We start from the raw sequence: 113,980 nt of genomic DNA on the forward strand, positions 1-113,980 counted from the left end.
CAGCGATGGCGACCTTTTATCGCATAGCGCCGGAAGAGATTCTGGTGGCGCACGATGAACTGGATTTACCTCCGGGGGTGGCAAAGTTCAAACAAGGCGGTGGCCACGGCGGTCACAACGGCCTCAAAGACATCATCAGCAAACTAGGCAATAACAATAATTTTCACCGTTTGCGCGTCGGCATCGGCCATCCTGGCGATCGCAATAAAGTCACCGGTTTCGTGCTAGGCAAGCCGCCCGCCAGCGAACAAAAGTTGATTGACGATGCGGTAGACGAAGCGGTGCGCTGCACCGAACTGTGGCTAAAAGAAGACAAGATTAAGGCGATGAACCGCCTGCATGCCTTCAAGGCTGGCTAAGGCCAATTCCCGCGCCGCAGAGGGCAATTCTGTGTATAATGCGCGAAATTTTTTGAATCTGTCGGCGCTAATGAGCAGCGCTGCGCACTCAGTGATAAAGGTAATCAGACCATGGGATTTAAATGCGGTATTGTGGGCCTGCCGAACGTCGGTAAATCCACCCTGTTCAACGCGCTGACCAAAGCGGGTATCGAAGCAGCCAACTTTCCGTTCTGCACCATCGAGCCAAACACTGGTGTAGTACCAATGCCCGATCTGCGCCTCGATCAGCTGAGCGAAATCGTTAAACCACAGCGTGTGGTGCCAACCACCATGGAATTTGTTGATATCGCAGGTCTGGTTAAGGGCGCATCCAAAGGTGAAGGCTTGGGTAACCAGTTCCTGACTAATATCCGTGAAACTGAAGCCATTGGCCACGTGGTGCGCTGCTTCGAGAACGACAACATCATCCACGTTGCGGGCAAAGTTAACCCGGCGGAAGATATTGACGTGATCAACACCGAGCTGGCGCTGTCGGATCTCGACACCTGCGAACGTGCCATTCAGCGTTGCCAGAAGAAAGCCAAAGGCGGCGACAAAGATGCCAAAGCTGAACTGGCTGCGTTGGAAAAATGCCTGCCGCATCTGTCTGAAGCTGGCATGCTGCGTGCGTTGAAGCTGGATGCAGACGAGAAAGCGGCCATCCGCTACCTCAGTTTCCTGACGTTGAAACCGACCATGTATATCGCTAACGTCAACGAAGACGGTTTCGAAAACAATCCGTACCTCGATCAGGTACGTGCCATTGCCGAAGCCGAAGGTTCTGTCGTCGTTCCGGTGTGTGCTGCCGTTGAGTCTGACATCGCCGAGTTGGAAGATGATGAACGTGACGAGTTTATGGCGGAATTGGGGCTGGAAGAACCGGGTCTGAACCGCGTGATCCGCGCCGGTTATGCGCTGCTGAACCTGCAAACCTATTTCACCGCTGGCGTGAAAGAAGTGCGTGCATGGACCATTCCGGTAGGCGCTACAGCACCACAAGCGGCCAGTAAAATCCACACCGATTTTGAGAAAGGCTTTATCCGCGCACAGACTATCGCCTTTGAAGACTTTGTGGCTTATAAAGGTGAACAAGGCGCGAAAGAGGCCGGCAAGATGCGTTCTGAAGGTAAAGAGTACATCGTCAAAGATGGCGACGTGATGAACTTCTTGTTTAACGTCTAAATAAAATGTGTTGTCTCATGAGGTTTTATTAAATCTCATGGCAATGACAGGAAAACATTAAATCCACGCGCTTGCGTGGATTTTTATTTCATAGCGCGAAGCAAAAATTGCGCACAGCATGACCGTTGCATGCGCGCTACTGTTATTCAATCCAAGCTAAAATATTACTCGACGTAAATGTCGCATGTTCAGAAAGCATTACTGATGTTGCGGCAGGGTCAGTAAATGATAAGAGGCAATCAGCTGATTCAGGTGCATCTCCACCTGTTTCACATTACCCTGCGCGGCATCATCATTCTGGTCAATCAACTGTTTTAGCTGACGTAACTGCTCCTCTACTGGCACGGTGTGACTCAGTGCCTGCGAGATACCGAAGACAGCGGTTTTCAGCTCGCTGACGGTCAGATATCTGCCGCCTTTTTCGTCCACCTCATCTAACCGCTGCGCCAGGGCTTTAAGCTGATCCATACCCTGCTGCCAGCCAACCATGTTTTCCGCTGGCAACGAGGCGGCGAGCAGTTGCTGATTCCAGCGCGTTCTCATGGCCGCCGCATCAACGCCATTTGGCAGCAGTTGGTTCGCCTGCAGAACCAGCGCACTGCCGCGCTCTAGCTGCCATACAGGGGATGCTGCTAAAAGCTCATCCAACTGCTGCTGTGTAAGATTCAGCCAGTCATCGTCGTTGAGCCAGCCGGGCGCACGTTCCTTCAATTTCTGTACAGATGCAGCATCCAGCAACGGAGATAGTGGCGCCACTGATGCCAAAAGCTCACGCTTAAAAGCGGGATCGCGAACGAAATAACATGCGGCAGACAGCATTGCGACAACCAGCAGCGCTGAGCCGATACCGGCGAAAAAAGCCCGACGCCACAATCGACGCCTTTCCGATACCGTGCTCTCGGCCGTTGCCACATAAACCCAGCCCCCCATTGGCACAGCCAACGCCGAATGTTCATGTTGATTTGCTGCGGCGCCATTCTGTTGCACCACATCACCGCGCTCCAGAGCAGCTACCGCGTTGCGGATACGATCCAATAGCCTATCCAGCTGGCTGCTCTGCCGTAGATCCAGACGCTGCAGATGATCACCGGCTGTATTAAGCAAACTGGCAACCTGATTCAGCGCGGTTAAATCATTCAGCGTTAGCGTCTGGCTGCGCAAATATTGCTGCAAGCGCCGACTCAACGATGCCAGTAATTTAATCCGCGTTTGAACTGGCTGCGGCCAAAGTATTGGCCACTGCCGGGTCAGCAATGCCACCAGCACCGCCAGTCCTTCGCGCATGCCATCAATGCCCGCGAGGTGAGCGCGGGAGACGGTATACCAGGAGGCGGTCTGCAACTCCACGCCGTTTTGTTCGAACAGTGTCAAACATAAATCAGAGGCAAGCCGCCAGTTAACGTCAGGTCGTGCTGGATGGGACAACTTCTGCATTTCGTGGCGAAGCGCGGCATATTCTTTGAAACAGCGAGGATCGCCGCCCGTCTTAAGTTGGCGTGATTGAGATGTGTTCATTGCTGAGTTCCGTTACGCCTGAATGGCAGGCGAAAAAATGATTTCAGAGGGGAGTGCGAATATCCAGATACTGCTGTTGTTTCATATGGCGAATCATCACCCGGCCTTCGGGCATAAACTCTGTTCCGAAGCGCACCAGGCCAACGTCTTTCAGTTCAGCGTCAATAGCGTAGCGCAGTTCGCCGGGAATCTTTTGTTCAAGTAAAACTACATCAATACGTTTCAGACGAGGTTCGTATTTCAGCAGCACTGCTGAGAGTGTAAACAGCAACTGATGTGCGGTGCCGGGCATCCCCTGCAGGATGCGTGTCATGTCCGGCAGCCCGTAATCTGGAATATGCGATAGCGATCCAGCGCGGGTATTGAGGATGCGCTGCATGTTGTCGAGCACCGACATAATCACCTGATCCCGCTCATTCACCTGATGCAACTCTAGTCCTCCAGCAAAGCCCCCTTTTAGCAACTCATACAGCGAAGGCTGATGGTGACCAGCACTCATGATTTTTTCTCTACAAGGCTCAAGCTGTTGCTGCTTAATTCAATGACGCGCGCCCTGTCCGGATCTAAATCATTACGTTCCAGCACCAGCCGCCAGTTATTTTTGGCCATATCCGGCTGCTGAAACAGCGCAACCACCGCAATAAAGCGACTCTCTTTTTCCATCGGCATATTCAGCGCCACATCCCCACCGGGGGTTATCACCACATCACGATCGGCCAGAACCTCACCGTTAAGTACGTTCTTCACATCTCCGGTTAGCTGTTGATACACCGCACCGTCAAAAGCTTTACGTTCGCTCAACTGAAATACGCGCACCATTACCGGCTGGGACAGCGGATTATGCTCGCGCCTGTCGCTGTTGAGACTTTCGCGGGCGGCAAAATCAAGATGCAGCGTTTTAATCTGCTTGTAAAAAATTGCATCAAATGCTGCCGCGCTTCCGTCACTCACCTTCTGCTGCAAACCACAGCCAGAGATCAGTAGTACTGCACTACACACCATCGCGTAACGAGTTTTAATCAAAGTAGTAAATAACACGTTGTTTTTCCTTGTAAATTTCGGCCGAGCTCAAACCTGAATAACTGCCTAGCTCAGTGGTAAACGTTTGGGGGATATCGGGAGGGCAATTCGCTTCTTCAGCACCCAGCACGCCAATCATGCCGAGCCAGAAAGGTGTCTCTCCTAGCGCCGGCGCTGCTAATAAATGCGTATCCAGCCGTAGCCGGATGCGTGCCCGGTAACGCCAGCCAAGATAAACTCGCAGCAAAGCCAAAAAATCCTGATAAAGCTGGCCGTCTGGAAGCCAGCGTCGTGCTTCATCCGCGCAGGAAGTTTGCAGTTCAATCAGCAACTGGCTGTTGGCATCCATTGCTTCATCGCCCAGCGGCGCATTGCCGTCGAGTACGAACTCGCATTCCAGCGGATGGTTGACTCGCACCGGGCGCAGACAGTGCGGCTGCACGCGAACCGAAGTGCCGGGCGCCAGTAAACGCACCAGCGCGCGAATGCCCTCTTCCGTTCTGCCCGGCTGGCGCATGACGCCCAGCAGCGCCAGAAAGCGCGAAACCGGGGTGGCGATATGCCTGCCGGTTCCCGGAATACCCAGCCCCACCAGCCCAAGTAGCGACTGCGAGGTTTTATCGCTGCCGCCCGCTTCGAAGGTTGCCGGATACGAGTATTTGCGCCAGATACGATAAAACTGCGTCAGAATACGATGGTTAAAAATATCCAGAAATCCCTGCAGCGCTTCATGCCCTTCATCGCGCTGCGTGATGTCATCGACATATGCGCCCGGCAGCGGTGAATCGACGCCGTACAATCCGAGAAAAGTGGTGCGCACTACCGGCGGCGCAGCATCATCGCTGTCGCTGTACTCAACCGCTTTCAGCTCGCCAGCCGGAAACCCCATGCCGGGATGCGGCAGCAGCCGCACCGCGTCGTTTTCCGGTTTGTTAGTGCTGCCCAGTGGCGGCTTATCTTTGTGTTGATGCTCTATCAACTGGCAGAAGCGGTAAAAGTTCAGCCGCGTCAGCTCCTGCTCCAGCCGTGGCGTCAGCCGGAGATGCGGCGGTTGTGCTTCTCTTCCCATACGAGGCGCTCTCCGGTTGGCTGCAGGATTAAAATCAGACGGTTAAACAGGTGGATATCGGTATACAGCGCGAAGAAGCGGCTAAGCATCTCGCCAAACAAACAGATATCACCACGGCCGGCAAAGCCGCTGCTGTCGAGGGTGATTTCAATCTGCACGCCGCGCAGCAGATAGCCCTGCTCAAAGCGTTCAGTCTCTTTGTGGCAAACGTGCAGAATCGCCTCCAGACGACGGCGGTTCATTTCGCTGTGCGTCCAGTCATACAGCGCCAGCGTGCCGCGCAGCACCTCAGCGTTATCCATCATCCACAGGAAGCTGGAACCGAGATGGCTCAGCACACGCCAGTGAAAGCGGTCACGATTGGGCGGATAGCATGGCAGCGTCGGCGCGCATAGGTTGCGCACCTGCATCGCCACGTCGGTGCTGCTCACCGCGGTATCCAGCAGCGTGCTCTGCAGCGCGCGACGCGGCAGCTGGCCGTTGGTGCCGGTGACGCTTACCGACAGGCTTTCGTTCTCCGGCAGGCTGTGATTATCAAAGGCTTCGCCGCCGAGGATCATCCAGGTTTCGTGCAGCCCGGAAGGCCCGCGCCGCACGCGCGTGTGATAGTAATGTTCCGGCGCTTCATGACGCAGCATCCCGCCTTTGTGGCGGAAGCTGCTGAATGGCACATACGGCAGACCTTTCGATGAAATTACTGAATCCACCGAGTAAATTTCGGTATGTCCGTCCTGTACGCGCATTGGGCGCAGCATATATTCGGTCTGTAATCCGTTGATCATCAAAGGATCGGACTCCATCGCGAATAGGTTGATGACCGGCACGGCGTTGAGGCGCAGATGCTTTTCGCTGAACTGAAAATCATGCTCCCAGCGCTGGGCCAGCACCACGTCGAGTTCAAACCACGGCAGCGACGCGGGCAGCGCCACCTGCTCCAGCCCGCGCAGATTCACCGCCATGAATTTTTCGCGGAAGGTAAAGTATTCCAGCAATAGCTGATAACCACTGAAGCTGCCCTCATCGCCCGGCCACAGCCGATCTTTCTCGCTGAAACCCTGCGCGCTGAAGTGGCCGTCAAAGCGGCGGCTGTCGGTTTCGCCGGGCAAACGCAGTGTGATGCTGGCGGCGTTAAGCGTTAATGCTTCGTGCAGCGCGCAGGCCAGCGGCGCATCGGCATTGAGATAGAGCGGAATGTGGTGTCCTGCCAGACGTTCAGATCGCTCAGCTCGGAGACCGGATTAAGGTTGATTTTTTCAAATAGCGAAGCGTATACGCCGCCTGCCGCCGGGCGATCCAGCACGGTGGTTGCGCCATTAGCATGGGTTTCATTCTGAACTGACATCAGCATTCTCTCTCTATAGTCCGTTACGGGGATGATCAGGCTTGATCGGTGGCCAGCGCAGACAGCTCGCTACGCAGTTCGTCGCTCAGTGCGGGATCTTTCAGGATGGCTTCAAGCTCTTTGCGGAAGGTGACGTTATCCAGCAGGTTCGATTTGAGGTCGCGCAGCAGATTACGCATTGCCAGCATGGCGCGCAGCTGCGGGATTTGACGGGCGACCTGCTCCGGCTCAAAGTCCTTCATGTCGCGGAAGTTAAGCGCCACGTTCTCTTCGCTGCCATCGCCGGCCAGGGTGTTAGGCACGATGAGGTTAACGGAAGGTGCGATGTCGGCCAGCACGCTGTTGAAGTTGTTCTTATTGACGTTGCTTTTTTCGCGCTCAGACAGCGGACGATCTTCCTGGCCGTTGCTGAAATCACCGGTGACCAGCAATTTGAGCGGCAGCTCGGTTTTTTTCGCACTGCCGCCGGTGTGCAGGTCAAGTTTGAGGTTGATACGTGCTTTAGGGATTTCATTCTGATAAGAGTTGCTCATATTTACTCCTTGTAAAAATGGCGCGGAAAGCACGCATAGGCACACTTTCCCTGTGTGTTTCGCCGGGAATATATATGAGGTCGCATCAGTAAAGCAACGCACAGCGCTGTCGCTTTATTCCTGTTTTTTATAGGAAATTTCTTGGAATTTCACTTAAGTCATTGAGGGTTTTTAGAAAATCGATTAGGAATTCTCCTAAATAAAAATCTATTTTTTTGATCAATACGACACAAGAAGGGATTTTTCTGAGGGAAATAATACAATTTTTCTAATTATTTGCTGGGTAGGCATTTTCACTCACCCGCCCAGCCCTCGGTTAAGCACTGTCGCCGGCACACAATCATTATAATAGGCCGTTCAGTTATTCAGCAGAGCCTGTTTGAAAGAGTAGATATGAATGCGTGCCGCGTCTTCCGCCTGCTCGGCATCGCCCTTCTCCAGCGCCGCAATAATTGCCTCATGTTCAGCAATAACTTCATTCATATGTGCGGCGCTCGACAGTGTCGTCGCCCAGAAGCGTTGTGCCTGAGCATGAATGATGCTCAGGATATCGGCCAGACGGCTATTGGCTGCAATATCCGCCAGCACCTGATGGAACTCGCGGTCAAGCAGCATCATCTGTTCCCGATCGTGTAATTCACTGGCGCGGGCAATGCGCTGGTTAATTTCCCGTAAATAGGTAATCTGCGCAGCGTTGACGCGCTGCGTCGCCAGACGTAGGCACAGCGCTTCATTAACCAGCCGCACTTCTATTAACTCCAGCGCATCATCCATTGACAGCGGCGACACCATCACACCCTTACGCGGAATGATCTGCAATAAACCTTCGGTTTCCAGCCTGTGCACGGCCTGATTGATAGGTGTTCTGCCCATCTCAAGATCATCCATTACCTGCGCGATGTTGAGATAGTCCCCGGGCTTGTACCGCAGGGTGATCAAGCGGTGTTTAAAAGCCAGATAGGCTCGTTCATTAAGAGAAATACTCTTTGGGCTGGCTGGCGAGCTCACATTTTCAGCAATCACATTACTCATCGCGCAAATCCTTATTAGGTAACTGAGACATATTACACAAAAACCTGGCATGAAAATGGCTAGATTGAAATCACTGTGAAATTTCACACGAATTTCTCAAATGGAGATCAAACCATGCAATTACGTTTTACAACTGATAACGCAGACGCAGCAGTACTGGACGTTGAGGTCAAAGAGCTGGTTATCGCCGGCTGGGTGGGCCGCGATCGGGCAGCCGTGTTGCACCATATCAGGGAGCTGGAAGCACTTGGCGTGCCCGCTCCTGGTGCGGTCCCGCTGTTTTATCGCGTTGCGACGAATCAGCTCAGCCAGCAAATACGCCTGGAAGTGGTGGGCGAGGAAACCTCCGGCGAAGCCGAGCCCTTCGTGTTTTTCCATCGCGGCGAGTATTGGGTTTCACTGATCTCAGACCACACCGATCGCCATCTGGAAACCTTTAGCGTGGCGCTATCAAAGCAGGCCTGCATTAAACCTGTCGCCGGACACGCCTGGCGCCTGTCAGAAGTGAAAGCGCATTGGGATCGGCTGGAGCTCCGCGCCTGGATCAAAACAAACGATGATTGGATTACCTATCAGCAAGGTGCCCTCTCCGCTCTTCTCACGCCGATGGATTTATTAAACCGCTATTTTACTGATCGTCAGGTTGAAGAAGGTTTTGCTATGTCATGCGGCACGCTTAGCGCGATCGGTGGGATTCGCCCTTCGAGCGAGTTTCGCATGGCGCTGCACGACCCGCTGCTCAACCGCACGCTGGAACATACCTATATTACTGGCTCGCTGCCGGTCATCGCCTAAAAGGAACCTCTATGACAACGTTATGGCAAGCGAGCCAGCAACTGCTCGCCGGGCACATCACGCCCGAAACGTTAGTGTCTGATGCTCTGCACGCCATCGCGGCGGAGTCCGGCGAAGGTAAACGCGTCTTTACCCAAACCTATCTGGCCGAGGCGCAGCAGCAAGCTCGGCAGGCGAACGCGCGCTGGCAACAGCACCAGCCAAATAGCGCGATCGATGGGCTGCCGATCAGCATCAAAGATCTGTTTGATGTCGCCGGCGAAGTGACGCTCGCCGGCTCGCGTTTACTCAGCAATGCTGCAAAGGCAACGTCTAACGCCAGCATGGTAGAACGGCTGCGCCAGGCGGGAGCAGCCATCGTCGGCAAAACCAATATGACCGAATTCGCTTTTACCGGTCTTGGTATTAACCCGCATTACGGCACGCCCGCCAATCCGTGGCAGCGCACTGAACAGCGAATCCCCGGCGGCTCTTCTTCCGGGGCCGCCGTGGCCGTGGCCGATGGCATGTGTCTGGCGGCGGTCGGTACCGATACCGGCGGCTCCGTGCGTATTCCCGCTACGCTGTGCGGCTTAACCGGTTTCAAACCCAGCGCCAGTCGTATTGATCAAACCGGAACCTTGCCGCTGGCCGTGTCGCTCGACAGCATTGGTGTGATTGCCCATGACGTGCGCAGCTGCTGGCTGCTCGATAGCGTGATTGCCGACGAACCGCTGTCCATTGATGAACGCCGCCTTTCTGACGCACATTTCGTTATCCCGCAAACGCGCGTGCTGGAAGGCCTTGATCAACATGTCAGTGCGGCATGGCTGCACGCACTCGGGCAGCTTCGTGCGCAGGGCGTAACGCTGACTGAGCTGCCCCTGCACGAACTGGCAGAGCTTGAAACGATCAACTCGCGCGGCGGTATCACGGCCTGGGAAGCCTGGCAATGGCATCAGCATTACGTTCATTCTCAGCCCGATGCCTACGATCCGCAGGTCCTGACGCGCATTAAACGCGGTAGCTTGCTAACCCACGAAGAGGCCAGCGCGCTGTACCAGCAGCGAGCTGACTGGAAACAGCGCGTTGAAAACGCGATTGCGCCCTTCGATGGCATGTTAATGCCCACGGTGCCGCTTATCGCCCCCACTCTTCACGAACTTAACGATCCTGCGCGCTACATGCAGGTCAACATGCTGATGCTGCGCAATACCAGCGTGATCAACATGCTGGATGGCTGTTCGATCTCTCTCCCCTGTCATCAACCTGGCGCTGCGCCGGTTGGCCTGATGCTGTCCTCAACCCATGGCAACGATGCTGCATTACTCAGCTGGGCTGCCGCGATTGAAACCACCCTGAAACGGAGTATCTGATCATGACTCAACCCCATGGCATGCTGTATGTCGCCACCCATATCGAGGCTGCAGATGAAGCGGATTTCAACCAATGGTATGACCACGAGCACGTGGAAGAGCGCGTTGCCATCAAAGGCTTCCTTTCTGGCACACGCTATCAGTCCTTAGAGGCGGAGCGGAAGTATCTCGGTCTGTATGAAACAGAATCGCTTGAGGCCTTCACCAGCGCGGATTATCACGCAGCCTTCACGCGTCAGACGGAATGGTCGGTGAAAAATCTCAACAACATGATCAATCCCATGCGCCGGGTGTGCGCCATCACCCACCAGCATGGTCAGGGCACTGGCAGCCATCTGGCGGTGCTGACGCTTACGTCAGGAACAGATGTTGCATTACTGGACGGCTGGCAAAAAAGCGTGCAGCAAACGCCGGGCTATATCGCTTCGCGTTTGTTAACGCCAGATACCACGTTGAGCTCCCCTCTTCCCCGGGAAAATAGGGGAAATCGCCCCATGCATCCCATGCTGCTAGTGACCTGCCGCGACGTGCAGATATGTAAAACCCTCGCCGCCAGCGCCGCACAGGCGCTGAATGCAGATGCTCAGCTTTACTCCCTCAGCTGGCAGTTAACCAAACAGGAGATGGCACATGGCTAATACCGATTCGACACTGCAGCACACTGCACGCGAGCGCACTGGCCACGCCAAAACCGGTCGTCTTGCGGCGGCCAGCTCGATTGGCACGGCACTCGAGTGGTATGACTTTACGGTTTATAACATCATGGCCGCGTTGGTGTTTAACCACGTATTTTTCCCTGACTTCGATCCACTCGTCGGCACCATCCTGGCATTTTCCACCTATGCGGTGGGTTACGTCTCACGTCCGGTAGGCGGGATGATTTTTGGCCATCTGGGTGACGTAGCTGGCCGCAAAGCGGTGCTGATCACCACGCTGGTCATTATGGGCGTCACTACCGCGCTCATGGGCCTGCTGCCCGGCTATGCGGTGTGGGGGATCTGGAGTCCGTTGCTGCTGGTGGCATTGCGTTTTATTCAGGGTATCGCGCTGGGCGGTGAATGGGCTGGTGCGGTGCTACTTTCCATGGAACATGGCGATGCCAGTAAACGCGGGCGTAATGCTTCGTTCGCACAGGTTGGGCCTTCCTGCGGCACGTTAATTGGTACCGGATTTATCACGCTGATCACGGTGGCGTTAAGCGGTGAACAGTTCCAGCAGTGGGGGTGGCGTATTCCCTTCCTGTTGAGCCTGCTGCTGGTAACCTTTGGCTTGTGGCTGCGTCGCGGCGTTGAAGAGACGCCAACCTTTGTCGCGATGCAACAAGCCGAGAAAACCACCCATACGCCGCTGAAAGAGGTGTTCCTTCGCTATCCGCGCGAGTTGCTGATCGCGGGGGGATCGCGTATTGGCTCGGATGTGTTGTACGCGCTGGTAGTGGTGTTTACGCTGACCTACGTCACCACGGTGCTGCAGTTGCCGCGTCCGCTGGCCCTGATGGCCACCATGCTGGGCGCGATAGGCAATGCGATTACCGTACCGATGTTTGGCGCGCTTTCAGATAAGTTAGGCCGCCGACCAGTCTACATTGTCGGTGCTTTGCTAGCGATTGTCTGGTCATTTGTCTTCTTCGTCCTGCTCGACAGCTCGCAACCGGTGCTGATCGTGCTGGCGGTGATCGTTGGCCTATTGATTCATGCGGTGATGTATGGCCCGCAGGCAGCATTTGTGACCGAGCAGTTCCCCAGCCATGTGCGTTACGCGGGTTCTTCGCTGGCCTATACGCTAGCGGGTATTATCGGAGGTGGCTTTGCGCCGCTGATCATTACCTCTCTGTATAAGGAGATGGGCAGCACGCTGTGGGTGTCGCTGTATGTCAGCCTGGCGTTACTGATTACGCTTCTTGCGCTGTGGAAAGCGAAAGAGACAGCGCACCGACCGCTGTAATTCGCTTATTGAGTTTGGCGAGGGAGTGCCAACTTTCAGCACAGGAGAGCAGGATGTTCCGCACCATCGAGCGGATTAATGCAGTTTTTTGGCCAGAATACGAATCGCTTTCTCACAGGCGCTTTTCGTCTTGCTGTCTGACGAGCGTAAGCTCAAACGGTACAGGGCACCAATCAGTTCCTGTACGCTAAGCGCCTCATCGGGCCGGAGAATATGTGAAACCACGCGCCCTACCAGTGCACGAATATCATCCGTAATGTCTGTATCTTCGTCTTTCACTTGCCCTCCTGCCTCACGCTTCGCTTATTTAGGAAGTGCCCACCTCCTAATTAGACAAATGTTAATCCAGCAACTTCATGACTAACTTGATGGTCTCTGGTTCATCTTTTACATCGGCGATCTTGCCTACTACCCGCATACCGAAGGCGATGCACAGAATCAATCCTGCCGCGGTGTCGGTATCCAGTTTTTGCGAGACCGATCCATCTTCCTGCCCGAGTCGCAGTAAAGAAGCGAGAAAGTTTTTATTACGCATCACCGCCTCACTCACCAACTGCGACAAGTCGTCATCTAACACCTGCAGTTCAATCGCGCTGCCAACCACCAGGCACCCGGTTCGTCCCTCCACGGCCCGAGCAGAATCGAGGTAAAACTGCAGCAGCTCAGCGAGTTTTTCGCGACCCGTTGTAAACTGCGCCAGCCGTTGACGCAGGTCCGCGTTGCGCACCGAAAGGTAGCGTTCAAACACGTTAAGAAACAGACTGCGTTTATCTTTAAAGGCTTTATAAATGCTACCGGCCGTTAATCCCATGGCGTCGCCTAGGTCATGCATGGAGGCAGCATGAAAACCTTTTTGCCGAAAAACGATCATCGCTTTATCCAGGGCCTGGTCGATATCAAACTCTCTCGGGCGGCCCCGTTCTCGGCTTTTCGCTTCAGTGGTTAACGTTTTAGGCATAGTTGACGCATGACGTATGGCTGGTTTCCAAAAGTGGTCGGCTGGTTCTTTGCAGCGCTAACTTTATCGCAATAGAGAAGAGAATGTACACCTGTTTGCTGTTAATTCATTATATAACCGAGAGTTACGTAATCATTAAGTGGGGAACTGCACTGTCGAAGTCAGTGTTTGGTGGAATCATCTGCCGCGATGTTTTTAGCAAAGAAGCTCATTACACCCTCGCCAGATTTCTCATTGTTGTTCATTTCACTGCCGGTCTTAATCGTCTCAAGCGCTAGCCTGGCAACGCGTTTTTTTTCTGGCGTGTCAGCGGCATGCAGCATTTTCTCTAATTGTCCGATGAGCGTGGCGCGCGAAACCGGCGCATCCTCATTAAATAATTCAATAACAGCTTCGCCGATTAAGATGTCGCACAACTTTTTATCATCACTATTTTTCATGGAGTTCTCTGTAACCGTCTTGACCAATCCTGGCCGGAGGATCCTGACTTTGCAGAGCATACCGATTGAGCAAAAAACGTCAAATGCTAAAAAGAGGAGGTTTAATCAACATTCAATCAATAGAAACGCTTGTGGCATTTTCAATAAGTGCCACAAGCTTTATCGCGATTAGCCGCCAACACGCGCCTGCAACGCTGCGGTATAGCGTTCACCAATGACTTTGATGGTGTCTAACGCCTGAGGATTGTTTTAATTGGACACGGTAATCAGCCAGGGTTTATTAACTGCATCCATGAGTTGCCCCTTCTGGTGATGCCCACTCAACCTCCTCTTAATCAAAACATTAAGCGGATTTGACCGTGGCGGCGCTGAGCGCCATCACCGCGCTTGCCACGGTAAACAGCGCGATAATCCACGCCATGGTCCAGGGCGTACCATCGCTGAGTAGCGCCAGCAGCAACGACGAGATAATGCCGCTGCCGTATTGCAGCGAGCCGATGAGCGCCGAGGCGGAACCCGCCATAGTTGGCACGGTATCCATGGCGGCCGCCGTGGAGGTTGCCGCGATAATGCCGTTCATCGAGAAGAACACAAACACCGGCAGAATAATCATCAGGATGCCGCCGAAGGCCAGTTTGGCGCTCAGCGCCAAAATTAACGCAGCGAGGGTAGCGGTGGTCACCGCTATTTTTAGCAACGACTCCAGCGGATAGCGGTGCACCAAACGTCGGTTCACCATGCTTACCGCCATTAACCCCACCACATTCAGCGCGAACAGCCAGCCATAATGCTGCGCATCAATGCCGAAATAGGTGATGTAAACAAACGGCGAGCCGGTAATAAAGGCGTAAGCCGCCACGTAGTAGAACGCCACGCACAGCGTAAAGCGCATGAAATGGCGGTTTTTCAATAGGGCAAAATAGTTGCTAAACGCTCCGGTGAGCGACGCTTTTACCCGCTTGTCCGCCGGTAAGGTTTCGGGCAACCAGCACATGAGTATCAGCATGACGCAGCCGATGGCCGCCAGCAGCCAAAAAATCGTGTGCCATGAGGTGACTTTGATCATCTGCCCACCCAGCAGCGGCCCGGCAATCGGTGCAATCGCCATGACAACCATTAGCGTGGAGAGCATCTGCGCAGCGCGGGTGCGCGCAAAGAGATCGCGGATCATTGCGCGCGCCAGCATTGGTCCGGTACAGGCCCCTAACGCCTGAAACACGCGCCAGAACACAATCTGCGTAATATCGCTGGAGAGCGCACAGCCCACAGAACCGATCACAAACAGCACCAATCCGATAAACAGCGGCACTTTGCGGCCAAAATGGTCGCTGAGCGGCCCCCAGATGAGCTGGGCAATACAGAAGCCGATAAGAAATCCGGTAATGGTCAGTTCGGCGTCGCCGTGCAGCTCTTGCGCCATCAGCGGCATGGCAGGCAGATAGATATCCGTGGATAACGAGGTGATCGCCATCAACGCACTCAAAATGAGGATAAAGGGCAAACCGCTCGATTTGACGATAAAGGATTGAGAACGCGTGGAGGCGAGATCCATATTGAATTCCAGAGAGATCGAATTCGCCTATAGTAGCGGATGGGATGGTGAAGATAATGGCCTGAAAGAGGATTGCGCCTATGAGGGAAATTCATCAATAGGCGCACTAATTTTCCATGACTCACTGCGCAATGTGTACGCGTTTTTTAATATCCTTGAGAAACAGCGTAATGGTAAACGTCATCATCACCAGTAGCGACCAGGCGCCCCATTTGCCGACATGTACCGTTGCCCACGCCCCTATTTGATTAGGATATTGCCATACGCCCAATAATGTCCCCAGATTCTCCGCTAGCCAGATGAAAAAGCCTATCAGGATAAACGCCACCAGCAGCGGCATACGGAAAGGACGATCGTAAGGCGTAAAAACCACCACTGAGCGCGCATACAAACCCAACGCCACTGCTGCGATATACCAGCGATAGTCGCCGATAAAATGATGGGTAAAGAAATTGGCATACAGCGCCAATGAGAGCAGTACCGCATACAGAATGGGAGGATGATGGCGAATTTTCAGATCCATCAATCGCCAGCATTGGATTATGTAACTGCCTACCGCCGCATACATAAAGCCACTGAATAAAGGTACGCCACCAATTTTGCTCCAGCCTGCCTCAGGATAATGCCATGAACCAATCGCCGATGAGGTTTTAAACAGCTCTAAACCGAAACCGAGCAAATGAAACAGCGTGATGGATTTCAGTTCATCCCAGCTTTCGAGTTTCGTCGTGACCATCAATAACTGAATAGCGACGGCGATAATCAGCAACAGATCATAGCGTGCAAGACCGAACATACCGGCGCGCGGTAACGTGAATATCGCCAGAAAGAATAAGCCGGCAAATAAGCAAGCGCGTGCTTCTTTAATGCCAAACCAGATAAACTCCACGGCAAAACGCCGGATGCCGGTTAAGCGCAGTGCGGGGGGATGGATTAGAAACTGATCGAGGCGATTATGCATAACGAATTCCCTATAAAGTAAAACATCCATTTTTATCAGCATAATAAAAAAGCCATGCTGCGTCGCGCAAATGCTTATCAGGCGGGAAGAGCGATCGCCATGATTGGCGACCGCACGATTTTGTAGAGTGCGCATTAATGCGCACCGGGTAACATTTAACCCAACGTTAATTTCCTTTGCGGATGCGACGCTGGCAGCCTGCTCTCTTTGCCAAAAATCTTCTCGCGCAGCGTGCCGGGCTTATACGCCTTCTGCGCCAGACCGCGCTTCTGCAGTACCGGCACCACATGCTCAACCCACTCATCCCACCAGCCGAGCGTGGTGACAGGCACCACGTTAAAGCCATCCACACCCGCATCCGCAAACTGCTGCACGCGATCGGCGATCTGCTCTGGCGTACCGGCAAAACGACCCGGCAGCAACGCGTGCTGGATCAGGTACTCACGCCACGTCAGCACGCGCCCCTGCCCGTAATCCGCATCTACCGCAATGCGAAATTTCGAGCGCATATGCTGGCTAAACTCCTCGCGGCGGCTGAGCTCGGTTAACGGCGTATCAGGATCGATATTCGCCAGATCGATGCCAGAGCCGCCGCTGTAGAACCCCTGCAGCGCGTTGATATCAATGTTGTCGAACAGATATTGCTGCTTGCGCTTTGCCTCCTCCTCGGTGGATCCGATCACGGTAGAAAGCATCACCAGTTTTTTCAAATCCTCCGGCTGACGACCGTAATCCACCACATCCTGATTCAGGATGGCGATATCTTTGCGCGCGGTATCCGGCGTTTGTGATGGCAGGAATGTGACCTCGGCATTACGGGCGGCAAAGCGACGTCCGGCGTCGGAGTTGCCGGCCTGGAAGAACACCGGGCTACGCTGCGGCGACGGCTCAACAATGTGCGGCCCCTCCACGCGATAGCGCTTGCCCACATGGTTAATTTTGTGAATTTTATCGGCATCGAAAAAGCGATTGGTGGCGGGATCGTGCAGCACCGCGCCCTCTTCCCACGACAGCTCCCACAGTTTGTACGCCACATCCAGATACTCTTGCGCCCATTCGTAGCGCTCGTCGTGCGGCACGATGTCCTGATAACCGTAGTTACGGAAGCCGTTGGAGAGATACGAAGTGACGATATTCCAGCCAATGCGACCGTGGGTAAACTCATCCAGCGAGGAGATCTGGCGTGCAAACGAGAACGGGTGCGCCTGAATCACGTTGCTGGTCACCACCAGTCCCAGATTCTCCGTGGCCAGCCCCAGCGCCGAGAGGATGGTGATCGGATCGGGTTCGGGGAACTGCGTGCCGGCGCTGATGGTGGTTTTACCATCGCCATATTCGATGTCGTAAACCCCCACCACATCGGCAATGAACAAGGTATCAAACAGCCCTTTCTCCAGGGTTTTCACCGTCTTTACGTAGGCATCCAGCTGGTTGTAGCCATACTGCACCTGACCTTCCGGCGTGCGCCAGTAGCCGTGGCTGTGGTGGTTGGGCGTGAGGTGCAAAAATCCGTTATAAATCAGTTCGCGTGACATGTTCGCTCCGGTAGCAAAGTTAGGCGATTTCCAGCGCGGCCAGACGTGGCAGCGAGGCAAGTAACTTCTGGGTATAGGGATGGCGCGGACGATAGAACACCTCATCGGCGGCGCCCTGCTCGACTGCCTCACCGTTTTGCATCACCAACACGCGATCGCTCATGTGATGGATAACGCCGAGGTCGTGCGAGATAAACAGATAGCTGACGCCAAGCTGCGCCTGCAGATCGCTAAGCAGATCGAGAATCTGCGCCTGGATAGTGACGTCCAGCGCGGAGACCGCCTCATCCAGCACGATCACCTGCGGATGGGTGGCGATGGCACGGGCAATGGCCACGCGCTGACGCTGGCCGCCCGACATGCGCGCCGGCCATTGGTTAAGATGTTCCGCGCCGAGTCCAACCGATTGCAGTAGACTGATGGCGCGGTCACGCGGGGTTTGCGTTGCCGGATGCTGATCTAAGGCAATCGCATCCAGCAGGATGTCGGCCACCCGCCAGCGCGGGTCGAAAGATGAAAGCGGGTCCTGATACACCACGGCAATCTGGCGGCGAATGGCACGCTGAGCGGCAGCGGACGCGTGGCTCCACGGCTGGCCGGCAAACAGCACCTCGCCGCTGTCCGGCGCTTCCAGCGCCAGCGCAATACGTGACAAGGTGGTTTTGCCAGAACCCGATTCACCCACAATACCCAGCGTTTCACCGCGTCGCAGCGTAAAGGAAACATCGGCAACCGCGCTGTGCCCCCGAAAACGCTTCACGATATGGCGCGCTTCCAGCAGCACGTCCGCTGATTTACCCCCCGCTGGCGCGGGCGCGCCGGGCGCGCTGCCGGAAAGGCGCTGTCCTTTGGTGTGTTCGCTGGGAATGGCGTTGATCAACCCTTGGGTATAGGGATGTTGCGGCTGCTGCAACACCTGCTGCGCCGTTCCCGCTTCGACAATCGCGCCGCCCTGCATCACCAGAATCTGATCGGCGATTTTGGCCACCACGGCCAAATCGTGACTGATTAGAATCACGCTGGTGCCGCGATCCAGCATCTGCCGCAGCACCTCCAGCACTTGCGCCTGCACCGTGACATCCAGCGCGGTAGTCGGCTCATCGGCGATCAGTACATCCGGATGCAGCGCAATCGCCGAAGCAATCAGCGCGCGCTGGCGCAGACCACCAGAGAGTTCGCCCGGTCGCTGGCTGGCGCGATAGGCTGCCTGCGGCACGCCCACCTCTTCCAGCAGCGCCTGTACTTTCTGCTGGCGGCTGGCGGCATTGCCCCAGCCGTGCAGCGCCAGCGCTTCGGCAATCTCTTTGCCTACCGGCCGCAGCGGATCGAGTGACACCAGCGCATCCTGCAAAATAAAACCGACTTTGCTGCCGCGCACCCGACGCCACCAATTTTCGCTGCGCCCGAGCAGCGCTTCACCGTGCAGACTGAGCGTGTTGGCCTGCACCTGCAGTTGCTCGCCCGCCAATCCCACCAGCGCGCGTGCGGTAACACTTTTTCCCGAGCCTGATTCACCGACCAGCGCCAGACATTGACCGCGTTGCAGCGCAAAACTAACGTTCTTCACAATATGGCGCGGCGCGGCATTCTCAGCGCGGGCCCAAATGTTCAGGTCACGGACTTCTATCACGTTATTGCTCATCAGCGCTTCTCTCCTTCGGCCCGCTGCTGGATGTAGCGGCCGATTTGCGTAAACGACAGCGCCACCAGCACAATCGCAATGCCCGGCAACACTTCCAGCCACCACGCCACGGTGACGTTAATTTTTCCCGCTTCGAGCAGCGCGCCCCACTCCGGCGACGGCGGTACCACCCCTAAACCCAGAAACGACAAGCCGGATGCCCACACCACCGATTGTCCGATGCCCAACGCCACCAGTGAGAACAGCGGTCGGAACACGTTGGGCGCGATGTGCTGGATAAACAGCCGATGCCACGGATGGCCAAGCGCACGTGCCGCCTCGACATAGCCGGACTGCTTCACCTGCAGCGCCTGCGCGCTCACCAGTCGCGCGTAGCCCGGCGCGGTGCCGATGCCCACCGAGATCAGTAAACTGCTGGCGGACGGCCCCAGCAAGGCGACAAACAGCAGCGCCAGCAGCAAGGTGGGAAACGCCAGCAGAATCTCCAGCAGGCGATTCACCGGTTCGGCCAACCAGCGCGGACCGAGCGCGGCGCTGAAGCCCAGCACAATGGCGCCGAACAGCGCGATGGCCATGGCGCCGATACCAATCAGCAACGACTGGCGCGTGCCCCAGATAATGCGGCTATACAGATCGCGGCCAATGTCATCGGTGCCGAGCCAGTTAGCCCACGAAGGAGCTTGCAGCGCGCGATAGAGATCGGTGGCGAAGGGATCGTGGGTGGCCAACGCGCCAGGCGTTAGCGCTGCGACAATAAAGAACAGCGCTACGATGCCGGAAAGCAGTACCGAAACCGGCAGCTGCCAGCTGGTGCGTTGCTTCCGCGGGCCAGCATAATCAGTGAGATGAGTTGTCATGCGCGACCTCGCAGGCGGGGATCGACGATCAGGTAAATCAGGTCAACCACCAGGTTAATGACGATGTAGAGGAAACTGATCAGAATCACGATGCCGGAGACCAGGGCGAAATCCTTGTTGCTGACCGCATTCACCAGCACGTTGCCGAGTCCCGGGCGGGCAAATACCGCTTCCACCAGCACCGCGCCCGACAGCAGGTTGCCAATCGCCCAGCCGCTTAAGGTGATGGCGGGGATCAGCGCGTGGCGCAACACGTGGCGCCATCGCACGCCCGCCAGGCTCATGCCGCGCGCCCGCGCCGACAGCACAAACGGCTGCTGCATGCTGCGCTCAAACTCGCCGCGTATTGCGTGGCCAATAAAGCCCGCCAACGGAATTGCCAGCGTGATCGCCGGAAGCACCGTGCCCAGCAGGCTGGTGCCGCCGACGACGGGGAACCAGCGCAGAGCGATGGCAAAGACAATCAGCAGCAGGATGCCAATCCAGTACTGCGGCAAGCCGGCCATGATGGTTTCCACTGCGGAGCCAAACGCCGCCAGCCGACGATTGCGCCCGGCGGTTAACAGCGTCCAGGGAATGGCGATAATCCACGCCAGCAGCAATGCGGCTATCGCCAGCGTAAAGGTGGGCAGCAGCTGCTCAGCGATGATATGCACCACCGGACGCTGCAACTCGAAGGAGAAACCAAAATCGGCGTGCAGCAGCTGCCAGAAATAGTGCAGATACTGTTCAACGATCGGCTTATCGAACCCGTATTGCGCATTGATTGGCGCCAGCTCGACCGGCGTGCGCTCAATCACCTGCCCGGAGGTGATATTCAGCAAAATGGTGGCGCGATCGCCCGGCAGCACCGATAGCACTAAAAAGGTCACGGTGATGGTGCCCCACAGCACAAATAGCGCCGAGGCAATGCGCACACTCAGGGTGCGCAACAGCGCCACGCTGCGGCGGCGTGGTACGGCCCGCTCCTCAACCCGGGTGGCGCTGGTCTGCGGCGCGGAAGTTAATTCACTCATGGCTTCTCCTGCACGAAGTACGCATCGTTAAAGTTCAGCAATCCATTGCCCTCATCCTGCCAAAGCCCGCGGATGTGGTGGGCGATGGCGACGTTGTAGGTGAAGTTGTAGCCGCCGATGGCAATCGCCTGATCGTCAAACCACTTTTGCAGCACCGCAAACTTCTGCTGGCGCAGCTGGGGATCGGGCTCGCGCTGCGCATCGAGGATTTGCGCTTCCACTTCGGGATTATTGAAAAAGCTGGTGTTGTTGCCGTTGAATGCGCCGTTCAGCGCGTGGTTGTAAACGATGTCGAGAATATTGGGCGAGGGCCATACCCAGTAACCAAAGCTGATTTCCTTATCCGCCGGACGCGAACGTGCTCCGGCAAAGCCTTCGGTTTGCGTCAGCGGAATCAGATCCAGCTTGATACCAACGCGTTTGACCTGATCCTGCACCGCCTGCAGCATCAGCGCGCCTTCCTGGTCGATAATCGCCTGGATAAACGGCAAGCGGGCATCGAGCGTTTGGCTGTCTTTGGTGCGATAACCGGCGGCATCACGTCCGGTCCAGCCCGCTTGATCCAGCAGCTGATTGGCTTTGGCGATATTCAGCGAGTAGCGGTCGTCAACGTTCAGGTAGAGCGGCGTACTTTTGCTCAGCGAGCCGTTGCCCTCATACGGCACTGCGCCTTTGAACACCGTTTTGACGATCTGCTTGCGGTCCAGCGCATAAGCAAACGCCTGGCGCACGCGCCGATCGGTGAATGGACCGCGCTGCACATTAAAGGAGAACGCCTGTGGATGACCGGTCGCGACGTACGACAAGGTTTGATAATGCTGTTGCAGCGCCTGCCACTGCGCCGACGGCGGCTGGTAGATCACATCCGCGCCGCCGCTGACCAGCGCGCCCCAGCGCGTGGTGGCATCGGGCACGAATTTCCACTCCAGGTGTTTGATATAAGCCGGCCCGTTATGGTGCGCATTCGGCGGTGCCCAACGATAATCGTCGTTGCGCACAAAACTGATGCCATCGCCGCGTACCCAACGCGCGACTTTCCACGGTCCGGTGCCCACCGGGCGCAAACACTTCTGCTCGCTACTGTTATGCGCCAGCGAATCTGGCGATTGAAAACCGTAATGCCCATTCGCTAATACGTTATAGATTTCCGGATTGGGCTCAGATAAATGCAGCGCCACGGTATAATCATCGACTTTGGTAAATCCGGTCATATAGGTAAATCCGTGCCAACCTATTCCCTTTTGCCATGCGGGATAATTAGCAATCACCGCGTCGGCATTAAAAATATCGCCATCGGTAAATTTCACGTCATGGCGCAAATGAAAGGTAATGGTTTTACGATCGGCAGATTCACTCCAGCTGGATGCCAGCCAGGGACGGATCTGTCCTTTATCGTAACTGACTAAATAATCAAACACCTGACGTGATAAATACGCTTGCTGCACCCAACCGCCCCATAAGCAAGGCGGCTCCTGCTCATGCAAATAGACCAGCGTGCCATCGCTGGAGGTGGGTGAAGACGCTGCGGCGCTGACGTTAATTGGCAGCGCCGCACAGCTCAATGCCGCCATTATCGGAATGATTAATCGCTGAATGGGCTTTACTCTCATTTTGCTACCGTTTCCCTAATGCAAGCCAATAACTTATTTCCGCGCGGACCTACTCCACGTGAAAAGGTGTTATCTGGAAATTTAATGAATATTTTTGGAATAGCGTTTGAATAGAGCACAGATATAAATCCCGGCAAATAACAATATCGGCAGTGAATATGCGAAATGGGATTTTTTGTTCCACATAGTGAAATATCATTTTTATATCAATGCAGCGAAATAGCTTAGTGAGAAAAAGCATTATTTGGTGTTCGGTGGCGATGACATAGTAATGGGATAATGTCTTTGCCGGAGAGAACGCTATGTCGCAAATCGAATTAGGTTGGGGTGCCGATCCGTCGCCTCGGTATGAACAGCTGGCGGAACGCTTTCGCCCGGTATTTCAGAAAATACGCGCAGGTGCGATTGAGCGAGAGTTAACACGCCAGCTGCCAATCGAGCAAATTGCCTGGCTGAAGCAGAGCGGATTCACCGCCCTGCGCGTTCCGGAAAGCGCCGGTGGACTCGGTGCCACGCTGCCCGAGCTGTTCAATTTGCTGATCGAACTGGGCGAAGCGGATTCCAACCTTGTGCAATCGATTCGCGGACATCTCGGTTTCGTCGAGAACGTGCTGAACAGCGGTAGCAGCAGCTATCGCGCGAAGTGGCTGGCGCGGCTGGGGCAAGGTGAAATTGTCGGCCCGGCGTGGAGCGAAACCGGCGATGCGCGTCAGTCAGAATTCTCCACGCGCATTGAGCGCCACGGCGACGGTTGGCGGCTCAACGGCAGGAAGTTTTACACCACCGGTTCGCTCTATGCCGACTGGATTGATGTTGGCATCACTGATGAAAATGGCAAAGGCGTTTCGGTGACACTGGCACGTTCCGCACCGGGCGTGACGGTGCTGGATGACTGGAATGGCTTTGGCCAAACGCTCACCGCCAGCGGTACGGCGCTTTTTGACAATGTGCTCATCGGCGCGGATGACATCAAAGAAGAGGTGCATTTCCGCTATTCACCAGCTTTCTATCAGCTGATCCATCTGGCGACGCTGGCGGGTATTGGCCGCGCCCAAAGCGGCGAAGTGGCACAGCAGGTGGCGTCTCGTACGCGTACCTACAGCAACGGCAATGCGCCGCGTGCCGCCCAGGATGCGCAGATTTTGCAGGTGGTTGGACGCCTGCGCGGCGCGGCCTACAGCAGCGGTGCGATAGTGCTGCACGCCGCCAGCGCGATACAACGCGCGTTTGATGCGCATCTGAGTGGCGATCAGGAACGGGAAAACCAGGCGGTGGCGATTGCCGAGCTGGAAGTATCGCAGTCGCTCAATGTGGTGAGCGATCTGCTGCTTAATGCCAGCTCGACGCTCTTCGATGCGCTGGGTGCATCGGCCACGCTGAAACCGCTGGCGCTGGATCGCTTCTGGCGCAATGCGCGCACCCTCTCCTCACACAATCCCCGTATCTATAAAGATCGTATCGTCGGTGATTTTGCGGTGAATGGCACCTTACCGCCGGAGCAGTGGCGGATCGGTGTGGCGGATAAATCGGCTACCTAAGCGTAGGGCCGCCATTTATGGCGACCTGACATCCAGGTGCGCATAAATGCGCACCCTACGGGATTGGCACCGATCTGTTGTAGGGGCGCCATTTATGGCGACCTGGCATCCAGGTGCGCATAAATGCGCACCCTACGGGATTGGCACCGATCTGTTGTAGGGGCGCCATTTATGGCGACCTGACATCCAGGTGCGCATAAATGCGCACCCTACGGGATTGGCACCGATCTGTTGTAGGGGCGCCATTTATGGCGACCTGACATCCAGGTGCGCATAAATGCGCACCCTACAGGTTGTGCTAGCTGCTTAACCCATGAGACACTTTGGCCTATTTCGTTTAAGTGTCTTTTTTATGCCATGAAAACCTTTCTGATTATTGTGCCTGACGGCGGCATGCTGTTCGAAGCCGCAGGCATCGCCGATATCCTGATGCGCGCCAATCAACATTTACCGGTGGGCGGTGATCAACAACGCTATCGCGTTAGCCTTGCTACCACCCAATCGCATCAGGTGATTCACGGCCAATCTGGCCTCAATTTACTGGCCGATCTGAAACTGGCAGACGTTGATCCGCGTCACGCCTGGGACACCATTATGATCACCGGACGCGGCGACACCGCCGAAGAGGGCAACATGGTGGTCGATTTTATCAAGCTGGCGGCACCGCAGGCGCGTCGTGTGGTATCGGTATGTGGCGGCGCGATGTTATTGGCTGAGGCGGGTTTGCTTGATGGCCGCCGGGCGACAACACACTGGCGCCTGCTCGATACCCTGCAGTCTCGCTATCCGCTCGTCCACGTTGAAGGCGGTCCGCTGTATATTCAGGACGGTTGCATGTGGACCTCCGGCGGCGTCAGTTCAGGCTTTGACCTGACGCTGGCGCTGGTGGAAGAGGATTTCGGCTTCAGCGTGGCGCGCGATATTGCCCAGGATATGGTGATGTATTTACGCCGTCCTGGCGGGCAGATGCAGTTCAGCCGCTACCACCTGCAAGCGCCGGGCGGACTGGGCGCAATCGGTGAACTGCAGCGCTGGATCCGTGAAAACCTGGCCGACGAGCTGGCGGTGGAAAAGCTGGCAGAACGTGTCGCCATGAGTCCGCGCAATTTCACCCGCGTCTTCACCCGTGAAACCGGCGTACCTCCCGCGCGTTACGTCGCCGAAGCGCGACTCGCCGCTGCGCGCGAGCGTTTAGAGCAGAGCCACGACACGCTGGAGCGCATTGCCCTTGCCACCGGCTTTGGCAGCAGCATTAATCTGCGCCGTAGCTTTGAGCGCCAGCTGCATCTCACACCCGGAGAATATCGCCAGCGCTTTCACTGCAGAAAATTGGCGTAAAGTGATCCTTTTTTGGCGTTTACGCCAGATGCGCATCAGCCTACAGTGACTCCAGCATCTTCGGAAAAGGAGTCAATTATGACTAAGATCGGCATTAACGGCTTTGGCCGTATCGGACGCAACGTTTTTCGTGCAGCACTTGGCAGCGATGATATTGAGATCGTCGCCATTAACGACCTCACCGACAGTAAGACCCTCGCGCATCTGCTAAAACACGATTCTCTGCTCGGCAGACTGCCCGCTGAAGTGGAAGCCGGTGAAGGCGAATTACGCATCGATGGCAAAGCGGTGCGCGTATTCAGCGAGCGCGATCCGGCCAATATTCGCTGGCGCGATGTCGGCGTCGATATCGTAATTGAAGCTACCGGCTTCTTTACCGAGCGCGACAAAGCCGCCGTGCATATCACCAGCGGCGGTGCCAAACGTGTGATTATTTCCGCACCCGGCAAAAATGATGACCTGACAATTGTGCTTGGCGTTAACGATCAACGTTACGATCCGCAACAGCATTTCGTGGTGAGTAACGGCAGCTGTACCACCAACGGCTTAGCGCCGGCGGCGGCGGTACTGCATCAGGCATTTGGTATCGAGCATGGGTTAATGAATACCACGCATGCTTATACCAACAGCCAGGTGCTGCACGATCAGCCCGAGAAAGATCTGCGCGGTGCGCGTGCGGCAGCGCTGTCGATTGTGCCTTATTCCAGCGGCGCGGCAAAGGCGCTGGGTCGCGTGATCCCTGAGCTGGAGGGTCGTTTGACCGGCTATTCACTGCGCGTGCCGGTACCGGTGGTATCGATCGTCGATTTAACCGTAACGCTGCAACGCGATGTCACCGCTGAAGAGGTGAATGCCGCCTTTAAAGCCGCGGCCGCAGAAGGCCCGCTGAAAGGTATTTTGGGCTACAGCGACGAACCATTAGTTTCAAGCGATTATCAGGGCGATGCCCGTTCATCGATTATCGACGGACTCTCAACGCTGGTGATTGGCGGCAATCTGGTGAAGATTCTTGCCTGGTACGACAACGAATGGGGCTTCTCAAATCGTCTGGTGGATTTGGCACGCTTAATGGCAAAACGCGGATTGTGATTTTGGCGCGCATCAATGCGCACCATACGAAAATCGTAGGGTCGCCATTTATGGCGACCGTTTTAACACCTTATTTGAGTCCCATCGCGTCCTTCAGGGTAAAGAACAGATCGGTCTGGTCGGTTAATCCCACCACATTCGCCGCATGCGGACCGTACGCCGCGATGCGCACCTGCGTGCCGGTATGCTCCTGCGAATCCTCTTCTGAATTACCGTAGCTGATGGTCATCACCGCGCCATCTTTGGTATTCACCGCTTGCGTCAGGCCCGGTGCTTTGGTGCCGTTTTCAACGATCTGGCTGCTGTGGGCGTGATCGGCGGTCACCACCACCAGCGTATCGCCATGCTCGCGCGCAAACGCTAGCGCTTCCTGTACCGCTTCATCCAGATCCACGGTTTCACCAATCTGACCGCACGGGTTCGCCGCGTGATCCTGCTTATCAATCGATGCCCCTTCCACCTGCAGGAAGAAACCTTTGTCGTTGGTGCTCAGCAGAGTAATGGCCTTTTTAGTCATCTGCGCCAGCGTCGGTACTGAAGCCGGACGATCTTTATTGACTTCACAGGTCACTACCGGCTTATCAATGTTGCCGTGATAGCTGGCTTTCGGTCCCTGCCAACGCACCGGCATATTGCCATCCGCAAACAGGCCCAGAAGCGGTTTGCTCTGATCGGCCTGCTGAATGGCATTCATGCCCTGCAGATTATCAATCCACTGATAGCCCAGCGCCTGCGCCTGTTCACGCAGGGTTTTGCCCTGATACTCGCCGGCTTTGGCGGTTTCATTAAAGGACTTCGCACCGCCGCCCAGCGTGACATCTGGGCGGGTTTTCAGCAGCTGTTCAGTAATCGATCCTTTGCCGCCCTGCTCCAGCGCGTTGCCCGGGCACAGCTCGCTGGTTTTCTCCGGGCCGTAGCATTTGCGCGAGGTGACGTGCGCCATTAAGGCTGCTGGCGTGGCATCCTGCAGTTCAGCGGTCGACACGTTGCCGGTGGCTTTACCCGCGGCTTTCGCCAGCTCAAGAATCGTCACCTGATCTTTGCCATTAACATCGACGCCAATCGCGCCGTTGTAGGATTTGGTGCCGGTGGCCCACGCAGTAGCCGACGCGGCAGAATCCGTTACGTAATTGGGTTTATGGGTTTTCTTGTCCAGCGAGTAATGGGTGTATTGACCGGTGAGCGGCAACGCATCCAGGCCGGGGAAGAAACCGCCGGCGCCGCGCGCCTGGTTGCGGGCGGCGGTGATTTCCGAATCGCCCATGCCATCACCAATCAGCAGAATCACGTTTTTCGCGGTGCTATTGATTAATGAGGCTTTTAACGCCTCGGTCTGGTCGCCGGTCAGACGACGCGCTCCGCCGTGCTCGGTAATATCGCCGTTGGCGGCGCGTGAATAATTTGCATCATCTGCCACTGCTAACGTCGCGATCAGAGAAGTCAGCAGCGTAACCGTAAAGAGAGGTATGGATTTCATTTATAAGCATCCTTAGCTGTAAATATAACCAAATGTTTCCGCGGACAAGTCTGCGACAGTGCGGTGACGCTTTTGTGACACAGAGAGGATAATTTGATGACAGAACAGGCAGGGTGAGCAAGTCGAAGGCAATACGCTCAGAGCTTAAGCGGATAGAACAAAAGGAGAAAATAGCGCTTGACCCTTTTCAGCGATCTCCCTATAGTAGCGCCCCGTTGACCCAGCGCGGTTGGCAAAAAAATGTGGTGAGGTGTCCGAGTGGCTGAAGGAGCACGCCTGGAAAGTGTGTATACGGCAACGTATCGGGGGTTCGAATCCCCCTCTCACCGCCACATTCCGAAGAAGAGTCTGAACTCATGTTCAGACTTTTTTTTTGCCTATTCTGCAGAGAGAGGGGGTGAGAAGCCCCGACGGGGTTTGACAACTGGCGCAGCCAGTTGGACAGCGGAGCCCTGCGACGCTGCCCGCAGGGTGAGCGCAGCGAATCAATCCCCCTCTCACCGCCACATTCCGAAGAAGAGTCTGAACTCACGTTCAGACTTTTTTTTGCACCCAGCACAGCGACGAAATTTCAGCCGAGTAGACTAACGTGTCGCCTTAAGCACATCGGAAAGACCGCGCGCCAATAACTCGCGAGGGGCATCTGTGCCGTCTACTGGAAGAAGGGTTCTGCTATGAATTTTCCAGCGCCCTTCATGACGTTCTAACTCCCAGCGATTAACCACTACCCGATGAATGCGATACCCGGTTGAGTAACCATGATTGGCCATTTCACGCGGCTCACCCTGTTTATCCAGCTGCAACAGCTGTAAATAGGAGGTCACTATGGCTTTGTTGCCGCGCAAATCAATCAGCGGTAATCCAGTAAAATGCGCAAGCCCACTTTTAATCGCTTCCTCGTGTGCCGGTCGGAGAATAAATGCAGCGATCGCATCGACCCCTTTTGCCCCATCCAGTTCCTCACCACGATTAAAAGTGCCCTCCTCCATATAAACAGCAGCGGTATATTCGGCAAGACCGGTATCTGCGCTGGGCGGATGGGAAGCAATCAGCTCATATATTGCTAATTTATCCTCAATGATTTGCAGTCGCTGTTCTAATTTTTGGGTAGTTATTTCAGTCATAAATCTTATCTCCAGCAGCGCGATTTATCGCTATTTATGAATAAGTCTGTTGATGACTGGATGCACAATCTCCTGGAATAACGCTGTGTTTTCGAGCGCTCTGGCGGCCAACATCGCCCCATGAACGGTTGCCATCACAGATTTGGCCTGGGTCTCTGGCGCCTCATCAAGCTGAAAAATGCCGCTGATTTCTCCTTTACGCAGTAGCGCTGTGAGCCAATCGGCCAGATCGGAGAAATGCCCGCTCACTTCAGAAGATATTTCTCGCGGCAACTTAGGCAGTTCCACCGAAAGCATGACGCAAATACAGAAAGGAGACGTTCCCTCACTAATACAGGCTGACCAGTAATCGATATAAGCCTGCAGTTCCAGCAGAGGATCGTTGAGGTTCTGCTCCAACGCCGCCATTCCCATTCTGGCCTCCTCGCGATATTCCGCAACGACAGCTTGCACCAGTTCAACTTTACTGGGGAAATGATGATGAATACTGGCTTTTTGAATCTGAACCAATTCAGCAATATCAGCATAGCTAAAGCTGTTATAGCCACCCGAGGTCAGCAACTGCCTGGTGTGGAGGATGATTTCTCTGGCTTTGGGTGAGCGTTCTATCAGCATAAATTTCCTAAACAATGTACTTATTCAACACGCATAACTCTTATCGTAAAACTAAAGAGATAGAGCCTTAAAGTCAAGAAAAACCTACTAGTTGGTAGGTTGAAGATTGAATGCAATTTAGTTAAGAAAAACACTAAATCATTTACCGCTAAAAATAATATTATAATAAATAAATCCTCAAGGCAGCGCGCCCTCTGCTTCCATCTCACGCGCTAATTCAATAAGCGCACCTTTATTTTTGATAATATAACCAGACCTGGCTTTAGTTAATAATCCCTCCTGCGTCAGTTGCGCAATGACATATAAGAGATGGCGATATGACACCCCCATATATTCTGCAACCTGCGTATGCTTTTCGTGATAAACATCACCATTCTGCGTCAATAGGATAAAAGCCGCCAGCCGGTTAACCAACGAGAAGGATTGATTTCTGATGAGTGACACAATATTCCGATAATTTTTATGCGTTAAGCTAATACAAATATGACGTAAAAAAATAGCATCACTTAACAGTCTTTTCCGGAAAGGTTTAACGGGTAACGCCAGACACCAGCACTCCTCTATCGCCTGAACGGCACGCGGTTCATGCTGCTGATCGATGAGTTCAAGCTCCCCGATAAAACAATGCGCTGCAAAGAAATCAATTAATGATATTCGTCCATTGGCTAATGTCGCATACAGTTTCGCCCTGCCTCTTGCAAGATAAAACAGGTATGCCGGTTGCTCACCTTCTTTCACGATATAATCACCGGCCATGATATGAAGCAGTCGGGTTTCCGCCATCACCTCAACAGAAAATTTCGCTGTATAGTCTGAATTTTCAATTAATTTCCTCTTCAGATCTTCATTATGGATTTCTTTCATAATCGTTTCCCGATGTGAGATTTCTCATATTTAACATACAATTTTAGCTGTTAGGGTTAAAGCGTTGACACAGCATTTTTATCACACAGTTAAAAAATGCATGTTATTCCAACCCTAATAGAGGAAATGAGAAATGGCGCAGAGAAAAATTATTCTGGATTGTGATCCGGGTCATGATGATGCTATTGCAATTATGATGGCAGCAAAACATCCGGCGATTAATTTACTCGGTATTACTATCGTTGCGGGTAATCAGACCCTCGAGAAAACGCTGATCAATGGATTGAATGTTTGCCAACATTTAAACATTGATGTTCCGGTTTATGCTGGAATGCCGCAGCCGATTATGCGCCAGCAGATCGTGGCAGATAATATTCACGGCGAAACGGGGCTGGATGGTCCGGTATTTGGCCCCTTAACGCGTCAGGCAGAAAGCAAGCATGCGGTTCAGTATCTGATTGACACGCTGATGGCCAGCGACGGAGATATCACGCTCGTTCCGGTAGCGCCCTTGACCAATATTGCGGTCGCCATGCGCATGCAGCCAGCCATCATCCCAAAAATCAAAGAGATCGTACTAATGGGGGGCGCCTACGGTACGGGAAACTTTACTCCCTCTGCCGAATTCAATATTTACGCCGATCCGGAGGCGGCACGTGTCGTATTCACTTCAGGTGCACCGCTGGTAATGATGGGGCTCGATTTAACCAACCAAACCGTCTGCACAAAAGAGGTCATCGCCCGTATGGAGAAAGTTGGCGGTCCAGCTGGGCAACTATTCAGTGACATCATGAATTTCACCCTCAAAACGCAGTTTGAGAATTATGGCTTAGCGGGCGGACCGGTTCATGACGCAACCTGTATTGGCTATTTGATTAACCCGGAAGGCATTAAAACTCAGGACATGTATGTCGAAGTCGATGTGAATAGCGGCCCATGCTATGGCCGTACGGTATGCGATGAGCTGGGTGTAATGGGAATACCCGCCAATGCCAAAGTTGGGATCACTATTGATACCCAATGGTTTTGGGATTTGGTGGAAGAGTGTGTACAGATGTACTCCCGATCGTAACGACCCACTCCATTTCCGTTATGGCATGCAAAAGAGGGGAAATTTATTGCATGCCAATTAATCCCGATGGGCAGTTTGCCGTCGCCCATAGAGATATCAGACATACCGAAATCGACTATGACGAGATAATCATTATGAATATAATGAGAAGTTTTTTGGGTATGGTGGTATTACTGGCCATCGCATACTTGCTGTCAGTAAATAAAAGAAAAATCAGTATAAGAACGGTAGGTGCTGCAATCCTTTTACAAATAGCCATTGGCGGAGCGATTCTTTATTTACCTCCGGGCAAATGGCTGGCTGAGAAAGTCGCCACCGGCGTACATAAAATAATGAATTACAGTGATGCTGGCAGCACATTCATATTTGGGGCATTAGCGGGACCAGATATGGACAGAGTATTTAATGGTGCCGGTTTTGTGTTCGCCTTTCATGTATTACCCGCCATTATCTTTATGACTGCATTAGTGAGCTTGCTGTATTACATAGGCGTGATGAAGTTATTGATCCGGGTACTGGGAGCTATTTTCCAAAAAGCACTCAATATCAGTAAAATTGAGTCTTTTGTCGCCGTTACCACCATTTTCCTTGGTCAAAATGAGATTCCGGCGATCGTTAAACCCTTCATTAATCGTCTGAACCGCAATGAACTGTTTACCGCTATTTGTAGCGGCATGGCCTCAATTGCGGGATCAACCATGATTGGCTATGCCGGGCTCGGTGTACCAATTGATTATTTACTTGCGGCATCGTTGATGGCCATCCCCGGCGGCATTCTTTTTGCCCGCATTCTGAGTCCAGCAACGGAAGAGACTCAGGTTGTTTTTGATAATCTCTCCTTCAGCGAAACACCGCCTAAAAGCGTGATTGAAGCAGCGGCGACCGGGGCAATAACCGGACTAAAGATTGCAGCAGGCGTTGCTACGGTTGTAATGGCTTTTGTTGCGATTATCGCCCTTATCAATGGCATTATTGGTGGCATTGCTGGGCTGTTTGGCCAGGGGCACGCAAGCCTGGAAGGGATATTTGGCTATTTACTGGCCCCGCTTGCCTGGGTTATGGGGGTTGACTGGCATGACGCATCGCTTGCGGGCAGTCTGATTGGCCAAAAGCTTGCGATTAATGAGTTTGTGGCTTATCTCAGCTTTTCGCCCTATCTGCACGCGCCTGGCGCATTAGACAGTAAAACGATTGCAATTGTCTCTTTCGCACTGTGTGGCTTTGCCAACTTTGGTTCTATTGGCGTTGTGGTTGGCGCATTCTCGGCCATCGCGCCACAGCGGACGGCAGAAATTGCTCAGCTTGGCATGCGAGCATTGGCCGCAGCCACACTCTCTAACTTAATGAGCGCCACCATTGCTGGCTTCTTCATTGGTATTGCATAAGTAAAGGAATGCGCCAGGCTGATGTTCAATGAGATCTTATAGAGCAGAACAACGCCTGGCGTTTTTACCGATTTTATAACGAATACACTGCATTACATTTTAAAAGCCGCGGGACTCGTTTATCAGCATCACCACAATTTTATCGATAACAAAGGGAGCAATGGCGTTGAGCTCGTTATCTTCAAGCAGTTTCTTCGAAAATGCCAACGCAAATTCACGTGTTATTCTCATTCTCTCTTCAGGCTGAATTTCAATATTTGGTCGCGTTTCACCACGGCAGTCTGAGGGAATAACTTTTCTATCCCTCGCGAATGGATAAATATTCATATAGCCTCCTTATCTCAACTTCATGGGCAAAATGCCTCAACGCTTCCGGCTACCTGTCATGCTGCTGAAGACACCGTCTCGTAATATCAGCGCATGGAATAACGCCGCGGCCAGGTGCAGCATCACGGTAATGAATAAGAGCAAGGCGACGATCGAATGAAGAGGACGCAGCAGCGCATACCCATCATTATTCATCGGCAGGATGGGCGGTAAAACGATTCCAGCACCGAGAGTCACAGGATATCCCGCAGCGGACAACATGGCCCAGCCAATCAGCGGTTGAGCCAGCATCAATACATAGAGCACCCCATGTGAAATATGGGCCATAAGACGCTGCCAGCCTGGCAAGGTATCCGGTAAGTTTGGTTTGGCGGTAGCGTATCGCAACCACAGGCGCACCACGACTAATAACAATATCATCACGCCAAGGGGTTTATGGATTGATACCAGAAAGCCGTGCAGCGAGGAAACGGTGGAGACCATTGCAACACCAATAAAAAGCATGGCCAGAATCGCCGCAGCCATTAACCAGTGCAGCGCACGTAAAGCGGGATGGAAATAATCGACTTGTTTCATCATTGAGCTCCTGCCTGGTGTGACTGTTCACGCGTACGCAAATTATAAGATTTGGCATACGCGGATGAGCGTGCATTCAGTATTGGGTCATCCGATGCGGCTATTCCGTCCGGTAAAATAAGCGGATCATAATTAATATCGTTGCAGGGTCCCTGCGCCTGTGGAATGGCTTGCGTCAATATCAGGGTCCCTGCATTAATCACTTTTCGATCGGATGGCCATACTTTACTTGAGTCATTACCCTTATCTTCAGGGTTTGCCAGGGTAATCATTAAATTCCACTTTATCGTGCCTTGTTTCAGTCGCTGAACAATATCGTTTTGCAGAAAATCCTTATCTTTTTTATTCTCATCGCTCATCGGTTGAAAAGCGGTTTCAGGCACCATGCTCCAGCGAACCAGATGCTTATTGCCCGCTTTATCAATCAGGAAGAAGGCATTCAGACTATTAAAACTATCGCTTGCCCAACTGGACGAAGGCACATATTTCTTCAACCAACCGAAAAATGCCGTTATTTCCGGGTGCTTGCCAACGAATGCCTTTAATTTTTCCGGATCGGGTTTACCGGTGGCCGGAACAGGCAGCGTTGCCGTTTGCAATTCATAGAAAGCTTCAGTGGTCCCCACCGGAAAGAAAGGCATGGCGTTCATTCCCGTGCGCCACTCCTCGCCATTCTTCTGTCGAAACTGTAAAGCCATACTCCGCACCGGAACAGCATAATCCGGCACAGTAGGAACGCCCCCTGCGATAGCAAATCGCCCGATAACTGGCGTGCTACCAGCGGTAAATACCAGGGCACGCGAAAATGCACTGGCGTTACCATTAGATGTAAATTGACCAATAACACAAATCCCTTTGGCATGATTACGGCGATATCCAGGATGTTCTCCGCCAGATTTCTGTAACACGTCAATAATTTTATCTGCGCTCAGTCGATTGGGTGCCAGCCATCCGCCCGCCCATAAAAATAGCAGTACCAGTACAAGTGGAATAAGACCAACGATAGCCAGACGAAACATTTTCTGGTTAGTAGAAAGTGGAGCTGTTTTCATGTTTTTCTCACGCTGCTCAATAAATAATAAATTATCGCTTAGGCTTTTTTTCGCCGAATATCACTCACCGCTAACCACACTGCGGAAATCAGAAAATAAGCGGCCCCCACTGCGGAATAACCGGCAATATTCACTATCGATGGCGGTACGATCATTTGTGCCTGCACAATAAAAAAACCGCCTGCCAGGGCTGATTGAGCGCCGCTAAGGATCATCGTCCACTGCGCGCCATAATTTTTCCAGCGGCCTACTGCGACACCCAGCTGCAGCAATCCTGACAAAATAGCCCAGATGCCAAATACGCCAATAACCCAGTTCATGCTGTGTGACAACGCAAGGTAAACCGCAATGGTTGTCAGCCCGCTGACAATAATATTTGTCATGTGGATCGGGTTATGACGTATTCCGCCGCTGCGCTGCGCATCAACAACGTTAGCAATGGCGTCCCAAAGGGGATAGATAACCAATAATACTGCCCCCACCTTTGCTGAGTGCTGACCCAGCGAAAATGCAGCCGCAACCCAAATAATTGAAAACAGTGCGCGGATAAAGTAATAGCGTTTTAGCCATTGCTCATTGCCAACAGCGGAATTAACAGCCTGTTCTTTAAGCATTGTGACTCCAGACGATTATGGATTGTTAAAAAAGGAGCGAAAGGCTGCCTTAATGACAATCAACCTACTAGTTGGTAGAATTATTGTCAATGGCTGAAGAAACGGATAAAGCGCAGAAGGTTAAACAAAAAAACCCGGCTTTCACCGGGTTTTACTTTGCTACTACATTCTCAATCAAACGGTTAACTGTAAGCGTGCAGCGTGCGTTGACACAGCGCTGAACGGACGCAATCCTCTTTGCCGAAACGTACCACGCCAATCATCTCATCCTCTTCGAAGCGCGCTAGCGCATCGGCGAGGCCAGATTTGGCATGGGACGGCAGGTCGCACTGGGTAATATCGCCGTTGACGATAACCGTCACATTCTCACCCAGGCGCGTCAGGAACATCTTCATCTGTGCGGCGGTGACGTTTTGTGCCTCATCAAGGATCACCACAGCATTTTCAAAGGTACGTCCGCGCATATATGCGAAGGGCGCGATCTCTACCTTGGCGATTTCGGGTCGCAGGCAGTATTGCATAAAGGAAGCGCCGAGACGTTTAACCAGAACGTCATATACCGGTCGGAAATAAGGCGCGAATTTCTCGGAAATATCTCCTGGGAGGAAACCGAGATCTTCATCCGCCTGCAGAACCGGGCGCGTCACAATAATCCTTTCGATATCCTTATTGATCAGGGCCTCAGCCGCTTTGGCTGCGCTAATCCAGGTTTTTCCGCAGCCGGCTTCACCGGTGGCGAAAATAAGCTGTTTCGTTTCTATGGCATGGAGATAGTGTGCCTGAGCTTCATTTCTGGCTTCAATCGGCCCGCGGTCACGTGCATCACGTGCCATACCAATCGAATCCAACCCACCCATCTGCACCAGCGAAGTGACCGATTCTTCTTCACGCTGACGGTGACTGCGAGAGTCGCTACGAATAACGCGTCTGGCTTCACGACGTGCTTTGATCACTGCTTTCTGTCTTCCCATAGTGGCACCTTACAGTTGGTTTCATTTATCACGGCGGATCACCCGCGGCGATGACTTGAACGCTTTAGAGGTTTATTTGGCTTCCTTGTAAGCCGTTTTGAGCCAGTGAGAATGGTGTGCAACAGCGCCGAAACGCAGGCGCGCACCGGTAAAAAAACTGAGATTGAACGAGAACGAAGTGTTAATTGAAGAGAGGTTGCTTTGGAGGGAAGAAATCCCCCGCAGTGTACTGCGTGTATTGAAACTATTTAACTGTCCCAGAGAGAGACGAATCATGCGCGAACTCCAGTGGCTTAGCCACACAACTGACAACGCTTATGAATAAAGTGCATCATATTTGCAGTGGTTTGCAACAGTAATTTTACTTCCCAGCAAAGAAAAAATGATAAGCGAAGCCTGAGCGCGTTTATCTTAAATTAAATTTTTCAAAATTATCAAAGAGATGGTTAATTGGGGATAAGTCTAACTTTTTAGGAACATTCGGAAGCGGCTACGACCAGAGGAAAGTTTAAGGAATGCGTAACAAAAAGCCTGCAGCGCATTCTGACGTGCAGGCATTGTGCATTTATTAATCAGGCTTGCAGTAAAGATTGTGCCAGATAATGATTTTCATCCGCTACGCCTGGCAGCGCGAAAAAGTAGCCGCCGCCAATTGGGCGAATATATTCTTCCAGCGCTTCGCCATTAAGCCGCTGCTGTACGGTAATGAACCCTTTTGCTAAATCATGCTGATAGCAAACAAACAATAGGCCCATATCCAGCTGACCCGAACCGGTTATGCCGCTGGAATAACTGTAACCGCGCCGCAGCATTAAACTGCTGTCGGTTTGCGGCGTACGCGGATTGGCGAGACGAATATGCGCATCCAGCGCAATCAAATCACCATCGGGATCTTTACTGTAATCCGGTACGTCATGCTCGTTTTTCATGCCGAGCGGCGCGCCGGATAACTTCTCCCGACCAAAAATGGTTTGCTGCTCGCCAAGCGGCGTGCGATCCCACATCTCGACGTGGAAACGAATGATGCGCACCGCCTGATAGCTGCCGCCACGCGTCCATGCCGGTTCCTGCTGCTCGTCAGTCACCCACAACAGCTGATTCATCAACGCCGGATTATGGGTATCGGGATTAGCGGTGCCGTCTTTGAATCCCAGCAGGTTGATCGGCGTCTCCTTGCCGTTGCTGCGTGCCGCATGATCGGCGATGAACCCATCACGCCGCCAGCGCACCGCCAGCAAATCGGGCGTGCGCTTAATGATGTCACGCAGCGCATGGATCACCGTGTCCTGCGTGTTAGCGCAGATTTGCAGCAACAGATCGCCGTGGCACTGCTCTGCATCCAGCGAATCATTAGGGAAGCGCGTCATCGTTTGCAGCTGTGCGGGCTTATGTGCGCTCAAGCCGAAGCGCTCGTCAAACAGCGACGCGCCAACCGACAAGGTCATGGTGAGATTGTCAGGCGCGATATCGGCACCGAGAATTCCTGAATCCATCGGCGGCAGCTGCGGGTTGGTCACCACCGGTGCCGGTCCGCCCTGCGTCAGGAACGCAAAGCGCTCGGTGAGTAAGCGAAACAGCCGCTCAAGATCGGCCTTATCACTGGCCAGCACATCAAACGCCACCAGCATCATTGACGCCTGCTGCGGCGTCACAATTCCCGCCTGATGCGCGCCGTAAAAAGGTTGCGCCTGCTGACGTGCGTTGGGTGCAACCGTGCCGGGAGAAAAGCTGTCGGCGGCGGCCGTATGAAACGGACAGCCGCCGCCGAGGGCGGCCGCGCCGCCCAACATGCCTAATCCCTGCAATAAGCGACGACGCGACGGCTGCGCCGCGTCATTTTTATGCGTCATGATTAGTCGAGACCTAAGGTTCCGCGCAGCAGGGAGAGATCTTCTGCCAGAGTGGTAATCGGGCCTTTCAGCGCATTACGATCGGCGGTGGTCAGTTTCTCGTACGATTCAAAACCGTCTTTACTGCGGTATTTGCTGAGAATGCCGTCCACTTTCTTGAAGTTGGCATCCACTTTCGCCAGCAGCTGCGGGTTGTTTTTCTGCAGCAGCGGACGCAGCAGATCAACAATTTTCTGCGCGCCATCAATGTTGGCCTGGAAGTCAGAGAGATCGGTGCGGCTATAACGGTCTTCTTCGCCTGAGATCTTGCTGGAGGCCACTTCTTCAATCAGGCCTGCCGCCCCGCCTACCACTTTCGCTGGTGGGAACGCCAGTTCGCTGATGCGCGTTTGCAGATCCAGCACGTCCTGGTTCAGCTTGGTGGCAAAGGGTTCAGCCCCTTTGGTGGTGTTATCCGCGAAGAGGATTTTTTCCAGGCGATGGAAGCCGGTGAATTTTGGATCTTCGTTTTTCTTCTCGAAGTCGTCTTCACGTGCATCGATGCTGCTATCCAGGTCGGAGAACAGCTCAGCGATGGGTTCAATACGCTCATAATGCACGCGCGTTGGCGCAAACAGCGCTTTGGCTTTTTCGATATCGCCGGCTTTCACCGCGTCGGTAAACGCTTTGGTGCCCGCCACCAGCTCTTTCACTTCATTCATTACATAAACTTTGTAGTCGGCGATAGGCCCCACCAGCTCCAGTACGTCTGGCTTGCCGGTCGCTGCTTTCTTCGCATCACCGCTGACCACCAGCTTGCCTTTCGGGTTGCTGAGTAGGCCGCAGGTCATATCATATTCGCCCGCTTCCAGATTGGCGGTGAGTTTCTGGCTGAAGCCTGGCGCGATATTTTCACGCTCTTCCACCACCATCACCCCTTTCAGGATCTCCCACTCCAGCGCTTTCTGGCTGTTGTTTTTGATGATGAACTGGGTTTTTCCCGCCTGCACATTGAGCGACATCGGCTCACATTGCTTGTCGGTCACGGTAACCGTGACTTGCGGGACGGCAGCAGCAGAAGCGGCGCCGGAAAGCGCCAGCATAGCAACCAACAGCGCCTTGCGGCGGAAGCGAATCGTCATAGTGATATCCCTGTTACATGGAAGAACAGGCGCGCAATCGCGCCTGATTTTAAATTCAGCGCGTAGTACGAGCCGTGGTGATTGATGGGCGAGCCGGGAAGGCAAACAGCAGCAGCGCCGGAATCAGATAGATAAGCCACACCGCCACTTCGCTGACGCTTGGCGTTTCCTGATAGCCCAAAATACCTTCCAATAACGTGCCGAATACCGAGTGCGTCGAAAGCGTATTGCTCAGATCAAACGCCACATCCTGGAAGTGATTCCATAAACCGGCTTCGTGGAAAGCGCGGATAGCGCCCGCGGCAAGCCCTGCGGCAACAAACAGAATGAACAGGCTGGTCCAGCGGAAAAAGTGCGCCAGATTGAGGCGAATGCCGCCGTAGTAAAGCAGTATGCCCAGCACCACCGCGGTAGCGAGGCCGAGTACCGCGCCAATCGGTGGCGCATAGCCTACGTCCTGCGTGAACGCGGCCAGCAGGAAGAACACGGATTCCAGCCCTTCACGCGCCACCGCCAGAAACACCATCAGCACCAGCGGAAAGCCACTGCCGCCCTGTTTTTGCAGCGCGTTATCAACCGATTTTTCCAGCGTGGCTTTGATATTGCGCGACACTTTGCGCATCCAGAACACCATCGATGTCAGGATCACCACCGCAACCACCGCAACAATGCCTTCGAACAGCTCCTGCTGCTTCTGCGGAAACTCGCCGGTGGTTTGATTGATAAAGATGCCGAGTGCCAGACACAGCGCGGCAGCAATAAATACGCCAGCCCACATCGCCGGGAACCATTGTGTGCGCTGGGTGCGTTTGAGATAGCTGGCAATCAGGCTGACGATGAGCGCTGCTTCCAGACCTTCGCGCAGCATGATGAGAAACGGGACGAACATCATCAACCTCTTGAATGTTAAGGAGGGTAAACCTTAGGTAAAAATACGTAAAGTGCGAACGATATCGATTATCATTATCGAAGGGGAAAATACAAGTCACCGCGAGAAATTAATTTTGCTTTTGCGGTTTGCAGAGGGGGAATATTTGGACTGGTCGCCATGAATGGCGACCCTACAACGAAACGATGCGGTGTTCGTAGGGTGCGCATTGATGCGCACCGGGTCGACATCAATGGCGCCCCTACAGATTATTTGCTTTGATACTGCGCTTCTGCGGCGGCGAAGCGCTGCTGAGCGGCCTCAGATGGAGCTCGCCCCAACAGGCTGAACACCACAATCGCAATACTGGCGAAGGCAAAGCCCGGGATGATTTCATACAGCTCGGTGTAGCCATAATCTTTCCATAGCAGCACGGTCAGCGCACCCACCACCATTCCAGCCAGCGCACCGTTGCGCGTCATGCGCTTCCAGCACACGCCAAACAGCACCACTGGCCCAAACGCCGCCCCAAAGCCAGCCCAGGCGTAGCTCACCAGGCCAAGCACGCGGTTCTCTGGATTCGCCGCCAGCGCGATAGCGATCAACGCAATCACCAGCACCATCAAACGCCCTACCCACACCAGCTCTTTCTGGCTGGCGTTTTTGCGCAGGAAGCCTTTATACAAATCTTCGGTCAAGGCGCTGGAGCACACCAGCAGCTGGCAGCTCAGCGTGGACATAACGGCTGCCAGAATCGCCGACAGCAGAATGCCCGCGATCCACGGGTTAAACAGAATGCGCGCCAGCTCGATAAACACGCGCTCGCCGTTTTGGCTTACGCCCGCCGCATGCTCGGGATGGTTCTGGAAGTAGGCAATGCCGAAGAAGCCAACGGCAACGGCTCCGGCAAGGCACAGAATCATCCAAATCATGCCAATGCGACGTGCCGTCCGAATCGTATGGTGCGAATCCGCCGCCATAAAGCGCGCCAGAATATGCGGCTGGCCAAAGTAGCCGAGGCCCCAACCGAGCAGGGAAATCACCGCCACAACGTTCAGGCCTTTCAGCATATCGAGGTTTTCAAGGCTTTTTGCTCTGATCACCGCCAGCGAATCATCCAGGCCGCCCACCGCCAAAATCACAATCACCGGCGTCAAAATCAGGGCGAAAATCATCAGACTCGCCTGCACGGTATCGGTCCAGCTCACCGCGAGGAAACCGCCCACCAGCGTATACAGAATGGTAGCCGCCGCACCGGCCCACAGTGCGGTTTGGTAATCCATCCCAAAGGTACTTTCGAACAGACGCGCACCGGCCACCACGCCGGAAGCACAATAAATCGTGAAGAAGATCAGAATAACCACCGCCGAGATAACGCGCAGTAGCTTGCTGTTATCCTCGAAACGGCTGGAGAAGAAATCTGGCAAGGTTAAGGCGTTATCGTGATGCTCGGTCTGCACGCGCAGGCGGCCGGCAACGATGCGCCAGTTCAGCCAGGCGCCAATGATCAAGCCGATGGCGATCCAGCTTTCCGAGATGCCGGAAAGGAAAATGGCGCCAGGCAGCCCCATCAATAACCAGCCGCTCATATCGGAAGCGCCCGCCGAAAGTGCGGTTACCACGCTGCCTAAACTGCGGCCACCGAGAATATAATCATCGAAGCTTTTGGTTGATCGCCAGGCGATGAAACCGATTAACACCATCCCAAGGATATATACTACAAAGGTCACCAACATCGGTGTACTTACACTCATCTGTCTCTCCACTTATTATTTGATCCATCAAGAGAAATCTTGTTAATCAGCGCTGTCGGAACGGGACAGCAGCATGATTTCACCGCATCCAGAGAAAGCGATTCCTCTTAAGGCGCGGTATCCTGCCGCAAAGGGCCAGTAGGCACAATGCATTTAACACAGCCGTCACAATGATGACACTAATGCTGCGTTTTTTCTGATGGGAGGTTGCACCGGATCACACTCTGGTTGCACCCTGGTCGCCATGAATGGCGACCCTACGAAGCCAGACGTTGTATGTAGGGTCGTCATTCATGACGGCCTGCTGGCAACATAGGTTGCACAAAGTTGCAACATGAGTGATATTGCTGCCACGCAAGCGTTGAATCACTATTCGAGGACGAGGAAAGCATGGCAACCACCACCATGGGCGTGAAGCTGGATGAAGCCACCCGCGACCGCATCAAACTGGCAGCACAGAAGCTTGACCGCACATCACACTGGCTGATCAAGCAGGCGATTTTTAACTATCTGGAGCAGTTGGAAGCCGGTGAATCGGTGCCAGAAATTCCCCAGCTGCTGATCGATGCCGCCGCTGATGAAGGCGTGCCAGAAGAGGCGCTGCAGCCTTTCCTCGATTTCGCTGAACATATTTTACCGCAGTCGGTGAGCCGCTCCGCGATCACCGCCGCATGGCGCCGTCCGGAAACCGATGCGGTGCCGATGCTGTTGGAACAGGCGCGCCTCCCTGCGCCGCTGGCGGAGAAAACGCATCAGCTGGCTTACAGCCTCGCCGATAAGCTGCGCCATCAGAAAGGGGCAACCGGTCGCGCGGGCATGGTACAAAGCCTGCTGCAGGAGTTTTCCCTCTCCTCACAGGAAGGCGTGGCGCTGATGTGCCTGGCAGAAGCGCTGTTGCGCATCCCTGACAAGCCGACGCGCGATGCGTTAATCCGCGACAAAATCAGCAACGGAAACTGGCAATCACACCTTGGCCGCAGCCCGTCGATGTTTGTCAACGCGGCAACCTGGGGTCTGCTGTTTACCGGGCGTCTGGTGTCCACCCATAACGAAGCCAACTTGTCGCGCTCACTTAATCGCATCATCGGCAAGAGCGGCGAGCCGCTGATTCGCAAAGGCGTGGATATGGCGATGCGCCTGATGGGCGAGCAGTTTGTGACCGGCGAAACCATCGCTGAAGCGCTGGCCAATGCGCGCAAGCTGGAAGAGAAAGGCTTCCGCTACTCCTACGACATGCTGGGTGAAGCGGCGCTGACCGCCAGCGATGCCAAAGCCTATCTGGTGTCGTACCAGCAGGCGATTCACGCCATCGGCAAAGCCTCCAACGGGCGCGGTATTTATGAAGGTCCAGGCATCTCAATTAAGCTGTCGGCACTGCATCCGCGCTACAGCCGCGCACAGTATGAGCGCGTGATGGACGAACTCTATCCGATCCTCAAATCGTTAACCTTGCTGGCGCGCTCCTATGACATCGGTATCAACATCGATGCCGAAGAGGCGGATCGTCTGGAACTGTCGCTCGATCTGCTGGAGAAACTCTGTTTTGAGCCGGAACTGGAAGGCTGGAACGGTATCGGCTTCGTGATTCAGGCGTATCAAAAACGCTGCCCGTTTGTGATTGATGCGCTGATCGACCTGGCACAGCGCAGTCGTCGCCGCTTGATGATCCGCCTGGTGAAGGGCGCGTACTGGGATAGCGAAATTAAACGCGCGCAGGTTGATGGGCTGGAAGGCTATCCGGTTTACACCCGCAAGGTTTACACCGATATTTCCTATCTGGCGTGCGCACGTAAACTGCTGGCGGTGCCAAACCTGATCTATCCGCAGTTTGCTACTCACAACGCGCATACGCTGGCGGCGATTTATCAGCTGGCAGGTAATAACTACTATCCAGGCCAATACGAATTCCAGTGCCTGCACGGCATGGGTGAACCGCTGTATGAGCAGGTGGTGGGGAAAGTGGCGGACGGCAAACTGAATCGTCCGTGCCGCATTTACGCGCCGGTGGGTACGCATGAAACGCTGCTGGCCTATCTGGTGCGTCGTCTGCTGGAAAACGGGGCCAATACCTCATTCGTTAACCGCATCGCCGATAACACCTTGCCGCTGGATGAGCTGGTGGCCGATCCGGTTGCCGCCGTAGAGAAGATGGGCGTTGCCGAAGGCGCGATCGGTCTGCCGCATCCGAAAATTCCGCTGCCGCGCGATCTGTATGGCGCGAAGCGTGTTAACTCAGCGGGTCTCGATCTGGCTAACGAACATCGCCTGGCATCGCTGTCCAGCGCCCTGCTCAACAGCGCCAGCCAGCCGTGGATCGCGCAGCCGCTGGTGGCAGGTGAATTAGGTGCAGGCGTTAGCCGTCCGGTGCTTAATCCTGCCGCACCGGCGGACGTGGTCGGCAGCGTGCGAGAAGCCAGCGAAGCCGAAGTGTCGGACGCGCTGGATGCGGCGGTGAATGCCGGCCCCATCTGGTTCGCCACGCCACCGCAGGAACGCGCCGCCATTCTTGAGCGTGCCGCCGAAGCGATGGAAGGCCAGATGCAGCAGCTGATTGGTTTGCTGGTGCGCGAAGCCGGTAAAACCTACAACAACGCCATCGCCGAAGTGCGAGAAGCGGTCGATTTCCTCTACTACTATGCCGGCATGGTGCGTGACGATTTCGATAACGAAACCCATCGACCGCTCGGACCGGTAGTCTGCATCAGCCCGTGGAACTTCCCGCTGGCCATCTTCACCGGACAAATTGCCGCCGCGCTCGCCGCCGGTAACAGCGTGCTGGCAAAACCGGCCGAACAAACACCGTTGATTGCCGCACAGGCGGTGCAAATCCTGCTGGATGCCGGCGTGCCTGCTGGCGTGCTGCAACTGCTGCCGGGCCAGGGCGAAACCGTTGGCGCGCAACTCACCGGCGACGAGCGCGTGCGCGGCGTGATGTTTACCGGCTCAACCGCCGTCGCCACGCTGCTGCAGCGCAATCTGGCAGGCCGTCTCGATCCGCAAGGTCGGCCAACCCCGCTGATTGCTGAAACCGGCGGCATGAACGCCATGATCGTCGATTCGTCGGCGCTGACCGAACAGGTCGTGGTAGATATCGTTGCCTCGGCATTTGATAGCGCCGGTCAACGCTGCTCGGCGCTGCGCCTGTTGTGCATCCAGGATGATGTGGCCGACCACACGCTGAAAATGCTGCGTGGCGCGATGGCCGAGTGCCGCATGGGCAACCCGGAGCGCTTATCAACCGATATTGGTCCGGTCATTGATGCCGAAGCGAAAGCCAATATCGAACGCCATATTCAGGCGCTGCGCAGTAAAGGCTTCAAGGTTTATCAGGCGGCGCAGGAAAATCCGCAGGACACTAAAGAGTGGAACAGCGGCACCTTTATTAAGCCCACGCTGATTGAGCTGGATCAGGTAGGCGACCTGGATAAAGAAGTGTTTGGTCCGGTGCTGCACGTGGTGCGTTTCACGCGAAACGCCTTGCCGCAGCTGGTCGAACAGATTAACGCCTCGGGTTACGGCCTGACGCTCGGCGTGCACACCCGTATCGATGAAACCATCGCCCAGGTCACGGCCAACGCGAAGGTCGGCAACCTCTACGTGAACCGCAATATGGTGGGCGCGGTCGTGGGCGTGCAGCCGTTTGGCGGCGAAGGGTTATCCGGCACCGGTCCGAAAGCCGGCGGCCCGCTCTATCTCTATCGTCTACTGGCCAACCGTCCAGACGGCGCGCTACGCATCACCTTTGATCGTCAGGATGCTGAACGTCCGGTCGACAGTTCGGTGCGCGCGCAACTGATGCGTGCGCATCAGGCGCTGCAACAGTGGGCAAAAGACAAACCTGAGCTGCTGGCGCTGTGCCAGCGTTACGACGAACTGGCGCAAGCGGGTACCGTGCGTCTGCTGCCGGGTCCAACCGGTGAACGCAATACCTTCACCCTGCTGCCGCGCGAACATGTGCTGTGCATCGCCGATAACGAGCAAGATGCGCTGACGCAGTTAGCGGCAGTCACCAGCGTTGGCAGTCACGCGCTGTGGCAGGATGATGAACTGCATCGTGCGTGGCGTAAATCATTGCCCACCGAGGTACAAGCGCACATCAAGCTGGTGAAGGAGGTGCTGGCGGCCGAGTTTGATGCCGTGATTTATCACGGTGATGCCGATCAACTGCGCAGCCTGTGTGAGCAGGTGGCGGCACGCGAGGGCGCGATTGTTTCGGTGCAGGGCTTTGCTCGTGGTGAAACCAATCTGCTGCTGGAGCGTTTGTTGATTGAGCGTTCATTGAGCGTCAATACCGCCGCCGCGGGCGGTAATGCGAGTTTGATGACCATCGGTTGACGATAACAGCCAGGTGCGCATCAATGCGCACCCTACACGTAGGGTCGCCATTCATGGCGACCTATTTTTACGCCGCCGACTTATTCCGCTTTAAGCCAATCAGCGTTGGGAATACAAACAGCGACTGCCCCAACCCACGATTGGTGACCTGCCATACCGCGACTGAACACAGCGAACAAATCCCAACGATCGCCAGCGGATAGAAACAGGCCCACAGGATGGAGAACCATGCCTGCTCGAACAGGTGATGACGCTGGGAAAACAGAATCGCTGACATGCCGAAAAACTCAATGAAGATGCGGTGTATCACGTAGATTTGCAGCGTGTTGCGTCCAACCCAGTTTAAGTAGCTCATCTTGAAGTGCGCATTCAACCAGCGGCACGCCGCTACGCTACCCAGTACCGCGAGAATACACATGAACAGGCTCTTATCCAGGCCAAAGATCATGTGAATACCGGACAATGCCGCCAGCAGAGCCCACGGCACGATGTTTTCACGACGCCATTCGCTCATACGCAGCATCATTGGACTCCAGAAAGCGCCCAACAGGAAGAACAGGAAGTACTGCGCCACGCTTTGGGGTCCCCAGAAGGGGATAATCTTCTCCACCGCCAGGTAGTTAAGTGCAATCGCCACCACTAGCAGCGCCACTTTCTGCTGCTTAAATATTTTTGCGCACAGGAAATAGAGCGCCAGGCCGTACAGATACCACGAGGTGCTCATCGCCATGAACGTCAGCTTGAGGAACTCCAGCAGCGAACCGGCATACGCCGCGTTAAGGTTCTGCGAAATGCGTTGCCCAGTGATTTCCGTCGAAATTCCCACAATCGACCACCACTGAATAAACCCCCATAAAATATAGAGATAAAACAGATTGGTGATGCGGCTGGTAAACACTTGTTTCCACTGCCGATTTAAAATACCGTTGGTTGCCAGTAAGCCTGAAACAAAAAAGAAGGCGGGCATACGCAGCGGTGATAACACCGTATTAAACTGCACCCATATTTCTGCCGGGATCCAGCCGGCCGACAATAATTTAACGGTACCTTCGAAGCCAGGTAATACGGTGTGATACAACACCACCAGCAATATGCATGCTCCTTTAAGCGTATTTATCCATGCAATATCTTCTTTTTGGGTGTTATTCATATCATTGACTCCCGCTGCTGTTGCTGTGTAGGTCTTAAGGGGAAATAGGTTCTAATAAGTCATGAAGCATTTATGATTATTAGATGATTATTCAACAGGCCGAGCGGGCATGATGTAGCGAAAGTCTTAAATATTTTTTTGTGGTCCTGATATAACAATACTTTACAGATCCAGACAAAAATAGAACCCTGAGCACACTAAGGAATTTTGCCTTAATTAGAGTCACTAAAAGAATATTAACCAGAAGAGGTATAGAAAACATTATGAGAAGAAATTAAGAACAATCCGCCCTATCGCATACCAAATTATTATCAAATTCCGGAAAAAAGAATATTTAATGTGGCAAATGGATAAGCAGGAATATTAGCCGTGTGCTTGTAGGGTCGCCATTCATGGCGACCTGGGATAAAACATATTGAGGACCAGCGAACTGGCCCGGCAGGATTATTTTTACTGCGGTTCACTTTTCGTTGCTAATACCGGTTTGCGCAGCAGGCGGGGATAAAGGAACAGCATGCGGCCCGGACCACGGTTGAGCAGCGTCCACACCAGCAGCGAAATGCTGGTACAAAGTGCAACGCCGGTAATCGGCATCAGCAGTGCCCAAGCCCAGCTAAAGACGGCATTGCCAAACCAGCCGTAGTGCAGCGCCAGCGCAATCGCACTCAGCCCTAATAGCTCAATAAAGATGCGATGCAGCACGTAGATTTGCAGCGTGTTGCGGCCAATCCAGTTGAGCCACGCCATATTGAAACGTTCGTTCAGGAAGCGGCACAGCACGATGCCAAACACGATGGTCAGCACGCTGTAGAACGGGTTTTTGTAGATGCCGCCGACATGATGCAGCATGCCAATCAGCGCAATGCCACCCAGCAGCAGCCAGTGCTGGCGCTTCAGTTCGCTTATCTCAATTAATGCCTGGCTAAAGAACACCCCGATCAGGAAATAGAGGTAGTTCTGCGCCACGCTGGCTGGGCCCCAGCCGGGAATCAGGCTGAACTGCGCCGCATAAGTGGCAACCACCCCTAACGCCAGCAGCGCGATCTTCTGCTTGTGGAACAGCTTGGTGAACAGGAAGAAACCGGCCAGTGCGTAGAGATACCACAGGCTGGTCATCGAGGTCATCAGCAGCTTAATGAACTCAAACGGCGTATCGGCATAGGCGGCGTTTTTGGTGCTGGAAAGCCGCTCCCCCAAATGGGTGGAGATATAATGAATGCTGAGCCACTGAATCACGCCCCACAGCAGATAGAGATAAACGATGTTGCTGAACTTCTTGGTGAAGACCTCTTTCCAGCTTTTTTTAGTAATGGAGCTGGCCGCAAGCAGACCGGAAACGAAGAAGAAAGCGGGCATGCGCAGCGGTGAGAGATAGGTATTGAACGCCACCCACCAATGCGCAGGCAGCAGTCCGGCTGTCAGGTGGTGAAGTGAGGGAGCGAAGGTAGTGATGATGGAGTGATGCAGCACCACCATCAAAATACAGCCTCCTTTGAGCGTGTTGATCCAGAGGACCTCTTTCCTGGCAGTACTCATTAATTTGTCCTAATTGCGCCATGAATTTGTAAAGAATTATTTATATTTACAAAGATGTCTCAATCGGGACTTTCCTAATCAGGAAACAGAGGCACACTTAAAACCCTTAAATAACAATATCGTCATAAAAATCATGACATTATAAAATTAGCATGCAGAGATTTTAGGAAAAACCTGAGAGGGATTATGGCGAGCGAATTGCAGATAAGCGCCGCCATTGCTGACGACGCTTTAGATTATTGGTTAAGAAATTTGTCGAGAAATTGCCGGGTACGCGCCTGCTGTGGATTGCTGAACAGCGCTTTAGCTGCGCCCTGCTCTACAATCCGTCCCTGATCCATAAAGATGGCGCGATCCGCCACGTCACGCGCGAAGCTCATCTCATGGGTAACGATCACCATGGTGCGTTTCTCCTGCGCCAGCGCGCGGATGGTGCTAAGCACTTCCCCCACCAGTTCCGGATCGAGCGCCGAAGTAGGTTCATCAAACAGAATCACCTCCGGACGCATCGCCAGCGCGCGGGCAATTGCCACACGCTGCTGCTGTCCGCCGGAAAGACGACGCGGGAAGCTCTGTTCCTTACCGTGCAATCCCACTTTCTCCAGCAAACCACGTGCTCGTGCAACGGCTTCGGCTTTCGGCTCGCCTTTGACGATCACCGGCCCCTCAATGATGTTCTCCAGCACCGAGCGATGCGGGAACAGATTGAAGTTCTGGAACACAAATCCCACCTGCTGCCGCAACTGGCGCACCAGCTGCTTCTGCTTGTTGAGGCCGAGCGCCGCATCAATGGCGATATCACCCACTTTAATATGCCCGCTTTCCGGCACTTCCAGCAGATTGATACAGCGCAGCAGCGTAGTTTTACCCGAACCGCTCGGGCCAATAATCGCCACCACTTCACCAGGTGCCACATCGAGATCGATACCGTGCAGCACCGTCTGGCCGTGAAACTGTTTCACCAGCTGACGAACTTCAATTGCACTCATTTACCCTCCCGATCCTGACGATTCACATGCGCTTCCAGGCGATTTTGCAATGCCGACAGCACGGTTGCCATCACCCAGTAAATCAGCGAGGCCGCCAGATACATGGTGAACACTTCCAGCGTACGAGAGGTGATCAGCTGCGCCTGACGGAACAGCTCCGGCACCTGAATGGTGGCGGCCAGCGAGGTATCTTTCACCAGGCTGATGAAGCTGTTGCCCAGCGGCGGCAGCGCGGTGCGCGCGGCCTGCGGCAGAATCACGCGGCGCAGCGTTTGCCACGGCGTCATACCAATACTGGCGGCGGCTTCCCACTGCCCGCGTTCAATCGCAGCAATTGCGCCACGCAATGATTCAGAAGCATAGGCGGCGGTATTCAGCGACAAACCAATCATCGCCGAGGGGATTGGGTCCAGCTCGATACCAAATTGCGGCAGACCGTAATAGATCATAAACAGCTGGGCGATGAGCGGCGTGCCACGGAATATCGACACGTAAATACGCGCCAGCCAGTTAATCGGCCAGAAGTGCGACAGACGCATCAGCGCCAGCACAAAGCCGAGTATCAGGCCGAAGAACATCCCGCCGATACTCAGCTGCAGCGTAAACAGCGCGCCTTTTAAGAGAAATGGTGCTGAATCCAGCACCAGTTGTAAGCTTTCCTGCATTATTTAGTGACGTCCGCGCCGAACCATTTTTCAGACAGTTTGCTCAGTGAGCCATCTTTCTGCATATCGGCGATGGCCGCGTCGATTGCCTTCAGCAGATCGTCGTTGCCTTTGCGCAGCGCCACGCCGGATTCCAGACGGGAGAAGGCTGGCCCCGCTACCGCCATGGTATCGCCGGTTTTCTTCACCAGATCCAGCGCCGCTAAGCGATCCACCAGAATGGCATCAATACGTTTTGAACGCAGGTCCTGATATTTGGTTGGGTCATCATCATAGGTGCGGATATCCACGCCTTTCACGTTGTCACGCAGCCACTGTTCGTAGTTAGAGCCCAGACCGACACCGACTTTCTTGCCTGACAGATCGTCCGGCTTGGTGATGCCCGCCGCGTTTTGCTTCAGCGTCAGCGCCTGCACGCCAGAAATGGTGTACGGCGTAGAGAAGTCATACTTCTTCTTGCGCTCTGGAGAAATGGTTACCTGATTGATCACCACGTCGATGCGCTTAGAATCCAGCGACGCCAGCATGCCGTCCCATTTGGTCGGACGCAGATCGGCTTTCACGCCGAGGTGCTGTGCCAGCGCCTGCGCGAACTCAACTTCAAAGCCGGTCAGCTGGCCTTTTCCATCCTGGAAGCTGAACGGCGGATAGGTGCCTTCCAGACCGACGCGCAGCTCGCCTTTACTCTTTACTTTTGCCAGCAGATCTTCTGCGGCGAAGGATTTGACGTTAACGCCCGCCACCAGCGCGACCGCCATCATGCCCATCACCATCTGGCGACGAATTGGAGAGAAAGTCATGTTTACCCCATTTATTGTGATGTGTTGTGTGCTTTGTTGGTGAATCGGTCGCCATGAATGGCGACCCTACGAAAACCGAGCCAATCCGTTGTAGGGTCGCCATTCATGGCGACCGTTTCTTAATAACCGCCGGATTATAAACCGTTTTTAAAATCTTTCTCAGACCGAAGGGTGATAAGCAAATAACGCTGGCGATCCGCCGGTATGCACAAACAGCAACGGGCCTTCGCGGCGGAAGCGGTTTTGTGCAATGCCATCAATTAATCCTGCCATCGCTTTGCCGGTGTAAACCGGATCGAGCATGATGCCTTCGAGGCGCGCCAGCAGCTTAACCGCCGCCATACCCTCTTCGTTCGGCTCGCCGTAACGCGGCGCGAAGTAGTCATCCCACAGGGTAATCGGCGCTTTTGCCTGCACGGCTAACTGCTCGGCCAGTGCGCTACGTATGCGCTCAACCACCGGCAGCTGCGCCTCAACGCTGCGCGATACGGTCACGCCCACCAGTTCGGTATCGGGTAACAGCTGCTCCAAACCAATGGCCAGCCCGGCATGCGTTCCGGCGCTGCCGGATGCGACTATTACCGCGGCGAAATCCACCACGCCTTCGCTCTGATGGGCGATCTCTTGCGCGCATTCCACATAGCCAAGCGCGCCGAGCGCATTGGAGCCGCCAACCGGCACAATATAAGGGCGGAATCCCTGTGCCTCGAGGCGTTCAGCCTGTTCTGCCAGCTGTTGATGAGGATTGTGCAGCGCGTCGACCATGACGATTTCCACATCCATCAAATCGAGCAGCAGGCGGTTGCCGTTACTGAGATAGTTTTCGGCAGTGGTACCAATTGGATTCTCCAGCAGCGCCACGCACTTGAGGCCGAGCTTAGCGGCGACGGCCGCCGTTTGCCGCACATGATTGGATTGAATGGCCCCCGCCGTCAGCAGCACATCGGCGCCTTCGCGCAGCGCATCGGCCGCCAGGAATTCGAGCTTACGCAGCTTGTTGCCGCCCAGCGCCACCGGCGTAAAGTCATCGCGCTTGATGAAGATATCGCGACCCAGATAATCAGAAAGCCGGGGCAAATGCTCAAGCGGCGTAGGCGCACCGAGTAGTTCAAGACGGGGGAACTGGTGCAGAAGATGTAAGGACAATGCAGCCTCCAGGCAATGTGCAATTATCCATACAGTGTTGCAGAAGATGAGAAAAGTCGCACCCGGAAATCATCGTGCGTGCCCTTGTTGCTGTCATGCTCGACAACAACAAGGGGCGGATCGCCATCAGCCCTGCTGCCAGCCTAAAAACTGGTCATATTTACGCAGTGCAATGCGGTAATTGTTGTTACCCGCATCGGGCAGATCGTTCTCCAGACATTCATGCCAGCTATTACCGCGCAAACGATCTGCCGGGAAGTTTTTCGCCTTCAGCATGTCATCAAGCCGACGCAAACGGACCACATACTCACGTATGGTACTGTGGCTCATCTCGGTCTGCTCGAACAGGTATTGCTTAAACGCCATAATGTCGAAGTAATTCGGATGGGTGTTACAAAAAATATCGCTACAGAAACGACACAAGGCGGTCAATTCTGGCTGGAGTTTCATCCACACCTGATCGTCAATCATTTGGTCCATGCGTGCGATGGCCTCTTTATTGATGATCTGGCCGCGAAAGACTAACGCCATACGGTCTAAAACTTTGCCACAGTGTGAACAATTGCTTTGGCTGTGCTTATAGTCTTTAAGATAGCGACTTAAAGGTCTGGCTTTAACTTTGGCTCCCATTGCTGAGTCCCCGGTTTTATTGTTTTTTTCGAACGCCAGGAACTGAGTCTGTTAGCGCGCCCCCGATAATCGGGCACGCAGGCGTTTGATCGCCTGACTGTGCAGTTGACTGACGCGGGATTCTCCCACTTCCAGCACCGCGCCAATCTCCTTCAGGTTCAGTTCTTCCTGGTAGTACAGTGTGAGCACGAGTTTTTCACGTTCAGGCAACGCCTCAATCGCTTCAATTACGCGGTCACGTAGGTTTCCTTCCATTAACTGATGAAGCGGGTTGGCTTCCTCGTGCCCCTCCGTCACCAGCTCCGCACTGTCGCCGTGTTCTTCCCGATACTCGTCGTAGGAGAAGAGTTGGCTGTTGTTGGTATCGAGCAGAATCTGCCGATACTCCTCCAGCGAAACATTCAGTCGCTCAGCCACTTCCTGCTCGGTAGCCGAGCGCCCCAACGCTTGTTCTACCTGATGCATGGCACCGGCTACTTCGCGCGCATTTCTGCGCACGCTGCGTGGCGCCCAGTCGCGACTGCGCAGCTCATCCAGCATTGCACCCCGGATACGCTGCACGGCGTAGGTGGTAAAGGCGGTGCCCTGTAGCGCGTCGTAGCGCTCCACGGCATTCAATAAGCCAATGCCACCGGCCTGCAGCAGATCGTCAAGCTCAACGCTGGCTGGCAAACGTACCTGCAAGCGCAACGCTTCATGCCGCACCAGAGGAACGTAGCGCTGCCAGAGCGAATGCTTATCCATCACGCCATCGGCGGTATAGAGATCGTTCACGTTGACTACCCTGCGTTAATAAAGTTATCGGCATGATTATCCAATTCTGTAGGGGTTTTGATTGGCAGAATAGGCGGGCAAAAGCGAGGTTATTTCAAATTTGTTATGGATGGCGGTGAATCGCTCCGCCATCCGCGCAAGCCTTAGCGCATGTTACGCAGCCGCTGCCGCGTGCCCGGCGGCACCGCGTCCCATAATGCGCAAACCTTGCCCTCAAGTGCCTGATAAAAAGGGGTAATGAACGCTTCAGTTTCCAGCGCTGGATTAAACAACACCTGCCCGGTTTCCGCGTTGATGCTTATCATTTTGTTGATAAATAGCCGCTGCAGGTCACTGCGCAGGAACAATCCGTTGTCGGCGCTGTTGTCCGCGAGAAAACCCTCTTCATTCTCTTGCGTATCAATATGGCAGGCTTCCACCCACGGCCAGCTGTGCCGCTCAGTCAGGCGCGTACCGGTAATGATGCAGGCGCCGTAACGCGCTTTGACCGCCGAGGTGAACTCCGCCTGGCTGGCGCGCTGGAACACTTTAGCCTTCACGCGTCGCCCCACTTCGGTGCCCGGCATCACGCCGCTCGGCACTTTCTGCTGTGGCGTACTCAGCACCACCACGAACTGAATTTTGCGCGACAGCGGAAAACACGGGTGTGCTTGCGCATCAAACAGCTGCCAATACTCCTCTTCTTCGGTTTGGCGCATCAGCACCAGCTTATAGCCGCGGCTATTGAGCAGGTTTTGCGCCGCTGCGGAGTTTGGATCGAGCATGGCAAACACCTGGGTTTCGCCCACCACCTTCCAGCGCCCCTCCTTACGGCTTTCTTCGTTACGCCGGAAGTAGAGAAACGCCTGCTGACTTTTCAAATAGTGTTCGAAGCGACGCAGATAATTTTTGCGCTCGTTATCGTCTGAGACGAACAGCAGATCCTCCATCGGACTGTTAATCTCTTCCTGCGCGAACACCGCGCGGATCACCAAATTGCGAAAACTGGTCGACGGGCTCAGCAAGCCGCGCGCGGTAAGTTCTTTCTCGTCTGGATGCTGCTGCGTATAGCGCAGGGCAATCTCTTCGAAGGTCAGTAGCTCACCCGGTAACAAGTCATAATTGAAGCGCATAGACACCCCAGAAACGGAAAAAATGTGGCGAAAAAATGGAAATGATTCTGAGGGGGATTATCGGCAGAAGTGAGGCGGACTGTAACACAATGGTTACTTTTCTAAGGTTGCAAGCGTTAAAGCACCAGCGGCTCCATCGTGCCGCTTGCCATAAATGGCGTAATGCTCGTCAGTTAAGCGTGAATCGGTCACCATGAATGGTGACCCTACGTGGATATCGCCGGGTTTTCGTAGGGTGCGCATTCATGCGCACCTGGAATAAAAGCGTGATGTTTAACGCCCCTGGTACAAGCATTACTTCAATAAATAAACCAGCGAAAGATCATCATTCACTTTGGTATGTTCGATCTCTTGCAGGAATGCTGCGGTTGAGATTTGATCGTGCTTGGTTACCGCATGGAAGCTGTAGAGGATATTGATCATGTCGTTTTCATCAATCTTACCGGTCAAATCTGCACTGGCTGCCATCAGCGACTTAATCAGGAACCATTCCGCCACCAGCAGGTAAAGATTCGCCAGCGGCGTGATGGTGCGATCGGCGGGAAAACCATCGGTGTAGATGCGGTACTTTAAATAATTACTCATGATATGCGGATGCGCGGAGAGCCATGGCATTACCTTCTCATGCCACGCGCAACGTAATCTCTGCATCGGCTGCAGCATATCGTTTTGTTTCAACCCTTCACTCTGAATATAAGCCAGCCGATGAGCATAATGATTCAGCGCGCCCCAACCGCGAGAAGTGGGTCGCGCGCCCAGATAGCCCTGTAAGCGCACCAGTAATGACCACTGTAGCTGATGGTCAGGCTCAATTTCATTGATGCTATTTTTAATATCACCACGCTGAAGAGAGGCAATGATATCGTAATAATACGCTTCTAATTTTTCATATTTTTCTGCGTCATCATCAAGTTTTTCCAGATAAAGGAACAGTAGCGCAATGCCATATAATCCCTCTTCAACTTCTGTTCCACTGCTATTGATGATGGTGGAGCACATCAAATTAATCAGCTGCGCGCCCTGATCCAGGCTATCCGTATTATAGCCATGAGGCTTCACGATTTTACTTTCATTAAAGAGCATGGCTTCTGGTCCCGAAAGCAGCTGACGTACGGCTTCCGGACAGGATAAGGTCAGGCTCTTCTGAATATGGTATTTGAAGATGTTCTCGGCGCGCGGATAGATGGCGCAGGTAGGGCTTAATGCTGCAGCCCCCATGCTACTGTGGATGCTACACAGGCGATTTTCATCCATAAACGCGCAGCTCTTATTATCACTGACGTTAATCAAGCCCCACTTTTTATAACTTTTTTTGGTGGTGATAATATTTTCTGCCGCAATAGCACGAATCGTGGCATCCCGGGTTTTCAAATAGCGATTAACGGTAGGTTTATCCAGATCGATATTCCATCCTTTGCAGCAGTGGTCGCGGCACGCTCCACCCGAGCATTTAAACTGCGTAAAAAAAACGGGTTCGACGATGGAAATCTCTTTCATAACCAATCCTGCTGAAATTCAGACAATCTGAAAATTAAAATGGCGGCTAGCATAGCAATATTCAGGCGTATTCAATTTTGTCAAAAGCTGACAAGGCTATTGGCTATCCTGACAATAAAAAACCCCGCCAAAGCGGGGTTTCACACGGAACAGCGGTTTGCACTGTTTTTCACGTCGTCCGTTATGCCGCCTTTAACTGTTGCAGGCGCTTTTCACGGCGAATTTTACGCTCTTCAAATACGGCTACCAGCGCCATCAGGGCGATACAGCCGATTGCGGTCGCATCAAGCGCGGCAAAGGTACCGGCCCAACCGGTCAAACCAAAAATTGGCGTGCCATCGGCGATCATCCCTAAGCCTAGCTTTGCGAAGCTATCACCAATCAGATAAGCAAAGGTGCCTTTGATGCCATCGGCAGCGCCAATGGCTTTTTTCGGTACGAAGCCGACGGCGGCAACGCCAATAAGCAGCTGCGGACCAAACACCAGGAAACCAAGGGCAAACAGCGAAGCCAGATAGACGTACTGATTGCTGGCATGTTGATAAATACCGAGCGTGGCAATAATCAACGCCAGTGCCACGCACGCCACCAGCGCACGACGGCCATTCGCCAGATCCGATAACCAGCCCCACAGCAGCGTGCCGACCAACGCCCCCACCTCAAACAGCGTAAAACCCTGAATCGCCACCTCTTTCGACAGCTTTAATTCCTGGTAGGCATACACCGTTGACCACTGATCGATACCAATACGTACCACATACAGGAAGATGTTGGCGAAACACAGCAGCCAAATCACTTTGTTCTTCAGCACGTACTCGACAAAAATCTGCCATTTGGTCATGGCCTGATCTTCGGTTTCCTTATCCTCTTCGCTGATCTCCTCACCAAACAGCTCTTCGGCTTTGCCCAAACCGTAAGATTCAGGTGAATCGCTGCCGTAGCGCAGACCGATAAAACCCACCACCAAAGCGATGATAGAGGGGAAAACGAACATGCCGACAACGTGGCCATTAAACAGGTAGTTAGCACCAAACAGCGCCACGCCCGCAGCCCCCGCACCGCCCAGATTATGCGAAATATTCCACATTCCCAGATAACTGCCGCGCTTACGGCGTGGCGTCCATTTGGTAATGGTGGAGTAGCTACACGAGCCGCCGGTACTTTGGAAAAAGCCGCTAAGGGCATAAAACGCAATCATCAGGAAAAGGCTGACCGAACCCGCGCCCATGCTGGCGCTGAAACCCAGCATGCAGATTGCCGAAAGGATCAGCATAAATGGCAGAAACTGCTTGGTATTTTTCCCATCGGCGTAATAGGAAACCAGCGTTTTACCCACGCCGTAGGTGATGGAGAAACCAAGCCCAATCATCCCCAACTGCGTCATACTCAGACCGTATGTGGTGATCATATCGTTTTGCGCAATGTTGAAGTTTTTGCGGATCAGATACATGGTCAGGTAGCCGATAAAGACCACCAGATAGGACTGCATAAAGGGTTTGAACCACATCTTGCGCCGCTCTTCGAGCGACAGATTCAGGGTCGGCTTGCGCACCTGATTTAAGAAAGCCAGCATGGAGTGCTCCTGATTAATGACCTGCGTAATGGCAGGCATTGTAAAAATCAGCAGCGGTTTCGGCCTGCGACAACCGCCCGGCAGAACCGGGAAAATTTCTTAGTTTTGGCGATGTGAGCGAAAAAAGCGGGGATACATCACACTTCTTCGCGATGGCGCGGGGTTTGAGCATGTAAAAAAGGCAGCAGCAGCAAGGCCGAAATGCCCGCCGCACAGGCGATAACCGCGAAGAAACCGCTCCAGTGCCACACATCAATCACGCGCGCCAGCGGCCACCCGGAGAGCGACGCGCCCAGATAGGCAAACAGGCCCACAAAGCCGGTCGCCGCACCCGCAGCGTCTTTGTGCGAGCACTCCGCCGCCGCCATGCCAATTAACATCTGTGGACCAAACACAAAAAAGCCGATGGTAAAGAAGCACGCCGCCTGCATCACATAGCTGGCAAACGGCATCAGCCAGAGCGATCCCACTGACAATAAAATCCCGGCGGCAAAGATCAGGTTCATTGGCCCACGATTGCCGTTAAATAATTTGTCCGATCCCCATCCCGCCACTAACGCACCGCCGAAGCCACCCAGCTCAAACATGGTAACCGCCGAGTTGGCCGTCACCAAATTAACGCCCAGCGTCTCAGACATGTAGAGATTGCCCCAGTCGTTGATAGCGGCACGCACCACGTAAACCAGCACGTAGCACAGCGATAGCAGCCAGATATAGGGATTCAGCAATACATATTTGGTGAGGATCGCTTTGTGGCTCAGCCCTGCGCCCTCCTGTTGCTGCGCGATCTCCAGCGCATCATGGCGCCAGTCGCCTACCGCAGGCAAACCCACCGTTTGCGGACGGTCACGCAGACGCCAGCAGAGAAAAATCCCGGCCACGATCGCCAATCCGCCGGCAATCATCATGCCCGCACGCCAGCCATAGTGCAGTGCGGCGGCACCGACAATCATCGGGATTAGCGCCCCACCGACGTTTTGCGCCGTATTCCACAGCGCCCACCAGCCGCCGCGCTCGGTGCGAGAAAACCAGCTGGTGAGCAGGCGCGCACAAACCGGCGATCCCCACCCCTGAAAAAAGGCATTCAGTACCCATAGCAGCGCGAACGCCCACAGCGAAGTGGAGAAGCCGAACAGGATGTTCACCACGCCAGTGGCGATCAGCCCTATTCCCATGAAGTAGCGCGCATTGGAGCGATCGCTGACAATGCCGGAGAAAAACTTCGAGAGACCATAGGTGATGTAAAACAGCGTCGCTAACAGGCCGATATCGGTGCGCGTCATCACACCCGCTGCCAGAATTTCCGGCGATGCCGCGTTAAAACTCTTACGGGTGAAATAGAACAGCGCGTAGCCGAGCCAGATAGTGATCATGATATGGCGACGCCAGTAGCGATAACGCGCATCAATCGCCGCCTTATCCTGCAGCGGTGCAGCGCTGGCCGGCGCGTTGAGAAATCTGAATATCATCTTTTGTTGTCATCCATTGCGCAGCGGTAACGTGACGCTGACGCGCGTACCGTGGGTGCAGGAGATCCTCAGCGTGCCGCCCAAGGCCGAAACCCGTTCGCGCATCCCGGCGAGGCCAAAGCCTTGCTGCGGCGATCCCTGAGGCAATCCGCAGCCATCGTCTTCGATCACCAGCATGAGCCCTTCGTCCAGCAACGCGCCCTGCAGCGTCACCGCACGGGCGTTGGCATGTTTAACCACGTTATTGAGCCCTTCCTGGCAGACCCGAAACAGCGTGACGCGTTGCGCTTCGCTCAGTCGCCGTTCGTCAATGTGCCAGTCCAGATGACTAATAATGCCGTGCCCGTCCAGCTCCATTTCCCGCATCAGCGAGCGGATAGCCTGCTCCAGCGTGAGATCGTCCAACTGGCGTGGACGCAAGCGTCCTAGCAGGCGACGCACCGAATCATAAATGCCCAGCGACAGCTGTTCGATCAGCATGCCGCTCTGCTTTACGCCACTTTCCGGGCTGATACGCTGCATGATCCCGGCCTGAGTGCGAATGGCGGTGATGGTTTGACCGATATCATCGTGCAGCTCGCGCGCCACTTCGCGACGTACGCTCTCTTCGGTCTCGAGTAAGCGTTCCGTCAGGCGGCGATTGCGTGCCAACTCGGTTTGCAGCGACTGATTGAGTTCACGCAGCCGCTGGATCCCCGCGCCCAGCAGCAGCCCGGTGAGGCTTTGCGCCAGCAGAGAGAGCAGCAGATCAACCGCGTGATCGTGCCAGGTTTGGCTGGCGATCAGCGCAATCGCATTCATCAACGTAGCGATCAGTGCGCCCTGCCAGCCGTAATGCCACGCCAGCGCAATAATCGGCAGCGCCAGGCAGAACGGCGTGAAGCGTGATAATTCATCGGGAAGCCCCAACTGCAACCACAAGCTGACGATAAACAGCAGCACATAACCAAACAGATGACGCACGCGCCAGTTAACCGGCTGTCCGACCAGCGAAGGGCCGAGCGGCTGCCAGCGCGTGCTGGTGAGATAGTGCCAGATAACCAAACAGGTCGGCGCAATAGTCAGCGCGCCAGTCAGCGTGAGCAGCACGACGTTCAGCGCCGCTGGCTGCGCGATCCACGGCAATGCCTGCAGCAGCGCTGCGCACACCATCGCACCGCCCTGCCACAGCAGCGTGTGCCAGTCGCGCTGATGGCGATAGCGGGAGATCAACGCCACCGGCAGTAGCATCAATAGGCTACCGAGCATCAGTAGTGGAAGATGCGCCAGCGCCACTTCGCGGGAGAGCCAATACAGCTGCAACCACTCCGCAGCCAGCAGCACCGGCCAGTAGGCGCGTGGGCACTGCAACATCAACCCCAGACGCAAACCAAACGGAAACAACAATACCGCCAGTTCGGGACGATCGGCCAGGTGCAGGCTGATACTCCACAGGCAAAACCAAGCGGCGGAGAAGATACAAAAACTGGCGATGACGGCAATCAGCCGCGAAAAAAGTGGCTGCATTACCAGCCATCAAACATGCGGCGCGCCAGCTCAACATCATTACTGACGTCAAGTTTTTCCAGCAAATTGGCGCGGTGAACGTGAACAGTTTTTGGCGACAGGCCCAGTTCGGCGGCGATCTCTTTCACCGCCAACCCTTGCGCCAGTTTCTCGGCCACCTGACGCTCACGCTTAGTGAGCGGATCCTGACGGGCGGAGGCAAGTTTCAGGGCGATATCGGGCGTTAAATAGCAGCCCCCTTTAGCCACGGTATGCACCGCGGCGATCAGCTCATCGGGGCTGCAGCGCTTAGAGAGAAAGCCGCGCGCGCCGGCATTGAGCGCCTGCTCCACCAGCGCCGGACTGTCATGCACCGACAGCATGATGGTCGCCATGCCTTTTGGCAGCTGGCTTAACAGCTCCAGCCCGGATATATCCGGCATCGAGATATCGCAGATGCACACCTGCACGCCGCGCCCCGGCAGCTGATTGAGGGCTTCGCGCCCGGAACCGCATTCGGCGACAACCTGAAAATCCGGCTCCAGCCCGAGCAACTGAGCAAAACCAGAACGGACAATCATGTGATCGTCGATGAGCGCAATGGTGATCATGGGGTTTCCTGGCGGCGAAAAAACGCGCTTACCTTAGCGATAAGCAGGGGAAGCTTCAAGCGGATTGCGTGGCGGGGTTAAGTTTGTGCAATGACGTATCGGTCACCATAAATGGCGCCCCTACGCGGTTCTGTAGGGGCGCCATTTATGGTGACCGACTTGTATCACTTGCATTATTTACCGGCGAATTATGAGCAATTACCTGCATGTTCATAATATGCAGGTATAAAAAAACCCCGCCGAAGCGGGGTTTGATAAGCAAGGCGCTTAGCGCGATTAGCCCTGCAGCAGAGACAGAACCTGCTGTGGAACCTGGTTAGCTTTCGCCAACACTGAGTTACCCGCCTGCTGGATGATCTGTGCTTTAGACATGTTTGAAACTTCAGTTGCGTAGTCAGCATCTTGAATACGAGACTGTGCTTCAGACAGGTTAGTGGTGGTGTTGTTCAGGTTAGTTACCGCTGAATCCAGACGGTTCTGAATCGCACCCAGGCTTGAACGGAACTTATCGATGCTGCTGATAGCTGAGTCCAGAGCGGCCAGTGGATCGGTAGTTGCTGTACCTGCGCTGGTGGTGTCAGTGGTCAGTTTGCCGGTAGAGCTTACATATGCAGTTGCACCTACATCAGCAGCATATTTGCCAGTACCTGAACCGCCAGCAGCCACAGTTACAGCACCGGTATCGGCGTTAACAGAGTAGTTAGTGGTATAGGAAGCAGTTGTGGTCAGTGCACCATCATTGTCAACAAATGTATCAGCTGAAGTACCTGAACTAAAGGTAGCATCATATTTCAGCGCTTCTGAATTGAAAGTAATGGTAGTAGTACCAGTATCAGCTTTCACCGTTGCAAGAAGTGCATCGGAAGCAACAGTATCTTTATAAGTTGCACCAGCAGCACTACCAGCGAATTTATAGGTCTTTCCACCGAAGTCTACAGATGAAGCACCGCCAGTATTAGCATCTGCTGCAGTGAAGAGGTCTTCCATTTTCGCGCCAGTAGTAGCACCATCTGCGTTGTTTGTAGTCAGCGCTCCGCCAGACAGATACGCAGTCTGACCACCAATGGTGATGTTACCGCTAGCATCAACATCAAAGTTTACTTTGCCAGTTGTAGAGGTATAGGTACCTGACTGAGTTTGTCCAGCAGTAGCTTTAAGCTTAGCGCCTTCAGTGCCAACATCGGCAGTAGCAATAGTTTTGTTGGTAGTGAAGCTTTTGCTAGTTGCATCGTAGGTATAGTCAGCGCCACCAACATTTACATTATCGCCAGTAGACAATTTAGCGAATGCCTTATCAGCAGTCAGAGCATCAAAACTGGTAGTAACAGTATAAACTCCAGCTGTCGGGCCTGTAGCGTTAGCTGCAGACAGATCACTGACTGTTGCCGCCTTGTTAGCGATTGAACCCGTACCATTCACGTTGAAACCGTTCAGACCCAGAGTAGAAGAGTCAATCTTCTTCAGGTCGATAGAGATGGTCTGGCCATCGTTCGCGCCAACCTGAATTTTCAGGGAGCCGTCTTTAGACAGTACGTTCACGCCGTTGAACTGAGTCTGACCTGATACGCGGTCAATTTCGTCCAGACGTGATTTGATTTCGTCCTGAATTGAGTCCAGGTCAGACTGGCTGTTGGTGCCGTTCTGAGACTGTACGGTCAGTTCACGAACACGCTGTAAGTTGTTGTTGATTTCTGACAGTGCGCCTTCAGTGGTCTGCGCTGCAGAGATACCGTCGTTGGCGTTACGCGCCGCCTGAGTCAGGCCGGTGATGTTAGACTGGAAGCGGTTGGCAATCGCCTGACCTGCTGCATCGTCTTTTGCGCTGTTAATACGCAGACCAGATGACAGACGCTCGATAGAGGTAGAGAGCGCAGACTGGTTTTTGTTGATGTTGTTCTGTGTGATCAGCGAGAGGCTGTTGGTATTAATGACTTGGGCCATGATAAATATTCCTGTTAATCAAGTCTTTCGGTTAAGGTGTGGGCTTCAGCGCCGTCAAAGTTGTTATCGTCTGCCCTTAAACAACCTTTAGATTTTTTTTAGTACCAGGTGAAAAATTTTCCCTTCAACCTGTCACGCTTATCTTTATCGCCCTACCCGACTACTTCTTTAGGCTAACCCGATCATTTTTCTAGCGCCCGAAATACCCTTCTCTATATACGCTATTCGCTTTATTACCCGCTGGTAAATAATTCTAAACTTTGCCCATAACGAGCCGATAACCGCGGTATTGATTCTCCGTGTCGACATAGAAAGGAAACAACATGACCACAATTTCTACCCTCGGTATCGGTTCAGGCCTCGATTTAAGTACCATCCTGGATAACTTAAGTACGGCAGAAAAAGCCTCTCTTACTCCTATATCTAATCAGCAGAGCGCTTATACCGCGAAGCTGAGCGCCTATGGCACGTTATCCAGCGCCCTGACCACCTTTCAGAGCGCCAATACCGCATTAAACAGCGCAGACTTATTTACCGCCACCAGCGCCACCAGCAGCAGTTCGGCGTTCAGTGCGACTACATCGGGCAGCACCATCGCCGGCAAATACAGCATCAGCGTGACGCAGCTGGCGCAGGCGCAAACCCTGACTTCCGGCGTGCAAAGCAGCAACACCACCGCGCTCGGCAGCTCCGATGCCAGCCGTACGCTATCCATCAAACTTTCAGATGGCACCAGCAAAGACATCACGCTGACCAGCGATCAAACCTCGCTGACCGGAATGCGCGATGCCATTAACAGCGCGAACGCCGGCGTCAGCGCCAGTATCATCAAAACCGGTGATGGCGCTTATCGTCTGTCACTGACCGCGTCGAAAACCGGTGAAGCCAATGCGGTTTCTTCCGTTACCGTGACCGGCGATGACACGCTGCAAGGCATTGTCGGCTTTGATGCCACGAAAACCGATGCGGAGAATCCGCTCACCGTCAGCGTAAAAGCGCAAGACGCCGAATTAACGGTCAACAATGTCGCGATCACCAGCAGCACTAACACCATTAGCGACGCGTTAGAAGGCATTACCCTGAACCTGAATGATGTCACCAGCGGCAACCAAACGCTCACCATCACCCAAGATACGTCTAAAGCCTCCACCGCGATCTCCAACTTTGTGGATGCTTACAACAATCTGCTGGACCAGTTCACCAGTCTGACCAAATACACCGCCGTTGATGTCGGTTCAGATACGCAGGACTCAAGTAATGGCGCACTGGTAGGCGACAGCACCCTGCGCACCATTCAAACGCAGATCAAAAGCCTGCTGACCAATACCGCCAGCTCTTCCACCTACAAAACCCTGGCGCAAATCGGCATCACCAGCGATCCCACTAGCGGTGAGCTGACGCTGGATTCAGACAAACTGAAAACCGAGTTGGCTAAAGATCCTGCCGGGGTAAAAGAGATGATTGTGGGTGACGGTAAAACCACCGGCATCACCACCAAACTGGCGACTAACCTGACCGGCTGGCTGTCGTCCACCGGTAGCATTCAGTCGGCGAAAGACGGTGTCAGTAAGACGCTGAACAACCTGACTGAGCAGTACAACAACATGAACACGCGTATCAACGCCCTGATTGCGCGTTACAAAACGCAGTTTACGCAACTCGACGTCACCATGAGCTCGCTGAACAGCACCAGCGATTACCTGACACAGCAGTTCGACAACATGACGTCGAGCAGCAGTTCTAAATAGTAAGGAGTGACCATGTACAGCGCTACAGGCACACAAGCCTACGCAAAAATTGGTGTCGAAAGCTCAGTGATGAGCGCCAACCAGCAGCAACTGATTACGCTGCTGTTCGACGGTGCGATCAGCGCCTTAGTGCGCGCGCGCCTGTTTATGCAGGACAACAATATCCAGGGAAAAGGTAACTCGATTTCCAAGGCCATTAACATCATCGAAGGCGGACTGAAACAGGGCCTCGATGAGCAATCAGGCGATGACCTGACCGATAACCTGTTAGGCCTTTACGCCTATATGGTTCGCCGTCTGGTCCAGGCCAATCTGCGTAACGATGTGGAAGCCCTCGAAGAAGTTGAAGGCCTTTTGCGGAATATCGCTGATGCCTGGAAAGAAGTCGTACAACCTCAAAACCTTCAGGACGCCGTTTAATGAATATTGCACCGCCACTGATCACCGTTTACCAACAGTTACTCGATCTCAGCCATGGAATGCTGCGTTTGGCAGCAGAAGGCGAATGGGATGATTTGATTAGCAAGGAAGTGGATTATGTCAGTGCGGTGCAAAGACTGGCGCAAACAACCGAAGCCGCCGCACCGTCGCGTCAGCTGCAAGAGCAGCTGCGTCCGGTGTTACGCCACATCCTTGATAATGAGAGCGAAGTTAAACGTCTGCTGCAACTGCGCATGGACGAGTTGACACAGCTAGTGGGGCAATCGTCGATGCAGAAATCGGTGATGAGCGCGTATGGTAAGCAAGGCAGCGTGTATTTGCCGCAGGGTTGATTGGTTGCGATGTACTGCATGAAAAAAGGGTGAGAAGGTTATCTTCTCACCCTTTTTTTTCTGATTTCCAGGTCAACCTAAATGGTGACCTGAGGATTATTGTGCCGGCTTAGAAGACACCGAAACCGGGCGCATAATCTCTGGCTCGATATCCTGAATCACCGCTTCTTGCGGCCGCTTTGCCACTTCTTCCAGCGCCTGCTGGCACTCAACGGTTGGGCGATCCACCTTACGCAGACGCAAACCATCGTAACGCAGCTCACCGTTCTCCAGCACCAGCGGCATCACGCGCACCTGACGCGTCACGTTGACCCACTCATCGTCCAGACGCGTCAATTTACCCGGCTTGGCAATCACGCGCTGCCACTGTCGGCAATCCAGCGTATCGCCCTGCGCACCAATAATCAGGCTACCCATCGCCTGCTTGCTAATCAGCTTGCTCTGCGGGCCTGCGGTTTGCCAGTTGCCCTGCAGTTCCTGCGGTGCCGGGGTTTTCACGGCCTCTTCATAGTTGCTGATTTGCGCACAGCCACTCAGCGCCAGCGCAGCCAGTATCGTCCACTTTTTCATTCTCAGTCCCCAGACTCGCTTCAATGGCGGCTACGTTATAATTTTTCCAGTGAGTTACGCAAGATATCTACCGCCCCGCACGCGTTTTTCTCCACTCAGGCCGACACAAAAAACTCAAGCCGCTTATTAATGCGCCGATAACTCCTCCTGGAGTTAATGGATCTGCAAAAAATAATAATTACCTACTACATACTTATCTTCATTACGGAGAATACCGTTATGCGACTGACCCTTCGTGCGCGCTTAACCGCCATTGTCGGCCTGCTGTGCATTTTACTGATTGTGGCCGCCATCTGGGGAATCATTGGCCTGCGCGCCGCCGACCAACGGGCGCAAAACGCCTACCAGAACGAATTATTACCGCTGCAATACTCCTCGCGCCTGTACCGCATGGTGCAGGAGCAATCCTCTACGCTATTTGATGCGCTGCGCTACTGGACCGACAGCAGCGAAGTGGAAAAACGCCTGGCGCGCATCGCGCAATACGGCGAGCAGATCGGCAAAGATCGCCACACCTGGCAACAGCTGGCGTTTGATGCGCAAACCAGGCCGCTGAGTCAGCAGTTCATCACCCACCTCGACGGCTGGCAATCGGCGCTGAAAGACGCCGGCGAACTGCTGAAAAGCGGTAACCCTTCGGCGGCCTTAGTGGTGATTGAAACCCGCCTGCGCAGTGGTAGCCAGCTGCTCCAGCAGGATATTGATCGGCTGGATGCGCTGATGCGCCAGCATGCGGAACTCACCTACCAGCAAAGCAACAGCGATTACCAGCTGGCGCGTAACAGCCTGATAGTTATCCTGCTCGGCGGACTTAGCGTGGCGTTGGTCGCGGGCTGGCTGCTGATTCGCTCCATCAACCGTTCGATTGGCCAGGCGCGTGAGCTGGCCGAATCGATAGCCGCTGGGGAACTGAACCATGATATCGGCACCGTTTCGCGCGATGAGATGGGCGAACTGATGCAATCGTTACTGCGCATGGATGTGCGGCTGGCAGAGATTGTGCGTGAAGTGGGTGAAAGCGCCACGGCGCTCAGCGATGCGGCGCGCCAGATGGCCGACGGCAATGACGATCTCTCCGAACGTACCCATTCACAGGCCAGTTCGCTGGAGCAGACCGCCGCCAGCATGGAGCAGATGACCGCCACGGTGAAGCATAACGCCGATAACGCGGCGCAGGCCAACGAGCTGGCGACCGACGTGCGCCATCAGGCGGAACGCGGCAGCAGCGTGCTGCAAGATGCGGTGAGCGCAATGGCGGAGATTGAATCCTCCAGCAAGCGTATCGCAGATATTAACCGCGTGATCGATGAGATCGCCTTCCAGACCAACCTGCTGGCGCTGAATGCCGCCGTGGAAGCCGCGCGCGCGGGCGAACAGGGCCGTGGATTTGCCGTGGTGGCCGCCGAAGTGCGTCAGCTGGCGCAACGATCGGCGGGAGCAGCGCATGAGATCAAAGCCCTGATCGATGCCAGCGTGGGGAAAGTTGAGGCGGGGAGCGCGCTGGTACAGCGCTCTGGCGCGATGTTGAATGATATCAATCTCGGCGTGGCGCGGGTGGTGGATATCGTCGGTGAAATCGCCGTCGCCAGCCGCCAGCAATCCAGCGGTATCGAACAGGTGAATACCGCCGTGATCCAGATGGATGGCGCCACCCAGCAAAACGCCTCGCTGGTGCAGGAAGCCAGTGCCGCCAGCCAAACCGTCAGCGAACATGCTGGATTGCTGGTGGAGAAGATGTCGTTCTTCCGCCTGCAACAGCGCTAAGGAGCCGCACTATGCGTAAACTTCTCGCCACGCTGCTGGCGTTGCCGCTGCTGAGCCACGCGGCCACCACGCTGAACATCGCCACCATCGCTAACGGCGATATGACGATAATGCAGCAGCTATCATCACGTTACGAACAGGAACATCCTGATATCAAACTGCAGTGGCACGTCATGGACGATGGCGCGCTGCGTCAGGCGGTGCTGTCGGCGATGAACAGCGGCCAGGCGCAGTTTGATGTCATCACCGTTGGCACCTATGAAGCGCCGCTCTGGGGTGAAAAAGGCTGGCTGGCGCCGCTGAATACGTTGCCGGCAGACTATGACAGCGATGACCTGATTGCCCCGGTGCGCAAAGCCCTGTCATGGCAGCAGACGCTGTATGCCCTGCCTTTTTACGGTGAAAGCAGCATGACCTACTACCGCAAAGACCTGTTTGCGGAGAAAGGCTTAACCATGCCTGACAATCCCGACTGGACCGATATTAAACGCTTCGCCGCCAAACTCACCGATGCGCAGAAAGGCATTTATGGCCTGTGTCTGCGTGGTCAGCCGGGATGGGGAGATAACGTGGCGCTGCTCACCACCATGGCCAACGCCTACGGCGCGCAATGGTTCGATGAGAACTGGCAACCCACGCTGAATTCCCCGGAGTGGCGTGAAGTGCTGGGTGATTATCTGCAAATGGTGAAGCAGGATGGGCCGCCAGACACGGTTAAGAACAGTTTCGGTCAGATACTGCGTCTGACGGCGCAGGGTAAGTGCGCGATGTGGATCGACAGTACGGTGGCGGCAGGTTTGCTGGTCAATCCGCAGATCTCACTGGTGGCGGATAAGCTGGCCTTTGCGCCTGCGCCTGGCGGTATTACGCGTAACGGCTCGAACTGGTTGTGGTCGTGGGCGCTGGCAGTACCGGCCAATACCCCGAATCGTGACGCGGCCATCGCCTTTATTAGTTGGGCAACCTCAAAACAGTACATCCAGCAGGTGGCCGATACCGTTGGCTGGGGCGCGGTGCCACCGGGCAGCCGCAATTCAACCTATCAGCAAGCCCGCTATCAGCGTTTGGCGCCCTACGCCGCGCAGGTGCGTGCAGCCATTGATTCGGCTACCGTGGAGCAACCCACGCTCAATCCGGTGCCGTATCAGGGCGTGCAGTACGTGAGCATTCCAGGATTCGACCAGATGGGCAATGCGGTTGGGCAGAACATGGCGGATATGCTGAGCGGCAAGTTGACGCTGGATGAGACGCTCGAGAAGAATCAGCAGGACGTTACGCGCCTTTATCAGCAGCAGCATTGAGAGGGTTGTGGTCGCCATAAATGGCGTAATGTCGTTCGGTTAAGCGCCGTATCAAATCACCGCACCTTCCGTAGCGGCGCGATTTATCGCGCAATGAATTGCGCCGCTACAAGGTGTGCTCTTGGTAATGAGGTTTTTTCATGTCTTAACTGACGAGCATTACGCCATAAATGGCGACCCTACGGCCGACCGGTGGGGATGTTGTAGGGTGCGCCTTCATGCGCACCGACCAGCCTGACAACATCGCCCATGCACGTTACACTAGCGCGCAAGTTGATATGCAGGAACCGCGAATGAAAACCCCAGAAGAGTATTACGCTCAGGCACGCACCATGTTTTTCGCCGCCCATCCCGATTTCCAGGCCGCCCTGGATGAACTTACCGAGAGTGATGCGCAGCAGGCGAGCCTGTCATTAGCCGATTTACGCGCGTGGCATGCTGAACGCATTTACGCGGCGTTTTTACGTCAGAAGAAGCTGGACGGCATGCTTTTTTCTATTCAGCTGGCTGAGCCAGACAAAGCAGTGGCGGCGGATGCCATTGAAAAGTATCTAAAATCTCACGCGGAAGCGTTAGGCATGACGTGGGAAGCGTTCTGCATTAAAAACGAGCTTTAACCCCAACGTGATGAAAATGCATTAGGTAGATATCTCCAACCACACAAATCGATCAGGAAATAATTGTACAAGTCACTAAAACTTGTATAAGTTACTGCCTACGACATCAGTCGTAGATTGTCCTTGAACGAATGGTGCGGTTGCACCGCCTCTGGAAGTGTTGCTGGATTTCCACTTCCAGAGGTTATATTTTTTTACCCTTCTCGCTCTATCCCTTTGACTTCAATATAACTCGCCACTGCCAAAAGACGATTGACGTGCGTGAGCAGCAGATCAACATCCGACTGTAAAAACTCCTGCGACGCGCGTGATGCAGTAACAATTGCATCCTGCACCGTCTCGGAAATGGTGAGTGAATTATCCTCTTTTGCCTGAATCAGCAGTGCGGCAATCAGCAGTGACTGCGCCTCAACCTGCGCCACCAGCTCTTTTGCTTCCACATCCATTTTTGCCATTTTCAGCAAGATATCGATAACCAGTTGGCGCATCTTAACCCCCGTTAAAAATCTCAATCGACGAACAACCAGATGTGCTGGTACAAATTCGCCACCGTCTGCATGACGCAACAAAAAATGTCATGGTCGTGGCGTCACCGCTTGCCCCTGTTTTTATTTACAGTATTATGACGCACCCGATCCGCTGAATGGAACGCCCTGATGTTTATGGAGCTGATTTACGATAAGCGCAATGTGGCCGGTTTACCGGGTGCACGCGAGATGATTTTGCAGGAGTTGGAAAAGCGTGTACAGCGCGTCTTTCCGGATATTGAGGTACGCGTCAAACCAATGGAGCGTAATGCGATTGATACCGATATGAGTAAGAACGACAAAGCAACGATTGCGCGGATTGTTGAAGAGATGTTCGATGAAGCGGAGATGTGGCTGGTGGCCGATTAGGCCACCAGAGCGATGCGAACTTAGCTTTCCTGCTCGGCATGGTTAACGGCGATTTCCAGGTCCTGAATCGCCTCATCAATATCATCCAGCAGCTTGCCTTGCTTGTTCAGCAACGTATCGAAACGTCCCGCATATTCGCTATCTTTATACTCACCCGCATCAAAGGCCAGCCAGTGGGCAGAAAGCGTCTCCGTGTTGGTCTGCGCGTAGTGGCGCATCTCTTTAAGCTGGGAGGTGACATCACGTAAGTAGTCAGTTTTGGTTTTTACAGTTTCTGTATCACTCATGCTATCTTCCTTCTCGCTTAATAAGCCGGTTTAAATAACGCTTGAATGATTAAAGGTAGTGCAAAATATCGAAGTCGCCTTAGGAATAATCGGAACTCTCTAAAACCTGTTAATAAACAGGGGACATCCCTGTCCCCTCGGGCGAGTTGTTGTGCATTACAGATACTTCCTCGCCAGATCAATCAACTCATCTTTCGCGGCATCCCCCAATTTGATCACCCCCTGCTCTACAAAGCTGAAGGCCTGGGCAAAATCCTTCACGCCCTCCGAGACGTCCTGCCGCGCCTGACTGACCTCCTGCGCGGCGGCGGCCGGTACGGCTTCGGCTGCAGCGGGAGGAGAGACCTCCGTGGGGGTGGCGGGAACGGCCTCCGGTGCAGCGGCAGGAGCCGCCTCAGTGGCCGCTGGCGCCGCAGCAACTGACGCCGGTGCCGCCGTGGCAATTTCATTGGCGAAGTCCTCGGCGGGCGACGACGTTTGCGCGCTTGCCGCCGAGGGGCTGGCTACAGTGGTGCTGGTTGGATCGATTACAGTTTGATCGCTCATCGTTTTCTCCTTCTGACTTAATAAAGACCACAGTCGGCCAAGACTGGCTGCGATCCGCTGGATAATGCGCATAATGCCCTCCTTAACGCTTGGGTTGAGGCGGCGACGAGTCTCCTTCAGCCGGTTTACCCTTATTAGCGCGCGTGCTAACGGGATGGTTAGATAAATCGTCGAGCTTGTTTTGCAGCGTCACCAGCTGGTTGGTGAGTTCTGCCACGCGGGCTTCACGGCGTTCTGATATCGTCCGATATTGTTGGCGAATCTCCTCCACCCGCTGATTGGCACTGTTGCTAACGAACAAAAACAGCACCGTCATCGCGACGCACATCAGCGATAACATCAGCAGAAAGCCGCCGAGGAACAGTTGGCGCCGATGGTTTTTCACTACGTATTCACTGTTTATCTGCATCATCGCGACTCTCCTCCAGAGTGGTGATAAGTTGGTTGACCTGATGGCGGAACTTCTCACTGTGTTCGGCTTCTGTGGTGGCCAGCAAAATACTCAGCGCGTTTTTTATCAGCCGCAGATCGGTTTCCAGCGAAGAGATACGCCGCAGATTTTTGTCATGTCGAATGCGCAGCTCGTCATTTTCCTGACGCATCAGTGCATGGCCCTCTTTGAGCAGCATCACCTGCTCTTTGTAGCTGGTGATGATCTCGCCGCCAGCGCGATTGCTGGTCACAATGGCGGCGATACCCGCCATTAATGGTTTCCAGAACACAGCTGCAGCGCCGCCGCCGAGAAGCAACGCACCTACGCTGGTGACCAAACTACTTTCCATGCTTCACCTCTCAACCCTGGCAAGGGTTGCGCCCCAAAAGCACGCTGACCACCCTTGCCAGCTTTGCGGTCAACGCCTGAATTTAAGTTTACTTTAACTTATGAATTTAAGTATACTTAAGTTAATTCTTCAGGAGATGTCAAGATGATGAAAAAAGAATCTTCCGGTGAACGCATCCGGGCACGACGTAAAGCACTGCAACTGACACAGCAAACCCTGGCGAAAGGGATCGGGGTGTCGCATGTCGCGGTATCGCAGTGGGAAAAGGAGGAAACCGTGCCGCGCGGTGAAAATTTGCTGCGCCTGGCGGAATGGCTGCAATGCACGGCAGCGTGGATCATTGATGGCGATGGCGAGGTGTTTACCGCTGCGCCCAGGCGCGCGCCGGTGACTGCGGTGCCATTGATAAGTCTTGCGCAAGCGTCGGAATGGTTGAGTGAAGCGCGCCTGCTGTTACAGCAGCAGGCCACACATTTTCTCTATCGGGAAGCAACGCTGAGCGATGCGGCGCTGGCGGTAACGGTGGAAGATCAGTCGATGCTGCCCGACTACCGGCCCGGGGACGCCTTAATCTTTGATCCACAGGTTGCGCCACAGCCCGGAGATACGGTGCTGGCGTTAGTGGATGGCGCGGCAATGGTGCGTTTTTATCGCCTGCAAACCCAGCAGCATGACGAGAAAACGTTCGCGCTGCGCCCGGCTAATGACGATTTCCCGCACCTGCATACTGCAACATCCAGGCTGGAAATTATTGGCACGCTAATGGAATTGCGGCGATATCGCAGCCGTTAACCGCTTCGGTTAACCTATTATTTTAAAAAAAGTTTACGCCAGGCGCGACAAGCTCTGGACAGACCCGGGCGATTGCCTGTTAATGTAGCCACAAAATTAGAAATTAGCCGGACAATCGCCATGCTTACCACGATAATTTATCGCAGCCATTTGCACGATCACGTGCCGATCAAAACGCTCGAAGATATGGTTGCTAAAGCCAACAGTAAAAACAAAAACTTCGATGTCACCGGCATCTTGTTATTTGATGGCCTGCATTTTTTCCAGCTGCTGGAGGGGCCACGTGACGCCGTGCAGGGCATTTATCAGCGTATTTGCCAGGATGCGCGCCATCATAATCTTGTCGAGTTGATGCATGACTTCGCCCCAGAGCGCCGTTTTGGCAAGGTAGGGATGGAGTTGTTTGATCTGCGCGAACATGACAAAGATACCGTGTTGCAAGCGGTGCTGGATAAAGGTACCTCCCGTTATCAGCTGACCTACAAAGATCGCGCGCTGCAGTTCTTGCGAACCTTCGTAGTGGCGCGCGATAAAGAGAACTATTTTGAAATTCCCCCGGCCAATACCTGGGAATTTATTGCCGATGAAGCCGATGCAACGGAGCTCATCGATTTTGCTGATACCTTGCAGGATTGTCGTTTTGCGTTTCAACCAATTATCGATCCCTTTGCCCGGCGCGTAACCTCTTACGAAGCACTGATCCGCACCCCGACCGGCGGCTCTCCGCAGGAGTATTTTTCCGCCTTCGGGGGCGACGCCATTTACCATGCGGATATTCAGTCCAAAAGCCTGGCGTTTAAGCTGGCCTATCAATTGGGTATCGGCGATCACCGTTTGTCGGTAAATCTCTTACCGATGTCGCTGGTGGCGGTGCCCAATGCGGTGGATTTCCTGCTGCAAGAGATTGAAGCGAGTGGATTAATTCCCCAGCAGATTATTGTGGAAGTGACCGAAAACGAGATCATTTCACGCTCCGATGAATTCGCTGCTGAAGTCAGAAAGCTTAAGGCGGCGGGTATCAGTCTGGCGCTGGATGATTTTGGTGCGGGCTTTGCCGGCTTGTCGCTGTTATCAAAATTCCAGCCGGACAAGATTAAAATCGATCGGGAAATTATTCGTGATGTCCATAAAAGCGGCCCCAAACAGGCCATTATGCACGCGATCATTAAGTGCTGCGCGTCACTGGAGATTGCGGTGATTGCCGAAGGCGTTGAGCAAGCAGAAGAGTGGATGTGGCTGGAAGCCGCGGGCATTAGCCAGTTCCAGGGTTTCCTGTTTGCCTATCCGCTGTTGAATGGATTCCCGTCCGTGGCGTGGCCGGAAATTAAATAACCTTGCGGTCGCCGTGAAGGTACGACCGGGCACATGGGTAACAGATCAGACCGGGCACATAGGTAACACATTTGTGCTCAGTCTATCCGGATAATACGTTTTTCTGACTGGTCATAATACGCCAGTATCAGCCTGTCGAAGAGGATGACGTCGATTCCGTCATCTACCTCCAGGAACCGTACGTATTCTCCGCACAGCGATGCGCTCAGGAACGTTCTTCCGTTCAGTCTCAGGTCACCTTTTTCTCCCACTTTGAAGAGCTTCGCACCCTCCGGATAATTAACCTCCGGCACCCGCCCATCCCACTGCCGGGCTGATGGCGTCCAGCAGCTTGCCGGCGGCTTATTTTCATGGGCCTCGTGTGGCCTTTCATGATTAAACTCCTCCTGCCAGCTGCTGAACCAGGCCTGCTGTTCCGCCAGCGTGGTGAAGATATTGCCATGGCTCATTGAGGCCTTTAGCGAGCGGTGCATTCTTTCATGGCGTGCGTTCTGTCCGGGGCAACCCGGCGCTATGCGCTCCGGCAGGATACCCAGCTTTATCAGCCACACGTTTAGCTTTGTCAGCGCGGCAATACCGGGCCCGGCAAAAGGGGAGCCGTTATCGGTGAGTATGACGTCAGGCAGCCCGCACTCCCGGAACACCCTCTCCATGCATGTGCGCACGAACGCGGTGGTCTCCACGTAACTGGCCTCGCAGGCCAGCAGGTAGCGGCTGTGGTTATCCGTCAGCGTGAACGGACGGCAGTAGCGCGCGTCTTTCAGGCGGAACCGCCCCCTGAAGTCGGCGCTCCAGACCTGATTATTTTTTTCTGCGACGGTGAGCTTCTGCACGTTGCCGGGAGTGCGTTTGCGCTTCAGGCGGTCCGGTACGAGGCCCTCATTTTTCAGCAGGTCACCAATGGTGCTTGCAGCGGGCACGATGAAGTCGGCGTTGTGGTTGAGGAACCAGTGACGGATTTTTTTAGGTCCCCAGTCGGGGTGCTGCATGCGGAACAGCACCAGCCGATCGGCGATGTCCGGCGGGATTTTTTCCGGCTGAGTGAGGCGCGCGCGGGAGTGATTTTCGAGAGAGGACAGCGCCGCAGGCTCAAAGCGGGAGAGCCACTTATAGCCGGTTTTGCGGCTGATACCGTGGAGACGACAGAGTTCAGAAATGGAATGCGTGCCTGCTTCGCAGGCACGGATGAAATCAAGGCGTTGCATGGTAACGGTCTCAGTCCAGGGCATAGTGAGTCTCCTCTGCTATGCCATTTATAACTGTTACCCATGTGCCCGGTCTAAAGTGTTACCTATGTGCCCGGTTTGTACCTGAATGGCGACCTAAGCAAAACCGCCGCATTCCTGTATAAGGTGCGCATTGATGCGCACCAAAATAACCGCACTAATAATAAGCCACTTCGATATTGCCGTACTGCTTGTCCATCACCTTACCTGCCGCGTCCGCAGTAATAATGTCGCAATAATAAGGGACATTATTTTTATATTTGCACAGGTTGCTGACGGTTTTTATTTGATCGTTACGCTTTACCGTGGTGACCACATCCGAGATTTTTTTCTTATCCGCGTCCCGGACTGCGGTGGCACGCGACATTTCTTTTCCAGCTTGGGTAATACTTAACACCGCCATGTCACCGGCATTATTATAAGCCAGATGAAAAGCCACGTCGGAGGCTGGCGATGAGAGTTGCTCAACCAAACCCTGTTTGTTATAGGCAATATCCACGCTAAGCGCCGGCGTAACCTTCTTCACCATGGCGCAGTTTTTATCCAGCGTCACCACAACGTCCTGACCATTCTCGCTGCCGATTAACCGATCGCCTTCGCGCGAAACTTCAATCACCTCGCCCTCTTTGCCGACGGATTTAACATGCGCAAGGCAGCCGTCGCGATCAAAATCGACATTCACGTCAAAGATTTGCTGGCCATCGGCAGTGAACAACGTTTGATGGGTATTTTTTACCTTGCCCGGCAGGGCTTCGAATTGATAGAGATAGGCGTAGTTTTTCATTTGCGGGTAATACGTCGCTTCATCCTTGTCGCATCCCGACAGCAGGACAACAGCGATTAACAACAGCAGGCCATTCTTCACGTGAGAATCCTCTTCTCTAAATAATGCCGCACGTAAGGCCGGGACCCCGGTTGCACACTGTAACAGCCCGCCCTGCCCGCCTGACACGACAACAATCACCGCGCGGAACTATACCTGAAACTACACCTGCATGTTCATGAAACCGGTTGGTTTAGTTGAAACAGTGAGTTGCTATAGGTTGATCTAAGGTTTAGCAATGCATTACCGCAAACTGATTCCTTGCCGCTCGTGGCTTTGGGTTGCTTTGCGGTAATTTTTTGGCCTGTATTTGCCCTAACCTCAAATCGTCGGCCTGTCATCCTCATGCACTGTATCGCGTTCTGTGGGTATTTTTCCTTATCGATAATGCACCTACGTCCATTGAGCTCAACAAGCATTGTGCCTGGCTCGTTGGAAGTATGTGCTGCATCGGCTTAAGCATAAACGTCACTTCGCCACAAGCATGTCCGACAGTCTGGTTGTGTATGCCGGCGACAACATTTTGCGCTTCATCTTCCAGGATTTCTGTATACCCTGTCCTGCAAACCATAACTTCCCTCCCCGCTCTGGTTGAGAGCGTCAACGACACGCATCAGTGATTCTCTGTTGGCCTTTGGTTTGAATTCGTCGAAGAGATTTAGCTTGCCGGACGCATGTCCTTGTATTCGGTGATGCGTGAACCAAACGATAGGGAGCAAACAATCTGCTGCTTGGTGGGTGCGAATTATTCCAGCCAAGAAATGGTTCGCCGCACAACTCACGTACGGTGCACTTAAGCACAATGTTGAAGTGATTCGGGATTATCTAGGTGCTCTGCTCTGACAGGTCTTTGGCGGTGATGATGCCCATTGCGTTCAGCTTCTTGCTGATACAATGGCCAATGCCTCACAATTCTCCTGCCGGTACGAGCGCCATCAGTTTTCGCTGCTGTTCTACACAACGACTCCTCCTGTCTACGTCCATTTTTGGCGGCGTAATTGGCGAACTTGGCCAGAGCTATTTGTATGTACTCTTCCCTCGCCTGCGGTAGGATGCGTGTCGCGCTTAATACTTTCACGAGCTTCACGCCTAAATTCTTCCAGCACCAGGGAATGGCTAACACCTCTCAGATTAAGGAATGCTTAAGCACTCGCGAAGACTTCAACATATGACACCATTTGCTCAAACGTGGTCATCACGCGATTGCTAATATCCACATACAATGCGAAATTGCTGCTGAAGACGTGAATTTTGTGCCTCCTGATATCCTCCTGCAGCTTTAAAGCATCGCCATCGGAATTTTTATCCCTTTCAACGGCGAGGGCGCTAACACAACTGTCATTGCTTCTCAGAACAAACACCGGCTTGCCGTACAGGTTAGGCCTGCACACCGTTTCACCGCTTGAGTAAAAGCGTCATTAATTTCGTAGTCGTGAGTCAGGGTCTGCTGATAGTTGCTATATATAAATACAGCAATATCGGGCAGTTGAATTGTTCAAGGCCGAGCGGAAAAGATTTTTTAAGCAATTGGTGGAAACGAATTTTATTTTTCTAACTGCGCGTTATTTGACAACGTTGGCAAAAATTCTGCGATTAGATAGTAACGCGTGATTGCCATTATAGAGGATGGGGCTGTATGAAAAAAGTTTTGGTGGGAAGATTATCATTGCCAGCCTGATGCCCTTATTGTGTTGCTATCACTCTGAACGGCCGCTCGATCTTGGGACGACCCAACTGCCCTAACTTAGAAAATCAAGCAACCATTACTTACGGACCTATGAGCAAAAAGACCGTTGGGCCAGCCACAGGCATAATCAACGCCAGTAGGCTCTTATCAAAACTTGCTGACCCCAAAGAAATGCATTGACAGATCTCAGGCATAACTTTGGTCACTCTCGTCGTACATGGCTGTCAAATATTCGGCCAAACAATTGGCTGTGATATACAGGCCTTCTTCAAGCATATCCATAACGGCCTGCCCAAGAATATTACGCTCAGTATCTATTGCGAGGTTAAAAGTTTCATTGCCCGCATTTCCTCCTTTGGTGAAAATTTTAATGTACGTTTGAATGAGGATGATGAGATAAGAACCGGTTCTAATATGAGCGCACTTATTGCTCACTGACCAGTATAAGATGAATTTATACCTTCCTAACATCAAATCAGATTCATTGGATTATTATTTCCTTTACACTCAGCAAGTGTGTTGCGAACGACAAGACTTAGCCTAATAAATTTTGCACGCGGTCACGCGATCTTTTTTTAATTGGCGAACTAAAAAACCAATGTACTGACTGCACTGAATTTTTCCCACATTTTTCCTGAGACAGCTATCAACCTATTTGAAGTATTAGCTATTAATTGTCTTCTGCTAAATCCACTACTCCGGGCCTTTTCTGCTCAAAATTAACATGACACCCACAATTAAGAATAAACATCTCATTGATCCAGCTTCAATGAACTTATCACCAAAGGGCTTTATTATACTCAATGTACATGCAATCATACAGTCATAATGCTAATACTAGGCCTAACTTGGTATTAGCACTGAACTACTCAGATCGAGATCGGCGCGGTCAATCTCTGTCCCGTCGTCGGTTTTTTTTAACTTGAGTGATTATGTTTCATGTGAATCACCAAGTAGATTTTTTCTGGTTTCAATCCACTGTTAAAATTGAATAAATTTTAGAAAAAATAAAGTCTACTGATTTTTTTACAACGTGAAGTGATAACATATATGCGACTATGAAGGAAAGGACTAAGCACATTACCATCCTGACAAATGTATTATTATTCAGAGAGTACACACTGAGTGAGAGATACTTAATAAATACGCCGTGTATAAGGTAGATATAAAGAGAATACTGACCAAACCTTGTCAATACTCTGTTTTCATATGCCATATAGAAAATGCGCATTAAAAACACCGAGACACTTGCATACATAGCTAATCTTATAGCTACCCCCAAATAATTGGGATAATTAAACGCTACGTAACTTACGCTACCGTAGAAAAACTCTCTTTGCATTATACATGCAAGAATAAGCATTACTACCATGGACGTATAAAATGCCGCAACTCCAGAGACCTTGTCTACAAGTAGACTGACTCCACCTCTATTTATGAATAACATTACACCAAGCAAGTAAAACGGGAAGAACACAAGGGTTCGTCCTATGCTAAATATATATCCGTTATAAGGAACGCACGGGGATAATATAGCTATTATAAAAACAATCAACAATGGCATTCTGAAACGCATGACAAATGGAGTTATCAGCCTCCATGAAAAAAGACTAACCAAGTACCATAGAATCCTGTTCGGAGATAATCCTTGCAAATACCATGATATAGAACCGGTTTCTAAAATATATGGGACTTCATAAATTACACTAAAAAAAATAAATGGGATAAGAATTGACTTGGTTAGTTTATTGACATCTAGCTCGCTATCACCTTTAGATAGGTAGCCAGAAATCAATGCAAATGCAGGCATATGGAAAGTATAGATAAAATTATAAAGCACCAATATCACTTTATTAGATATTAGACCTTCGATTGAATGCCCAAATATCACAAGAAATATCATTATTCCTTTAAAAGTATCTATCGATTTGTTGGTAACCATTGCTCACCCATGGCATTGATGATGAGAAATTTTAATCCATAGAACATTCATTAGCAATTATTATCACAACAAACATCCACCTGCTTATATTTTAACCCACCTCCAAGATTAGATACAACTTCAGTTAGTAATATTGGATGGAGTTGTAAAAGACGGCGTCTGAAATAGCACGCCTGTGGCTGGTTCCCCCGCCATCGTTTTGTGTTCAGTCCGTGGACATGGTGAACACTTGCACTTACAACTAAGGCATAAGAACCCGTTTATGGAGTCTCTTATGCCCTGAGATGCGAGAGATACCATGTCACTCTGTACTGAGCTTGTTCTGCTCGCCTCGTAAGACGGGGCAAACATCCGGGCTGTGCCGCTTCTACGACATTACTCACGCCATCGCCTATAAGTAGCTTCGCTGCTGGGCTGAGGAGGGGCTTCCGGCCTTCTGGATCGCTCCCGCCCCCATCATTCTCCATGCAGGTCACTCGACGACGTTACTGACCTGCTGCGTATGGCCATAAGCTTCATCAGCACTGGGGGGCGTACAAGATTAAGCGCTGGCTCGAAGACCGTGGACACGATATGCCGGCTTTAAGCATCGTCCACGACCTGATGACTCGCAACGGCCTGCTGCCGGGCCCAGCACCCGCGTAACGTCACCGGAATACGACGAGGACGTGATGGTTAGTAAGGCGGATATCAGCGGCAAGCTGAGTGTAAAAGGCCTCGTCCTGAACGCAGGCAAAGCGTTCAGGGGAGAGCGTGTAGCTCTGAAGGAGACGCGGGAAGACGGTTACTACGAAGTGTGGTGATACAGCACAAAAGTGGGTGTGATGGATCTGAAAAAAGCCGATCACCATGGTTGTCACCAACGGTGCAAACGTGTTCACCATGTCCCCGAACACCTATCTACTATTTCCTCGGACCGTATACTTCGGCTTGGCGGGGGATAATGATGTCCTGCTCGTCGAAATGGCTTCGTCTTAGGGATGACTTCATGTGACTTATTGATCCAGCCCCGAAGTACTGCTCCATTCAGAAACAGCATGATAATGACTCCCCTGAGCGATCGTTATGCCGTTGAAAAAGTCACGATTCTCCTAAGAGCAGATTGTCCTTACCCTTAAGCAGGCTGAACTGGGTAGGTTCGTGCTGGAAGTCTGCCGCAAGCTGGGCATCTCCGAAACCACGTTTCTACCGTGAATAGGGGCTGTCGCTTCGGCGTAAACGTCCGCGCCACAGTAAATCCGTAATGAAACATCAACTAAAACCTCAGGGACTTTAGCCGAACCACATTTGGGGAATGGATTTTGTCTCTGATGCGTTGTTTGAAGGTCACCGGCTCACCTGCTGACGGTCATTGACATCTAAACGTATGAGTGTCCGGGAATTTCTGTGGGTCAGAACCTTCGGTCTGCAGAAGTGGCCGAGATGCTGGACAGCATTGCATCAAGGTGACCATTACCACTGCCCCTGAAAATAGATAATGGCTTTGAGTTTGCAGGAAAAATGCTGGGTAAATGTGTGTACAAAAATCATATCCGGAATGACTTATCACGGCCAGGCACGTCCACAGATAATGCCACGGTAGAGCCGTTCAGCGACATGCTGCGGCATGAGTGCCTGAAAGAGAACTGGTTCAAGTCTCTGGAAGATGCCCGGTGCAAAATTGAGGCCTGTATAACCAGAGTCGCCCCGATTCTGTACTTGGCTGGATGACCCCCATCCTAATTCGCCGAAAAATCTGCCAGCGCCGGAATTAACAACCAACTTGAAGCCAGTTATTCTTGATTATGGCTGGAGCATATCCGAGGCTAGGTTCAAATGAAGACATTACTAACATCGGCGTGTGTTAATCAACGGGGAACAAGTCACAGGCACACATTCGCATGCTGGTCACTTGCTGCTGGCGCAAACCCCAATTATGTAGCTGCACAAATGGGACACGCCAATTCGCAAATGGTCTACCTGGTATACGGAGCATGGATGCATGAGAACAACGATGAGCAAGTGAGCCTGATTAACTCAAAACTTGCTGATGTTGCCCTGCATATGCCCTATCGCAAAGCGTCATCGTTATAAATAATTAACCTTTCAGTAAGTTACAACCCTAAACCTGCATGTTCATGATATCGGTATACGCCGACACCAATTTATTACGCACCTGCACGCCCATCTGCATAGATATTGAGGATTTTTGCAGATCGACCATCACATCATTGAGCTGAATGCCCGGTTTGCCCATTTCGAAATCCTGCGCCTGGGTGCGGGCTGCCGTTTGGGTGTCGCTAATTTTGTCCAGTGCCGCTTTCATGGTGGCGCTGAAATCTACCTGATTGGTTGACTCAGCCTGCTTGCCGCTGGCCTGTAAAGACGTCATTTGCAGCTGCTGCAACACGCCATCAATCGCCTGAATTGACATTGCCTGTTCCTCATTCAAGAAGGGATTAAATTTTCACGATGAGAAAGTTAACACAGTGTCAATAGGACAAAGGCGCTAAATGAACGCAAAAAACCCGGCTTATCCAACCATCGAAGTGACACGATTCATCAAATAATGCCCGCATTGAAGTGGAATTTATTCTTTGCCCCTGCCGATTTTAGGGGGGAAATATTAGGGAGTACGTTTTGTCACCACAACACCACACCCGGTCAATTATGTCAGGCAGGAAACGGTCATGAATGCGAGTGCAGCCGCTACACAGGATACAGCAAAGAAAGGCTTCAGTGACCTTCTCGCCCGCCTGCGCGCCAATCCGCGTATTCCCTTAATTGTTGCTGCCGCTGCGGTTATCGCGGTGGTTTTTGCGTTGGTGCTGTGGGCTAAAGCGCCTGATTATCGCGTCCTTTATAACAACCTCTCTGATGAGGATGGCGGCGCGATTGTCACCCAGCTAACGCAGATGAATATCCCTTACCAATTCGCCGAGAACGGTGGCGCGCTGATGGTGCCCGCCGATAAGGTGCATGAGCTGCGCCTGCGCCTCGCGCAACAGGGTCTGCCGAAGGGCGGCAATGTTGGCTTCGAGCTGATGGATAAAGAGAAGTTCGGCATCAGCCAGTTCAGTGAGCAGATCAACTACCAGCGCGCGCTGGAAGGTGAACTTTCACGCACTATCGAGACGCTTGGCCCGGTAAAAAGCGTACGCGTACACTTGGCGATGCCAAAACCGACGCTGTTCGTGCGTGAACAGAAAGCGCCATCCGCTTCGGTAACGCTGAACCTGCAGCCGGGACGTGCATTAGATGAAGGCCAGATTCAGGCCATTCAGCATATGGTCTCCAGCAGCGTAGCAGGTTTACCGCCGGGTAACGTGACGGTGGTCGATCAGTCAGGTCGCCTGCTGACGCGTTCTGACAGCGAAGGTCGCGATCTGAACGATGCCCAGCTCAAATATGCTTCGGAAGTTGAAGCGCGCTTCCAGCAGCGCATTGAAGCGATCCTGAATCCAATTGTTGGCCAGGGCAACGTACATGCACAGGTGACGGCGCAGATCAACTTTGACCGCAGCGAACAGACCGACGAAAAATACCAGCCGAATGCCAATCCGAACAGCACGGCGGTGCGTTCGCGCCAGACCAGCAATTCCGAACAGAATGGCAGCCCCTATCCGGGCGGCGTGCCTGGCGCCCTGTCCAATCAGCCTGCGCCTGCAAACACCGCGCCGGTGACCAATCCGCAGAACAACAATAACAATAATGCCAACGGTCAGAATGCGAATGGGCAAAACGCCAACGCCAATGCGCAGAACAACGGCAGCACCACCAGCACCGCACAAGCGAGTGGCCCAAGCAGCTCCACCCGTAACGACACGGTTAACTACGAGCTGGATCGCACCATTCGTCATACCAAGCTGAACGTCGGTGACGTGCAGCGCCTCTCCGTTGCCGTGGTGGTGAACTACCGCGATGACGGTAAAGGCAAAGCGGTGGCGCTGAACGATCAGCAGATCAAACAAATTGAAGATTTAACCCGCGAAGCCATGGGCTATTCGCAAACGCGTGGCGACAGCGTCAATGTGGTGAACTCGCAGTTCAACATGACCGAGCCAAGCGGCGGCGACCTGCCATTCTGGCAGCAACAAGCGTTCTTCGATCAGCTGATGACCGCAGGTCGCTGGCTGCTGGTCGCGCTGGTGGGCTTCATCCTCTATCGCAAGCTGGTACGTCCTCAGCTGATGCGTAAGAAAGAAGAAGAGAAAGCGGCGGCCGAAGCCGCAGCAGCCCGCGCCGCGGCGATGGAAGAAGAGGAAGCCTATAGCGTGCAGCTCAGCAAAGACGAGCTGGATCAGGAGCGCAAATCCACCAATCGCATGAGCGCTGAGGTGATGAGCCAGCGCATCCGCGACATGTCTGAAAATGATCCGCGCGTTGTGGCGCTGGTTATCCGTGAATGGATGAGTAAAGAACTATGAGTCTGACCGGTACAGAGAAAAGCGCCATTCTGATGATGACCATCGGCGAAGAGCGCGCAGCGGAAGTGTTCAAACACCTCAATCAGCGTGAAGTGCAGCACCTCAGTTCGGCGATGGCCAGCATGCGGCAGGTGTCGCATAAGCAGCTCACCGAAGTGCTGCGCGAATTTGAAGTGGATGCGGAACAGTTTGCCGCGCTGAGCCTCAACTCGAATGAATACCTGCGTTCGGTGCTGATCAAGGCGCTGGGCGAGGAGCGCGCCTCAAGCCTGCTGGAAGATATTCTCGAGAAGAACGAGACCACCAGCGGGATGGAAACGCTCAACTTCATGGAGCCTCAGGCAGCGGCCGACCTTATCCGCGACGAGCATCCGCAGATTATCGCCACCATTCTTGTCCACCTCAAACGTGGTCAGGCGGCCGATATTCTGGCGCTGTTCGACGAGCGTCTGCGCCACGATGTGATGCTGCGTATCGCCACCTTCGGTGGTGTCCAGCCAGCCGCGCTGGCCGAACTGACCGAAGTGCTCAATGGCCTGCTGGATGGTACCAACCTCAAGCGCGCGAAGATGGGCGGTGTAAGGACCGCAGCAGAAATTATCAACCTGATGAAAACTCAGCAGGAAGAAGCGGTTATCGAAGCGGTACGCGATTTCGATGGCGAGCTGGCACAGAAGATCATCGACGAGATGTTCCTGTTCGAAAACCTGGTGGAAGTGGACGATCGCAGCATCCAGCGCCTGCTGCAGGAAGTGGAATCCGAGCAGTTGCTGATCGCCCTGAAAGGCGCCGAACAGCCGCTGCGCGAGAAGTTCCTCAAGAACATGTCGGCGCGTGCCGCCGATATTCTGCGCGACGATCTGGCCAACCGTGGTCCGGTACGAATGTCTGCGGTGGAGAACGAACAGAAAGCCATCCTGCTGGTGGTGCGTCGTTTAGCGGAATCTGGCGAAATGGTAATTGGCGGAGGCGAGGAAACTTATGTCTGATGCCTTTTCCGCCCGCGCCTGGCAGCGCTGGCAGCCTGATGATTTAGGCAGCCCCTTCAGCGCCGAACCGGAGCCGCAGCCCGCGGAGCCGGAAGAGGATGTTGAGCTGAGCGCTGAAGCTGAACAGCAACAGCAGCTGGAGCGCATGCAGCAGCAGATGCGGAAAGATGCGCAGACGCAGGGCTACAGCGAAGGCTACCAAAAAGGCTTTGCCGAAGCGCAGCAGAACGGCTACGACGCCGGTTTTCAGCAGGGCTTAGCCGATGCGCAGCAGCAACAGGCGCCGTTACAGGCGCGCATGCAGCAGCTGGTCACCGAGTTCCATCACACGCTTGAAGCGCTGGACAGCGTCATCGCCTCACGCCTGATGCAGCTGGCGCTGGAAGCGGCGCGTACCGTGATTGGCCAGGCCACGCAGGTGGATGGCAGCGCCCTGCTGCGTCAGATTCAACAGCTGATTCAGCAGGAACCTATGTTCAGCGGCAAACCGCAGCTGCGCGTCCATCCGGATGATTTGCAGCGCATCGAGCAGACGCTCGGTCCAACGCTGGATCTGCACGGCTGGCGCTTGCTGGCCGATAGCACGCTGCATCCCGGCGGCTGCAAACTCAGCGCCGAGGATGGCGACCTTGACGCTAGCGTGGCCACGCGCTGGCAGGAGCTGTGCCGCCTGGCCGCTCCGGGGACACTGTAATGACCTCGCGTCTCTCGCGCTGGCTCGGCGCACTCGATGCCTTCGAAGACCGCATTTCACAGGTGCAAACGGTGCGCCGTTACGGCCGCCTGACGCGCGCGACCGGCCTGGTGCTGGAAGCAACGGGTTTACAACTGCCGCTCGGCGCCACCTGCATCATTGAACGTAGCGATGGCAGCAAGATCACCGAGGTTGAGAGTGAAGTGGTCGGCTTTAATGGGCAGAAACTGCTGATGATGCCGTTAGAAGAGGTGGACGGCATTTTACCCGGCGCCCGCGTGTATGCGCGCGTGAGCGGCGATAACGGTCAAAGCGGCAAGCAGATGCTGCTGGGTCCGGAGCTGCTGGGCCGCGTGCTGGACGGCAGCGGCAAACCGCTGGATGGTCTGCCCGCGCCGGAAACCGGCTATCGTGCGCCGCTGATCACTGCGCCATTCAACCCGCTGCAGCGTACGCCCATTGAAGATGTGCTGGATACCGGCGTGCGCGCCATCAATGCGCTGCTTACCGTAGGTCGCGGCCAGCGTATGGGCCTGTTTGCCGGTTCTGGCGTAGGTAAAAGCGTACTGCTGGGCATGATGGCGCGTTATACCAAAGCCGATGTCATCGTGGTGGGCTTGATTGGTGAGCGTGGCCGTGAAGTCAAAGAGTTCATTGAGAACATCCTGGGCGCAGAAGGCCGCGCGCGTTCGGTGGTGATCGCCGCGCCAGCGGATGTTTCACCGCTGCTGCGTATGCAGGGTGCCGCGTACGCCACGCGTATCGCTGAAGATTTTCGCGATCGCGGCCAGCACGTGCTGCTGATTATGGATTCCCTCACCCGCTACGCCATGGCGCAACGTGAAATTGCGCTGGCCATCGGTGAGCCACCGGCAACCAAAGGTTATCCACCTTCGGTGTTTGCCAAACTGCCAGCGCTGGTAGAGCGTGCCGGTAATGGCACCCACGGCGGCGGGTCGATTACCGCTTTTTATACCGTGTTGACCGAAGGTGACGATCAGCAAGACCCGATTGCCGACTCGGCGCGCGCGATTCTCGACGGCCACATTGTGCTGTCACGTCGTCTGGCGGAAGCCGGTCACTATCCGGCGATTGATATTGAAGCGTCAATCAGCCGTGCCATGACCTCATTAATTGATGAGTCGCACTATGCACGCGTGCGTCAGTTCAAACAGTTGCTCTCCAGCTTCCAGCGTAACCGCGATCTGGTGAGTGTGGGTGCGTATGCCGCAGGTAGCGATCCGATGCTGGACCGAGCCATCAAGCTCTATCCGGAAATGGAAGCCTTCCTGCATCAGGGCATATTCGAACGCAGCGACTACGACGATGCCTGTTTGCATCTGCAGGCGATGTTCGGTTAGCGCTTTGAAGCGAGGTTAAGCCATGAAAACGGCTAGTGCTATCAATAAGCTGCGCGATCTGGCAGAGCAAGAGCTGGAGAGCGCCGTGATTCATCTCGGCGATATGCGTCGCGGCGTACAGCAAGCCGATGAGCAGCTCACCATGCTGCTGGATTATCAGGATGAGTACCGCAATAAGCTCAATCAGGATATGTCCGGCGGCATCGCCAGCACCCGCTGGACCAATTATCACCAGTTTATTCAGACGCTGGAAAAAGCCATCGATCAGCATCGCCAACAGCTTTCGCAGTGGAATCAGCGTCTGGAAACCGCGCTGAGCAACTGGCGCGAAAAGCACAAGCGACTCAATGCCTATCAAACGCTGATTACGCGCGCTGAGGAAAATGCATTACGACAGGAAAACCGTCTCGATCAGAAACGGATGGATGAATTTGCCCAACGGGCCGCATTGAGGAAAGGCGAATGATTACGCTGCCAACAGTTGCAACGCAAACCTCGGGTTTAGGAGACGCAGACAGTTCAGTTTCCAGCGATCTTGTGCAAAGCGTGGATACGCTGCCGCAGGGATTTATTACTGAGCTGGGTAACCGCTTGCTAACCCTGGCGAAGCAACAAGGTGTTAACGCGCAATCGTCTGATCTGACAGCAAAAGCTGATGAAAAAGACGTCACAAAAGCGTCATTAAGCGCATTATTGCAGGCGCTGGAGAAACCCGAGGCGTTAAACACACTTTTACAGCCGGTTAACCCTAAAGCCACGCTGAATTCAGCCGATGATAAAGACAAGAGTGAGGCAAGTTCGTTAAGTGCCAGCGACTTACAGAATGTGCAGGCATTATTTGCCATGTTGCCGGTGGCACTCGAGAACCGCACCAGTCAGTCAACGGTAAGTAACAGCGTGAACGACGGCCATGCCGATACGCGCGCTTCGCTTAATTCGGCATTGTTAAGCAGTTCGCTGCAGGGTGCAGTAAAAGAAGAACAGGCGCAGCCGCAGAGTGGCCAGAAGAAGTCCAGCGATGCTGTAAACCTCTTAACGCAAACGGCCGCCAACACGCAGACCAGCAGCGCGAGCACCACGACAAGCAACACCGGCGGGCTAACGCTGGATGAAAGCTTCAAACAGGTGCTGAATACGCTAAGCAAACCGGAAGAGCGCAGCGCGGCACAAAGCAGCAATGATCCGGTAACGCCGTTAACCAGCGCACCGCTAAGCAGCACCAGTTCGCTCATGACCAGCACCGCCTCGACCAGCACCACCCCGTCGACGCCGATGCTGAATGCGCAGCTCGGCAGTAACGAGTGGCAGCAGGCGCTGAGTCAGCAGATTGTGATGTTCAGTCGCAATGGGCAGCAGAACGCCGAATTGCGCTTACATCCGCAGGATCTGGGCGCTATCCAGATCAACCTGAGTCTCGATAAGGATCAGGCACAGTTAACAATGGTTTCCAGCCACAGCCAAGTGAGGGCCGCGCTGGAAGCGGCTCTTCCTCAGCTGCGTACAGCGCTGGCGGAGAGCGGTATTAACCTGGGACAGAGTAACGTCAGCAGCGACGCCTTCGCACAGGGCCAGAGTTATCAAGGCCAGCAGGAAGGACGTCGTGACGGACAGCACGGCAGCTTTACCCTCTCCCAGGACAATGACAACGAGATAACGCCTATTGCCGTCCCGGCAGCCCTTCAAGCGCGCGTGGCCGGTAACGGCGCTGTCGATATCTTTGCCTGACAGCCGCTAAACGCTGAAGGTAAGCGTAAAACCCGCGTCTTTTCTTCCCATTGTTTGACTTAAGACGCGGGATAATCTGTCCAGGTAAGCCGAGAGGCTTGCCCATAATTCACAGGAAGTAACTGCAAACATGTCTGATAACGCGAAAGCAAAAGGCCGCAAACGTTCACTACTAATTCCGGTGTTACTGATTGTAACGCTGGCCGCTTGCAGCGTGGCAGGCTATGCAGTCTGGCGAATGATGAATAAACACGAGGGCAGTCAAACGGAAGCGACGAAAGTCGAGCCACCGCCTGCTCCAGTATTTTTTGCAATGGATACGTTTACAGTAAACCTGGTCAATCCTGACAACGATCCCGACCGTGTGCTGTACGTGGGTTTCACCCTGCGTCTGCCCGATGAGGACACCCGTCGTCGGTTGAATGATTACCTGCCTGAAGTGCGCAGCCGTCTGCTGTTGCTGCTTTCGCGTCAAAGCGCAACCGTGCTGGCGACCGAGCAAGGCAAGCAGGCCCTGGTTGAGCAGATCAAACAGGTGCTGGCGCCGCCGCTGGTAAAAAATCAACCGACTCAGGTAGTCAGTGACGTGCTGTTTACCGCCTTCATTTTGAGGTGATTTAATGGGCGATAGCATTCTCTCCCAGGCTGAGATTGACGCGCTGCTTAATGGCGACAGTGACAGTGCGGAAGTAGAGAACAGTTCCAAAGGGGCAGATGGCGATATCCGTCCCTATGATCCCAATACCCAGCGTCGCGTGGTGCGTGAGCGTCTGCAGGCGCTGGAGATCATCAACGAGCGATTTGCCCGTCATTTCCGTATGGCGCTGTTTAACCTGCTGCGCCGTAGCCCAGATATTAGTGTGGGTGCGATCAAGATTCAGCCGTATCACGAGTTTGCCCGCAACCTGCCGGTGCCAACCAACCTGAACCTGATCCACCTGAAGCCGCTGCGCGGTACGGCGCTGGTGGTGTTTTCACCGAGCCTGGTGTTTATTGCTGTCGACAACCTGTTTGGCGGCGACGGTCGTTTTCCGACCAAAGTGGAAGGCCGTGAGTTCACCCATACCGAGCAGCGCGTGATTCGCCGCATGCTGAAGCTGGCGTTGGATGGCTACAGCGATGCCTGGAAGGCGATTTACCCGCTGGAGGTGGAGTACGTGCGTTCAGAGATGCAGGTGAAATTCACCAACATCACCACCTCACCGAACGACATCGTGGTTAACACGCCGTTCCAGGTGGAGATTGGTAACCTGGTGGGTGAATTCAACATCTGTATTCCGTTTTCGATGATTGAGCCGCTGCGCGAGCTGCTGGTCAATCCACCGCTGGAAAACTCGCGTCGGGAAGATAATCACTGGCGCGACAATCTGGTGAAACAGGTGCAGCACTCGGAGCTGGAGCTGATTGCCCACTTCGCGGAAACATCGCTGCGCCTGTCGCGCATTTTGCAGCTGAAACCCGGTGACGTCCTGCCCATTGAGAAGCCGGACCGCATCATTGCCCACGTCGATGGCGTACCGGTGCTCACCAGCCAATACGGCACCATCAATGGTCAGTATGCCCTGCGTGTAGAACATTTGATTAACCCGATTTTGAATTCGCTGAACGAGGAACAGCCCGATGAGTGACAGCAAGAAACCGTCCGACGACGACATCTCCGCGGACGATCTGTGGGCTGCAGCTATGAATGAACAAACCACCACCAGCGCGCCCGATCCCACCGAGAATGTTTTCAAATCCCTCGAGAATCCTGGCATCAGCGGTTCGCTGCAGGATATCGATCTGATTATGGATATCCCGGTCAAACTGACCGTGGAACTGGGACGCACCAAGATGACTATCAAAGAGCTGCTGCGTCTGACGCAGGGTTCCGTGGTAGCGCTGGATGGGCTGGCCGGCGAGCCGCTGGATATTCTCATCAACGGCTATTTGATTGCGCAAGGTGAAGTGGTGGTGGTGAACGATAAGTACGGCGTGCGCATCACCGACATCATTACGCCGTCTGAACGTATGCGTCGCCTGAGCCGTTAAGCATGTTAAAAAACACGCAAACCGCACAGCCGGTTCACAGCCAGCCGGTGGTCTCTACCGGCTCGGTGATTGGACAAGTCAGCAGCGTACTGGCGGTAATTGTGCTGCTGATTCTGGCCTGCGGCTGGCTGGCAAAGCGCCTGGGTTTTGCCCCGAAAACGGTGACGGGCCAGGCGTTGAAAGTCAGCGCCACCGTGCAGGTGGGTCAGCGTGAGCGTGTGGTGATTGTGGATACCGCCGATGCGCGTTTAGTGTTGGGCGTGACAGCTCAGCAAATCACGCATCTGCACTCTTTACCGCCGCTGCCCCCGGAAGAACAGACCGGGAACAGTGCGGCACCGCAGGATTTTCGTCAGCTCTTCCAGAATCTGGTTAAACGTCCCGGAAAACCTTAATGATGCGTCGATTACTTCCTCTTCTGCCGCTGCTGTTGCTGGCACCGGTTGCCCATGCGCAGCTGCCAGGTTTAATCAGCCAGCCGCTGGCAAACGGTGGCCAGAGCTGGTCACTGCCGGTGCAAACCCTGGTGTTCATCACCTCGCTGACCTTTATACCGGCGGTGTTGCTGATGATGACCAGCTTCACCCGCATCATCATTGTATTTGGTCTGCTGCGTAACGCCCTCGGTACGCCTTCCGCGCCGCCGAACCAGGTGCTGCTGGGCCTGGCGCTGTTTCTGACCTTCTTTATCATGGCGCCCACCTTCGACAAAATTTACTCCGACGCCTATGTGCCGTTCAGCCAGGACAAAATCAGCATGGCGGACGCCATTGATAAAGGGGCGCAGCCGCTGCGTGAATTTATGCTGCGTCAAACGCGGGAAGCGGATTTAGCACTGTTTGCGCGCCTGGCCAATACCGCGCCGATTCAGGGACCGGAAGCGGTGCCGATGCGAATTCTGCTGCCCGCCTACGTTACCAGCGAACTGAAAACCGCTTTCCAGATTGGCTTCACCGTGTTTATCCCTTTCCTGATTATCGATCTGGTGGTGGCCAGCGTACTGATGGCCTTAGGGATGATGATGGTACCGCCCGCCACGATTTCCCTGCCGTTCAAGCTGATGCTGTTCGTGCTGGTTGATGGCTGGCAGCTGCTGGTGGGATCACTGGCGCAAAGTTTCTACTCTTGAGTGGCGTTCGCCCTCACCTTTCTTTCTCGAGGAGTGCAGCATGACACCTGAATCAGTAATGGTTATGGGCCAGGAAGCAATGCGCGTCGCCCTGTTGATGGCGGCACCGATGTTGCTGGTGGCCATGGTAAGCGGTTTGATTATCAGCGTGCTGCAGGCCGCCACGCAGATTAACGAACAGACGCTCTCCTTTATTCCCAAAATCATGGCCGTGGCGGCAACGGCGGTAATTGCCGGTCCGTGGATGCTCAACCTGATGCTCGACTATATCCGCACGCTGTTTAGCAACCTGCCTTACATCATTGGCTGATGATCAACCTCGATAGCAGCCAGCTGATCCATTGGGTCGCACAATTTTTCTGGCCGATGGTGCGTTTACTGGCGCTGTTTGCCAGCGCGCCCATGCTGAGCGAAAAATCGATCCCGAAGCGCGTAAAGATTGGCCTGGCGGTGCTCACTACCTGGATCATCATTCCGGTATTGCCGCCGGTGGAGGTCACCTTATTTACCCCAGCTGGATTCTGGTTGCTGCTGCAACAGTTGCTGATTGGCATCAGCATTGGGCTGACCATGCAGTTCGCGTTTGCCGCGGTACGTATGGCGGGTGAAGTGATTGGCTTGCAGATGGGGTTGTCCTTCGCCACCTTTTTTGACCCCGGTAGTCGATTAAACATGCCGGTGTTAGCGCGTTTTCTCGACATGCTGGCCATGCTGCTGTTTCTGACCTTCAACGGACACCTTTGGCTGATTTCACTGCTGGTGGACAGTTTTCATACTTTGCCGATTAACGATCAGCCACTCAACGCCAATGCCTTTATGGCATTAGTGAAGTCCGCCGGATTAATTTTCCTTAATGGCATGATGTTAGCGCTGCCCTTAATAGTTCTGCTCCTCACGCTAAACATGGCACTAGGTTTGTTAAACCGTGTTTCACCACAACTCTCCATTTTTGCCATTGGCTTCCCGATTACCTTAACGGTGGGCATACTCAGCGTAGGGATGATGATGCCGCTGCTTGCTCCCTTTTGCGAACATCTGTTTAGCGAAGTCTTTGATTTACTCGCCCAGTTTATGTCAGAACTTTCCCGCGCAAGTTGATTAACTATTCTGTAGACGCCCTTAAGTAATAGTTAAGCAATCAAAATCAGTCTGTGCATTTTTCAAACCATATTTCTCAGAAATCAACTGAGGATATTCTGATAAATGCGCATTTTAGGTGAAAATTATTCTTATTAAACCGCGCTTCGCGTATTTTAGTCAGACGATTCTTAAGGTGACAAACCTTGGGGATTGGGTGTTGAAATGCTCAAAGGGCTGTTTTTAAACAAAAAAAAATTCACAGCGATTTTTCTTGTCTAAATCCCTTTTTTCCGGCATTGTCAACGCTCGCTAAAGCGTCACACTTTCGCGATTCAAATGTTTTTAAGAATTGTCCTATCAGATTTGTCTGTGATCTGCGCGATAGTGACAGGGCTCTCAAAACAGAGCGAATTAAACACTTAATGCAAATTCTCAGCTATTCCCGCTATGGCTGGGTGAAGAGTGACGTGGATGTACTAAAAAAAATAACTTCGCAGCACGGTTCAGGGAAGAGTCATGATGGCGCATGGATAACTATCGCCAATCTGCCGAGCAGAATAAAAAAGTGTCTTTGGAAATTTCTCTCGTACCGCAAACGCGTATTCATCGTTGATTTAAACGGATAACAAATTGGTGAGGGTCGCTATAATGCCAACGATTATTATGGATTCATGTAATTACACACGCCTCGGATTGTCTGACTATATGTCTGCCAAGGGAGTTAAAAAGAAAAATATTACTCCTGTGTCTGACATTGAACAATTGCAGCAAAGATGTGAACAAATAAAGCCGGGCGTCGTGTTTATCAACGAAGAGTGCTTTATTCACGAATCCGATTCTAGCGATCGTATTCGTGCCATTATTATGCAGCATCCTGATACCTTATTCTTTATTTTCATGGCGATCTCGAATATCCATTTTGAGGAATACCTCTACGTTCGTAAGAACCTGATTATTACATCAAAATCGATAAAAACCTCGACGTTGGATTCCTTATTAGGAACCTACCTGCAAAAGAAACTCAACGCTTCGCCGCGTATTTCTGCTGGGCTCGACGTGCATCCGCTGACATTAAGTCAGACTGAATCTAATATGTTGAAAATGTGGATGTCAGGCCATGACACCATTCAAATTTCAGACAAGATGCAAATTAAAGCTAAAACCGTTTCGTCACACAAAGGTAATATTAAACGCAAAATTAAAACCCATAATAAGCAGGTTATTTATCATGTTGTCCGCTTAACTGATAATGTCACCTCAGGGATTTATGTTAACGTGCGATAATTACCTGAAGTTAATTTCCCAAAATAATTCAAGCGGCAGGAAGGCGGTAGCGGGATGAATTCCAGGGACTTACTCAAGTAAGTGGCTGGTGTAAACACCTGCAGCCATCGCGCCTGCAGCTTGAAGTATGCAGAGTAAAAGGGCTAATCGCGTGATTGGCCCTTTTACGTTTTGCGAGTTTGATCCCACTTTCCTGTCTAATCCTTTCTCTGGCCCTGCCGATGCTTACTCTCATAACACCTACCTACATGAGAGCAAGGATATGAAAACAGCATCGATTGATGAGCAATATAAGCTCAGCGTCTGGCAGAACCTGCGCCTGATGCCTCTGTTCAGTATGATCTTTGGTGGCATTCTGCTGCTTTTTGCCCTGTGCATTGGACTCGCCAGCTACTTTTTAATTCAAAGTAACAACTCCCTGAATGATGCCACGGAAGAGATTCAAATCCGTATGGGCATCTCTAATAGCTCAAACCACCTGCGCACCGCGCGTCTCAATGTACTGCAATCGGGTGCGGCCGCGCGTATTGGTGAAATGGACGGTTATCGTGCCGATTTAGCCCGCACCGAAATGCGGATTAAGCAGGCGCGTGAAGGCTTCAAGATTTATATGGATCGCAAGGCGAAAACCCCGGCTGACATTGCGCTTGATGAACCGCTGACCACCAGCTTCAACGCCTACATCGATAAAGGCCTCAAGCCGATGATTGAATCGGCTAAGCAAGGCAGCTTTGAAGGCATCGTGGCGCAGGAAACGGACGTCACGCGCAAGCTGGATGATGCGTATAACGATGTGCTGTTGAAAGCGATTAAAATCCGCACCGACCGGGCGGAAACGATTAACGCTGAAGCCGCGCATCAATCACGCGTAGGATTTATTGCCATGGCGGCCGCTTTTGCCGCGGCTTTAGTGCTTGTAGTGCTTACCTTTGTCTTCCTGCGTCGCGTGGTGATCTCGCCGCTGCGTCAATCCGTCGACCGTATCGAACGCATCGCTCAGGGCGATTTGACTGCGCCCGAGCAAGCCTATGGCCGCAGCGAGATTGGCAGCCTGCTGCATAATCTGCAATTGATGCAGGCATCGCTGGTTCGCACGGTAGGTACGGTGCGTGAAGGCGCGGTGGCGATCTATCAGGGCTCCAGCGAGATCTCTGCCGGCAACACCGATTTATCGTCGCGGACTGAAGAGCAGGCGTCGGCGCTTGAGCAAACCGCAGCCAGCATGGAGCAGCTAACTGCCACGGTGAAACAGAACGCCGAAAATGCCCATCATGCCAGCCAGCTGGCCGCAGATGCCTCAGGCAAAGCACGCAGCGGCGGCGATCTGGTCAATGGCGTGGTGCAAACCATGAACAATATCTCCGGCAGTTCGAAGAAAATTGCTGAGATCACCAACGTCATTAATAGCATCGCTTTCCAGACCAATATTCTGGCGCTGAATGCCGCGGTTGAAGCGGCGCGAGCCGGTGAACAAGGCCGTGGCTTTGCAGTGGTAGCCAGCGAAGTGCGTAATCTGGCACAGCGTAGTGCGCAGGCGGCGAAAGAGATTGAAACGCTGATCGCTGAATCGGTGGGTTTAATTACCAATGGTTCACGTCAGGTAGGTGAAGCCGGTAACACCATGGGTGAAATTGTTGAAGCAGTACGCCGCGTCACCGATATTATGGCCGAAATCGCCGCCGCATCGGACGAGCAGAGCCGTGGCATTCAGCAGGTGAGCCTGGCGGTAACCGAAATGGATAACGTGACGCAGCAGAACGCCTCGCTGGTGGAGGAAGCCTCATCCGCGGCGGCTTCACTGGAAGATCAGGCAGGACGCTTGACGCAGGCGGTAGCGGTCTTCCGTTTGAGTGATAGCCCGGTGGCCCAGGTTGCAAAAGCCGCGCAGCCCACGTTGCGCACGCCGAACTTAGCGCCGCGCGCCGCTTTGGCGACGTCGGGAAATGATAATTGGGAGACGTTTTAATTTGGATGGGGGCGCAGTTTGAGATCTAGGTGCGGGTTGCCCCTCACCCTGCCCCTCTCCCACAGGTGGGAGAGGGAATAAGTAGGTAAGGGCAAAAGCCATCAAGCCCCTTCATACGGCTCAACAAACACCCCTTCCGCATGCTCACTTTCATTAAAGAACCAGATGCCCAGCGGATAATCTTCCAGCGCCACCAGGTACATGATGCCTTCGTTAAATGCCTCAACGGCCAGCACCGTACCTACGCGACGCGGGCCACCGTCGGTTTTTACCGTAACGCGGTCATTCACCTTCATTGATTACTCTCCACAAATTGTCCTGCGACACAGTGTAACGGAAGATAATCAACAGCGCCTGATCGCGATCAGCGTCGTGCAATAACCCACACCGCATGCACGATGCCCGGAATGTAACCGCACAGCGTCAGCAGAATATTAAGCCAGAAGGCGCCACCAAAACCGACCTGCAGAAACACGCCCAGCGGCGGCAGTAAAATCGCAATCACAATACGAAGAAAATCCATACTAACTCCCTGATATCACTTATCAATAAGCGCTAAGCATAGACGCTGCTGCGCACAATGCACTTCAAACGAGGTAAAACTCTGTCAAGATGCGGCTTTTCGTTTTCTTTACGTTTCGCAGAGAGACTTTTGACGCGGGCTGCTCGTACACTTATTCGCACTGCACCAACCCCAAAGGCGCAGTCAACCTAAAAGTAACAAGGATTTTTGCCCGCGCAGCGCGGGCTTTTTTTTGCCTAAATTCCCCCCGCCGCCCTCTTTGCATCAGCGTCTATACTGAAATGACAGCGGATCGCCTCTGGGAGGCCACCATGACTACGGCAAAAGAGTACAGCGAGAATGTGCAGCGCGAAGTGAATATTGATGTTGATGCTTTACTTGACGCGATACAGAAGAGAACCTCGGGCGAGGTAAAAGAGTTCATGGAAGCTGAGCAAGCCCATCGCGTCAGGGTAAACGGTGAGGCCTATGATTCATACACTGAGCTAGCCGAAGCCTTTGAACTGGATATTCGTGATTTCGCCATCAGCGAAGTGAATCGTTGAAATCGATTTCAAAAAAATACCCGGCGGGAAGGCCGGGTAAAATAATTCAGTAAATTCGTTACACCAGGGAATTCTTAACACCCTGTCAGATTACGCTTTAGCTTACTTAAGACAAGTCTTAACCCTGCACGTAAATCGAACATTTTTGCATAACCTTTCAGCGGTAAAACCCTGCACGCCGCGTCACTGCTCACTATTTTCCATGCACGAAGTGCGCATAGATGATGCGGCTTCCTCTGTCATTTAAGAATTATCCTGGTTATCGCGGCCAATAGCCCGGGAAAAAGTGTGATCGCGATTCCGCTATTATACTGATTACTCTTCGCTTTACGGATGCCACTGGCGTAAGGAGTGTGATGGTGCTGAGTCTTGACTCCCTAATGATCGTTACCGACCTTGATGGTTCGTTGTTGGACCATCATGACTACAACTGGGATGCCGCCAGTGAATGGCTGACACGCCTGAAACAACATCAGGTTCCGCTGGTAATTTGTTCCAGTAAAACTGCGGCCGAAATCATACCGCTGCAGAAGCGACTGGGCATTACCGGCGCGCCCTTTATTGCCGAAAACGGCGCGCGCGTGGTGCCAAGCGGCACGCACACCGCGCCCACCGAACCCAGCGCCGCCTATCGCGCGCTGTGCCAAACGCTCAAGGCTCTGCAATCCCACTTCCGCTTCAACGGTTTTCATGAATTTAGCGATGCTGAGGTCGCGCGTTTCACCGGGTTAACGTTGGCCGAGGCCAGCCAAAGCCGGCTGCGTGAAGCCTCCGAAGTGGTGTTGTGGCGTGATGACGAACACCGCTTAGCGACATTTCGCAGCGCGCTGGCCGAACATAATCTCGCGCTAACCCAGGGCGGGCGTTTCTGGCATGTGATGCCAGCAGGTTCGGGTAAAGGGATGGCGTTGGAGCAGATTCAGCAGCATGTCGCCCAGCAGGAAGGCAAAGCACGTATCACCTTAGGCTTAGGTGATGGCCCGAATGATATACCGATGCTGGAGCGCGCAGATTATGCCGTGGTGATAAAAGGCTTCAGTAAAACGCCGGTGAATTTGCAACGTAGTGATACGCAAAATGTTTACCACACCGCGCACGTCGGTCCACACGGCTGGCGTGAAGGACTGGATTATTTTCTGCCGCCGACTGAGTAACGACCTAACCCATACAGGATGAGACGATGAGTGATTTTTACCAGAATGGTGTCATTACTAATTTTCATAATCTCACCCACCGCAGCGTTGAATCGCTGGAAAAAGAGATGGTACGCTTTGCGCGCAAACGCAAAATGGGGCTCATTTTACCTTCGCTGTTCTCCGAGCTGGAAGGCCCTGCGCTGGACAATATCGTCAACGAACTGGCGAAAGTCCCCTATCTCGACGAGATTGTGATTGGTCTGGATCGCGCCGATCGCGACCAGTTTCTGTTCGCACGTGAATTTTTCTCGCGCCTGCCGCAGCGGCATCGCATTTTGTGGAATGATGGGCCGCGGCTGAAAGCGCTGGATGCCGAGTTGGATAAAGAGGGATTATCGCCGAGCCAGCCCGGCAAAGGCCGCAACGTGTGGTTCTGTACCGGCTACACGTTGGCCTCCGATCGCACCCAGTGCGTGGCACTGCACGACTGCGATATCGTCACCTATGAGCGCGGTATGCTAGCGCGTCTGCTCTATCCGCTCGCCAATCCGGCTTTTCAGTATGAGTTCTGCAAAGGTTTTTATGCACGCGTGGCCGACGGCAAGCTAAATGGCCGCGTGGGACGTTTGCTGGTGGGACCGCTGTTGCGCTCGCTGCAAAAGGTTTATGGCCATTCAGAGTATCTCGACTACCTCACCAGCTTCCGCTATCCGCTGTCTGGTGAATTTGCCATGCGTACTCACGTGCTTAACGGCATTAAAATTCCCGGCGACTGGGGATTGGAAATTGGCGTGCTTTCGGAGATCTATCGTAATTACACCACCCGCCAAACCTGCCAGGTTGAAATCGCCGATAATTACGACCACAAACATCAGCCGCTGGCTGAAGATGATGGCACCGGCGGATTAAAGCGCATGAGCAATGATATTGTGCAGTCGTTATTACGTAAATTGGCGACCATGGGCGTACCGCTCACCAGCGATTCGTTCCGCGTGCTGAAGGCAACGTACTATCGTAATGCGCTGGATATGATGGAGATCTATAACCACGAAGCCACCATGAACGGCCTCAAGTTTGATCAACACATTGAAGAAGCGGCGGTAGAAATGTTTACTCAGGCGATTCTCGATGCCGGACAGGCCTTTATTGAACGGCCTAACGAGAAGCCTTTTATTCCGAGCTGGAGCCGCGTGCAGTCGGCGTTTCCCGACATCCTGCAACGCATCTATCAGGCAGTAGAAGAGGATAATGACGGCAAGGTGTAGCGTGTGAGGGAGAACTACATTCGGGACGGCGCTGTTACCGTCCCGAATGTATTTAACTGGCCAGCTGCTGCGCGCCAGAAGAAGAGTGGCTGAGTTCGTCACTGTGAAATGCTTCACGGCGCACGCTATAGCCGTCATACCAACGACACTCGACCATTCCGCTGGCATAGCCGGTCACCACCATCGTGGGTCCGCCCTGTTTGTGCTGAACTTCGTCACTGATTGCAAAGATCATACCGCACCCTCCTTTAACCGTTGAATGAACGATTTTAGGTATAGCAGCTGTGCACGTTTTTTTCCTATACGATAAATCTATTACTTCTACTAAATCAGAATAAGCAGTTAAAAATGCTGATAATAAAAAAAGCCGACAATTTTTATTGTCGGCTTTTAGCGCACGTCCTGGACAGGAAAATTAGATTTTGCAGCCTTCGCAATCCGCTTCATCGCTGAGGTCTGCAGGGACTTCGTTGGCTTTTTCTGCTGCTTTGGCCTCAGCCTGTTCCAGCTGTGCATCGATATCAAATTCAAACATATCGTCGTTCATCATCGTTCTCCTGACCGTGATTAGAAATTTACAGCGCTTTATAACCGCTAGCTGCGCAGCTTAGCAATCAGATTTACGCCCAGCAGCACGATCGACCCAATGATAAAGCCGATCACCAAATTAGCACCGTTGCTGAGCAGAGCGGAGATAAAACCGTTGAACCCGGCGCTGTATTCGCTAATGGCATGATGTAACGGCGTGATGCCGTGTACCACAATGCCGCCACCGACCAGAAACATCGCAAGGGTGCCCACCAGCGTCAGGATTTTCATCAGCCAGGGTGCCAGCGCCAGTAACACGCCACCTATTGCCTGCGCGACCGTGGAGGATTTCTCCTTGAGCCAGAAACCGAGATCGTCAATTTTCACAATCATCGCCACGATACCGTAAACGCCGATAGTGACTAAAATCGCCACGCCGGCCAGGATCAGCACCTGATTGAGCAGCGGCGCTTCGGAGACAATCCCCAGGGTTATCGCCACAATTTCCGCCGAGAGGATAAAGTCAGTGCGCACCGCGCCCTTCACTTTATCCTTTTCAAAGGCCCGCGCGTCCTGCTGCGCCAGCTTGTCCAGCCGCTGCTGCCGCGCCTCCGGGCTTTGTTCCGCCTTATCGTGGTTGAGGCTGTGCAGCACCTTCTCCACCCCTTCATAACAGAGATAGGCACCGCCAATCATTAACAGCGGGGTAATCAGCCACGGCGCAAACGCTGAAATAAGCAGCGCCAGCGGCACGAGGATCAATTTGTTAAGAAAAGAGCCCTTCGCCACACCCCATACAACGGGCAGTTCCCGATTGGCTTTTACGCCGCTAACTTGTTGCGCATTGAGTGATAAATCGTCGCCCAATACGCCGGCGGTCTTCTTTGCCGCTACTTTGCCCATTACTGAGATATCGTCGAGCAAGGTCGCAATATCGTCCAGAAGCGTGAGTAAACTGGATCCTGCCAAAGTGGTATTCCTTATTTATTCCGGTTCGTGATCCTGACAACAGGGGCAACGCTCAACTGCCGTGACCGACATATCGGCAATGCCCACACAGTCCCATTCCACGCGTAACGGCCCGCTCAGATCGTCGGCATGCAGATACTTGCTTACCGGACTTTCCGTCATGCCGCTGATCTCTTCGGTGGCTACCAGCCGGTCGCCAAGATAAATGCGCGCCGTGGCGTGGGTATTCACCATCCGCTCATCGCGGAGTTGATACAGGCGCTTAACGGTAAGTTTGATGCTGCTCATGGCTCGATTCCGCGCTCCAGAGAAAAGGGAGATCTAAACTGTTATAACCGCTAAAAGCAACAATCACGCGTTAATCAACGCGATAGTGATGCAAACCCTGATGATCGATTTCGCTGCTGTCGTCAACCGCCAACAGCCACTCTTCCAGGCGTTCTATCAGCGCGCCGTCCTCCAGCTGCAGTTTGCCACGCAGCGCGCACTCCCAAACAATCAGTACTTTCCAGCCTCCTTCTCGCAGTTGTTGAATGTAACGTCTATCGCGTTCGACGTTACTATTGATTTTGCCACTCCAGAATTCAGAGCGCGTGGCCGGCATTTTGAAGAGATAGCAGTGATGGCGATGCCAGAAACAGCCATGCACAAAGATAATTGCTCTCTCCGCGGGCAAGACAAAATCAGGCCTGCCGGGCAGCGCCTTATCCTGCACGCGATAGGTAAAGCCGCGATCTTTCAAAATCAACGCAATGCGCTGCTCTATCGCCGTATCCTTATTGCGAATGGCGCGCATGTTTTTGCTGCGTATAGCTTGCGAGTGGACGTCTGCCATGGCGTCTCCTTGTTTTGGCGCTCCTTCAACTTTAGCGGTTTAGCTCAAAAGCGAAAGCAAGCACCGCGCCAATTTCCTCGTTGCGTGATGAGTGTTAGCATAGCCGCCTCACTGTTAAGGAAATACGCATGCCAGCTCTCGACCCCGCCGCGCCCGTCCCTTCCACCTCTTCTCAGGATGACGCGACGTCGCTGTTACTGCAGGTGCTCGATATCTATGCCGCGCGTGATGTGGTGACAACGCTTAGCGAAGCCGGTGGCCTCGACTGGAGCGTGCCGCGTTTGAATCGCATCCGTACGGGAAAAAGTGTGGCACCGGCGCTCTCAAGCCGTGAAGTGGCAAGCCTGCAAGCCTTGCTCCCGGCACGTCCGGCCCACTATGATCACGCTACATTCCAGTTTATCGATCTGTTTGCCGGTATTGGCGGTATTCGCCGTGGCTTTGAGCAGATTGGCGGGCAATGCGTGTTCACCAGCGAGTGGAATAAAGAAGCCGTGCGCACTTACAAAGCCAATTTGTATAGCGATCCGCTTCAGCACCAGTTCAACAGTGATATTCGTCTGGTGACACAGCCGGCTGGCATCGATGATGAGCAGGCGATTTATCACTCTATCGATCGCGCCATTCCCGATCATCAGGTATTGCTGGCGGGCTTTCCTTGTCAGCCCTTCTCGCTGGCGGGCGTCAGCAAAAAGAATGCGCTCGGTCGCGCGCACGGGTTTGAGTGTGAAGCGCAGGGTACGCTGTTTTTCGATGTCGCGCGCATTCTTGCGGCCAAGAAGCCGCCGTTCTTTGTGCTGGAAAACGTCAAAAACCTTAAAAGCCACGATAAAGGACGCACCTTCGCCATCATCATGTCAACCCTGGATGAGCTGGGCTATGACGTGGCGGACGCCAACGACAGCGGCTTGCCGGATGCGAAAATTGTCGATGCGCGTCACTTCCTGCCGCAGCATCGTGAACGTATTGTGCTGGTAGGGATTCGCCGTGATAGCGGGCTCAGCAAGGGGTTTTCCCTGCGCGCCCTGCCCGCGCTCTATCCGCAACAGGTTCCGTCATTACAGAGCCTGCTCGAGCCGCAGCCGGAGGCAAAATACACCTTGTCGCCAACCCTGTGGAATTATCTGTACCAGTATGCGAAAAAGCATAAAGCCAAAGGCAATGGATTCGGCTTTGGCCTCAACGATCCGCGTAAAGCCAATATCTGCGTGCGAACCCTATCGGCGCGTTATTACAAAGATGGCTCGGAAATCCTCATCGATCGTGGCTGGGATCAGGCACAAGGCGAAGCGGACTTCCAGCACCCCGCAAACATGGCGCGTCGCCCACGCCGCTTGACGCCGCGCGAATGTGCCCGTCTGATGGGATTTGAAGCGCCAGGCGAAACGCATTTTCGTATTCCCGTCTCAGACACTCAGGCCTACAAGCAGTTTGGCAACTCGGTGGTGGTGCCGGTATTTGCTGCGGTCGCACAGCTGCTATTGCCGCTGATTGAACAACACGCGCGCCAAAACAGTTAGCGCTTCAGGACCACAATTTCATTTAGGGCCGCGCTTTATGCTGTTTTCAGCAGAATCGCGCCCGCTGTCACCAAACTGTCACGCACGCTGCCAATACTCCTTTTTTATTTTTTGGAGGCGTTCGATGTCACTCCTTTCCGTTATCGCGCTGCCGCTGCGGCTGCGCTCGCGCTTCTCTCTGCGCATCCCGCTATGGCTCACCAGTTTGCGGAGTCAGTTCCTGTTGTTCATTGTGCTGTTCTGTTTGCTGCAGTTTGCCGGCGTCCTGCTACTCAGCGGGCATGTAAACCAGACGCAGACATCGCTGCAGCAGGCTAATCAGCTGCGCGAACGCCTGGCGCTGTTGGATAAAGCCCGCATCGAACTGCTCACCGCCAGCGACAATAGCCACCGCGCCGGGATTTATTTAATGCAGGATCAGCAAAGTGGCTCGGTGGATAGCTGGAAAAGTCTGGCCGCCGCCGCCAGTGATTCGCTTAACCAGGCCGAGCGGCAATTTACCGCTTATCATGCCAGGGCTGACAGCCCGCTGGCACAAGGGTTTGCCATGCTGGCGGCAGGTTTACAGGAGCAGCTGAAAGGTCTGGCTGCCAACGACATCAATGCCTTCTTTATGGTACCGATGCAGGCGTTCCAGCAACAGTTCAATGATGCCTGGTTTAATGAGATCGAACAGGCCAATCAGCAACTCGGCAGCGTGAATCACAATACGCTAAGCACGCTGAAGCAGAGCCGTAATCTGTCGCTCATTGTTAGCGCGGTACTGATGCTCTTGTTAGTGCTGGCCTCCGGCTTGCTGATGCGCGGCGTCCTGTTGCCCCTGCGGCGTGCCAACGGACAGCTGGCACAGATTGCCACTGGCGACCTGATCGCCTGTCATGACACGCCGCGTCGTCAATCGCTCGAGACGCGCCAACTGTTCCAGTCGATTAATACCATGCGCAGCGGCCTGCAACAGATTGTTAGCGACATCAACACCGTGGCGGTGAGCGTCGCCGCCGGTGCCGAAGAGATGCAGCAACACAATGAGAAGGTGATGCAGCAACATCAGAAGCAAAACGCCAGCTTCCATCATCTGTCGCAGCGTTTAGATCGCGTCTCTGAAGAGGTGGAGATTGGGACCCAGTTTTCGCTGCAGGCTACCCAGGAAGCACAATCGGCGGATGATCTGATGCGCAATTGCGCCGTAGAAGTCGATAAAATGGAAAATCAGATGCAGCAGATTGTCGCCGCGTCAGGGGATATCGCCGGTATTGTCGGCATGCTGGATAGCCTTTCGATGCAAACGCGCCTGCTATCACTGAATGCCGCGATTGAGTCCGCGCATGCAGGTGCTTATGGGCGCAGTTTCTCGGTGGTCGCCAAAGAGATGGGCTTACTGTCTCAGCAGAGCGGCGCATCAACGCGACAGATCGATGGACTGATTCAGCACACACAGCAGCACGTCAATGATGGTTTCGATAAGGTTAAGGCGCTGGAAGTGCTTTTTGCGCAGATCGGCGGCGCGGTTTCCGGCATTGTGACGCAGCTGAACGAGCTGCAGCAAAACAGTTCGGCACAGAGCCATCGGGTGAAAAAAATAGCCCGAGAAGTGGTCGAGATGAGCGACCAGCTGCAGCAAAACGAAGCCCTGAATGCGCAACAGGTGCAATCTGCCGTGCAGTTGCGTGCGCTATCTGACCGTCTGGCGCAGCGCGCGCAGCAGTTCCGTATTCACGACATTTAACGCCGCGTAATAAAAAACCCGTCAATCGACGGGTTTTCTGCTTATTTCTTCTTCTTGCTTTTCTTCAGCAGCGCCCGAACCTGTTTCAATTCGGCGGCTGAAAGCTGTTCGGTACAGGCTTCTTGCGTATCCAGGCTGTCAATGGCCGGGTGCTCAACCGCATCTAAACTGGCCTGCAGGCGGTTAACGATCTCCTGACTCATGGAGATTTGGTTATCTGCGGCTAACTGCTTGATGTGATCTTTCAGCGCCGGGTCAATTTTAATGGTTAAGTTAACGGTCTCGGTCATTTTCATACTCCCTTTTGATTTACAACAACGTAGCGGAAGCAGGTGAAAGTTAACAGACTGTCATAAAAATTTAATATTAAGAGTGTATGGGGCTAAAATCTCTTAATACTGACTCGTCAATTGAGGTCAGGTTGCCTTGTAGTTCTGCGCAAAGTTTCCCCATGTAGTGCACCAGAAATTCCGCGTTATGCTCCGCCAGAAGACGCCCTGCTTCCGTCTGCATGGTTTGCGGTAAACCGAGCAGCTTTTTCTGAAAATGGTCCAGCGTCCACTTTACATCATCCAGCTCACGCTCTTTTCCCAGCGGGTCTTCGCTATCAAACAGCGGCCGTCCAAGCGCTCCTGCCGTGTAGAAAACGCGCGCCAGGCCGATAGCACCTAAAGACTCCAGACGATCGGCGTCCTGGACGATTTTCGCTTCCAGCGTTTGTGGCGCAATGCGGGCGCTGAAGCTGTGCGCCTGAACTGCATGGGCCACGGCATCCAGACGCTCAAACGGGAAATCGGGGAAATCCTGCTGCAGGATTCGGCGTGTCTCTTGCGCGGCATAGGTTGAGGCCAAATGGCGTTCAGGGTGGTTTTTAGGCAGGTTAACCACATCGTGGAAATAGCAGGCGGTGAGGACCACCATCGGATCGGCATCGCTGTGCTGCATGATGCGTTTCGCGCTCATCCACACGCGGCGCAGATGCGCGATATCGTGGGCTTTGTCATCGTGCAACCAGTTCAGCTGCAGCCAGTTCTCATAGCGTTGTTGCCAGCGGGTGAGTGACATCGTGCTTCTCCTTTTATTGCTGTTATTTAGCACTGCCTGTACAGGGTGCTGCTCCTGCGGACATCATAGCGGCTGGGTAATGACACTTTTTTTACATCATTCCTGGATGTGCTAAGCAAAAAAATGCGATCCCGATCATGTTATAGCGCTGTTAACGCCGCTTGCCCAGCACCCATTACGCTTTCGGCATTTCCTTAGCGTCGTTTTAGTTAACTAACTCTGTTTAATGGCGGTAATCTATTTAGGTCATCAACAAATTTCGCGGCAGGGTTTTATTCCAGTTAAATATGCTGTCTTTTTGCCGTTAAAACGGGTTATTCAACGCGACATAATCTGAAAAGGTTCCCATTCTGGCCTTTATAACGTACTGTATCTGGAAAAATTCTGGCTTCCGATTCTGTCGAAGTCTTTTTCAGCACACATTTTGCTTATGAACCATTTTTAAAACCTAAAATTGCAAGAATTGCCTGATACTGAGGCGACAAATTATTAAGCAAACTGATTCAAACCCATTATGCTACTCCTCTCATCTACGGATGCGGAGGATGCTTCGCACTTTCCGGGTTGGTGAAACAATATGAGGTATGCAATGAAAGAACGGCCGATTCTTTTTTCCGAACAGCGGGTGCGCGCCCTGCTGGTTGGCCAGCAGACACAGACCCGACGCATTATGAAAACGCAGGCCTTTGGTCCAGGCCAGGATCACCATGAAGGCGTACATGCGTTTGACGTCAGCGCTAACCACCTGCACGGCTATAAATTAATGTCGATGACCGATGTCAGCTCACACTGCCCGTATGGCCAGGCGGGTGACGGATTGTGGGTACGTGAAACCTGGCGTGGCCCCATCGTTCCTGAAGAGCAGCTGGCTGAATACGAGCGCGATCCGCTGCCGTTCCGCCATCCCGCCTTTTGCCAGTATCGCGCCGACAGCAACGAGCTGGGGCAACTGGATGAGCATTTGCACAATGCCGAGCAGTTTGGCTGGCAAACAGCAATACATATGCCGCGCTGGGCCAGTCGTATCGATTTGCGAATTACCTCAGTGCGGGCCGAGAAAATTCAGGATATCAGTGAAGACGACATTATGGCGGAGGGCGTCCAGACCGATACGCACTTCCTGAATAACTTCTTCACCATGAACATGAATGCGGAATCACCGAAAGAAGCCTATCGCAAAGCGTGGCAGAAACAGTATGGCGCCACCAGCTGGGAAGTTAATCCTTGGGTATGGGTCATTGCCTTTGAACGTATTGAACGCGCAGGGTAAAGCGTTTGCCATCAACTGCGTCATTTAAGGTCGTCATGCGTGGCGACCTCTCCCCTTCCGATCTTACTTCCCGGTTTGCCACCTTTATCACAGACACATCGCTAACTAACTGGTTGAATAGTCGGCTTTGATTCCGCGCTGGCAATTTTCTCTTCGCCGCGTCAGGATACTGTTTTCGCCCTGAAGAGTGAGTGATGCGATGTTCAAATGGCCGTGGCATGCGCAAAGAGAGACTTCAGTCGTAGCGCTTCCCTGGCAGCAGGCGCTGGCGCAACCGATCTTCTCCCTGCTCGATCACCAGGAACAGCACGCTCTTGTTGCCCTCGCGCAGCGCTTTCTGCAGCAGAAAAAAATTTCTCCACTGCAAGGCCTGCAGCTCAATGAACTGCTGCTCACCCGACTGGCGTTGTTATTTTGCCTGCCGGTACTGAAACTGGGCGTCGAGTGGCTCGATGGCTTTCATGAAGTGCTGATCTATCCCGAACCGTTTAATGTTGACGATCGCTGGGAAGATGACAATGGTCTGGTGCATCACGCGCCCGCAGTGCATGCCGGACAAAGCTGGACGCAAGGCCCTGTGGTGCTGAATGCGCTCGATATTCAGGATTCCTTTGATCTCTCCGGATTTAATCTGGTGATTCACGAAGTGGCACATAAGCTCGATGCGCGCGGCAGCGGCTACACCAGCGGCATTCCGGTGATGGCACTGCGCGATGTCGCCAGCTGGGAAAAAGATCTGCAACACGCCATGGCTGAGATTGAAGCCGAAGTGGAGCTGGTGGGTGAACAGGCCGCCACCATCGATCCGTACGCCGCCAGCGATGCCGCAGAATGCTTTGCGGTGCTGTCGGAATACTTCTTCAGCGCGCCTGATTTATTGGCCAACCGTTTTCCAGTGATGTATCAGCATCTCCAGCAATTCTATCGTCAGGACCCGCTGGCACGCCTGGCGCAATTGACATCAGAACCTGCTTAAATCGCGATCGCTTTGTACTATTGCTAGCCAATTGAATATAAATACGTTTTAAGCTGTTGACACCTGACTGAGGCGCCATTAATATTCGCCTCGTTCACACGATTCCTCTGTAGTTCAGTCGGTAGAACGGCGGACTGTTAATCCGTATGTCACTGGTTCGAGTCCAGTCAGAGGAGCCAAATTCGAGAAGCCTGCTCAGGAAACTGAGCGGGCTTTTTTCTTTTCTGACATCTGTTCAAATGTTCCACAACAAATGTTCAATGACAGTCAACACCACAGAGAATAACTCACAGGGAAAGCAATCCGCGATGCGTCATCATTCTTTTATCAGACAAAGCACATTTCCTCTTTAATAAACTCTGATTGTAATGATGCCAGCCTGAAATGGGCAAGCGGGTAACTGATACCCACCCCGGACAACATTGCCTGACAAAAAAGCGCAATCAGTATCTCCTGCCAATGATATCGACCTGCTGATGCCTTATTTAACGCCGTAAAGCGTCAAAATATGACGTTAAAGCGAATCACTGTTAATAACGCATAAACAACGCCCTTTAGGGTCGCGTTTATTTTAACAACATTCACAACCCGGGTTGATAAATAACCTTAAGCCTGGATATGGATAAACTTTGCCATAATTAGTATTTCCCCTCGCAATAACCCTTTGTTATTCCTTTGGTTCCTGTTTGTATTGCTTTGAGAACCACCGTGGAAATTTATTGGTATCTGACCGCGCCAGACGGTCATCAACCCTGGGCCGCCTCCGGCAGCCGGCAGGTCAACTACGCCTATTTCCAGCAGGTCGCCCGCGCGGTAGATCATCTGGGTTTTACCGGCGCGCTGCTGGCGACCGGTGCACATGATCCCTGGATTCTGGGGGCGTCACTCATTCCCTATACCGAACGCATGAAATTCCTGATTGCTATCCAGCCGGGTCTGATCTCACCCACCCTGCTAGCCAAAATGGCCGTGACGTTTAACCAGTTTTCGAAAGGCCGGGTGCTTCTCAACGTGGTCAGCGGTGATAAAAATACGCTGGGCGCTTACGGCATGCACCTGGATCACGATGCCCGATATGATCTCAGTGACGAATTTTTGCAGGTATTACGTCCCTTGCTCAATCAGGAAAATGTCAGCTTCAAAGGGGAACACCTGGATATTGAGAACGCCAGGCTGGCATTGAGCAATGGCGGATATCCTCCGCCACCGCTGTGGTTTGGTGGCTCTTCTGAAGCGGCACAGGAAGTCGCGGCAAAGCACATCGACACCTATCTCTCCTGGGGCGAAACACCGCCGCAGGCCGCAGAGAAAATCGCCCAGGTGAGAGCCAGAGCCGATAAACACCTTCGCCAGTTACGCTACGGCATTCGTCTTTATGTGATCGTGCGCGAAACTGATGAACTTGCGTGGCAGGCAGTAGACGCACTTTATGCCTCAATGGACGACAGCGCCATTGCCGCCCGGCAGCATCTGGCCCGCGGGTCAGACTCCGTAGGTCAGTCCCGTATGAGTGCCCTGCACAATGACCAGAAACCCGCCGATCCGCGCGAGCTGGAGATCTACCCCGGACTGTGGGCGGGCATTGGCCTGGTGCGTCCCGGACCTGGCACCGCTATCGTCGGCAGTCCGGAAACGGTCGAACGCACCCTGCGAGCCTATCAGCAGGCGGGGGTTGAGGTGTTTATCCTATCCGGTTTCCCCTTGCTGGAGGAAGCCTATCGCTTTAGCGAACTGGTGATGCCACGACTGTCACTCACCCCGCCGGATGACGCGGCAAAGAATACCTTTACCTGGGGAAATCTGTGGGATCGTCCGGTCAGAAGTGGAGATCCAGCACAATGAAAATCCGTCTGGGAAGCCATCCCAGTAATCTCTCGCTGTTTATTTTGCGCCATCGTGGTGTCATCGAACCTGCCGCCAGAGACCGAGGCTGGCAGCTGGAATGGTTCGACTATACCCAGGGCGCACGCAGCGGCGAGTGGCTGGCTGATGAACAGGTCGATGTGGTTGGCACCGGATCAACCCCGCCGATAAGTGCGCAGGCCACCGGGCTGGACGTCGCTTATCTCGCCAGCTCGCCGCCACGTAATAACAATTGCGCGTTGCTGACTTTGCAAAGCAACGCTATCTCCTCGCTGCGTGCTAAGCGACTGACGGGCATGCCCGGTTCTTTCACCGATCATTTTCTGGCGCGTCTGCTGCAAAAACAGAACCTGCGCCGCACCGATGTCACACTGCTGGACCTGCAGGGGCAGGATGCCATGACTGCGTTACTCAATGGCGACATTGACGGCTGGCTGGCAATCGATCCCTGGCTGACTCGTGCGTTACAGATAAAGGATGTCGTTGCGCGCTCCGCCGTCGGCGATGAAATCATTAACCGTTCACTGTTCTGGACGCGTGCCGCCTGGCAGCAACGCTACCCCGAAGTAGCCGCCTGGATCGTGAAACAGTTGCGCGTAAATGATGCCTGGATTGAGCAGCATCCGGTAGGCGCCGCGCAGATTCTTGCCGACAAACTCAACCCGGCCATCCTGCCTGATGAGTGGCTGAAAACAATACGCGGGCGTCCCTGGGGTCTCACCCCTGCCAGTGACGCTCTGTTAGCCGAACAGCAGCAGCAGGCTGACGATCTTTTTGCCGTGGACTGGGTTTATGACGTATTGCAGCAAGAGAACCACTGGGCCAAAGCCCATCCGCTTGAGGCAGGTAAGATCTGGGCTTCACAAATGGGGCAGCAGGGAAGCACACTGGCGGCTCTGCTGGGCAGGGTCAACACCGTTCCCATCACGCCGGTCGATGACGCCGCGATAACCCATATCGGGCATATAGCCAACTGGTATCAGCAACAGGGTCTGATCGCCAGCCATCCGGATATTCGCCAGCATGTTGTCACGCTGACGCCTTAAAGCCCCGCTATGAGTAAAACAGCATGACGCAACCGGCTATCTCGCATATCTCGTTTCTGACACCGGGGAATTATCCTGATGACGCTCCACTTCAGGGTCTTGAACAGACGTTACAGCTGTTCGAACGCGGTGAACAGCTGGGTTTTAATGGTGCCTGGGTACGCCAGCGACATCTGGAACATGGCGTATCGTCAGCCAGCACCTTTCTCGCCGCCGCCACACAACGTACCCGCCAGATAGAACTGGGCAGCGCCGTGATTCAGATGGGTTATGAGAGTCCATTTCGTCTGGCCGAAGACCTGGCGACAGTGGATATTCTCGCCAGGGGACGGTTGAATGTCGGCCTGAGCGCAGGCGCGCCTAATCATCTTGAGTTAATCGGTCATTCTGTCTGGGGTGATGCCTGGCAGCAGCAGGATTTTTCTTACCAGCGCGTCCTGACTCTGCGCGATAACCTGAGTGGCCGCTTCTTCGGCGATGATAATACGGTCATTCTCTCACCCGGTAATACGCAACGCCCGCGTGTTCAGCCCTTTGCTGCCGGTCTGGTTGACAGATTGTGGTATGGCGGAGGATCACTTCGTTCGGCGCGCTGGGCTGGCAGCCACGGGTTTAATCTGCTCGCGGGTAATCTCACCTCCGGTGAAGAAACGGATGATTTTTATCAGGCACAGCGGGCGCAAATCCAGCTGTATCGTGAAAATCTTGCGGCTTCCGGTCGGCGTGCGGCGCGCATCGCCCTGGGACGCGTCATCATTCCCACCGACAGTGCGGATGCCACCACCCGCAGACATTATCAGCAGTTTGCCGCCAGCCGCTACCCACGCACTCTGGCACCCCAGAGCTCCCGACGCACCCTGTTCTCTCAGGATATCG

General features: G+C 53.7%; 111 protein-coding genes, 2 tRNA genes and 4 pseudogenes (2 of these 117 cut by a window edge). 50 read left to right on the top strand and 67 right to left on the bottom strand.

All coding sequences use genetic code 11. The features are described 5' to 3' along the window. Both pth and ychF read left to right on the top strand, forming a co-directional pair. A protein-coding gene (gene pth / locus ACIP6T_RS07080) for an aminoacyl-tRNA hydrolase (RefSeq protein WP_008107639.1) crosses the window boundary here: on the top strand, positions 1-359 show its 3' portion. It extends 229 nt beyond the left edge of the window; the window shows 359 of its 588 coding nt (coding positions 230-588); its start codon lies beyond the left edge, outside the window; its stop codon occupies positions 357-359. A 111-nt stretch (positions 360-470) separates the two neighbouring features. Further along, on the top strand, positions 471-1,562 hold the full coding sequence (ychF, locus tag ACIP6T_RS07085; RefSeq protein ID WP_400456119.1) for a redox-regulated ATPase YchF: 1,092 nt from the start codon (positions 471-473) through the stop codon (positions 1,560-1,562). Between the two features lie 198 nt (positions 1,563-1,760). Here ychF and ACIP6T_RS07090 read toward each other — a convergent pair whose 3' ends face one another. From ACIP6T_RS07090 to ACIP6T_RS07125, 8 genes and pseudogenes are all read right to left on the bottom strand, one after another. Next, entirely contained in the window at positions 1,761-3,077 is a 1,317-nt protein-coding gene (locus ACIP6T_RS07090; protein ID WP_400456121.1) for a VasL domain-containing protein, read from the bottom strand. A 43-nt stretch (positions 3,078-3,120) separates the two neighbouring features. Next, on the bottom strand, positions 3,121-3,576 hold the full coding sequence (gene tssE / locus ACIP6T_RS07095; protein ID WP_097097021.1) for a type VI secretion system baseplate subunit TssE: 456 nt from the start codon (positions 3,574-3,576) through the stop codon (positions 3,121-3,123). Then, positions 3,573-4,115 (bottom strand): type VI secretion system lipoprotein TssJ, encoded by a 543-nt coding sequence (gene tssJ / locus ACIP6T_RS07100; protein ID WP_370659798.1) that lies wholly within the window; start codon positions 4,113-4,115, stop codon positions 3,573-3,575. Before tssJ ends, tssE begins: the two co-directional genes overlap by 4 nt. Next, the gene (gene tssG, locus ACIP6T_RS07105) at positions 4,093-5,166 is read right to left on the bottom strand and encodes a type VI secretion system baseplate subunit TssG (RefSeq protein WP_097097020.1); all 1,074 of its coding nucleotides are present in this window, start codon (positions 5,164-5,166) and stop codon (positions 4,093-4,095) included. Before tssG ends, tssJ begins: the two co-directional genes overlap by 23 nt. Further along, a pseudogene (tssF, locus tag ACIP6T_RS07110) lies at positions 5,130-6,362 on the bottom strand (type VI secretion system baseplate subunit TssF); the annotation flags it as partial. The gene tssG and the pseudogene tssF, both read right to left, overlap by 37 nt. Positions 6,363-6,364: 2 nt before the next feature. Beyond that, positions 6,365-6,514, bottom strand: a pseudogene (locus ACIP6T_RS07115) (type VI secretion protein); the annotation flags it as partial. Positions 6,515-6,543: 29 nt separating this feature from the next. Continuing rightward, the gene (gene tssB / locus ACIP6T_RS07120; RefSeq protein ID WP_400456124.1) at positions 6,544-7,041 is read right to left on the bottom strand and encodes a type VI secretion system contractile sheath small subunit; all 498 of its coding nucleotides are present in this window, start codon (positions 7,039-7,041) and stop codon (positions 6,544-6,546) included. A gap of 357 nt (positions 7,042-7,398) precedes the next feature. Next, positions 7,399-8,073 (bottom strand): GntR family transcriptional regulator, encoded by a 675-nt coding sequence (locus ACIP6T_RS07125; protein WP_345829354.1) that lies wholly within the window; start codon positions 8,071-8,073, stop codon positions 7,399-7,401. 114 nt (positions 8,074-8,187) lie between these two features. Here ACIP6T_RS07125 and ACIP6T_RS07130 point away from each other — a divergent pair, with 114 nt between their 5' ends. Genes ACIP6T_RS07130 through ACIP6T_RS07145 form a run of 4 tightly spaced genes read left to right on the top strand, consistent with a single transcriptional unit; the run spans position 8,188 to position 12,167 of the window. Beyond that, entirely contained in the window at positions 8,188-8,868 is a 681-nt protein-coding gene (locus ACIP6T_RS07130; protein ID WP_400456126.1) for a DUF2848 domain-containing protein, read from the top strand. A gap of 11 nt (positions 8,869-8,879) precedes the next feature. Further along, positions 8,880-10,223 (top strand): amidase, encoded by a 1,344-nt coding sequence (locus tag ACIP6T_RS07135; protein ID WP_400456128.1) that lies wholly within the window; start codon positions 8,880-8,882, stop codon positions 10,221-10,223. Between the two features lie 2 nt (positions 10,224-10,225). Next, positions 10,226-10,861 carry a hypothetical protein gene (locus ACIP6T_RS07140; RefSeq protein WP_345829350.1) on the top strand — a complete coding sequence of 212 codons (636 nt, stop codon included), beginning with the start codon at positions 10,226-10,228 and terminating at the stop codon, positions 10,859-10,861. Continuing rightward, the gene (locus ACIP6T_RS07145; protein ID WP_400456129.1) at positions 10,854-12,167 is read left to right on the top strand and encodes an MFS transporter; all 1,314 of its coding nucleotides are present in this window, start codon (positions 10,854-10,856) and stop codon (positions 12,165-12,167) included. Before ACIP6T_RS07140 ends, ACIP6T_RS07145 begins: the two co-directional genes overlap by 8 nt. A 75-nt stretch (positions 12,168-12,242) precedes the next feature. Here the strand turns inward: ACIP6T_RS07145 and ACIP6T_RS07150 are convergent, their stop codons facing one another. The 10 genes from ACIP6T_RS07150 to ACIP6T_RS07195 all read right to left on the bottom strand — a co-directional run bounded on the left by ACIP6T_RS07150 (position 12,243) and on the right by ACIP6T_RS07195 (position 22,738). After that, on the bottom strand, positions 12,243-12,446 hold the full coding sequence (locus ACIP6T_RS07150; RefSeq protein WP_097096992.1) for a hypothetical protein: 204 nt from the start codon (positions 12,444-12,446) through the stop codon (positions 12,243-12,245). 61 nt (positions 12,447-12,507) lie between these two features. Then, complete coding sequence (locus ACIP6T_RS07155; RefSeq protein ID WP_400456131.1) at positions 12,508-13,125, bottom strand: TetR/AcrR family transcriptional regulator; 618 nt, start codon at positions 13,123-13,125, stop codon at positions 12,508-12,510. Between the two features lie 161 nt (positions 13,126-13,286). Next, the gene (locus tag ACIP6T_RS07160) at positions 13,287-13,565 is read right to left on the bottom strand and encodes a hypothetical protein (protein ID WP_345829349.1); all 279 of its coding nucleotides are present in this window, start codon (positions 13,563-13,565) and stop codon (positions 13,287-13,289) included. Positions 13,566-13,908: 343 nt separating this feature from the next. Next, complete coding sequence (locus ACIP6T_RS07165; protein WP_345829348.1) at positions 13,909-15,117, bottom strand: multidrug effflux MFS transporter; 1,209 nt, start codon at positions 15,115-15,117, stop codon at positions 13,909-13,911. 121 nt (positions 15,118-15,238) lie between these two features. Beyond that, entirely contained in the window at positions 15,239-16,078 is an 840-nt protein-coding gene (locus ACIP6T_RS07170) for a DUF817 domain-containing protein (RefSeq protein ID WP_345829347.1), read from the bottom strand. A 155-nt stretch (positions 16,079-16,233) separates the two neighbouring features. Then, positions 16,234-17,613: an NtaA/DmoA family FMN-dependent monooxygenase gene (locus tag ACIP6T_RS07175; RefSeq protein WP_400456134.1), complete on the bottom strand. Its 1,380-nt coding sequence runs from the start codon at positions 17,611-17,613 to the stop codon at positions 16,234-16,236. A 19-nt stretch (positions 17,614-17,632) separates the two neighbouring features. After that, positions 17,633-19,255, bottom strand: a complete 1,623-nt coding sequence (locus ACIP6T_RS07180) for a dipeptide ABC transporter ATP-binding protein (RefSeq protein ID WP_400456136.1) — start codon at positions 19,253-19,255, stop codon at positions 17,633-17,635. Continuing rightward, the gene (locus ACIP6T_RS07185) at positions 19,255-20,112 is read right to left on the bottom strand and encodes an ABC transporter permease (protein ID WP_400456137.1); all 858 of its coding nucleotides are present in this window, start codon (positions 20,110-20,112) and stop codon (positions 19,255-19,257) included. Before ACIP6T_RS07185 ends, ACIP6T_RS07180 begins: the two co-directional genes overlap by 1 nt. Then, the gene (locus tag ACIP6T_RS07190; RefSeq protein WP_400456139.1) at positions 20,109-21,128 is read right to left on the bottom strand and encodes an ABC transporter permease; all 1,020 of its coding nucleotides are present in this window, start codon (positions 21,126-21,128) and stop codon (positions 20,109-20,111) included. Before ACIP6T_RS07190 ends, ACIP6T_RS07185 begins: the two co-directional genes overlap by 4 nt. After that, positions 21,125-22,738, bottom strand: a complete 1,614-nt coding sequence (locus ACIP6T_RS07195) for an ABC transporter substrate-binding protein (RefSeq protein ID WP_400456141.1) — start codon at positions 22,736-22,738, stop codon at positions 21,125-21,127. The genes ACIP6T_RS07190 and ACIP6T_RS07195 overlap by 4 nt, the downstream gene beginning before the upstream one ends. A gap of 302 nt (positions 22,739-23,040) precedes the next feature. On the opposite strand from ACIP6T_RS07195, the gene ACIP6T_RS07200 reads away from it, so the two are divergent. From ACIP6T_RS07200 to gap, 3 genes are all read left to right on the top strand, one after another. Then, the gene (locus ACIP6T_RS07200; protein WP_097096983.1) at positions 23,041-24,276 is read left to right on the top strand and encodes an acyl-CoA dehydrogenase family protein; all 1,236 of its coding nucleotides are present in this window, start codon (positions 23,041-23,043) and stop codon (positions 24,274-24,276) included. A 357-nt stretch (positions 24,277-24,633) separates the two neighbouring features. Beyond that, positions 24,634-25,614, top strand: a complete 981-nt coding sequence (locus tag ACIP6T_RS07205; RefSeq protein WP_400456144.1) for a GlxA family transcriptional regulator — start codon at positions 24,634-24,636, stop codon at positions 25,612-25,614. 78 nt (positions 25,615-25,692) lie between these two features. Next, positions 25,693-26,703, top strand: a complete 1,011-nt coding sequence (gap, locus tag ACIP6T_RS07210; RefSeq protein ID WP_097096981.1) for a type I glyceraldehyde-3-phosphate dehydrogenase — start codon at positions 25,693-25,695, stop codon at positions 26,701-26,703. Between the two features lie 70 nt (positions 26,704-26,773). On the opposite strand, the gene phoA is transcribed toward gap, so the two are convergent. Beyond that, on the bottom strand, positions 26,774-28,180 hold the full coding sequence (gene phoA, locus ACIP6T_RS07215) for an alkaline phosphatase (RefSeq protein WP_400456146.1): 1,407 nt from the start codon (positions 28,178-28,180) through the stop codon (positions 26,774-26,776). A gap of 244 nt (positions 28,181-28,424) precedes the next feature. Here phoA and ACIP6T_RS07220 point away from each other — a divergent pair. Then, positions 28,425-28,512 (top strand) — tRNA-Ser (locus ACIP6T_RS07220). A gap of 252 nt (positions 28,513-28,764) precedes the next feature. Here ACIP6T_RS07220 and ACIP6T_RS07225 read toward each other — a convergent pair. The 3 genes from ACIP6T_RS07225 to yeiL all read right to left on the bottom strand — a co-directional run bounded on the left by ACIP6T_RS07225 (position 28,765) and on the right by yeiL (position 30,783). Beyond that, positions 28,765-29,304: a nuclear transport factor 2 family protein gene (locus ACIP6T_RS07225; RefSeq protein ID WP_097096977.1), complete on the bottom strand. Its 540-nt coding sequence runs from the start codon at positions 29,302-29,304 to the stop codon at positions 28,765-28,767. Between the two features lie 30 nt (positions 29,305-29,334). Next, the gene (locus ACIP6T_RS07230) at positions 29,335-29,919 is read right to left on the bottom strand and encodes a TetR/AcrR family transcriptional regulator (RefSeq protein ID WP_345829336.1); all 585 of its coding nucleotides are present in this window, start codon (positions 29,917-29,919) and stop codon (positions 29,335-29,337) included. A 177-nt stretch (positions 29,920-30,096) separates the two neighbouring features. Further along, entirely contained in the window at positions 30,097-30,783 is a 687-nt protein-coding gene (yeiL, locus tag ACIP6T_RS07235; protein ID WP_345829334.1) for a transcriptional regulator YeiL, read from the bottom strand. Positions 30,784-30,916: 133 nt separating this feature from the next. Between yeiL and rihB the strand changes: the two genes are divergently transcribed. Continuing rightward, positions 30,917-31,855 carry a ribosylpyrimidine nucleosidase gene (rihB, locus tag ACIP6T_RS07240; protein WP_400456149.1) on the top strand — a complete coding sequence of 313 codons (939 nt, stop codon included), beginning with the start codon at positions 30,917-30,919 and terminating at the stop codon, positions 31,853-31,855. 134 nt (positions 31,856-31,989) lie between these two features. After that, on the top strand, positions 31,990-33,240 hold the full coding sequence (locus ACIP6T_RS07245; protein WP_400457095.1) for a NupC/NupG family nucleoside CNT transporter: 1,251 nt from the start codon (positions 31,990-31,992) through the stop codon (positions 33,238-33,240). 99 nt (positions 33,241-33,339) lie between these two features. On the opposite strand, the gene ACIP6T_RS07250 is transcribed toward ACIP6T_RS07245, so the two are convergent. From ACIP6T_RS07250 to putP, 10 genes are all read right to left on the bottom strand, one after another. Further along, positions 33,340-33,567 (bottom strand): hypothetical protein, encoded by a 228-nt coding sequence (locus ACIP6T_RS07250; RefSeq protein ID WP_400456151.1) that lies wholly within the window; start codon positions 33,565-33,567, stop codon positions 33,340-33,342. Between the two features lie 36 nt (positions 33,568-33,603). Further along, positions 33,604-34,143 (bottom strand): cytochrome b, encoded by a 540-nt coding sequence (locus ACIP6T_RS07255; RefSeq protein WP_400456153.1) that lies wholly within the window; start codon positions 34,141-34,143, stop codon positions 33,604-33,606. After that, positions 34,143-35,195: a catalase family peroxidase gene (locus ACIP6T_RS07260; protein ID WP_400456155.1), complete on the bottom strand. Its 1,053-nt coding sequence runs from the start codon at positions 35,193-35,195 to the stop codon at positions 34,143-34,145. Before ACIP6T_RS07260 ends, ACIP6T_RS07255 begins: the two co-directional genes overlap by 1 nt. Positions 35,196-35,233: 38 nt before the next feature. Further along, positions 35,234-35,809, bottom strand: coding sequence for a DUF308 domain-containing protein (locus ACIP6T_RS07265; RefSeq protein ID WP_400456157.1), 576 nt, complete (start codon positions 35,807-35,809; stop codon positions 35,234-35,236). 182 nt (positions 35,810-35,991) lie between these two features. Continuing rightward, positions 35,992-36,780: a phosphate starvation-inducible protein PhoH gene (gene phoH / locus ACIP6T_RS07270; protein ID WP_008105319.1), complete on the bottom strand. Its 789-nt coding sequence runs from the start codon at positions 36,778-36,780 to the stop codon at positions 35,992-35,994. A 72-nt stretch (positions 36,781-36,852) separates the two neighbouring features. Then, positions 36,853-37,056: a hypothetical protein gene (locus ACIP6T_RS07275; RefSeq protein ID WP_400456159.1), complete on the bottom strand. Its 204-nt coding sequence runs from the start codon at positions 37,054-37,056 to the stop codon at positions 36,853-36,855. 296 nt (positions 37,057-37,352) lie between these two features. Beyond that, a complete protein-coding gene (efeB, locus tag ACIP6T_RS07280; RefSeq protein WP_400456161.1) occupies positions 37,353-38,630 on the bottom strand; it encodes an iron uptake transporter deferrochelatase/peroxidase subunit in 1,278 nt (425 codons plus the stop codon). Between the two features lie 2 nt (positions 38,631-38,632). Next, on the bottom strand, positions 38,633-39,751 hold the full coding sequence (gene efeO, locus ACIP6T_RS07285; RefSeq protein ID WP_097096968.1) for an iron uptake system protein EfeO: 1,119 nt from the start codon (positions 39,749-39,751) through the stop codon (positions 38,633-38,635). A gap of 55 nt (positions 39,752-39,806) precedes the next feature. Beyond that, the gene (efeU, locus tag ACIP6T_RS07290; RefSeq protein WP_400457098.1) at positions 39,807-40,640 is read right to left on the bottom strand and encodes an iron uptake transporter permease EfeU; all 834 of its coding nucleotides are present in this window, start codon (positions 40,638-40,640) and stop codon (positions 39,807-39,809) included. A 248-nt stretch (positions 40,641-40,888) separates the two neighbouring features. Next, on the bottom strand, positions 40,889-42,373 hold the full coding sequence (putP, locus tag ACIP6T_RS07295; RefSeq protein WP_345829327.1) for a sodium/proline symporter PutP: 1,485 nt from the start codon (positions 42,371-42,373) through the stop codon (positions 40,889-40,891). A gap of 390 nt (positions 42,374-42,763) precedes the next feature. On the opposite strand from putP, the gene putA reads away from it, so the two are divergent. Beyond that, complete coding sequence (gene putA / locus ACIP6T_RS07300) at positions 42,764-46,708, top strand: trifunctional transcriptional regulator/proline dehydrogenase/L-glutamate gamma-semialdehyde dehydrogenase (RefSeq protein WP_400456164.1); 3,945 nt, start codon at positions 42,764-42,766, stop codon at positions 46,706-46,708. A gap of 67 nt (positions 46,709-46,775) precedes the next feature. On the opposite strand, the gene ACIP6T_RS07305 is transcribed toward putA, so the two are convergent. The 15 genes from ACIP6T_RS07305 to ACIP6T_RS07375 all read right to left on the bottom strand — a co-directional run bounded on the left by ACIP6T_RS07305 (position 46,776) and on the right by ACIP6T_RS07375 (position 64,086). Beyond that, positions 46,776-47,858 carry an acyltransferase family protein gene (locus ACIP6T_RS07305; protein WP_400456166.1) on the bottom strand — a complete coding sequence of 361 codons (1,083 nt, stop codon included), beginning with the start codon at positions 47,856-47,858 and terminating at the stop codon, positions 46,776-46,778. A gap of 450 nt (positions 47,859-48,308) precedes the next feature. After that, a complete protein-coding gene (locus ACIP6T_RS07310; RefSeq protein WP_400456168.1) occupies positions 48,309-49,394 on the bottom strand; it encodes an acyltransferase family protein in 1,086 nt (361 codons plus the stop codon). 236 nt (positions 49,395-49,630) lie between these two features. Beyond that, positions 49,631-50,383, bottom strand: coding sequence for an L-cystine ABC transporter ATP-binding protein TcyN (tcyN, locus tag ACIP6T_RS07315; protein WP_345829325.1), 753 nt, complete (start codon positions 50,381-50,383; stop codon positions 49,631-49,633). Continuing rightward, the gene (tcyL, locus tag ACIP6T_RS07320; RefSeq protein WP_064739084.1) at positions 50,380-51,048 is read right to left on the bottom strand and encodes a cystine ABC transporter permease; all 669 of its coding nucleotides are present in this window, start codon (positions 51,046-51,048) and stop codon (positions 50,380-50,382) included. Before tcyL ends, tcyN begins: the two co-directional genes overlap by 4 nt. Next, positions 51,048-51,848 (bottom strand): cystine ABC transporter substrate-binding protein, encoded by an 801-nt coding sequence (gene tcyJ, locus ACIP6T_RS07325; protein WP_400456170.1) that lies wholly within the window; start codon positions 51,846-51,848, stop codon positions 51,048-51,050. Before tcyJ ends, tcyL begins: the two co-directional genes overlap by 1 nt. Before the next feature lie 159 nt (positions 51,849-52,007). Beyond that, positions 52,008-52,994: a D-cysteine desulfhydrase gene (locus ACIP6T_RS07330; RefSeq protein ID WP_400456172.1), complete on the bottom strand. Its 987-nt coding sequence runs from the start codon at positions 52,992-52,994 to the stop codon at positions 52,008-52,010. A gap of 126 nt (positions 52,995-53,120) precedes the next feature. Continuing rightward, on the bottom strand, positions 53,121-53,624 hold the full coding sequence (gene fliZ, locus ACIP6T_RS07335) for a flagella biosynthesis regulatory protein FliZ (RefSeq protein ID WP_007891377.1): 504 nt from the start codon (positions 53,622-53,624) through the stop codon (positions 53,121-53,123). 51 nt (positions 53,625-53,675) lie between these two features. Next, positions 53,676-54,398: an RNA polymerase sigma factor FliA gene (locus ACIP6T_RS07340; protein WP_097096959.1), complete on the bottom strand. Its 723-nt coding sequence runs from the start codon at positions 54,396-54,398 to the stop codon at positions 53,676-53,678. 143 nt (positions 54,399-54,541) lie between these two features. Further along, positions 54,542-55,510 carry an HNH endonuclease signature motif containing protein gene (locus ACIP6T_RS07345; protein ID WP_097096958.1) on the bottom strand — a complete coding sequence of 323 codons (969 nt, stop codon included), beginning with the start codon at positions 55,508-55,510 and terminating at the stop codon, positions 54,542-54,544. A gap of 294 nt (positions 55,511-55,804) precedes the next feature. Next, a complete protein-coding gene (gene fliB / locus ACIP6T_RS07350) occupies positions 55,805-57,007 on the bottom strand; it encodes a flagellin lysine-N-methylase (RefSeq protein ID WP_097096957.1) in 1,203 nt (400 codons plus the stop codon). A 181-nt stretch (positions 57,008-57,188) separates the two neighbouring features. Then, positions 57,189-58,580: a hexose-6-phosphate:phosphate antiporter gene (uhpT, locus tag ACIP6T_RS07355; protein ID WP_400456174.1), complete on the bottom strand. Its 1,392-nt coding sequence runs from the start codon at positions 58,578-58,580 to the stop codon at positions 57,189-57,191. Positions 58,581-58,717: 137 nt separating this feature from the next. Next, positions 58,718-60,046, bottom strand: a complete 1,329-nt coding sequence (locus ACIP6T_RS07360; protein WP_400457100.1) for an MFS transporter — start codon at positions 60,044-60,046, stop codon at positions 58,718-58,720. A 12-nt stretch (positions 60,047-60,058) separates the two neighbouring features. Then, positions 60,059-61,555 (bottom strand): signal transduction histidine-protein kinase/phosphatase UhpB, encoded by a 1,497-nt coding sequence (uhpB, locus tag ACIP6T_RS07365; RefSeq protein WP_400456175.1) that lies wholly within the window; start codon positions 61,553-61,555, stop codon positions 60,059-60,061. Continuing rightward, positions 61,555-62,145, bottom strand: a complete 591-nt coding sequence (gene uhpA, locus ACIP6T_RS07370; RefSeq protein ID WP_400456177.1) for a transcriptional regulator UhpA — start codon at positions 62,143-62,145, stop codon at positions 61,555-61,557. Before uhpA ends, uhpB begins: the two co-directional genes overlap by 1 nt. Positions 62,146-62,421: 276 nt before the next feature. Continuing rightward, on the bottom strand, positions 62,422-64,086 hold the full coding sequence (locus ACIP6T_RS07375; RefSeq protein ID WP_400456179.1) for a FliC/FljB family flagellin: 1,665 nt from the start codon (positions 64,084-64,086) through the stop codon (positions 62,422-62,424). Between the two features lie 323 nt (positions 64,087-64,409). Between ACIP6T_RS07375 and fliD the strand changes: the two genes are divergently transcribed. From fliD to fliT, 3 genes are read left to right on the top strand one after another with little or no spacing between them, the layout of a single operon-like run. Next, the gene (gene fliD / locus ACIP6T_RS07380) at positions 64,410-65,834 is read left to right on the top strand and encodes a flagellar filament capping protein FliD (protein WP_097096951.1); all 1,425 of its coding nucleotides are present in this window, start codon (positions 64,410-64,412) and stop codon (positions 65,832-65,834) included. Positions 65,835-65,846: 12 nt separating this feature from the next. After that, positions 65,847-66,254, top strand: a complete 408-nt coding sequence (fliS, locus tag ACIP6T_RS07385) for a flagellar export chaperone FliS (RefSeq protein WP_097096950.1) — start codon at positions 65,847-65,849, stop codon at positions 66,252-66,254. Next, positions 66,254-66,607: a flagella biosynthesis regulatory protein FliT gene (fliT, locus tag ACIP6T_RS07390; protein ID WP_097096949.1), complete on the top strand. Its 354-nt coding sequence runs from the start codon at positions 66,254-66,256 to the stop codon at positions 66,605-66,607. The genes fliS and fliT overlap by 1 nt, the downstream gene beginning before the upstream one ends. Before the next feature lie 96 nt (positions 66,608-66,703). Here the strand turns inward: fliT and yedD are convergent, their stop codons facing one another. Next, the gene (yedD, locus tag ACIP6T_RS07395; RefSeq protein ID WP_097096948.1) at positions 66,704-67,177 is read right to left on the bottom strand and encodes a lipoprotein YedD; all 474 of its coding nucleotides are present in this window, start codon (positions 67,175-67,177) and stop codon (positions 66,704-66,706) included. A gap of 219 nt (positions 67,178-67,396) precedes the next feature. Here yedD and ACIP6T_RS07400 point away from each other — a divergent pair, with 219 nt between their 5' ends. The 3 genes from ACIP6T_RS07400 to ACIP6T_RS07410 all read left to right on the top strand — a co-directional run bounded on the left by ACIP6T_RS07400 (position 67,397) and on the right by ACIP6T_RS07410 (position 70,859). Continuing rightward, complete coding sequence (locus ACIP6T_RS07400; protein WP_345829312.1) at positions 67,397-68,941, top strand: methyl-accepting chemotaxis protein; 1,545 nt, start codon at positions 67,397-67,399, stop codon at positions 68,939-68,941. Positions 68,942-68,952: 11 nt separating this feature from the next. Further along, a complete protein-coding gene (locus tag ACIP6T_RS07405; protein ID WP_400456183.1) occupies positions 68,953-70,242 on the top strand; it encodes an ABC transporter substrate-binding protein in 1,290 nt (429 codons plus the stop codon). A 293-nt stretch (positions 70,243-70,535) separates the two neighbouring features. Continuing rightward, entirely contained in the window at positions 70,536-70,859 is a 324-nt protein-coding gene (locus tag ACIP6T_RS07410; protein WP_097096946.1) for a DUF6388 family protein, read from the top strand. A 194-nt stretch (positions 70,860-71,053) separates the two neighbouring features. Here ACIP6T_RS07410 and iraP read toward each other — a convergent pair whose 3' ends face one another. Next, positions 71,054-71,347, bottom strand: a complete 294-nt coding sequence (iraP, locus tag ACIP6T_RS07415; protein ID WP_097096945.1) for an anti-adapter protein IraP — start codon at positions 71,345-71,347, stop codon at positions 71,054-71,056. A gap of 168 nt (positions 71,348-71,515) precedes the next feature. Here iraP and ACIP6T_RS07420 point away from each other — a divergent pair, with 168 nt between their 5' ends. Further along, a complete protein-coding gene (locus ACIP6T_RS07420; protein WP_400456185.1) occupies positions 71,516-71,755 on the top strand; it encodes a DinI-like family protein in 240 nt (79 codons plus the stop codon). Positions 71,756-71,775: 20 nt separating this feature from the next. Here the strand turns inward: ACIP6T_RS07420 and ACIP6T_RS07425 are convergent, their stop codons facing one another. From ACIP6T_RS07425 to ACIP6T_RS07440, 4 genes are all read right to left on the bottom strand, one after another. Next, positions 71,776-72,042 carry a hypothetical protein gene (locus tag ACIP6T_RS07425; RefSeq protein ID WP_097096944.1) on the bottom strand — a complete coding sequence of 89 codons (267 nt, stop codon included), beginning with the start codon at positions 72,040-72,042 and terminating at the stop codon, positions 71,776-71,778. Between the two features lie 156 nt (positions 72,043-72,198). Next, entirely contained in the window at positions 72,199-72,660 is a 462-nt protein-coding gene (locus ACIP6T_RS07430; protein ID WP_400456187.1) for a hypothetical protein, read from the bottom strand. 10 nt (positions 72,661-72,670) lie between these two features. Beyond that, positions 72,671-73,000 carry a hypothetical protein gene (locus tag ACIP6T_RS07435; RefSeq protein ID WP_400456189.1) on the bottom strand — a complete coding sequence of 110 codons (330 nt, stop codon included), beginning with the start codon at positions 72,998-73,000 and terminating at the stop codon, positions 72,671-72,673. Next, positions 72,981-73,370 carry a hypothetical protein gene (locus ACIP6T_RS07440; protein ID WP_097096942.1) on the bottom strand — a complete coding sequence of 130 codons (390 nt, stop codon included), beginning with the start codon at positions 73,368-73,370 and terminating at the stop codon, positions 72,981-72,983. The genes ACIP6T_RS07435 and ACIP6T_RS07440 overlap by 20 nt, the downstream gene beginning before the upstream one ends. A gap of 144 nt (positions 73,371-73,514) precedes the next feature. On the opposite strand from ACIP6T_RS07440, the gene ACIP6T_RS07445 reads away from it, so the two are divergent. Continuing rightward, positions 73,515-74,162, top strand: coding sequence for a S24 family peptidase (locus ACIP6T_RS07445; RefSeq protein ID WP_345829303.1), 648 nt, complete (start codon positions 73,515-73,517; stop codon positions 74,160-74,162). Positions 74,163-74,282: 120 nt separating this feature from the next. Next, positions 74,283-75,494, top strand: coding sequence for a diguanylate phosphodiesterase (locus tag ACIP6T_RS07450; RefSeq protein WP_400456191.1), 1,212 nt, complete (start codon positions 74,283-74,285; stop codon positions 75,492-75,494). A gap of 77 nt (positions 75,495-75,571) precedes the next feature. Here ACIP6T_RS07450 and ACIP6T_RS07455 read toward each other — a convergent pair whose 3' ends face one another. The 4 genes and pseudogenes from ACIP6T_RS07455 to ACIP6T_RS07470 form a co-directional block, all read right to left on the bottom strand. Continuing rightward, entirely contained in the window at positions 75,572-76,723 is a 1,152-nt protein-coding gene (locus ACIP6T_RS07455) for an integrase core domain-containing protein (protein ID WP_345829300.1), read from the bottom strand. Between the two features lie 154 nt (positions 76,724-76,877). Beyond that, positions 76,878-77,585, bottom strand: coding sequence for a YnfC family lipoprotein (locus ACIP6T_RS07460; protein ID WP_345829299.1), 708 nt, complete (start codon positions 77,583-77,585; stop codon positions 76,878-76,880). A 426-nt stretch (positions 77,586-78,011) separates the two neighbouring features. Continuing rightward, positions 78,012-78,934 (bottom strand): annotated as a pseudogene (locus ACIP6T_RS07465) (DUF4113 domain-containing protein). Between the two features lie 1,266 nt (positions 78,935-80,200). Further along, complete coding sequence (locus tag ACIP6T_RS07470) at positions 80,201-81,172, bottom strand: acyltransferase family protein (protein WP_400456194.1); 972 nt, start codon at positions 81,170-81,172, stop codon at positions 80,201-80,203. Between the two features lie 298 nt (positions 81,173-81,470). Here ACIP6T_RS07470 and ACIP6T_RS07475 point away from each other — a divergent pair. Together ACIP6T_RS07475 and ACIP6T_RS07480 are read left to right on the top strand one after the other, a co-directional pair. Then, a pseudogene (locus tag ACIP6T_RS07475) lies at positions 81,471-81,972 on the top strand (hypothetical protein); the annotation flags it as partial. 700 nt (positions 81,973-82,672) lie between these two features. Further along, entirely contained in the window at positions 82,673-82,882 is a 210-nt protein-coding gene (locus ACIP6T_RS07480; protein WP_400456196.1) for an integrase core domain-containing protein, read from the top strand. Positions 82,883-83,273: 391 nt separating this feature from the next. Here the strand turns inward: ACIP6T_RS07480 and fliE are convergent, their stop codons facing one another. After that, the gene (fliE, locus tag ACIP6T_RS07485; protein WP_097096938.1) at positions 83,274-83,585 is read right to left on the bottom strand and encodes a flagellar hook-basal body complex protein FliE; all 312 of its coding nucleotides are present in this window, start codon (positions 83,583-83,585) and stop codon (positions 83,274-83,276) included. A gap of 256 nt (positions 83,586-83,841) precedes the next feature. On the opposite strand from fliE, the gene fliF reads away from it, so the two are divergent. From fliF to ACIP6T_RS07560, 15 genes are all read left to right on the top strand, one after another. Further along, positions 83,842-85,578, top strand: coding sequence for a flagellar basal-body MS-ring/collar protein FliF (fliF, locus tag ACIP6T_RS07490; protein WP_097096937.1), 1,737 nt, complete (start codon positions 83,842-83,844; stop codon positions 85,576-85,578). Beyond that, positions 85,575-86,567 (top strand): flagellar motor switch protein FliG, encoded by a 993-nt coding sequence (gene fliG / locus ACIP6T_RS07495; RefSeq protein WP_097096936.1) that lies wholly within the window; start codon positions 85,575-85,577, stop codon positions 86,565-86,567. Before fliF ends, fliG begins: the two co-directional genes overlap by 4 nt. After that, entirely contained in the window at positions 86,560-87,261 is a 702-nt protein-coding gene (fliH, locus tag ACIP6T_RS07500) for a flagellar assembly protein FliH (protein ID WP_097096935.1), read from the top strand. The genes fliG and fliH overlap by 8 nt, the downstream gene beginning before the upstream one ends. Further along, positions 87,261-88,622 (top strand): flagellar protein export ATPase FliI, encoded by a 1,362-nt coding sequence (fliI, locus tag ACIP6T_RS07505; RefSeq protein WP_097096934.1) that lies wholly within the window; start codon positions 87,261-87,263, stop codon positions 88,620-88,622. The genes fliH and fliI overlap by 1 nt, the downstream gene beginning before the upstream one ends. A gap of 22 nt (positions 88,623-88,644) precedes the next feature. Further along, positions 88,645-89,088, top strand: coding sequence for a flagellar export protein FliJ (gene fliJ, locus ACIP6T_RS07510; RefSeq protein WP_097096933.1), 444 nt, complete (start codon positions 88,645-88,647; stop codon positions 89,086-89,088). Next, on the top strand, positions 89,085-90,347 hold the full coding sequence (locus tag ACIP6T_RS07515; protein WP_400456200.1) for a flagellar hook-length control protein FliK: 1,263 nt from the start codon (positions 89,085-89,087) through the stop codon (positions 90,345-90,347). The genes fliJ and ACIP6T_RS07515 overlap by 4 nt, the downstream gene beginning before the upstream one ends. A 130-nt stretch (positions 90,348-90,477) precedes the next feature. Then, a complete protein-coding gene (gene fliL, locus ACIP6T_RS07520; RefSeq protein WP_097096931.1) occupies positions 90,478-90,963 on the top strand; it encodes a flagellar basal body-associated protein FliL in 486 nt (161 codons plus the stop codon). Positions 90,964-90,967: 4 nt separating this feature from the next. After that, positions 90,968-91,975: a flagellar motor switch protein FliM gene (gene fliM / locus ACIP6T_RS07525; protein WP_400456202.1), complete on the top strand. Its 1,008-nt coding sequence runs from the start codon at positions 90,968-90,970 to the stop codon at positions 91,973-91,975. Then, entirely contained in the window at positions 91,968-92,378 is a 411-nt protein-coding gene (gene fliN / locus ACIP6T_RS07530) for a flagellar motor switch protein FliN (protein WP_008105402.1), read from the top strand. Before fliM ends, fliN begins: the two co-directional genes overlap by 8 nt. A gap of 2 nt (positions 92,379-92,380) precedes the next feature. Beyond that, positions 92,381-92,773, top strand: coding sequence for a flagellar biosynthetic protein FliO (fliO, locus tag ACIP6T_RS07535; RefSeq protein WP_097096929.1), 393 nt, complete (start codon positions 92,381-92,383; stop codon positions 92,771-92,773). Positions 92,774-92,775: 2 nt separating this feature from the next. Then, positions 92,776-93,507 (top strand): flagellar type III secretion system pore protein FliP, encoded by a 732-nt coding sequence (gene fliP / locus ACIP6T_RS07540; protein ID WP_097097688.1) that lies wholly within the window; start codon positions 92,776-92,778, stop codon positions 93,505-93,507. A gap of 40 nt (positions 93,508-93,547) precedes the next feature. Beyond that, positions 93,548-93,817, top strand: a complete 270-nt coding sequence (gene fliQ, locus ACIP6T_RS07545) for a flagellar biosynthesis protein FliQ (protein ID WP_097096928.1) — start codon at positions 93,548-93,550, stop codon at positions 93,815-93,817. Then, a complete protein-coding gene (fliR, locus tag ACIP6T_RS07550) occupies positions 93,817-94,605 on the top strand; it encodes a flagellar biosynthetic protein FliR (protein ID WP_097096927.1) in 789 nt (262 codons plus the stop codon). The genes fliQ and fliR overlap by 1 nt, the downstream gene beginning before the upstream one ends. Before the next feature lie 630 nt (positions 94,606-95,235). Further along, positions 95,236-95,871 carry a transcriptional regulator RcsA gene (gene rcsA / locus ACIP6T_RS07555; RefSeq protein ID WP_097096926.1) on the top strand — a complete coding sequence of 212 codons (636 nt, stop codon included), beginning with the start codon at positions 95,236-95,238 and terminating at the stop codon, positions 95,869-95,871. A 262-nt stretch (positions 95,872-96,133) separates the two neighbouring features. Next, positions 96,134-97,837 (top strand): methyl-accepting chemotaxis protein, encoded by a 1,704-nt coding sequence (locus ACIP6T_RS07560; protein ID WP_400456206.1) that lies wholly within the window; start codon positions 96,134-96,136, stop codon positions 97,835-97,837. Positions 97,838-97,938: 101 nt separating this feature from the next. Here the strand turns inward: ACIP6T_RS07560 and dsrB are convergent, their stop codons facing one another. Next, positions 97,939-98,133 (bottom strand): protein DsrB, encoded by a 195-nt coding sequence (gene dsrB / locus ACIP6T_RS07565; protein ID WP_097096923.1) that lies wholly within the window; start codon positions 98,131-98,133, stop codon positions 97,939-97,941. Between the two features lie 68 nt (positions 98,134-98,201). After that, positions 98,202-98,360 (bottom strand): YqaE/Pmp3 family membrane protein, encoded by a 159-nt coding sequence (locus tag ACIP6T_RS07570; protein WP_097096922.1) that lies wholly within the window; start codon positions 98,358-98,360, stop codon positions 98,202-98,204. 311 nt (positions 98,361-98,671) lie between these two features. Between ACIP6T_RS07570 and ACIP6T_RS07575 the strand changes: the two genes are divergently transcribed. The 3 genes from ACIP6T_RS07575 (at position 98,672) to ACIP6T_RS07585 (ending at position 101,306) form a co-directional block, all read left to right on the top strand. Further along, positions 98,672-98,905 (top strand): DUF2525 domain-containing protein, encoded by a 234-nt coding sequence (locus ACIP6T_RS07575; RefSeq protein WP_097096921.1) that lies wholly within the window; start codon positions 98,672-98,674, stop codon positions 98,903-98,905. Between the two features lie 356 nt (positions 98,906-99,261). Continuing rightward, positions 99,262-100,059, top strand: a complete 798-nt coding sequence (locus ACIP6T_RS07580) for a mannosyl-3-phosphoglycerate phosphatase-related protein (protein WP_400456209.1) — start codon at positions 99,262-99,264, stop codon at positions 100,057-100,059. A gap of 26 nt (positions 100,060-100,085) precedes the next feature. Further along, a complete protein-coding gene (locus ACIP6T_RS07585) occupies positions 100,086-101,306 on the top strand; it encodes a glycosyl transferase (protein WP_097096919.1) in 1,221 nt (406 codons plus the stop codon). A 52-nt stretch (positions 101,307-101,358) separates the two neighbouring features. Here the strand turns inward: ACIP6T_RS07585 and ACIP6T_RS07590 are convergent, their stop codons facing one another. The 5 genes from ACIP6T_RS07590 to ACIP6T_RS07610 all read right to left on the bottom strand — a co-directional run bounded on the left by ACIP6T_RS07590 (position 101,359) and on the right by ACIP6T_RS07610 (position 103,638). Then, a complete protein-coding gene (locus ACIP6T_RS07590; RefSeq protein ID WP_097096918.1) occupies positions 101,359-101,541 on the bottom strand; it encodes a YodC family protein in 183 nt (60 codons plus the stop codon). A gap of 180 nt (positions 101,542-101,721) precedes the next feature. Continuing rightward, a complete protein-coding gene (locus tag ACIP6T_RS07595; RefSeq protein ID WP_322543821.1) occupies positions 101,722-101,856 on the bottom strand; it encodes a hypothetical protein in 135 nt (44 codons plus the stop codon). 44 nt (positions 101,857-101,900) lie between these two features. Further along, positions 101,901-102,803 carry a DUF808 domain-containing protein gene (locus tag ACIP6T_RS07600; RefSeq protein WP_345829279.1) on the bottom strand — a complete coding sequence of 301 codons (903 nt, stop codon included), beginning with the start codon at positions 102,801-102,803 and terminating at the stop codon, positions 101,901-101,903. A 15-nt stretch (positions 102,804-102,818) separates the two neighbouring features. Further along, the gene (locus ACIP6T_RS07605; protein ID WP_400456212.1) at positions 102,819-103,091 is read right to left on the bottom strand and encodes a hypothetical protein; all 273 of its coding nucleotides are present in this window, start codon (positions 103,089-103,091) and stop codon (positions 102,819-102,821) included. 70 nt (positions 103,092-103,161) lie between these two features. Next, positions 103,162-103,638 carry a very short patch repair endonuclease gene (locus ACIP6T_RS07610; protein ID WP_097096915.1) on the bottom strand — a complete coding sequence of 159 codons (477 nt, stop codon included), beginning with the start codon at positions 103,636-103,638 and terminating at the stop codon, positions 103,162-103,164. Positions 103,639-103,766: 128 nt separating this feature from the next. Between ACIP6T_RS07610 and dcm the strand changes: the two genes are divergently transcribed. Both dcm and ACIP6T_RS07620 read left to right on the top strand, forming a co-directional pair. Continuing rightward, a complete protein-coding gene (dcm, locus tag ACIP6T_RS07615; RefSeq protein ID WP_400456214.1) occupies positions 103,767-105,158 on the top strand; it encodes a DNA (cytosine-5-)-methyltransferase in 1,392 nt (463 codons plus the stop codon). Between the two features lie 124 nt (positions 105,159-105,282). Beyond that, on the top strand, positions 105,283-106,884 hold the full coding sequence (locus tag ACIP6T_RS07620) for a methyl-accepting chemotaxis protein (RefSeq protein ID WP_400456216.1): 1,602 nt from the start codon (positions 105,283-105,285) through the stop codon (positions 106,882-106,884). Positions 106,885-106,925: 41 nt separating this feature from the next. Here ACIP6T_RS07620 and ACIP6T_RS07625 read toward each other — a convergent pair whose 3' ends face one another. Together ACIP6T_RS07625 and ACIP6T_RS07630 are read right to left on the bottom strand one after the other, a co-directional pair. Beyond that, a complete protein-coding gene (locus ACIP6T_RS07625) occupies positions 106,926-107,174 on the bottom strand; it encodes a hypothetical protein (protein WP_097096912.1) in 249 nt (82 codons plus the stop codon). Between the two features lie 76 nt (positions 107,175-107,250). Further along, positions 107,251-107,949, bottom strand: a complete 699-nt coding sequence (locus ACIP6T_RS07630) for a phosphohydrolase (protein ID WP_345829271.1) — start codon at positions 107,947-107,949, stop codon at positions 107,251-107,253. A 589-nt stretch (positions 107,950-108,538) separates the two neighbouring features. Here ACIP6T_RS07630 and ACIP6T_RS07635 point away from each other — a divergent pair. The 6 genes from ACIP6T_RS07635 to ACIP6T_RS07660 all read left to right on the top strand — a co-directional run. Beyond that, positions 108,539-109,219: a hypothetical protein gene (locus ACIP6T_RS07635; protein WP_097096910.1), complete on the top strand. Its 681-nt coding sequence runs from the start codon at positions 108,539-108,541 to the stop codon at positions 109,217-109,219. Between the two features lie 199 nt (positions 109,220-109,418). Beyond that, positions 109,419-110,195: a DgsA anti-repressor MtfA gene (mtfA, locus tag ACIP6T_RS07640; protein ID WP_097096909.1), complete on the top strand. Its 777-nt coding sequence runs from the start codon at positions 109,419-109,421 to the stop codon at positions 110,193-110,195. Between the two features lie 103 nt (positions 110,196-110,298). Further along, positions 110,299-110,374 (top strand) — tRNA-Asn (locus ACIP6T_RS07645). A gap of 529 nt (positions 110,375-110,903) precedes the next feature. Next, a complete protein-coding gene (locus ACIP6T_RS07650; RefSeq protein ID WP_069729730.1) occupies positions 110,904-112,037 on the top strand; it encodes an LLM class flavin-dependent oxidoreductase in 1,134 nt (377 codons plus the stop codon). Beyond that, positions 112,034-113,104: an ABC transporter substrate-binding protein gene (locus tag ACIP6T_RS07655; RefSeq protein ID WP_400456219.1), complete on the top strand. Its 1,071-nt coding sequence runs from the start codon at positions 112,034-112,036 to the stop codon at positions 113,102-113,104. The genes ACIP6T_RS07650 and ACIP6T_RS07655 overlap by 4 nt, the downstream gene beginning before the upstream one ends. A 23-nt stretch (positions 113,105-113,127) precedes the next feature. After that, positions 113,128-113,980, top strand: partial view of an LLM class flavin-dependent oxidoreductase gene (locus tag ACIP6T_RS07660; RefSeq protein WP_097096905.1) — the 5' portion only. Its footprint extends 197 nt past the window's final position; 853 of the gene's 1,050 nt are visible here — the first part of the coding sequence; its start codon is at positions 113,128-113,130; its stop codon lies beyond the right edge, outside the window.

Origin of the sequence: Pantoea sp. NPDC088449, from assembly GCF_044753225.1 — a bacterium.
Lineage (GTDB): Bacteria > Pseudomonadota > Gammaproteobacteria > Enterobacterales > Enterobacteriaceae > Pantoea > Pantoea floridensis.

What these genes read in the sequence shown, in the direction of transcription:
- ychF (WP_400456119.1), top strand. Translation starts at nt 471, where the DNA reads ATGGGATTTAAATGCGGTATTGTGGGCCTGCCGAACGTCGGTAAATCC.
- ACIP6T_RS07090 (WP_400456121.1), bottom strand. Translation starts at nt 3,077, where the DNA reads ATGAACACATCTCAATCACGCCAACTTAAGACGGGCGGCGATCCTCGC.
- tssE (WP_097097021.1), bottom strand. Translation starts at nt 3,576, where the DNA reads ATGAGTGCTGGTCACCATCAGCCTTCGCTGTATGAGTTGCTAAAAGGG.
- tssG (WP_097097020.1), bottom strand. Translation starts at nt 5,166, where the DNA reads ATGGGAAGAGAAGCACAACCGCCGCATCTCCGGCTGACGCCACGGCTG.
- tssB (WP_400456124.1), bottom strand. Translation starts at nt 7,041, where the DNA reads ATGAGCAACTCTTATCAGAATGAAATCCCTAAAGCACGTATCAACCTC.
- ACIP6T_RS07125 (WP_345829354.1), bottom strand. Translation starts at nt 8,073, where the DNA reads ATGAGTAATGTGATTGCTGAAAATGTGAGCTCGCCAGCCAGCCCAAAG.
- ACIP6T_RS07130 (WP_400456126.1), top strand. Translation starts at nt 8,188, where the DNA reads ATGCAATTACGTTTTACAACTGATAACGCAGACGCAGCAGTACTGGAC.
- ACIP6T_RS07135 (WP_400456128.1), top strand. Translation starts at nt 8,880, where the DNA reads ATGACAACGTTATGGCAAGCGAGCCAGCAACTGCTCGCCGGGCACATC.
- ACIP6T_RS07140 (WP_345829350.1), top strand. Translation starts at nt 10,226, where the DNA reads ATGACTCAACCCCATGGCATGCTGTATGTCGCCACCCATATCGAGGCT.
- ACIP6T_RS07145 (WP_400456129.1), top strand. Translation starts at nt 10,854, where the DNA reads ATGGCTAATACCGATTCGACACTGCAGCACACTGCACGCGAGCGCACT.
- ACIP6T_RS07155 (WP_400456131.1), bottom strand. Translation starts at nt 13,125, where the DNA reads ATGCCTAAAACGTTAACCACTGAAGCGAAAAGCCGAGAACGGGGCCGC.
- ACIP6T_RS07160 (WP_345829349.1), bottom strand. Translation starts at nt 13,565, where the DNA reads ATGAAAAATAGTGATGATAAAAAGTTGTGCGACATCTTAATCGGCGAA.
- ACIP6T_RS07165 (WP_345829348.1), bottom strand. Translation starts at nt 15,117, where the DNA reads ATGGATCTCGCCTCCACGCGTTCTCAATCCTTTATCGTCAAATCGAGC.
- ACIP6T_RS07170 (WP_345829347.1), bottom strand. Translation starts at nt 16,078, where the DNA reads ATGCATAATCGCCTCGATCAGTTTCTAATCCATCCCCCCGCACTGCGC.
- ACIP6T_RS07175 (WP_400456134.1), bottom strand. Translation starts at nt 17,613, where the DNA reads ATGTCACGCGAACTGATTTATAACGGATTTTTGCACCTCACGCCCAAC.
- ACIP6T_RS07180 (WP_400456136.1), bottom strand. Translation starts at nt 19,255, where the DNA reads ATGAGCAATAACGTGATAGAAGTCCGTGACCTGAACATTTGGGCCCGC.
- ACIP6T_RS07185 (WP_400456137.1), bottom strand. Translation starts at nt 20,112, where the DNA reads ATGACAACTCATCTCACTGATTATGCTGGCCCGCGGAAGCAACGCACC.
- ACIP6T_RS07190 (WP_400456139.1), bottom strand. Translation starts at nt 21,128, where the DNA reads ATGAGTGAATTAACTTCCGCGCCGCAGACCAGCGCCACCCGGGTTGAG.
- ACIP6T_RS07195 (WP_400456141.1), bottom strand. Translation starts at nt 22,738, where the DNA reads ATGAGAGTAAAGCCCATTCAGCGATTAATCATTCCGATAATGGCGGCA.
- ACIP6T_RS07200 (WP_097096983.1), top strand. Translation starts at nt 23,041, where the DNA reads ATGTCGCAAATCGAATTAGGTTGGGGTGCCGATCCGTCGCCTCGGTAT.
- ACIP6T_RS07205 (WP_400456144.1), top strand. Translation starts at nt 24,634, where the DNA reads ATGAAAACCTTTCTGATTATTGTGCCTGACGGCGGCATGCTGTTCGAA.
- gap (WP_097096981.1), top strand. Translation starts at nt 25,693, where the DNA reads ATGACTAAGATCGGCATTAACGGCTTTGGCCGTATCGGACGCAACGTT.
- phoA (WP_400456146.1), bottom strand. Translation starts at nt 28,180, where the DNA reads ATGAAATCCATACCTCTCTTTACGGTTACGCTGCTGACTTCTCTGATC.
- ACIP6T_RS07225 (WP_097096977.1), bottom strand. Translation starts at nt 29,304, where the DNA reads ATGACTGAAATAACTACCCAAAAATTAGAACAGCGACTGCAAATCATT.
- ACIP6T_RS07230 (WP_345829336.1), bottom strand. Translation starts at nt 29,919, where the DNA reads ATGCTGATAGAACGCTCACCCAAAGCCAGAGAAATCATCCTCCACACC.
- yeiL (WP_345829334.1), bottom strand. Translation starts at nt 30,783, where the DNA reads ATGAAAGAAATCCATAATGAAGATCTGAAGAGGAAATTAATTGAAAAT.
- rihB (WP_400456149.1), top strand. Translation starts at nt 30,917, where the DNA reads ATGGCGCAGAGAAAAATTATTCTGGATTGTGATCCGGGTCATGATGAT.
- ACIP6T_RS07245 (WP_400457095.1), top strand. Translation starts at nt 31,990, where the DNA reads ATGAATATAATGAGAAGTTTTTTGGGTATGGTGGTATTACTGGCCATC.
- ACIP6T_RS07250 (WP_400456151.1), bottom strand. Translation starts at nt 33,567, where the DNA reads ATGAATATTTATCCATTCGCGAGGGATAGAAAAGTTATTCCCTCAGAC.
- ACIP6T_RS07255 (WP_400456153.1), bottom strand. Translation starts at nt 34,143, where the DNA reads ATGAAACAAGTCGATTATTTCCATCCCGCTTTACGTGCGCTGCACTGG.
- ACIP6T_RS07260 (WP_400456155.1), bottom strand. Translation starts at nt 35,195, where the DNA reads ATGAAAACAGCTCCACTTTCTACTAACCAGAAAATGTTTCGTCTGGCT.
- ACIP6T_RS07265 (WP_400456157.1), bottom strand. Translation starts at nt 35,809, where the DNA reads ATGCTTAAAGAACAGGCTGTTAATTCCGCTGTTGGCAATGAGCAATGG.
- phoH (WP_008105319.1), bottom strand. Translation starts at nt 36,780, where the DNA reads ATGGGAAGACAGAAAGCAGTGATCAAAGCACGTCGTGAAGCCAGACGC.
- ACIP6T_RS07275 (WP_400456159.1), bottom strand. Translation starts at nt 37,056, where the DNA reads ATGATTCGTCTCTCTCTGGGACAGTTAAATAGTTTCAATACACGCAGT.
- efeB (WP_400456161.1), bottom strand. Translation starts at nt 38,630, where the DNA reads ATGACGCATAAAAATGACGCGGCGCAGCCGTCGCGTCGTCGCTTATTG.
- efeO (WP_097096968.1), bottom strand. Translation starts at nt 39,751, where the DNA reads ATGACGATTCGCTTCCGCCGCAAGGCGCTGTTGGTTGCTATGCTGGCG.
- efeU (WP_400457098.1), bottom strand. Translation starts at nt 40,640, where the DNA reads ATGTTCGTCCCGTTTCTCATCATGCTGCGCGAAGGTCTGGAAGCAGCG.
- putP (WP_345829327.1), bottom strand. Translation starts at nt 42,373, where the DNA reads ATGAGTGTAAGTACACCGATGTTGGTGACCTTTGTAGTATATATCCTT.
- putA (WP_400456164.1), top strand. Translation starts at nt 42,764, where the DNA reads ATGGCAACCACCACCATGGGCGTGAAGCTGGATGAAGCCACCCGCGAC.
- ACIP6T_RS07305 (WP_400456166.1), bottom strand. Translation starts at nt 47,858, where the DNA reads ATGAATAACACCCAAAAAGAAGATATTGCATGGATAAATACGCTTAAA.
- ACIP6T_RS07310 (WP_400456168.1), bottom strand. Translation starts at nt 49,394, where the DNA reads ATGAGTACTGCCAGGAAAGAGGTCCTCTGGATCAACACGCTCAAAGGA.
- tcyN (WP_345829325.1), bottom strand. Translation starts at nt 50,383, where the DNA reads ATGAGTGCAATTGAAGTTCGTCAGCTGGTGAAACAGTTTCACGGCCAG.
- tcyL (WP_064739084.1), bottom strand. Translation starts at nt 51,048, where the DNA reads ATGCAGGAAAGCTTACAACTGGTGCTGGATTCAGCACCATTTCTCTTA.
- tcyJ (WP_400456170.1), bottom strand. Translation starts at nt 51,848, where the DNA reads ATGACTTTCTCTCCAATTCGTCGCCAGATGGTGATGGGCATGATGGCG.
- fliZ (WP_007891377.1), bottom strand. Translation starts at nt 53,624, where the DNA reads ATGGGAGCCAAAGTTAAAGCCAGACCTTTAAGTCGCTATCTTAAAGAC.
- ACIP6T_RS07345 (WP_097096958.1), bottom strand. Translation starts at nt 55,510, where the DNA reads ATGCGCTTCAATTATGACTTGTTACCGGGTGAGCTACTGACCTTCGAA.
- fliB (WP_097096957.1), bottom strand. Translation starts at nt 57,007, where the DNA reads ATGAAAGAGATTTCCATCGTCGAACCCGTTTTTTTTACGCAGTTTAAA.
- uhpT (WP_400456174.1), bottom strand. Translation starts at nt 58,580, where the DNA reads ATGCTGGCTTTCTTAAATCAGGTGCGCAAGCCGACCCTGAATCTGTCG.
- uhpB (WP_400456175.1), bottom strand. Translation starts at nt 61,555, where the DNA reads ATGCAGCCACTTTTTTCGCGGCTGATTGCCGTCATCGCCAGTTTTTGT.
- uhpA (WP_400456177.1), bottom strand. Translation starts at nt 62,145, where the DNA reads ATGATCACCATTGCGCTCATCGACGATCACATGATTGTCCGTTCTGGT.
- ACIP6T_RS07375 (WP_400456179.1), bottom strand. Translation starts at nt 64,086, where the DNA reads ATGGCCCAAGTCATTAATACCAACAGCCTCTCGCTGATCACACAGAAC.
- fliD (WP_097096951.1), top strand. Translation starts at nt 64,410, where the DNA reads ATGACCACAATTTCTACCCTCGGTATCGGTTCAGGCCTCGATTTAAGT.
- fliS (WP_097096950.1), top strand. Translation starts at nt 65,847, where the DNA reads ATGTACAGCGCTACAGGCACACAAGCCTACGCAAAAATTGGTGTCGAA.
- fliT (WP_097096949.1), top strand. Translation starts at nt 66,254, where the DNA reads ATGAATATTGCACCGCCACTGATCACCGTTTACCAACAGTTACTCGAT.
- yedD (WP_097096948.1), bottom strand. Translation starts at nt 67,177, where the DNA reads ATGAAAAAGTGGACGATACTGGCTGCGCTGGCGCTGAGTGGCTGTGCG.
- ACIP6T_RS07400 (WP_345829312.1), top strand. Translation starts at nt 67,397, where the DNA reads ATGCGACTGACCCTTCGTGCGCGCTTAACCGCCATTGTCGGCCTGCTG.
- ACIP6T_RS07405 (WP_400456183.1), top strand. Translation starts at nt 68,953, where the DNA reads ATGCGTAAACTTCTCGCCACGCTGCTGGCGTTGCCGCTGCTGAGCCAC.
- ACIP6T_RS07410 (WP_097096946.1), top strand. Translation starts at nt 70,536, where the DNA reads ATGAAAACCCCAGAAGAGTATTACGCTCAGGCACGCACCATGTTTTTC.
- iraP (WP_097096945.1), bottom strand. Translation starts at nt 71,347, where the DNA reads ATGCGCCAACTGGTTATCGATATCTTGCTGAAAATGGCAAAAATGGAT.
- ACIP6T_RS07420 (WP_400456185.1), top strand. Translation starts at nt 71,516, where the DNA reads ATGTTTATGGAGCTGATTTACGATAAGCGCAATGTGGCCGGTTTACCG.
- ACIP6T_RS07425 (WP_097096944.1), bottom strand. Translation starts at nt 72,042, where the DNA reads ATGAGTGATACAGAAACTGTAAAAACCAAAACTGACTACTTACGTGAT.
- ACIP6T_RS07430 (WP_400456187.1), bottom strand. Translation starts at nt 72,660, where the DNA reads ATGCGCATTATCCAGCGGATCGCAGCCAGTCTTGGCCGACTGTGGTCT.
- ACIP6T_RS07435 (WP_400456189.1), bottom strand. Translation starts at nt 73,000, where the DNA reads ATGATGCAGATAAACAGTGAATACGTAGTGAAAAACCATCGGCGCCAA.
- ACIP6T_RS07440 (WP_097096942.1), bottom strand. Translation starts at nt 73,370, where the DNA reads ATGGAAAGTAGTTTGGTCACCAGCGTAGGTGCGTTGCTTCTCGGCGGC.
- ACIP6T_RS07445 (WP_345829303.1), top strand. Translation starts at nt 73,515, where the DNA reads ATGATGAAAAAAGAATCTTCCGGTGAACGCATCCGGGCACGACGTAAA.
- ACIP6T_RS07450 (WP_400456191.1), top strand. Translation starts at nt 74,283, where the DNA reads ATGCTTACCACGATAATTTATCGCAGCCATTTGCACGATCACGTGCCG.
- ACIP6T_RS07455 (WP_345829300.1), bottom strand. Translation starts at nt 76,723, where the DNA reads ATGCCCTGGACTGAGACCGTTACCATGCAACGCCTTGATTTCATCCGT.
- ACIP6T_RS07470 (WP_400456194.1), bottom strand. Translation starts at nt 81,172, where the DNA reads ATGGTTACCAACAAATCGATAGATACTTTTAAAGGAATAATGATATTT.
- ACIP6T_RS07480 (WP_400456196.1), top strand. Translation starts at nt 82,673, where the DNA reads ATGCTGGGTAAATGTGTGTACAAAAATCATATCCGGAATGACTTATCA.
- fliE (WP_097096938.1), bottom strand. Translation starts at nt 83,585, where the DNA reads ATGTCAATTCAGGCGATTGATGGCGTGTTGCAGCAGCTGCAAATGACG.
- fliF (WP_097096937.1), top strand. Translation starts at nt 83,842, where the DNA reads ATGAATGCGAGTGCAGCCGCTACACAGGATACAGCAAAGAAAGGCTTC.
- fliG (WP_097096936.1), top strand. Translation starts at nt 85,575, where the DNA reads ATGAGTCTGACCGGTACAGAGAAAAGCGCCATTCTGATGATGACCATC.
- fliH (WP_097096935.1), top strand. Translation starts at nt 86,560, where the DNA reads ATGTCTGATGCCTTTTCCGCCCGCGCCTGGCAGCGCTGGCAGCCTGAT.
- fliI (WP_097096934.1), top strand. Translation starts at nt 87,261, where the DNA reads ATGACCTCGCGTCTCTCGCGCTGGCTCGGCGCACTCGATGCCTTCGAA.
- fliJ (WP_097096933.1), top strand. Translation starts at nt 88,645, where the DNA reads ATGAAAACGGCTAGTGCTATCAATAAGCTGCGCGATCTGGCAGAGCAA.
- ACIP6T_RS07515 (WP_400456200.1), top strand. Translation starts at nt 89,085, where the DNA reads ATGATTACGCTGCCAACAGTTGCAACGCAAACCTCGGGTTTAGGAGAC.
- fliL (WP_097096931.1), top strand. Translation starts at nt 90,478, where the DNA reads ATGTCTGATAACGCGAAAGCAAAAGGCCGCAAACGTTCACTACTAATT.
- fliM (WP_400456202.1), top strand. Translation starts at nt 90,968, where the DNA reads ATGGGCGATAGCATTCTCTCCCAGGCTGAGATTGACGCGCTGCTTAAT.
- fliN (WP_008105402.1), top strand. Translation starts at nt 91,968, where the DNA reads ATGAGTGACAGCAAGAAACCGTCCGACGACGACATCTCCGCGGACGAT.
- fliO (WP_097096929.1), top strand. Translation starts at nt 92,381, where the DNA reads ATGTTAAAAAACACGCAAACCGCACAGCCGGTTCACAGCCAGCCGGTG.
- fliP (WP_097097688.1), top strand. Translation starts at nt 92,776, where the DNA reads ATGCGTCGATTACTTCCTCTTCTGCCGCTGCTGTTGCTGGCACCGGTT.
- fliQ (WP_097096928.1), top strand. Translation starts at nt 93,548, where the DNA reads ATGACACCTGAATCAGTAATGGTTATGGGCCAGGAAGCAATGCGCGTC.
- fliR (WP_097096927.1), top strand. Translation starts at nt 93,817, where the DNA reads ATGATCAACCTCGATAGCAGCCAGCTGATCCATTGGGTCGCACAATTT.
- rcsA (WP_097096926.1), top strand. Translation starts at nt 95,236, where the DNA reads ATGCCAACGATTATTATGGATTCATGTAATTACACACGCCTCGGATTG.
- ACIP6T_RS07560 (WP_400456206.1), top strand. Translation starts at nt 96,134, where the DNA reads ATGAAAACAGCATCGATTGATGAGCAATATAAGCTCAGCGTCTGGCAG.
- dsrB (WP_097096923.1), bottom strand. Translation starts at nt 98,133, where the DNA reads ATGAAGGTGAATGACCGCGTTACGGTAAAAACCGACGGTGGCCCGCGT.
- ACIP6T_RS07570 (WP_097096922.1), bottom strand. Translation starts at nt 98,360, where the DNA reads ATGGATTTTCTTCGTATTGTGATTGCGATTTTACTGCCGCCGCTGGGC.
- ACIP6T_RS07575 (WP_097096921.1), top strand. Translation starts at nt 98,672, where the DNA reads ATGACTACGGCAAAAGAGTACAGCGAGAATGTGCAGCGCGAAGTGAAT.
- ACIP6T_RS07580 (WP_400456209.1), top strand. Translation starts at nt 99,262, where the DNA reads ATGGTGCTGAGTCTTGACTCCCTAATGATCGTTACCGACCTTGATGGT.
- ACIP6T_RS07585 (WP_097096919.1), top strand. Translation starts at nt 100,086, where the DNA reads ATGAGTGATTTTTACCAGAATGGTGTCATTACTAATTTTCATAATCTC.
- ACIP6T_RS07590 (WP_097096918.1), bottom strand. Translation starts at nt 101,541, where the DNA reads ATGATCTTTGCAATCAGTGACGAAGTTCAGCACAAACAGGGCGGACCC.
- ACIP6T_RS07595 (WP_322543821.1), bottom strand. Translation starts at nt 101,856, where the DNA reads ATGATGAACGACGATATGTTTGAATTTGATATCGATGCACAGCTGGAA.
- ACIP6T_RS07605 (WP_400456212.1), bottom strand. Translation starts at nt 103,091, where the DNA reads ATGAGCAGCATCAAACTTACCGTTAAGCGCCTGTATCAACTCCGCGAT.
- ACIP6T_RS07610 (WP_097096915.1), bottom strand. Translation starts at nt 103,638, where the DNA reads ATGGCAGACGTCCACTCGCAAGCTATACGCAGCAAAAACATGCGCGCC.
- dcm (WP_400456214.1), top strand. Translation starts at nt 103,767, where the DNA reads ATGCCAGCTCTCGACCCCGCCGCGCCCGTCCCTTCCACCTCTTCTCAG.
- ACIP6T_RS07620 (WP_400456216.1), top strand. Translation starts at nt 105,283, where the DNA reads ATGTCACTCCTTTCCGTTATCGCGCTGCCGCTGCGGCTGCGCTCGCGC.
- ACIP6T_RS07625 (WP_097096912.1), bottom strand. Translation starts at nt 107,174, where the DNA reads ATGACCGAGACCGTTAACTTAACCATTAAAATTGACCCGGCGCTGAAA.
- ACIP6T_RS07630 (WP_345829271.1), bottom strand. Translation starts at nt 107,949, where the DNA reads ATGTCACTCACCCGCTGGCAACAACGCTATGAGAACTGGCTGCAGCTG.
- ACIP6T_RS07635 (WP_097096910.1), top strand. Translation starts at nt 108,539, where the DNA reads ATGAAAGAACGGCCGATTCTTTTTTCCGAACAGCGGGTGCGCGCCCTG.
- mtfA (WP_097096909.1), top strand. Translation starts at nt 109,419, where the DNA reads ATGTTCAAATGGCCGTGGCATGCGCAAAGAGAGACTTCAGTCGTAGCG.
- ACIP6T_RS07655 (WP_400456219.1), top strand. Translation starts at nt 112,034, where the DNA reads ATGAAAATCCGTCTGGGAAGCCATCCCAGTAATCTCTCGCTGTTTATT.